Origin of the sequence: Streptomyces sp. NPDC048590 (assembly GCF_043199535.1) — a bacterium.
Taxonomy (GTDB): domain Bacteria; phylum Actinomycetota; class Actinomycetes; order Streptomycetales; family Streptomycetaceae; genus Streptomyces.
The window spans coordinates 626529-739344 of record NZ_JBICWC010000002.1 but is presented as its reverse complement, the minus strand read 5'-3'; the positions used below and the strand labels follow the sequence as shown (position 1 = coordinate 739344).

At 71.4% G+C, this 112816-nt stretch carries 100 protein-coding genes and 2 pseudogenes (2 of these 102 only partly in view); 46 read left to right on the top strand and 56 right to left on the bottom strand.

Translation table 11 applies throughout. From position 1 onward, the window contains the following. A protein-coding gene (locus ACGFNN_RS07580; protein ID WP_362674232.1) for a right-handed parallel beta-helix repeat-containing protein crosses the window boundary here: on the top strand, nucleotides 1-663 show its 3' portion. 483 nt of this gene lie to the left of the window's left edge; 663 of the gene's 1146 nt are visible here — the last part of the coding sequence; its start codon lies off the left edge, out of view; its stop codon occupies nucleotides 661-663. Nucleotides 664-697: 34 nt separating this feature from the next. Next, nucleotides 698-1783: a methyltransferase gene (locus tag ACGFNN_RS07575; protein WP_393553809.1), complete on the top strand. Its 1086-nt coding sequence runs from the start codon at nucleotides 698-700 to the stop codon at nucleotides 1781-1783. A 65-nt stretch (nucleotides 1784-1848) separates the two neighbouring features. Here the strand turns inward: ACGFNN_RS07575 and ACGFNN_RS07570 are convergent, their stop codons facing one another. The 7 genes from ACGFNN_RS07570 to ACGFNN_RS07540 form a co-directional block, all read right to left on the bottom strand. Continuing rightward, nucleotides 1849-2181 (bottom strand): TcmI family type II polyketide cyclase, encoded by a 333-nt coding sequence (locus ACGFNN_RS07570; protein ID WP_362548216.1) that lies wholly within the window; start codon nucleotides 2179-2181, stop codon nucleotides 1849-1851. Nucleotides 2182-2200: 19 nt separating this feature from the next. After that, on the bottom strand, nucleotides 2201-2680 hold the full coding sequence (locus ACGFNN_RS07565) for an SRPBCC family protein (protein ID WP_362548219.1): 480 nt from the start codon (nucleotides 2678-2680) through the stop codon (nucleotides 2201-2203). 1 nt (nucleotide 2681) lies between these two features. Then, nucleotides 2682-2939, bottom strand: coding sequence for an acyl carrier protein (locus ACGFNN_RS07560; protein WP_362548222.1), 258 nt, complete (start codon nucleotides 2937-2939; stop codon nucleotides 2682-2684). A gap of 16 nt (nucleotides 2940-2955) precedes the next feature. Beyond that, nucleotides 2956-4215 (bottom strand): beta-ketoacyl synthase N-terminal-like domain-containing protein, encoded by a 1260-nt coding sequence (locus ACGFNN_RS07555; protein ID WP_393553807.1) that lies wholly within the window; start codon nucleotides 4213-4215, stop codon nucleotides 2956-2958. Next, nucleotides 4212-5480: a beta-ketoacyl-[acyl-carrier-protein] synthase family protein gene (locus ACGFNN_RS07550; RefSeq protein ID WP_362673837.1), complete on the bottom strand. Its 1269-nt coding sequence runs from the start codon at nucleotides 5478-5480 to the stop codon at nucleotides 4212-4214. Before ACGFNN_RS07550 ends, ACGFNN_RS07555 begins: the two co-directional genes overlap by 4 nt. After that, nucleotides 5477-5920: a cupin domain-containing protein gene (locus ACGFNN_RS07545; RefSeq protein ID WP_362548231.1), complete on the bottom strand. Its 444-nt coding sequence runs from the start codon at nucleotides 5918-5920 to the stop codon at nucleotides 5477-5479. Before ACGFNN_RS07545 ends, ACGFNN_RS07550 begins: the two co-directional genes overlap by 4 nt. 69 nt (nucleotides 5921-5989) lie before the next feature. Continuing rightward, the gene (locus tag ACGFNN_RS07540) at nucleotides 5990-7108 is read right to left on the bottom strand and encodes a TcmI family type II polyketide cyclase (RefSeq protein WP_393553805.1); all 1119 of its coding nucleotides are present in this window, start codon (nucleotides 7106-7108) and stop codon (nucleotides 5990-5992) included. Between the two features lie 274 nt (nucleotides 7109-7382). Between ACGFNN_RS07540 and ACGFNN_RS07535 the strand changes: the two genes are divergently transcribed. Next, on the top strand, nucleotides 7383-9044 hold the full coding sequence (locus ACGFNN_RS07535; protein WP_393553803.1) for an FAD-dependent oxidoreductase: 1662 nt from the start codon (nucleotides 7383-7385) through the stop codon (nucleotides 9042-9044). A gap of 71 nt (nucleotides 9045-9115) precedes the next feature. Here ACGFNN_RS07535 and ACGFNN_RS07530 read toward each other — a convergent pair whose 3' ends face one another. Beyond that, nucleotides 9116-10636, bottom strand: a complete 1521-nt coding sequence (locus ACGFNN_RS07530) for an alpha/beta fold hydrolase (RefSeq protein WP_393553802.1) — start codon at nucleotides 10634-10636, stop codon at nucleotides 9116-9118. A 262-nt stretch (nucleotides 10637-10898) separates the two neighbouring features. On the opposite strand from ACGFNN_RS07530, the gene paaK reads away from it, so the two are divergent. Then, a complete protein-coding gene (gene paaK, locus ACGFNN_RS07525; RefSeq protein WP_393554035.1) occupies nucleotides 10899-12188 on the top strand; it encodes a phenylacetate--CoA ligase PaaK in 1290 nt (429 codons plus the stop codon). 24 nt (nucleotides 12189-12212) lie between these two features. On the opposite strand, the gene ACGFNN_RS07520 is transcribed toward paaK, so the two are convergent. From ACGFNN_RS07520 to ACGFNN_RS07510, 3 genes are all read right to left on the bottom strand, one after another. Next, a complete protein-coding gene (locus ACGFNN_RS07520; RefSeq protein ID WP_393553800.1) occupies nucleotides 12213-13121 on the bottom strand; it encodes a class F sortase in 909 nt (302 codons plus the stop codon). An 89-nt stretch (nucleotides 13122-13210) separates the two neighbouring features. Beyond that, on the bottom strand, nucleotides 13211-13711 hold the full coding sequence (locus tag ACGFNN_RS07515) for a sortase (protein ID WP_393553799.1): 501 nt from the start codon (nucleotides 13709-13711) through the stop codon (nucleotides 13211-13213). Between the two features lie 525 nt (nucleotides 13712-14236). Beyond that, nucleotides 14237-15760 carry an acyl-CoA synthetase gene (locus ACGFNN_RS07510; protein ID WP_393553798.1) on the bottom strand — a complete coding sequence of 508 codons (1524 nt, stop codon included), beginning with the start codon at nucleotides 15758-15760 and terminating at the stop codon, nucleotides 14237-14239. A 309-nt stretch (nucleotides 15761-16069) separates the two neighbouring features. Between ACGFNN_RS07510 and ACGFNN_RS07505 the strand changes: the two genes are divergently transcribed. Then, the gene (locus tag ACGFNN_RS07505; RefSeq protein WP_393553796.1) at nucleotides 16070-17929 is read left to right on the top strand and encodes a serine hydrolase; all 1860 of its coding nucleotides are present in this window, start codon (nucleotides 16070-16072) and stop codon (nucleotides 17927-17929) included. 670 nt (nucleotides 17930-18599) lie between these two features. After that, nucleotides 18600-19988, top strand: a complete 1389-nt coding sequence (locus ACGFNN_RS07500; protein WP_393553795.1) for an endo-1,4-beta-xylanase — start codon at nucleotides 18600-18602, stop codon at nucleotides 19986-19988. A gap of 289 nt (nucleotides 19989-20277) precedes the next feature. Here ACGFNN_RS07500 and ACGFNN_RS07495 read toward each other — a convergent pair whose 3' ends face one another. Next, on the bottom strand, nucleotides 20278-21852 hold the full coding sequence (locus ACGFNN_RS07495) for a phytoene desaturase family protein (protein WP_393553794.1): 1575 nt from the start codon (nucleotides 21850-21852) through the stop codon (nucleotides 20278-20280). Between the two features lie 151 nt (nucleotides 21853-22003). On the opposite strand from ACGFNN_RS07495, the gene ACGFNN_RS07490 reads away from it, so the two are divergent. Beyond that, entirely contained in the window at nucleotides 22004-22630 is a 627-nt protein-coding gene (locus tag ACGFNN_RS07490) for a DinB family protein (RefSeq protein ID WP_393553792.1), read from the top strand. A 29-nt stretch (nucleotides 22631-22659) separates the two neighbouring features. On the opposite strand, the gene ACGFNN_RS07485 is transcribed toward ACGFNN_RS07490, so the two are convergent. The 4 genes from ACGFNN_RS07485 to ACGFNN_RS07470 all read right to left on the bottom strand — a co-directional run bounded on the left by ACGFNN_RS07485 (nucleotide 22660) and on the right by ACGFNN_RS07470 (nucleotide 27286). Next, nucleotides 22660-24807 carry a tetratricopeptide repeat protein gene (locus ACGFNN_RS07485; protein ID WP_393553790.1) on the bottom strand — a complete coding sequence of 716 codons (2148 nt, stop codon included), beginning with the start codon at nucleotides 24805-24807 and terminating at the stop codon, nucleotides 22660-22662. A 34-nt stretch (nucleotides 24808-24841) separates the two neighbouring features. Then, nucleotides 24842-25732: an oxygenase MpaB family protein gene (locus tag ACGFNN_RS07480; RefSeq protein WP_393553788.1), complete on the bottom strand. Its 891-nt coding sequence runs from the start codon at nucleotides 25730-25732 to the stop codon at nucleotides 24842-24844. A gap of 113 nt (nucleotides 25733-25845) precedes the next feature. After that, nucleotides 25846-27003 (bottom strand): methyltransferase, encoded by a 1158-nt coding sequence (locus ACGFNN_RS07475; RefSeq protein WP_393553786.1) that lies wholly within the window; start codon nucleotides 27001-27003, stop codon nucleotides 25846-25848. A gap of 70 nt (nucleotides 27004-27073) precedes the next feature. Further along, the gene (locus ACGFNN_RS07470) at nucleotides 27074-27286 is read right to left on the bottom strand and encodes a hypothetical protein (RefSeq protein ID WP_362548276.1); all 213 of its coding nucleotides are present in this window, start codon (nucleotides 27284-27286) and stop codon (nucleotides 27074-27076) included. Between the two features lie 212 nt (nucleotides 27287-27498). Between ACGFNN_RS07470 and ACGFNN_RS07465 the strand changes: the two genes are divergently transcribed. Next, the gene (locus ACGFNN_RS07465; RefSeq protein ID WP_393553784.1) at nucleotides 27499-28308 is read left to right on the top strand and encodes an endonuclease I family protein; all 810 of its coding nucleotides are present in this window, start codon (nucleotides 27499-27501) and stop codon (nucleotides 28306-28308) included. Between the two features lie 189 nt (nucleotides 28309-28497). Here the strand turns inward: ACGFNN_RS07465 and ACGFNN_RS07460 are convergent, their stop codons facing one another. Next, on the bottom strand, nucleotides 28498-28992 hold the full coding sequence (locus tag ACGFNN_RS07460) for a DUF1269 domain-containing protein (RefSeq protein ID WP_362548282.1): 495 nt from the start codon (nucleotides 28990-28992) through the stop codon (nucleotides 28498-28500). 134 nt (nucleotides 28993-29126) lie between these two features. Here ACGFNN_RS07460 and ACGFNN_RS07455 point away from each other — a divergent pair, with 134 nt between their 5' ends. Both ACGFNN_RS07455 and ACGFNN_RS07450 read left to right on the top strand, forming a co-directional pair. Then, complete coding sequence (locus ACGFNN_RS07455; protein WP_393553782.1) at nucleotides 29127-30242, top strand: chemotaxis protein; 1116 nt, start codon at nucleotides 29127-29129, stop codon at nucleotides 30240-30242. Nucleotides 30243-30352: 110 nt separating this feature from the next. Continuing rightward, a complete protein-coding gene (locus ACGFNN_RS07450; RefSeq protein ID WP_393553780.1) occupies nucleotides 30353-30760 on the top strand; it encodes a hypothetical protein in 408 nt (135 codons plus the stop codon). Between the two features lie 98 nt (nucleotides 30761-30858). Here the strand turns inward: ACGFNN_RS07450 and ACGFNN_RS07445 are convergent, their stop codons facing one another. The 6 genes from ACGFNN_RS07445 to ACGFNN_RS07420 all read right to left on the bottom strand — a co-directional run bounded on the left by ACGFNN_RS07445 (nucleotide 30859) and on the right by ACGFNN_RS07420 (nucleotide 37236). Then, nucleotides 30859-32265, bottom strand: coding sequence for an NADP-dependent succinic semialdehyde dehydrogenase (locus ACGFNN_RS07445; protein WP_393553778.1), 1407 nt, complete (start codon nucleotides 32263-32265; stop codon nucleotides 30859-30861). Nucleotides 32266-32408: 143 nt separating this feature from the next. Then, a complete protein-coding gene (locus ACGFNN_RS07440) occupies nucleotides 32409-32942 on the bottom strand; it encodes an ATP-binding protein (protein WP_362675000.1) in 534 nt (177 codons plus the stop codon). Nucleotides 32943-33096: 154 nt separating this feature from the next. Beyond that, nucleotides 33097-35193, bottom strand: a complete 2097-nt coding sequence (locus tag ACGFNN_RS07435) for a xanthine dehydrogenase family protein molybdopterin-binding subunit (protein WP_393553776.1) — start codon at nucleotides 35191-35193, stop codon at nucleotides 33097-33099. A 45-nt stretch (nucleotides 35194-35238) separates the two neighbouring features. Further along, nucleotides 35239-36234 carry an FAD binding domain-containing protein gene (locus tag ACGFNN_RS07430; RefSeq protein WP_393553774.1) on the bottom strand — a complete coding sequence of 332 codons (996 nt, stop codon included), beginning with the start codon at nucleotides 36232-36234 and terminating at the stop codon, nucleotides 35239-35241. After that, entirely contained in the window at nucleotides 36231-36803 is a 573-nt protein-coding gene (locus ACGFNN_RS07425) for a 2Fe-2S iron-sulfur cluster-binding protein (RefSeq protein WP_393553772.1), read from the bottom strand. Before ACGFNN_RS07425 ends, ACGFNN_RS07430 begins: the two co-directional genes overlap by 4 nt. Nucleotides 36804-36840: 37 nt before the next feature. After that, nucleotides 36841-37236 (bottom strand): hypothetical protein, encoded by a 396-nt coding sequence (locus tag ACGFNN_RS07420; protein WP_362543766.1) that lies wholly within the window; start codon nucleotides 37234-37236, stop codon nucleotides 36841-36843. Nucleotides 37237-37717: 481 nt separating this feature from the next. Between ACGFNN_RS07420 and ACGFNN_RS07415 the strand changes: the two genes are divergently transcribed. The 3 genes from ACGFNN_RS07415 to ACGFNN_RS07405 all read left to right on the top strand — a co-directional run bounded on the left by ACGFNN_RS07415 (nucleotide 37718) and on the right by ACGFNN_RS07405 (nucleotide 40010). Beyond that, complete coding sequence (locus ACGFNN_RS07415) at nucleotides 37718-38056, top strand: DUF6479 family protein (protein ID WP_362675005.1); 339 nt, start codon at nucleotides 37718-37720, stop codon at nucleotides 38054-38056. Nucleotides 38057-38165: 109 nt separating this feature from the next. Then, nucleotides 38166-39080, top strand: a complete 915-nt coding sequence (locus tag ACGFNN_RS07410; protein ID WP_393553770.1) for a cation diffusion facilitator family transporter — start codon at nucleotides 38166-38168, stop codon at nucleotides 39078-39080. A gap of 102 nt (nucleotides 39081-39182) precedes the next feature. Next, nucleotides 39183-40010, top strand: a complete 828-nt coding sequence (locus ACGFNN_RS07405; RefSeq protein WP_362543757.1) for a VOC family protein — start codon at nucleotides 39183-39185, stop codon at nucleotides 40008-40010. A gap of 4 nt (nucleotides 40011-40014) precedes the next feature. On the opposite strand, the gene ACGFNN_RS07400 is transcribed toward ACGFNN_RS07405, so the two are convergent. Next, nucleotides 40015-40590: a DUF6328 family protein gene (locus tag ACGFNN_RS07400; protein WP_393553768.1), complete on the bottom strand. Its 576-nt coding sequence runs from the start codon at nucleotides 40588-40590 to the stop codon at nucleotides 40015-40017. Between the two features lie 244 nt (nucleotides 40591-40834). On the opposite strand from ACGFNN_RS07400, the gene ACGFNN_RS07395 reads away from it, so the two are divergent. Next, nucleotides 40835-41221: a VOC family protein gene (locus ACGFNN_RS07395; RefSeq protein WP_393553766.1), complete on the top strand. Its 387-nt coding sequence runs from the start codon at nucleotides 40835-40837 to the stop codon at nucleotides 41219-41221. A gap of 36 nt (nucleotides 41222-41257) precedes the next feature. Here the strand turns inward: ACGFNN_RS07395 and ACGFNN_RS07390 are convergent, their stop codons facing one another. Together ACGFNN_RS07390 and ACGFNN_RS07385 are read right to left on the bottom strand one after the other, a co-directional pair. After that, nucleotides 41258-41740, bottom strand: a complete 483-nt coding sequence (locus tag ACGFNN_RS07390) for a GNAT family N-acetyltransferase (protein ID WP_393553765.1) — start codon at nucleotides 41738-41740, stop codon at nucleotides 41258-41260. Between the two features lie 45 nt (nucleotides 41741-41785). Next, a complete protein-coding gene (locus ACGFNN_RS07385) occupies nucleotides 41786-42190 on the bottom strand; it encodes a DUF1992 domain-containing protein (protein WP_393553764.1) in 405 nt (134 codons plus the stop codon). 290 nt (nucleotides 42191-42480) lie between these two features. Here ACGFNN_RS07385 and ACGFNN_RS07380 point away from each other — a divergent pair, with 290 nt between their 5' ends. Further along, nucleotides 42481-43059 (top strand): hypothetical protein, encoded by a 579-nt coding sequence (locus tag ACGFNN_RS07380; protein ID WP_365519773.1) that lies wholly within the window; start codon nucleotides 42481-42483, stop codon nucleotides 43057-43059. Further along, nucleotides 43056-43688 carry a hypothetical protein gene (locus ACGFNN_RS07375; RefSeq protein ID WP_393553763.1) on the top strand — a complete coding sequence of 211 codons (633 nt, stop codon included), beginning with the start codon at nucleotides 43056-43058 and terminating at the stop codon, nucleotides 43686-43688. The genes ACGFNN_RS07380 and ACGFNN_RS07375 overlap by 4 nt, the downstream gene beginning before the upstream one ends. 91 nt (nucleotides 43689-43779) lie before the next feature. Here ACGFNN_RS07375 and ACGFNN_RS07370 read toward each other — a convergent pair whose 3' ends face one another. Further along, a complete protein-coding gene (locus tag ACGFNN_RS07370) occupies nucleotides 43780-44577 on the bottom strand; it encodes a tyrosine-protein phosphatase (RefSeq protein ID WP_393553762.1) in 798 nt (265 codons plus the stop codon). Between the two features lie 105 nt (nucleotides 44578-44682). Beyond that, the gene (locus tag ACGFNN_RS07365; protein WP_393553761.1) at nucleotides 44683-45177 is read right to left on the bottom strand and encodes a DUF6325 family protein; all 495 of its coding nucleotides are present in this window, start codon (nucleotides 45175-45177) and stop codon (nucleotides 44683-44685) included. A gap of 201 nt (nucleotides 45178-45378) precedes the next feature. On the opposite strand from ACGFNN_RS07365, the gene ACGFNN_RS07360 reads away from it, so the two are divergent. The 4 genes from ACGFNN_RS07360 (at nucleotide 45379) to meaB (ending at nucleotide 53022) form a co-directional block, all read left to right on the top strand. Next, nucleotides 45379-47766, top strand: coding sequence for an ATP-binding cassette domain-containing protein (locus ACGFNN_RS07360; protein WP_393553760.1), 2388 nt, complete (start codon nucleotides 45379-45381; stop codon nucleotides 47764-47766). Between the two features lie 165 nt (nucleotides 47767-47931). Beyond that, nucleotides 47932-49788, top strand: coding sequence for a methylmalonyl-CoA mutase family protein (locus tag ACGFNN_RS07355; protein ID WP_393553759.1), 1857 nt, complete (start codon nucleotides 47932-47934; stop codon nucleotides 49786-49788). Continuing rightward, the gene (scpA, locus tag ACGFNN_RS07350) at nucleotides 49788-52022 is read left to right on the top strand and encodes a methylmalonyl-CoA mutase (protein WP_393553758.1); all 2235 of its coding nucleotides are present in this window, start codon (nucleotides 49788-49790) and stop codon (nucleotides 52020-52022) included. Before ACGFNN_RS07355 ends, scpA begins: the two co-directional genes overlap by 1 nt. Before the next feature lie 10 nt (nucleotides 52023-52032). After that, complete coding sequence (gene meaB / locus ACGFNN_RS07345; protein ID WP_393553757.1) at nucleotides 52033-53022, top strand: methylmalonyl Co-A mutase-associated GTPase MeaB; 990 nt, start codon at nucleotides 52033-52035, stop codon at nucleotides 53020-53022. Between the two features lie 52 nt (nucleotides 53023-53074). Here meaB and pgm read toward each other — a convergent pair whose 3' ends face one another. Further along, nucleotides 53075-54721 (bottom strand): phosphoglucomutase (alpha-D-glucose-1,6-bisphosphate-dependent), encoded by a 1647-nt coding sequence (pgm, locus tag ACGFNN_RS07340; RefSeq protein WP_393553756.1) that lies wholly within the window; start codon nucleotides 54719-54721, stop codon nucleotides 53075-53077. 549 nt (nucleotides 54722-55270) lie between these two features. Between pgm and ACGFNN_RS07335 the strand changes: the two genes are divergently transcribed. The 9 genes from ACGFNN_RS07335 (at nucleotide 55271) to ACGFNN_RS07295 (ending at nucleotide 65033) form a co-directional block, all read left to right on the top strand. Further along, a complete protein-coding gene (locus ACGFNN_RS07335; protein ID WP_393553755.1) occupies nucleotides 55271-56443 on the top strand; it encodes a glycosyltransferase family 4 protein in 1173 nt (390 codons plus the stop codon). Beyond that, nucleotides 56440-57933 (top strand): sugar transferase, encoded by a 1494-nt coding sequence (locus ACGFNN_RS07330; RefSeq protein ID WP_393553754.1) that lies wholly within the window; start codon nucleotides 56440-56442, stop codon nucleotides 57931-57933. The genes ACGFNN_RS07335 and ACGFNN_RS07330 overlap by 4 nt, the downstream gene beginning before the upstream one ends. Before the next feature lie 3 nt (nucleotides 57934-57936). Continuing rightward, on the top strand, nucleotides 57937-59295 hold the full coding sequence (locus ACGFNN_RS07325) for an O-antigen ligase family protein (RefSeq protein ID WP_393553752.1): 1359 nt from the start codon (nucleotides 57937-57939) through the stop codon (nucleotides 59293-59295). Continuing rightward, nucleotides 59292-60908: a lipid II flippase MurJ gene (locus tag ACGFNN_RS07320; RefSeq protein ID WP_393553751.1), complete on the top strand. Its 1617-nt coding sequence runs from the start codon at nucleotides 59292-59294 to the stop codon at nucleotides 60906-60908. The genes ACGFNN_RS07325 and ACGFNN_RS07320 overlap by 4 nt, the downstream gene beginning before the upstream one ends. Further along, nucleotides 60898-61659, top strand: coding sequence for a polysaccharide deacetylase family protein (locus tag ACGFNN_RS07315; RefSeq protein WP_393553749.1), 762 nt, complete (start codon nucleotides 60898-60900; stop codon nucleotides 61657-61659). The genes ACGFNN_RS07320 and ACGFNN_RS07315 overlap by 11 nt, the downstream gene beginning before the upstream one ends. Next, entirely contained in the window at nucleotides 61656-62801 is a 1146-nt protein-coding gene (locus ACGFNN_RS07310) for a glycosyltransferase (protein ID WP_393553747.1), read from the top strand. The genes ACGFNN_RS07315 and ACGFNN_RS07310 overlap by 4 nt, the downstream gene beginning before the upstream one ends. Then, nucleotides 62798-63466 (top strand): YveK family protein, encoded by a 669-nt coding sequence (locus tag ACGFNN_RS07305; RefSeq protein ID WP_393553745.1) that lies wholly within the window; start codon nucleotides 62798-62800, stop codon nucleotides 63464-63466. The genes ACGFNN_RS07310 and ACGFNN_RS07305 overlap by 4 nt, the downstream gene beginning before the upstream one ends. Continuing rightward, a complete protein-coding gene (locus ACGFNN_RS07300) occupies nucleotides 63463-64629 on the top strand; it encodes a GNAT family N-acetyltransferase (RefSeq protein ID WP_393553743.1) in 1167 nt (388 codons plus the stop codon). The genes ACGFNN_RS07305 and ACGFNN_RS07300 overlap by 4 nt, the downstream gene beginning before the upstream one ends. Before the next feature lie 110 nt (nucleotides 64630-64739). Continuing rightward, nucleotides 64740-65033: a chaplin gene (locus ACGFNN_RS07295; RefSeq protein ID WP_362543694.1), complete on the top strand. Its 294-nt coding sequence runs from the start codon at nucleotides 64740-64742 to the stop codon at nucleotides 65031-65033. An 80-nt stretch (nucleotides 65034-65113) separates the two neighbouring features. On the opposite strand, the gene ACGFNN_RS07290 is transcribed toward ACGFNN_RS07295, so the two are convergent. Both ACGFNN_RS07290 and ACGFNN_RS07285 read right to left on the bottom strand, forming a co-directional pair. Further along, the gene (locus ACGFNN_RS07290) at nucleotides 65114-65974 is read right to left on the bottom strand and encodes a tyrosinase family protein (protein WP_362675449.1); all 861 of its coding nucleotides are present in this window, start codon (nucleotides 65972-65974) and stop codon (nucleotides 65114-65116) included. A 16-nt stretch (nucleotides 65975-65990) separates the two neighbouring features. Then, nucleotides 65991-66464 (bottom strand): tyrosinase family oxidase copper chaperone, encoded by a 474-nt coding sequence (locus ACGFNN_RS07285; protein ID WP_393553741.1) that lies wholly within the window; start codon nucleotides 66462-66464, stop codon nucleotides 65991-65993. Nucleotides 66465-66655: 191 nt separating this feature from the next. Between ACGFNN_RS07285 and ACGFNN_RS07280 the strand changes: the two genes are divergently transcribed. Both ACGFNN_RS07280 and ACGFNN_RS07275 read left to right on the top strand, forming a co-directional pair. Continuing rightward, nucleotides 66656-67948 carry a cytochrome P450 gene (locus tag ACGFNN_RS07280; protein WP_393553739.1) on the top strand — a complete coding sequence of 431 codons (1293 nt, stop codon included), beginning with the start codon at nucleotides 66656-66658 and terminating at the stop codon, nucleotides 67946-67948. 110 nt (nucleotides 67949-68058) lie between these two features. Beyond that, complete coding sequence (locus ACGFNN_RS07275; RefSeq protein ID WP_393553737.1) at nucleotides 68059-69246, top strand: glycoside hydrolase family 26 protein; 1188 nt, start codon at nucleotides 68059-68061, stop codon at nucleotides 69244-69246. Between the two features lie 60 nt (nucleotides 69247-69306). Here ACGFNN_RS07275 and ACGFNN_RS07270 read toward each other — a convergent pair whose 3' ends face one another. Further along, nucleotides 69307-70731 carry a hypothetical protein gene (locus ACGFNN_RS07270; protein ID WP_393553736.1) on the bottom strand — a complete coding sequence of 475 codons (1425 nt, stop codon included), beginning with the start codon at nucleotides 70729-70731 and terminating at the stop codon, nucleotides 69307-69309. Between the two features lie 174 nt (nucleotides 70732-70905). Between ACGFNN_RS07270 and ACGFNN_RS07265 the strand changes: the two genes are divergently transcribed. Further along, nucleotides 70906-72168 (top strand): molybdopterin-dependent oxidoreductase, encoded by a 1263-nt coding sequence (locus tag ACGFNN_RS07265; protein ID WP_393553734.1) that lies wholly within the window; start codon nucleotides 70906-70908, stop codon nucleotides 72166-72168. A 310-nt stretch (nucleotides 72169-72478) separates the two neighbouring features. Here ACGFNN_RS07265 and ACGFNN_RS07260 read toward each other — a convergent pair whose 3' ends face one another. The 3 genes from ACGFNN_RS07260 to ACGFNN_RS07250 are packed head-to-tail and all read right to left on the bottom strand — an operon-like array spanning nucleotide 72479 to nucleotide 74648. Continuing rightward, on the bottom strand, nucleotides 72479-73264 hold the full coding sequence (locus ACGFNN_RS07260; RefSeq protein ID WP_393553732.1) for a class I SAM-dependent methyltransferase: 786 nt from the start codon (nucleotides 73262-73264) through the stop codon (nucleotides 72479-72481). Further along, a complete protein-coding gene (locus ACGFNN_RS07255) occupies nucleotides 73261-73920 on the bottom strand; it encodes a DUF2064 domain-containing protein (RefSeq protein ID WP_362672076.1) in 660 nt (219 codons plus the stop codon). Before ACGFNN_RS07255 ends, ACGFNN_RS07260 begins: the two co-directional genes overlap by 4 nt. Beyond that, complete coding sequence (locus ACGFNN_RS07250; RefSeq protein ID WP_393553730.1) at nucleotides 73917-74648, bottom strand: glycosyltransferase family 2 protein; 732 nt, start codon at nucleotides 74646-74648, stop codon at nucleotides 73917-73919. Before ACGFNN_RS07250 ends, ACGFNN_RS07255 begins: the two co-directional genes overlap by 4 nt. Before the next feature lie 125 nt (nucleotides 74649-74773). Here ACGFNN_RS07250 and ACGFNN_RS07245 point away from each other — a divergent pair, with 125 nt between their 5' ends. Further along, on the top strand, nucleotides 74774-75541 hold the full coding sequence (locus ACGFNN_RS07245) for a response regulator transcription factor (protein WP_393553728.1): 768 nt from the start codon (nucleotides 74774-74776) through the stop codon (nucleotides 75539-75541). A gap of 4 nt (nucleotides 75542-75545) precedes the next feature. Then, nucleotides 75546-76658: a sensor histidine kinase gene (locus tag ACGFNN_RS07240; RefSeq protein ID WP_393553726.1), complete on the top strand. Its 1113-nt coding sequence runs from the start codon at nucleotides 75546-75548 to the stop codon at nucleotides 76656-76658. 18 nt (nucleotides 76659-76676) lie between these two features. On the opposite strand, the gene ACGFNN_RS07235 is transcribed toward ACGFNN_RS07240, so the two are convergent. Beyond that, nucleotides 76677-77756 carry an NAD-dependent epimerase/dehydratase family protein gene (locus ACGFNN_RS07235; protein ID WP_393553725.1) on the bottom strand — a complete coding sequence of 360 codons (1080 nt, stop codon included), beginning with the start codon at nucleotides 77754-77756 and terminating at the stop codon, nucleotides 76677-76679. A 213-nt stretch (nucleotides 77757-77969) separates the two neighbouring features. Here ACGFNN_RS07235 and dhaK point away from each other — a divergent pair, with 213 nt between their 5' ends. Genes dhaK through ACGFNN_RS07220 form a run of 3 tightly spaced genes read left to right on the top strand, consistent with a single transcriptional unit; the run spans nucleotide 77970 to nucleotide 80016 of the window. After that, on the top strand, nucleotides 77970-78962 hold the full coding sequence (gene dhaK, locus ACGFNN_RS07230) for a dihydroxyacetone kinase subunit DhaK (protein ID WP_393553723.1): 993 nt from the start codon (nucleotides 77970-77972) through the stop codon (nucleotides 78960-78962). Between the two features lie 35 nt (nucleotides 78963-78997). Then, complete coding sequence (gene dhaL / locus ACGFNN_RS07225; protein WP_393553721.1) at nucleotides 78998-79609, top strand: dihydroxyacetone kinase subunit DhaL; 612 nt, start codon at nucleotides 78998-79000, stop codon at nucleotides 79607-79609. Continuing rightward, nucleotides 79606-80016 carry a PTS-dependent dihydroxyacetone kinase phosphotransferase subunit DhaM gene (locus tag ACGFNN_RS07220; protein ID WP_393553719.1) on the top strand — a complete coding sequence of 137 codons (411 nt, stop codon included), beginning with the start codon at nucleotides 79606-79608 and terminating at the stop codon, nucleotides 80014-80016. Before dhaL ends, ACGFNN_RS07220 begins: the two co-directional genes overlap by 4 nt. Before the next feature lie 90 nt (nucleotides 80017-80106). On the opposite strand, the gene ACGFNN_RS07215 is transcribed toward ACGFNN_RS07220, so the two are convergent. Beyond that, nucleotides 80107-83556 carry a phosphodiester glycosidase family protein gene (locus ACGFNN_RS07215; RefSeq protein ID WP_393554034.1) on the bottom strand — a complete coding sequence of 1150 codons (3450 nt, stop codon included), beginning with the start codon at nucleotides 83554-83556 and terminating at the stop codon, nucleotides 80107-80109. Nucleotides 83557-83863: 307 nt separating this feature from the next. On the opposite strand from ACGFNN_RS07215, the gene ACGFNN_RS07210 reads away from it, so the two are divergent. Next, complete coding sequence (locus tag ACGFNN_RS07210) at nucleotides 83864-84370, top strand: NUDIX domain-containing protein (RefSeq protein ID WP_393553717.1); 507 nt, start codon at nucleotides 83864-83866, stop codon at nucleotides 84368-84370. A gap of 205 nt (nucleotides 84371-84575) precedes the next feature. Here the strand turns inward: ACGFNN_RS07210 and abc-f are convergent, their stop codons facing one another. The 3 genes from abc-f to ACGFNN_RS07195 form a co-directional block, all read right to left on the bottom strand. Then, nucleotides 84576-86213, bottom strand: a complete 1638-nt coding sequence (gene abc-f, locus ACGFNN_RS07205; protein WP_393553715.1) for a ribosomal protection-like ABC-F family protein — start codon at nucleotides 86211-86213, stop codon at nucleotides 84576-84578. Nucleotides 86214-86610: 397 nt separating this feature from the next. After that, complete coding sequence (locus ACGFNN_RS07200; RefSeq protein WP_393553713.1) at nucleotides 86611-87789, bottom strand: PP2C family protein-serine/threonine phosphatase; 1179 nt, start codon at nucleotides 87787-87789, stop codon at nucleotides 86611-86613. Between the two features lie 25 nt (nucleotides 87790-87814). Continuing rightward, nucleotides 87815-88636 carry a GNAT family N-acetyltransferase gene (locus ACGFNN_RS07195; RefSeq protein ID WP_393553711.1) on the bottom strand — a complete coding sequence of 274 codons (822 nt, stop codon included), beginning with the start codon at nucleotides 88634-88636 and terminating at the stop codon, nucleotides 87815-87817. 397 nt (nucleotides 88637-89033) lie between these two features. On the opposite strand from ACGFNN_RS07195, the gene ACGFNN_RS07190 reads away from it, so the two are divergent. Then, entirely contained in the window at nucleotides 89034-89906 is an 873-nt protein-coding gene (locus ACGFNN_RS07190; protein ID WP_393553710.1) for an RNA polymerase sigma factor SigF, read from the top strand. A gap of 237 nt (nucleotides 89907-90143) precedes the next feature. After that, complete coding sequence (locus tag ACGFNN_RS07185) at nucleotides 90144-91406, top strand: sulfite oxidase (RefSeq protein WP_393553708.1); 1263 nt, start codon at nucleotides 90144-90146, stop codon at nucleotides 91404-91406. A gap of 51 nt (nucleotides 91407-91457) precedes the next feature. Here ACGFNN_RS07185 and ACGFNN_RS07180 read toward each other — a convergent pair whose 3' ends face one another. Beyond that, nucleotides 91458-92354 carry an NAD(P)-dependent oxidoreductase gene (locus ACGFNN_RS07180; protein ID WP_393553706.1) on the bottom strand — a complete coding sequence of 299 codons (897 nt, stop codon included), beginning with the start codon at nucleotides 92352-92354 and terminating at the stop codon, nucleotides 91458-91460. Between the two features lie 44 nt (nucleotides 92355-92398). Further along, entirely contained in the window at nucleotides 92399-93121 is a 723-nt protein-coding gene (locus ACGFNN_RS07175) for an adenosylcobinamide amidohydrolase (protein ID WP_393553704.1), read from the bottom strand. A 242-nt stretch (nucleotides 93122-93363) separates the two neighbouring features. Between ACGFNN_RS07175 and ACGFNN_RS07170 the strand changes: the two genes are divergently transcribed. Continuing rightward, entirely contained in the window at nucleotides 93364-94374 is a 1011-nt protein-coding gene (locus tag ACGFNN_RS07170) for a PRC and DUF2382 domain-containing protein (protein WP_393553703.1), read from the top strand. 221 nt (nucleotides 94375-94595) lie between these two features. Here ACGFNN_RS07170 and ACGFNN_RS07165 read toward each other — a convergent pair whose 3' ends face one another. The 3 genes from ACGFNN_RS07165 to ACGFNN_RS07155 are packed head-to-tail and all read right to left on the bottom strand — an operon-like array spanning nucleotide 94596 to nucleotide 97685. After that, a complete protein-coding gene (locus ACGFNN_RS07165) occupies nucleotides 94596-94760 on the bottom strand; it encodes a hypothetical protein (protein WP_393553702.1) in 165 nt (54 codons plus the stop codon). Beyond that, on the bottom strand, nucleotides 94757-96691 hold the full coding sequence (locus ACGFNN_RS07160; protein WP_393553701.1) for an acyl-CoA dehydrogenase: 1935 nt from the start codon (nucleotides 96689-96691) through the stop codon (nucleotides 94757-94759). The genes ACGFNN_RS07165 and ACGFNN_RS07160 overlap by 4 nt, the downstream gene beginning before the upstream one ends. A 46-nt stretch (nucleotides 96692-96737) precedes the next feature. After that, complete coding sequence (locus tag ACGFNN_RS07155) at nucleotides 96738-97685, bottom strand: carbohydrate kinase (RefSeq protein WP_393553700.1); 948 nt, start codon at nucleotides 97683-97685, stop codon at nucleotides 96738-96740. 215 nt (nucleotides 97686-97900) lie between these two features. Here ACGFNN_RS07155 and ACGFNN_RS07150 point away from each other — a divergent pair, with 215 nt between their 5' ends. After that, nucleotides 97901-98470: a dihydrofolate reductase family protein gene (locus tag ACGFNN_RS07150; RefSeq protein WP_393553698.1), complete on the top strand. Its 570-nt coding sequence runs from the start codon at nucleotides 97901-97903 to the stop codon at nucleotides 98468-98470. Nucleotides 98471-98573: 103 nt separating this feature from the next. Here the strand turns inward: ACGFNN_RS07150 and ACGFNN_RS07145 are convergent. Beyond that, nucleotides 98574-98654, bottom strand: a pseudogene (locus ACGFNN_RS07145) (IS5/IS1182 family transposase); the annotation flags it as partial. 23 nt (nucleotides 98655-98677) lie between these two features. Here ACGFNN_RS07145 and ACGFNN_RS07140 point away from each other — a divergent pair. The 4 genes and pseudogenes from ACGFNN_RS07140 (at nucleotide 98678) to ACGFNN_RS07125 (ending at nucleotide 101225) form a co-directional block, all read left to right on the top strand. Further along, nucleotides 98678-99229, top strand: coding sequence for a hypothetical protein (locus ACGFNN_RS07140; RefSeq protein WP_393553697.1), 552 nt, complete (start codon nucleotides 98678-98680; stop codon nucleotides 99227-99229). 93 nt (nucleotides 99230-99322) lie between these two features. Continuing rightward, a pseudogene (locus ACGFNN_RS07135) lies at nucleotides 99323-99418 on the top strand (IS5/IS1182 family transposase); the annotation flags it as partial. A gap of 661 nt (nucleotides 99419-100079) precedes the next feature. Beyond that, nucleotides 100080-100481 (top strand): GNAT family N-acetyltransferase, encoded by a 402-nt coding sequence (locus ACGFNN_RS07130; RefSeq protein ID WP_393553696.1) that lies wholly within the window; start codon nucleotides 100080-100082, stop codon nucleotides 100479-100481. 348 nt (nucleotides 100482-100829) lie between these two features. Beyond that, nucleotides 100830-101225, top strand: coding sequence for a hypothetical protein (locus ACGFNN_RS07125; RefSeq protein ID WP_362666951.1), 396 nt, complete (start codon nucleotides 100830-100832; stop codon nucleotides 101223-101225). A gap of 165 nt (nucleotides 101226-101390) precedes the next feature. Here the strand turns inward: ACGFNN_RS07125 and ACGFNN_RS07120 are convergent, their stop codons facing one another. From ACGFNN_RS07120 to ACGFNN_RS07075, 10 genes are all read right to left on the bottom strand, one after another. Then, nucleotides 101391-101639 (bottom strand): type B 50S ribosomal protein L31, encoded by a 249-nt coding sequence (locus ACGFNN_RS07120; RefSeq protein ID WP_362543800.1) that lies wholly within the window; start codon nucleotides 101637-101639, stop codon nucleotides 101391-101393. 216 nt (nucleotides 101640-101855) lie between these two features. Beyond that, nucleotides 101856-102731 (bottom strand): ABC transporter substrate-binding protein, encoded by an 876-nt coding sequence (locus ACGFNN_RS07115; protein ID WP_393553695.1) that lies wholly within the window; start codon nucleotides 102729-102731, stop codon nucleotides 101856-101858. 5 nt (nucleotides 102732-102736) lie between these two features. Continuing rightward, the gene (locus ACGFNN_RS07110; RefSeq protein ID WP_393553694.1) at nucleotides 102737-103429 is read right to left on the bottom strand and encodes a GNAT family N-acetyltransferase; all 693 of its coding nucleotides are present in this window, start codon (nucleotides 103427-103429) and stop codon (nucleotides 102737-102739) included. A gap of 50 nt (nucleotides 103430-103479) precedes the next feature. After that, a complete protein-coding gene (locus tag ACGFNN_RS07105) occupies nucleotides 103480-104391 on the bottom strand; it encodes a YihY/virulence factor BrkB family protein (RefSeq protein ID WP_393553693.1) in 912 nt (303 codons plus the stop codon). A 127-nt stretch (nucleotides 104392-104518) separates the two neighbouring features. Continuing rightward, a complete protein-coding gene (locus ACGFNN_RS07100; RefSeq protein WP_362666964.1) occupies nucleotides 104519-104836 on the bottom strand; it encodes a cupin in 318 nt (105 codons plus the stop codon). A gap of 32 nt (nucleotides 104837-104868) precedes the next feature. Beyond that, nucleotides 104869-106503 carry a glycoside hydrolase family 13 protein gene (locus ACGFNN_RS07095; protein ID WP_393553692.1) on the bottom strand — a complete coding sequence of 545 codons (1635 nt, stop codon included), beginning with the start codon at nucleotides 106501-106503 and terminating at the stop codon, nucleotides 104869-104871. Between the two features lie 109 nt (nucleotides 106504-106612). Further along, nucleotides 106613-107560, bottom strand: coding sequence for a carbohydrate ABC transporter permease (locus ACGFNN_RS07090; protein ID WP_362666970.1), 948 nt, complete (start codon nucleotides 107558-107560; stop codon nucleotides 106613-106615). Between the two features lie 15 nt (nucleotides 107561-107575). Further along, on the bottom strand, nucleotides 107576-108538 hold the full coding sequence (locus tag ACGFNN_RS07085; protein WP_393553691.1) for a carbohydrate ABC transporter permease: 963 nt from the start codon (nucleotides 108536-108538) through the stop codon (nucleotides 107576-107578). Between the two features lie 88 nt (nucleotides 108539-108626). Next, nucleotides 108627-110042 carry an extracellular solute-binding protein gene (locus ACGFNN_RS07080; protein WP_393553690.1) on the bottom strand — a complete coding sequence of 472 codons (1416 nt, stop codon included), beginning with the start codon at nucleotides 110040-110042 and terminating at the stop codon, nucleotides 108627-108629. 433 nt (nucleotides 110043-110475) lie between these two features. Next, on the bottom strand, nucleotides 110476-112816 hold the 3' portion of the coding sequence (locus ACGFNN_RS07075) for a discoidin domain-containing protein (RefSeq protein WP_393553689.1). Its footprint extends 1943 nt past the window's final position; only the last 2341 of its 4284 coding nucleotides appear in the window; its start codon lies off the right edge, out of view — the gene reads right to left on this strand; it ends in the stop codon at nucleotides 110476-110478.

Below are 112816 nucleotides of genomic sequence, written 5' to 3'. Positions count from 1 at the left end.
CTCTCCGTCCGCGGGGTCACCGCCCGCAAGAACGGCACCTGGGGCATCGCGCAGGAGCGCTCCACCCGCGGTGACTTCCGCTTCAACAAGGCGACCGCGAACGGCGACGCCGGCATCTTCGTCGCCAACTCGGTCACCGAGGAAGGCGGCGCCACCGACACCGGCGGGACTCTGGTCGTGGACAACTCCGTGACCAAGAACCGCATCGGTGTCACCGCGCGCCGAGTGCGCAACATGGTGATCGACGGAAATCTGCTGACCGGCAACTGCAGCGGCGTCTTCGTCGTCGGTGACGAGTCGAAGCCCGCCGCCGGAAAGATGACGATCAGTGACAACCGGATCGTCAAGAACAACAAGTTCTGTCCGGCGACTCCGCGTCTGTCCGCCATCCAGGGTTCAGGCATCGTCCTGACCGGCAGCGAGGCCACCACGGTCCGCTCCAACGTCATCGAGGACAACATCGGCTCGACGCCGCTGTCCGGCGGGATCCTGCTCTTCAAGAGCTTCGTGGGCGCGCTGAACACCGACAACACCATCCGCGACAACCGCGTGCAGGGAAACAAGCCGGCCGACCTCGCCAACCGCGACACCTCGGGAACCGGCAACACCTTCACCAGCAACACGTGCGGGACGTCCGTCCCGGCCGGCCTGTGCGCCCGATGACGGCGCACCTCCGCACAAGGAGAAACGAGACGGTATGACCACCGTGAGTCCCACCCCCGAGACGACTCCCGTCACGGCCCCCCTCACAGCACCGCAGCAGACCGCGGGCCAGTCCCCTCCGCCGTCCATGCGTCTGCGGGAGCTCGCCTTCGGAGCGGCCTGCGCCGCCGCCGTACGCGCGGCCGCCCGGCTGGGCGTCGCCGACGCGCTGGGCGAGACACCGGCTTCGGCCGCGGAACTCGCCCTCTCCGTCGACGCCGAGCCCGCGCCCCTGCGACGCCTCATGCGGGCGCTGTGCTGCTACGGCATCTTCAGCGAGACACCCGACGGGAAGTTCACCCACTCGGAGATGTCCCGGCTGCTGCGGGAGGACGACCCCCACAGCCTGCGCTACATCGCCCTGTGGTGCACGGAGCCCTGGACCTGGGAGGTCTGGCCGCGGCTCGACGACGCGGTCCGCTCCGGCACGAGCGTCTTCCCCGAGACGTTCGGCAAGGGCTTCTTCGACTACCTCCACCAGGACGCGGGCGAGTCGGCCCAGATCTTCAACCGCGCCATGACCACCTCCAGCGTGCAGTCGGCGCAGGATGTGGCCGACCTCCTGGACCTCACCGGGGTGTCCTCGGTCGTCGACATCGGCGGCGGTCAGGGACACGTCCTCGCCAGCCTGCTCGAGAAGCACCCCTCGGTCCGGGGCACGCTCCTCGACCTACCGGGTGTCGTCGCGCGCGCCGACGCGCGGCTGCGCGACGGCGGGTCCCTCGCTGACCGGGTACGGATCGTGCCCGGCGACTGCCGTGAGGACATCCCGGTCGAGGCCGATCTGTACATCATCAAGAACATCCTCGAATGGGACGACGAGAGCACGCGCCGCACGCTGCGCAACGTCGTGTCCGCCGCGCGCTCCGGGGCCCGGGTGGTGATCATCGAGAACCTGGTCGACGACACCCCGTCGATGCGGTTCACCACCGCCATGGACCTGCTGCTCCTGCTGAACGTCGGAGGTGCGAAGCACACCAGGGAGAGCCTGGTGAGCCGGATGTCCGAGGCCGGCCTCCGGGTCGGCCAGATCCACCCGGTGAACGCGTACCTGCACGCCTTCGAGTGCCTCGTGCCGTAACGGCCCGAAAGGAGATCGCCCCGGGCCCGGCACTCAGGTGCCGGCCCCGGGGCGATCGTCCGTGTTCAGGCGGAGCCCTGACGCTCCCACCGGTAGAACTGCTGAGCCATCGCGTCCTTCGGCCCGCGCCACGTCTGCGGGTCGTACGGGCTGACGTAGGCGGTGAGCCGGTCGCTGACGGCCTTGAACTCGGGGTGCTCCGTCACCTTGGCGATCTCCGGGCCCGGGGGCCGGTCGGACTCGATCAGGTGCAGGTACACGTCGCCGAACTGGTACAGGGTGCGCCTGTTGACCCCCACGAGGTGGGGAAGCTCGGTGTTGTCCGACTCCGCGAAGAGCTTCGCGATGTCCGGCGCGGATCCGGGCGCCATCCGGGCGACGATCAGTGCGTGGTGCATCTGGCTGCCTTTCGGGGCATCAGTTGGCGGGGACGGAGGCGGAGCGGCGCTCCCGGTCGCGCTGCTCGATCTTGTCCCGGATGAGCTCCATCTGGACGCGGGAGTTGCGGTTGATGTTGTCGGTCATCCACGCGTCGTCGACCGGGGCGTCGGGACGCATCGCGAAGTCCTGGCGCCAGTGCATGCGCGTGCCGCCGGGGACCTCGGAGTACTCCCACCGGATGTCCATGTGCTGGAACGGGCCGGGCTCGACGCGGCGGGCCCGGACGGTGAGGCCCTGACGGTCCGTGGTGCGCTCGGAGACCCAGCTCCAGACCTTGCCGTTCTCGTCCGGGTGCATGGTGAGCCGGAAGGTCGTCTTCTGGCCCTCGCGCGCCATGACCTCGACGGCCGCGTACTCGCTGAACAGCTGCGGCCAGTTCTCCAGGTCGTTCGTCATGTCCCAGACGAGGTCCAGGGGGGCCGCGATGGTGATCTCGTTCTCGGTGTGTCCGGACACGTCAGACTCCTGTCACTGGGGTGTTGTTCACGAGGTCGAGGAACTCGCCGGGCGTCCTGCACCGGTCGGCGTCCGCGGGCAGCGGACGGCCGTAACGGTTCTCCAGCGCGGCGACGATCCCGAGCAGGCCGAGCGAGTCCAGGCCGTACTCGTCGAAGGCCGAACCGGGACGGCTCGCCATCTCCGACGGGTCGACGGTCAGGCCGGCGCCGTTCTTCATGAGCACGGCCAGCTCTTCGTACGTCAGTCGGTCGTTCATGGGTGACTCCTCCTTCTCACACGGTGGTTTCGGTGGGACGCCGCAGCACCAGGGCGGCGTTGGACCCCATGAGTCCTCGGCTCAGCACCAGCGCCGTCCGCATGTCGGCGGAGCGCGCACGACCGGTGACCAGGTCCAGGTCGTGGCACACCTCGAAGACGTTGGGCGTCGGGGGGACCAGCCCGTGCTCCATGGCGAGTACCGCGGCGGAGGTGTCGAGGACGGGTGCTCCGCAGTAGGCGCGGCCGGTCCCGGTCTTGGGCGCGGTGACGGGGACACGCCGTCCGTGGGCGCCCAGGGCGTCCGCGATGGCAAGCGCTTCGGCCCGGTCCGCGGCGGGCACTCCCATCGCGTCCGCGAAGACGACGTCGATCTCCTCGGGTGCGCAGCCGGCCTCGCGGAGCGCCCCTTCGATCGCCCGGGCCAGTCCGGCCCTGGACTCCTCCCACCGGGAGGCACCGGTGAAGGTCGCGCAGTGACCGGCCAGTTCGGCCCGGACCCGGGCACCACGTGCGCGGGCCGACGTCTCCTCCTCGACCACCAGCATGGCTCCGCCCTCGGCCGGCACGAATCCGCAGGCGTCCGCGGTGAACGGCCGGTAGGCGCGGGTGGGTTCCTCGCAGAGGCTGAGGTCGTCGTAGCCGAGCTGGCAGACGACCGAGTACGGCGCGAGCGGTGCCTCGGCGGCGCCCACGACGACGGCGTCGGTGCCCCGCCCGATGGACCTCGCGGCGTGCATGATCGCGTCCAGTCCGCCCGCCTCGTCGCTCGCGACCACGGCGCACGGGCCCTTGAAGCCGCCCCGGATGGAGATCTGGCCGGTGCTCGCCGCGTAGAACCAGGCGATGGACTGGTAGGGGCCGACGAATCGCGAGCCCTCCCCCCACAGCCGTTGCAGCTCACGCTGGCCGAACTCGCCGCCGCCCGAGCCCGCCGCGGTGACCACGCCGACCTTGAACGGTTCGCTCTCGTAGTCGGCGCGCCCCATGCGTGCGTCGTCGAGGGCGAGGTCGGCGGCGGCCATCGCGTAGTGGGTGAACCGGTCGGTCTGGACGAGGAACCGCTCCTCGATGAACGCGACCGGGTCGAAGTCACGCACCTCCCCCGCCACCTTCAGCGGGAGGTTCTCGCACCCTTCGCGGGACACCCGGTCGAGGACGCTGACGCCCTCCTGGGTCTGCTTCCAGAAGGCGCCGGCGCCGGTGCCGTTGGGTGCGACGACGCCGATCCCCGTGATGACGGAGTTGCGCCTCTCCGGACGTGCGGAGTGGTTCATGGGTTCCTCCCGCCTGATCGGGTCATGGCGACGGCGGACTGGAATCCGCCGAAGCCGCTGCCGACCGAGAGCACACTGCGCAGCTTGAGCGGCCGGGCGGTGCGGGGTACGTAGTCGAGGTCGCACTCGGGGTCAGGGACCTCGTAGTTGGCCGTCGGCGGTACCGTCTGGTTCTTGAGTGCCAGTACGCAGGCGGCGATCTCGATCGCCCCGATGGCTCCGAGCGAGTGGCCGACCATCGACTTGATCGAACTCATCGGCACCTTGTACGCGTGCGAGCCCAGAGCCCGCTTGACCGCCGCTGTCTCATGGCGGTCGTTCTGCTTGGTGCCCGAGCCGTGCGCGTTGACGTAGTCCACCTGCGAACCGTCGAGCCGGGCCTGGGCGAGGGCGCTGTTGATGGCCTCGGCCATCTCCAGCCCTTCGGTGGTGAGCCCGGTCATGTGGTAGGCGTTGCCGAAGGTGGCGTAGCCGGATATCTCGCAGTAGACGGTGGCGCCCCGGGCTCGGGCGTGCTCGAGCTCCTCGAGGATGAGGACCGCTCCGCCCTCCCCCATCACGAACCCGTCGCGGCGTGCGTCGAACGGCCGGGAGGCGTGCTCCGGGTCGTCGTTGTTCGCCGAGGTCGCCTTGATCGCGTCGAAGCAGGCGACGGTGATGGGAGTGATGGGCGTGTCGGACGCCCCGGCGACGCAGATGTCGGCCCTGCCGTCCTCGACGGCGTGGAAGGCGTAGCCGATCGCGTCGAGTCCGGAGGTGCAGCCCGTCGAGACGGTCTGCACCGGACCGTGGGCACCGACCTCCTCCGCGACCGCGGAGGCGAGGGTGCTGGGCGCGAAGGCCCGCTCCAGGTGGGCTCCGGCCGGCCGGTGGTCGACGTCCCAGCGCGAACCGCTGCCGCTGACGGCGACGTAGTCGTGCTCCAGCCGGGTGGTGCCGCCGACCGCGGTCCCGAGGGAGACCCCGATGCGCCAGGGGTCCTCCTTGCCGAGATCGAGGCCGGCGTCACCCAGTGCTTCCCGGGCCGCCACGAGTGCGAACTGGATGTAGCGGTCGGAACGGGCGATGAGATCCGCGTCCAGGCCGTGGGCGACGGGGTCGAAGTCGCACTCGGCGGCGATGCGCGAGCGGAACTCGGCCGGGTCGAACAGCGTGATGCCCCGGGTCGCGGTGCGACCGTTGGACAGCAGGTCCCAGAAAGCCGGGGCCCCGATGCCGCCGGGCGCGACCACGCCCACTCCGGTGACGGCGACGCGCCGGGTCATGAGGCCGCCCCCGTTCGTTCTGGCGGCGCGTAGCCGTCACGGGGGTCCGTGGACTCCGTGACCTCGGTGTCCACGTGTCCGAGCTCAGGGCGCGGGGCGAGCGGACCGAGGTGGAAGACCATGCGGGCCTCGACGTCACCCACGTTGCGGAAGCGGTGACGCACGTGGGGCGGGATGAGCAGGCCCTGGTCGGGCCGCATGGCGAACGTCTCGCCGTCCAGGTCCACCTCGAGGAGACCGTCCACGACGTACACGAATTCCTCCGAGTACGGGTGGTAGTGCTCGCCGATGCGGTCACCGGGTTCGACGAGGGCCAGCCCCATGAAGCCGCTGGTGGCTCCCACCGTCGTGGGTGTGAGCATGGCGCGCAGGTCTCCGCCGCGCCGGCGGTTGGGCTGAGTCTCGCTGAGGTCCACGATGCGAGGCCGGTGGGTGGTCATGGCTGGTCTCCTCCAGGCACTTGTGCGGTGTGACGGCAGGGCGGGGGTGTCCCCGCTGCCGCTGACACGTCAGGAATCGGTGGCCTGACGGTCGGTGATCAGGTCCATCTCCGCCTGCGCGAGGAAGCGCGCGGCCTCCTGGTCGGTGGTCGGCATGCCGTTCGCACCGCCGTCGAGCAGCCGGCCGAGCATGGCCGCCTTGCGGGGGCCACCGATGCCGAGCGCCTGCGTGGGCTGCGCGTCGAGCGGGCCGCTGACTTCGAGGAGCCGGACCACGATGTCGTCGCGCTGGAAGATGGTGCTGCTCTCGATCGGGCTCGCGATGTCGTCCGCGGCCTCCTCGTCCTGGCCGGCGAGCAGCTTGGCCAGAGCCATGCCGCAGCCCTCCTTCGCCTGGTAGAACAGCGCGTGCCGGTCGACGCCGGCGGCGTTGTGACGGCCTGCCTTGACGTGGTGGACCGTCGGGAGCGCCGCACGGGTGAAGAACATCCGAGCGGAGTCCGGGTCGCTCAGGTCCCGGTCCTGCTCCAGGTAGGGATTGATGGCCTCCTCGACTGCCCTGACCTCGGGCTGGCGGGAGACGTGGCGCAGAGCCGCCATCAGATCGCCCTCGACCTCGACCGCTCGTACGACGCGGTTGCCGTGCATGAAGAGCGACGTGCGGCGCAGCCGGGTGTTCTCGTCGACGCGCGCCTGCGGGGAGTCGTAGTCGGCGAGGATCTTCGCGACCATCTCCTCCGTGCCCGGCTTGACCGTGAAGGTGAGCGCGTGGCGCACGACGCCGTCTCCGAGCCGGGGCGTGGACTGGAGGTTGCCCTTGAGCGGCTCGGCGGTGTTCTCAAAGGCCGCGCCGGTCTCCCGCAGGACGCTGAAGCGGAGGGAGCGGGTGTCGCGCACGCAGCTGTGGAGCGGCTGAACCGTGGCGACGTGCTCCTCGCTGTTCACCCAGGCGAGGAACGGCGGGGCGCTCTCCCACTCGCTGGTGATGAGCCACTGCGAGGGGTTCTCGATGGACTGGCACAGCTGGTCGCTGATGTGCCCGGGGATCGAGGCCACCTGGTTGCGCATGTGCTCGTACGCCTCGAGGAACTGGTTCTGGGCGCCGTCGTGCAGGTCCAGCAGCAGTATGACCCGGAGCCTCGAACCGTCGAAGGCGGACTGAGATATACGTTCCGAGAGGGTTGTCATCTTTCGCTCTCCTTCGAGACGGTGCGGCGGCCACGTCCCGTGGCCCCTCGTCATCCGTCGGTATCGGTCGGAAGCGGGTCAGGTCCCTGCCTGCGGCACGTGACGTCCGCCCCCGTGCCGCGGAGCATCGCTCCCGCGACTGATCGTGGAACGCTGGTACGGGCGGCGCGATATTTGTGAACCGTTCAGGTGAGGCGGCGGCAGATGTCCGGCCCAAGACCCTCGTCGAGGGCATGGACACTGCATCCGTCATGCGTCCCAGCTGGAGCAACTGATGAACGAGAACGTCGACCTACGCGTACCGGTCCTCATCGTGGGCGGCTCCCTGGTGGGCCTGTCCACGTCCCTCTTCCTGAGCCGGCTCGGCGTCCGCCACCTGCTGGTGGAGAAGCACGCCGACACCTCGACCCACCCGCGGGGGCGTGGCAACAACGTCCGCACCATGGAGGTGTTCCGGGCGGCGGGTGCGGAGCAACTGATCCGGGACGCCGCGTCGGTGCTGGCGGACAACCACGGGATCCTCCAGGCCGGGTCGCTCACCGGCGACGACCAGGAGTGGCTGTTCAAGGAGATCGACCCGGGTGGCGGGCTCGCCCGGTTCAGCCCGAGCGGCTGGTGCCTGTGCAGCCAGAACGACCTGGAGCCCGTTCTGGTCACCCATGCCCGGGCACAGGGCAGTGAGCTGCGCTTCTCCACCGAGCTGCTCTCCTTCGAGCAGGATGCGGAGGGCGTGACCGCCGTCGTGAAGGACCGGGAGACCGGGAAGCACACCACGGTTCGGGCGGACTACCTCGTCGCGGCCGACGGGCCCCGCAGTCCGGTCCGGGAGCAGCTGGGCATCGGCCAGACAGGTCCCGGTGACCTCTTCCACAACGTGAGCATCACGTTCCGCTCACGGGGCCTCGCCTCGGTGGTGGGCGACAGGCGGTTCATCGTCTGCTACCTGACCGCCCCGGAGGCGGACGGCGCGCTGCTGCCCGTGGACAACGAGGAGCGCTGGGTCTTCCACGCGCCGTGGCAGCCCGACCGGGGCGAGACACTCGAGGACTTCACCGACGAGCGGTGCGCGGATCACATCCGCAGGGCGGTCGGGGCCCCGGACCTGGACGTCGAGATCACCGGCAAGGCTCCGTGGCACGCTGCCGAGAGGGTCGCCGAGCGGTACGGCGTCGGCCGCGTCTTCCTGGCCGGTGATTCGGCCCACGAGATGTCTCCCACGGGGGCGTTCGGTTCGAACACCGGTATCCAGGACGCTCACAACCTCGCCTGGAAGCTCGCCGCCGTCATCGACGAGGTCGCCGGCCCGGGGCTTCTCGGGACGTACGAGGCCGAGCGGCTTCCCGTGGCGCAGGCCACGAGCGCGCGTGCGTCCGCCCGTTCGAGCGAGCACAGTCACCCGGGGTACGCGCCCGCCGGCGGCCCTGGTGGCCCGGGCGGTCCCGGCGGTCCGGGTGGCGGTCGTCAGGGTGGCATGCTCACGGTCGCCCTCGGCTACCGCTACCTGCGTGGCGCCGTACTGGACGTGGACCCGGGCCTCCCCGTGGTCCCGGAGGGCATGGGACTCACGGGCGAGCCCGGCACCAGGGCGCCCCACATGTGGCTCGGCGGGGACGGCGGGCGCGTGTCGACCCTGGACCTGTACGAGAAGTCGTTCGTGCTGCTGACCGATGCCCGTCACCAGGAGTGGCGTTCGGCGGCGCAGCAGGTCGCGAAGCGCCTCGGCATTCCGCTCCAGGCCTTCGGGGTCGGGACGGGCGGCGACGCGGACCTCGTGCCCGAGAACGGGGCCGACTGGGCCGCCGCGCACGGCACGTCCCCGCAGGGCGCCGTGCTCGTACGCCCCGACGGATTCGTGGCGTGGCGTTCCGAGGGCGCGGCGGCCGACCACGAGGCGACGCTGTACGAGGTCATGCTGACGCTCCTGCACCGCGACTGACGGGCTACTGGTCCTGTCCGACGGGGATCCGCCGGACAGGGGATCGGCCGGCGGGCCCCGGACGGGGCCTGTCAGCCGATGCCGAACGACGCGAGGGCGTCGAGAAATGCCTGCGGGTTGTCGGAGTGCACGAGGTGCCCGGCGTCCACGCGGACGTAGCGCCCGCCAGGTATCCGTTCCGCCATCGAGGCGAGCTCTCGCTGGTCGACGTGGCTGCGGGATCCCCCGACGACGAGTGTCGGGGCGGTGATGTCGCCCAGGCATTCCTGGACGGCCGGGTCCGGGTCGTTCAGCTGTGCGTCGACGGACGGGACGACCGGCCAGTCGAAGCCGAGTTCGCCTTCCGGACGTTCGGCGTGGGGGCGTGGCGGGTCGAGCGGGACGAAGGTCGGGGAGTCCTCGATCACCAGGGCACCGATCAGCGCGGGCTGGAGCTCGGCGAGGAGCAGGGCGGCCGCCCCTCCCATGGAGTGTCCGATCACCGTGGCGCCGGCCAGGTTGCGGGCCTCCAGGAACGCGTGCAGGTCGTCGCGGAAGAATTCGAGGCTGTAGCGGCCGGGCCAGTCGCTGAGGCCGTGGCCCCGGAAGTCGAGCGCGTAGACCCGGTGGCGTTCGGCGAGACGTTCGGCGATGTCCGTCCAGTCCCGGCTGCTGCCGCAGCGGCCGTGGGCGAGAACGACGGGCGGCGCGGACGGATCGCCCCAGGTGCGGTGGGCGAGCCGGATCCCTCCCGCCTGCACACTGGTGACGTCCGGGTCGAGGAAGGCCGCGACCGTGCGGAAGAAGGCGCCCGGGTCGTCCATCCAGGGGAAGTGGGCGGCCCCGCGCTGGACGGCGAACTCGCCCCGGGGGAAGAGGGCTACCAGCTCGGCGGCCCGGTCGGGCGTGGGGCCGCCGTCGTACTCCCCCGCGAGGACGAGCACGGGGACGGGCAGTTCGCGCATCGCGGCGACCGTGGCCTCCGCGTCGAGGCCGTTCTCCGGGTAGTAGAACGACGCGGCCTCCGTGTTGCGCTGCGAGGGGGACTGCGCGGCGTGCTCCTGGGCCGCCGCGTCCCAACGGCCGTAGGTGAACGGCCGGATGCCTTCCCACACCTCGGGGGTGACCCGTCCGGCCTGGAGTTCGTCCAGCGCCGCCACCGCCTCGGGGTACCAGGGTTCATGGGCGCGTAGCGAGGCGGCCTCCCGGCGGTCCTGTGCGGTCGCGGGGAGACCCAGGGTGCCGGTGCCCGGCGTGACGAGGGTCAGGGTGCGCAGCCGCCGGGGGTGTGCCGCAGCGTAGAGTGCCGCCAGTTCGGCGGAGGCGGAGTGAGCCAGTACATCCGCCTGTTCGAGGCCGAGATGCGCACGGAGCGCCTCGACGTCGTCCACCTGCCGGTCGATGCGGTACGTGTCCGGATCCCGCGGAACCGCGGAGTCGCCGGTGCCCCGCAGGTCGAGCAGGACGAGTTGCCGCACGCGCGAGAGTCCGCCCAGGTCGCCGAAGTACCGGGAGGCCCGCATCGGCCCTCCGGGCAGGCAGATCAGTGGTTCCCCCTCGCCCACGAGGTGATAGGCGAGCTCGGTCCCGTCGTACGTACTGAAGATCGGCATGGTTGCCATCCAAGCAGGGCCGGGCATGCCCTGCGGACCCGTCCGCCCACAGCGAATCAGGGATCGGCCTCGTTCCGGGAGGCCCGGCACCGTGCGCGGCCCGCGGAGGAGCGGGCCCGGCCCCGCTCCGGATTCCCGGACGGCTCGGCCCGGGTTTTCCACAGCTCGTACCCGGCCCTTGCCAGAACCCCTGACCACCTGAATTACTGCACGCAGAGGACGACCGAATGGTCGGTCGACGGACGGCGAGGGGATGATCCGTATGAACGCGCTGCTGGACTCCGGGGAGCGACTCGACCGCGACGAGCTCGAGGCCCTTCAGCTGGAGCGCCTCAGGGGCACGCTCCGGCACGCCTACGAGAACGTCGGCTTCTACCACTCGGCCTTCGACAAGGCCGGCGTACATCCCGATGACTGCCGTGCACTCGCAGATCTCTCCCGCTTCCCGTTCACCGTCAAGGCCGACCTGCGGGACAACTACCCGTTCGGGATGTTCGCCGTGCCCGAGGACCGGGTGCGGCGCCTTCACGCGTCCAGCGGCACGACCGGCCGCCCCACCGTGGTCGGGTACACCGAGCGGGACCTGGACACTTGGGCCGACGTCGTCGCCCGTTCGATCAGGGCGGCGGGTGGGCGCCCGGGGCACAAGGTCCATGTCGCCTACGGATACGGGCTCTTCACCGGCGGTCTCGGCGCCCACTACGGGGCGGAGCGCCTCGGCTGTACGGTCGTCCCGGCGTCCGGAGGCATGACGGCGCGCCAGGTCCGGCTCATCCAGGACTTCCGGCCCGAAATCATCATGATCACCCCTTCCTACATGCTGACCCTGCTGGACGAGTTCGAACGCCAGGGGGTGGATCCCCGGTCGACATCGTTGAAGGTCGGGATCTTCGGGGCCGAGCCGTGGACCGAGCAGATGCGCCGCGAGATCGAGGAGCGGTTCGCCATCGACGCCGTCGACATCTACGGGCTGTCGGAGGTGATGGGGCCGGGGGTGGCTCAGGAGTGCGCCGAGACCAAGGACGGCCTGCACATCTGGGAGGACCACTTCTATCCCGAAGTCGTCGATCCGTTCACCGGTGAGGTGCTGCCCGAGGGGGAGCGGGGCGAGCTGGTCTTCACCTCACTCACCAAGGAGGCCATGCCGGTGATCCGGTACCGGACTCGTGATCTGACCCGTCTGCTGCCTGGCACCGCGCGCACGTTCAGGCGCATGGAGAAGGTGACGGGCAGGAGCGACGACATGGTCATCCTCCGGGGCGTCAACCTCTTCCCCACCCAGGTCGAGGAGATCGTGCTGCGGACCCCGGGAGTGGCCCCGCACTTCCAGCTGCTCCTGACGCGTCGTGGACGGCTGGACGCCCTGACCATACGGGCGGAGGCGCGGTCCGGCGCGACACCCGGTGAGCGGAAGGCGGCGGAACTGTCCATCGTCGCCGCCGTGAAGGACGGCGTGGGGGTGAGCGTCGAGGCGGAGATCGTGGATCCCGGGACTCTGGAGCGTTCGGTCGGCAAGATCAAGCGGATCGTCGACATGAGAGAGGCGCCCTGAGGCTCCGGCAGGGGGGTGCAGGCGTCAGCGCGTGGCGGTCAGCGCGGCGAAGACCACCACGTTGTCCTCGTAGCCGGCCTTCTTGGTGAAGGCACCACCGCAGGTGATCACGCGCAGCTCCGCCCGGTCCGAGCGGCCGTAGACCTTCTCGTCGGGGAAGTTCTTCTTGTCGTAGACCTCGACGGCGTAGACGGTGAACACCGCGGTTCGCTGATCCGCCCGGACGACCTCGATGGTGGCCCCCTTGCGCACCGCGTCCAACTGCCTGAAGACACCGGGTCCGAGACGGGTGTCGACGTGGCCTGCCACGACGGCGGTACCGGTGGCCCCAGGCACGGTTCCGCCCGCGTACCAGCCGGCGAGTACGGGGTTGTTGTCAGGCGGAGGCTCCAGGGCGCCGTCGGCATCCAGGTCGAGCTCCATCATCGGCGCGTCCACCTTCACCGCCGGGATCCGCAGCCTGAGCGGTGTCGACACGGGGAGCGGCCGCACGGCGGGCAGCGAGGGATGCGAGCTGCGGGCGGGGGCGGGTGCGGCGCCCTTGCCGGCGGGACTGCTGGACGACGGTCCGGTGCGCGGGGCGTGCGGCGGGAGCAGCGGCGCGGGACGGACGGGCGGGACCGGCTGGAGCACGGGCGGCGCGGTGGAGCGCCGTACCAGGGAGGGAGGTTTCGCGCGCCCGTGTGCCGGGGCGAAGTAGTCGACGGCCGGAAGGAGCGGTGCGGGAGCGGCGGGCCGGTCGACGGGGGACGTGGTCGCTTCCCGGGAAGTGGCCGGTGCGGCGGCCGCGCCGGCCACCGGTGGCCGCGGCGGGGTCTCCTCTCGCAGTCCTGCGGCTACCAACGCCGTCCCGGCCACCAGAGCCCAGACGAGGTGTTTCACCGCCGGGAACGACGAGGGCGACGTGGTGCTGGTACTGCGCCCGGTTTCCATCACTGGTACCTCTGCCTCGCATCGGATCGTGAGGTGCTCGCGGGGGCCGTCCGGTGCGGCGGCCGGCCCCCGCGGGTTCGGGACCGGGGTCAGGAACGCGCGGCAGCCGTACGCCGACGCAGCCTGACCACTCCCCCGGCCGCGGCCGCGGCGAGCAGCACGCTGCCGGCGGCGAGCTGGGTTCCCTGGTCGGTGGGGGCTCCGAACCCTGCGTCGACCCCGCCGGAGGGGGCGCGCTCCACGATCTCGTAGGTATCCGTCATCTTGATCCTCGGAGGGCACTTCACCGTCACCGTGTCGGTGCCCGGCTCCGCGCCACGAGGGATTTCGAACACGCCGACGAGCGTGCCCTTGCGCTCCCCTTCGAAGAGGTGGAAGGCCCCTCCCACCTCGGAGGTGCCCTTGCCGTAGGTCTCCTTGCCGCAGGCTCTGGTGCTGACGGTGACCTCCGAGCCAGGTGAGGTCCTGGAGGGACTGATGTGAATGGTCTGTTCACCCGAAGGCTCGGCCGCCGCTTCTGCGGCCGGCGCCGCGAAGGCGAGGCAGCCGACGGCCAGACAGACACCCGCGCCGATGCGTGTGTTGCGCATGTGGATCCTCCAACGGAAGCAGGGGCCGGCCGGTCTGCGCGGCGCCTCTGCTGTGCTCCCGAGAGAACCGACAGACCGTCACCCCCGCAACACGAGGACCTTGGGTCCTCGTCACCCGGGCAGTCGCGGGCCTCCGGCGCGGTCGCGTCGTTTGCGCAGGTCACTCGATGAGTGAGAAGAACTGAGGAACGCTCACACCGAGGGCGGCGAACGGGCTAACCCGCGTCCCGTGACGAGTTGGGCTCCGGACTTCGACGTGCCCCTGCCCCTCACCGGCCCGGATTGCGCCCGGCGACGCCGTCCGCCCCGGAGGCGCGGGGACGCCGCCGAATCATCTGACGCGGTGTCGTGCGCGGCTCCGGGCCCGGCAGAGCGCTTCTTCTCCGGCACCTACGCCTTCCCGAGCCTCCCGCGGCTCGGGGAGCGCGGCGGTCAGGGGTGCGGCGGCCTCCGCGGCCAGTAGTTCGGCCGTCCGGCCCGGACCGGTCCGGCGGCCGGCCCCTGATGCTCGCGGCTGACAGGACATCACAACTCGGTGGTGAACCGGTCCCGCAGGTCCCGCTTGAGGATCTTTCCGCTGGCATTGCGCGGCAGCTCGCCGACGAAGAAGACCCTCTTAGGAGCCTTGAAATGGGCGAGTCTCTCGCGGGCGTGATCGATCAGTTCGGCTTCCGAGAGCCCCGGGGCCTCCCCGTCACCTCGGAGCACGACGACCGCGGTGACGGCCTCGATCCAGCGGTCGTCCGGCAGGCCCACCACCGCCACCTCTGCCACCGCAGGGTGGGTGTAGAGCACATCCTCCACCTGCCGGGATGCGACGAGCACACCCCCCGAGTTGATGACGTCCTTCACCCGGTCGACGACGGTGAAATAGCCCTCGGAGTCCCGGACGGCCAGGTCGCCGGAGTGGAACCACCCGTCCCGGAAGGCCTCCGCTGTCTCCTCGGGCTTGTCCCAGTAGCCCTGGCACAGCTGAGGCGAGCGGTAGACCACTTCGCCCTGCGTTCCGTCCGGAACCTCCTTGCCCTGCTCGTCGACCACCTTCGCCTCGACGAAGAGGACGGGCCGTCCGCAGGAGTCCATGCGCCCGTCGTGCTCGTCGGGGCCGAGGACGGTGGCGAGGGGGCCGATCTCGCTCTGGCCGAAGCAGTTGTAGAACGCGAGATCGGGCAGCCGCTCGCGCAGCCGCTCCAGGACGGGCACCGGCATGATCGAAGCGCCGTAGAAGGCCTTGCGCAGACCACCGAGATCACGGGTGGCGAACTCCGGATGGTTGGCGAGCCCGATCCAGACGGTCGGCGGCGCGAAGAGGCTGTCGGCTCGGCCCGCTTCGACGAGGTCGAAGATCCGTCCGGCTTCGGGAGCGTCGAGGATGGTGTTCTCCGCGCCCACCGCGAGGTAGGGGAGCAGGAAAACGTGCATCTGCGCGGAATGGTAGAGCGGCAGCGAGTGCACCGGACGGTCGGTGGCGCGCAGGTCGAGTGCGGTGATGGCGCTGATGTACTCGTGGACCAGAGCCCCGTGCGTCATCATCGCGCCCTTGGGCTGGGCGGTGGTACCGGAGGTGTAGAGCAGCTGGACCAGGTCCTCCGCCCCCGGTTCGCGCGCGGCAACGAAGGGGCGTGGGCGCTCCAGTTCCGCGAGGAGGGACTCCGGCGTGTCGCGCAGCGCCCGTACGGCGCGCCCCTCCGCGACGCGCGAGGCCAGACCGGGATCGGCGAGCACCAGTGCGGCCCCGGACTGCTCGAGGATGTAATCCAGATCGCCCCCCGTGAGGTTCTGGTTGACCGGCACGTGGACCAGTCCGGCACGTGCGCATGCCAGGTAGGCGATGAGGTAGGCATCCGAGTTGTGGGCGTAGGAGGCCACACGGTCGCCGGGGCGCAGGCCGTGCGAGGTGGTCAGCACGGAGGACGCCGTGCTGACCGCTTCGTCCAGCTCCGCGTAGGTCCAGGACCGTTCGCCGTACCGCAGGGCGGTCCTCCCCGGGCCACGCCGTGCGCTGCGGCTCACGATGCCGTCGACTGTGCTGCTGCGTACGCCTGTCATGCCCGTGATCCTGTGGGGCTGATCGCCAGGGGTCAAGGGTCCGGGGGGCCGGCGTCGCGGACGGCACGCCACCGGCACCGCGGGCTCGGCCTTGGACGGACCCGGACCCGGCGGCGTGGCGACGGTCGCGAAGGCCGGCATGCCCGGTCCTCCGGCCGGTCCGGGGAGGACGGCGATGTAGCACGAGGGCCTCCCCCTGACGGCGACTGTGCCTGTAACCTCCGCTTCGGCAAGAAGTTTCACCGGCGAACGAGATTTCGAAAGTTACTTTCACGCGAGTGCTTTCGGCTTGAGGGGAAGGGGTTCCGGATGACCGGAGACGTGTCGGACCGGGGAGTGAGCCGCCGCAGGCTGGGCGGCGGGATACTGGCGCTGGGCGGAGCACTCGCACTGGCTCCGGTCCCGTTCGCAGGGGTGGCCGGTACGGCCGCGGGTGCCGAGCGGACCCGGCAGCTGCCGGGCACACCATCAGGAGCCGGGACGGGTATGACATCAGGACGGGGCGGTCCCACGCTTCGCCGCGGGTCGGCTGCACGCGCCGGGCTGCTGGAGGACCAGCTGGAGCAGCTGGTGACCGATGCCGAGGCGTATCTCGACGCCTCACCGGCCCACCCCTGGTACGCGGGCGCGGTACTGCTCGCCGGCCGCGGCGGCACCGTGGCGCTGCACCGGCCGATCGGCCGCGCGGTTCGCTACTCGGCGTACGACGAGAAGACCGACACCGGGGTGGAGTTCCCGCAGGACCAGCAGATCGCGATGGCCGAGGACACCGTCTTCGACCTGGCTTCGGTGTCCAAGCTGTTCACCTCGATCCTCGCCGTGCAGCAGATCGAGCGTGGCGCGCTGGAGCTGGAGGCGCGGGTCGCCTCCTACCTTCCCGAGTTCGCCGGCGGCGGCAAGCAGGACGTGACGGTACGACAACTCCTGACACACACCTCCGGCTTCCGGTCCTGGATCCCGCTCTACAGCGCACCTACCCGCGAAGGGAAGCTGCGTCTCATCTGGGACGAGGCCCTCGCCTCGCCTCCCGGAACGAAGTACCTGTACTCCGACCTCAATCTCATCTCACTGCAGCTGATCCTCGAGAAGATCACCGGTCGTAGCCAGGACGCACTGCTCCGGGAGGAGATCACCGCTCCCCTCGGGATGCACCGCACGCGGTACAACCCCCCGGCCTCCTGGAAGCCGAAGATCGCGGCCACGGAGGACGCGCGGCTGCCCTGGTCCGGACTCGAACGAGGCCTGGTCTGGGGCGAGGTGCACGACGAGAACGCATTCAGCCTGGGAGGCGTCGCCGGCCACGCAGGGGTCTTCTCCTGCGCCTGGGATCTGGCGGTACTGGCTCGCACCCTGCTCAACGGAGGTGTCTACGGGAGGGCCAGGATCCTGTCCGAGGAGTCCGTCGAGCTGCTGTTCACGGACTTCAACACCGCGTTCCCCGGGGACGAACACGGTCTGGGCTTCGAGCTCTACCAGCACTGGTACATGGGCGCGATGGCCACCCCGCGCACGGCAGGCCATACGGGTTTCACCGGCACAAGCCTCGTCCTCGATCCGACGACGGACTCCTTCCTGATCGTCCTGGGCAACTCCGTGCATCCGGTGCGTAGTTGGCGATCAGGCAGCGCGCCCCGGGTCGCGGCCGCCAACCGCATGGCACGCGCGGTCCCGGTCCGACCGGCCCAGGGCAGGACCGCGTGGTTCTCCGGCATGGCGAGTGCCGGATCGGCGACGCTCACCCTTCCGGCCCTGCACCCCCGATCCTCACGCGCGCTGCTGAGCTGCGACATCTGGTGGGACACGGAACCCGGGTCGGACACGCTCGTGCTGGAGTCGTCCTCCGACTCGGGGGCGACGTGGCAGTCCCTGCCGTTCACCACCACACCGGCGGAGGGGAAGCCGCCTCGGCAACCGAGCTCACATCCGGAGGGTTCGGTATCAGGCTGGTCCGGGCGTGTCTGGCACAGGCTGGAAGCGAGCCTGGGGGGCTTGAGCGGCAAGGACGTGAACCTGCGCTGGCGTTACACCACCGACCAGTTGTACGTGGGTCGGGGCGTTTACGTCGACGGCGTTCGGGTCGAGGACGGCGGACGCACGCTCTTCGACGAGCGAAGGGCCGCGGACGCTCGGGGCATCGAGGCCACGGGGTGGACCGCGTCCACGGACTGACGACCGGCCTCCCGGAGTCCCGGACATCCGAGGATCAACAACCAGATGCCGGCTGCCGGGGCGCTGAACCGCGCGACGACCGGGCGGCACCCCGGCGCGGCTGCCCCCAGCCCTCCGGACACCCGGCGGCGTGATCCCCAGCGGCGCGTCATCCGCACTCGGCGGATGGCGCGCCGCTTCGGCGTCCCGTACCGCCCCAAGGCCGAGGAAGCCGGGGCGCGCACATCGCCGGACGGCCCGCCGGTGAGCGGTGAGCCGGGGACGCCCCTGCGAGCTCGTTTCCGCCCCTTCCACAGCACCGAAAGTTTCGAATTATTTCCCTCACCATTTCGAGAAATCGATCGGGCATCCTCCAACCTCAGGCGACCAGATCACGCAACGCACCAGCCCAGCACACATCTACACAGGTAGAAGCCGCAACTCCACTCGGATGAGCGGTAGTTGGCTCGGAAATATTTCGGAAATCTGGCGTTGACGCCTCTTCTCGCTGCGCGCATACTCTCCCTCGCTCCCCTTGTTCCACAGCTCGCGCTTCCGTCCGCTGATTCACCCCAGGAATCTCCGCGACGGCGCCGCAGAGCACCCGCACAGCACCTCGAACGGTCCGAATCCCCCTGCCCGGGCATCGGTTCACCCTGCCCGGCACCGGAAGAAGAGGCTGGAAAACGTGATGGACCAGATTCCCCCACGCGGTGCCCCCGTCCGACCGCCCGTCCGCGCCCGACGGGCCCTGTCGCTCGTCACGGTGGGAGCCCTCGCCGTCGCAGGTGTCGTCGCGCTCGCCGGCAGCGCCCAGGCCACCGGCGCGCTGGGGGACGCCGCGGCCGCCAAGGGACGTTACTTCGGGACCGCGGTCGCGGCGAACCACCTCGGGGAGGCACCGTACGCGTCGACCCTGGACGCCCAGTTCGACTCGGTCACCCCAGAGAACGAGATGAAATGGGACGCGGTCGAAAGTTCGCGCAACTCCTTCAGCTTCTCCGCGGCCGACCAGATCGTCAGCCATGCACAGGGCAAGGGGATGAAGGTGAGGGGCCACACCCTCGTGTGGCACTCGCAGCTCCCCGGATGGGTCGGCGGTCTCGGCGCCACCGATCTGCGCTCGGCGATGAACAACCACATCACCCAGGTCATGACCCACTACAAGGGCAAGATCCACTCCTGGGACGTGGTGAACGAGGCGTTCCAGGACGGAGGCAGCGGTGCCCGGCGCAGTTCGCCCTTCCAGGACAAGCTCGGTGACGGCTTCATCGAGGAGGCGTTCCGGACCGCCCGTACCGTCGATGCCGACGCCAAACTCTGTTACAACGACTACAACACCGATGGCCAGAACGCCAAGAGCAACGCCGTCTACGCCATGGTGAAGGACTTCAAGGCACGCGGCGTCCCGATCGACTGCGTGGGGTTCCAGTCCCACTTCAACAGCAACTCACCGGTGCCGTCGGACTTCCAGGCCAACCTGCAGCGCTTCGCCGACCTCGGCGTCGACGTGCAGATAACCGAACTGGACATCGAGGGTTCCGGCTCGGCCCAGGCCACCAACTACACCAAGGTGGTCAATGCCTGTCTGGCCGTCACACAGTGCAAGGGCATCACCGTCTGGGGGGTCACCGACAAGTACTCGTGGCGCAGCAGTGGTACGCCGCTGCTCTTCGACGGCGACTACAACAAGAAGCCGGCCTACGACGCGGTGCTCGCGGCGCTCGGAGGTTCGACCGGAGGCGGCGACGACGGCGGTGAGGACGGCGGAGGGAACACCGGTGCCTGCACGGCCACATACACCCGGACGTCGGCCTGGAACGGGGGATACAACGGGCAGGTGACCGTCAAGGCGGGCACCTCGGGGATCACCACCTGGTCCGTCCCGGTGACCGTCCCGTCTCCTCAGAAGCTCTCCTCCCTCTGGAACGGAACGCCCACCACCTCGGGCAGCGTGGTGACCGTCAAGCCCGCCTGGAACGGGACGCTGGCGGCCGGCGCCTCGACGACCTTCGGGTTCACCGTCACGACGAACGGCAGTACGTCGACGCCCGTGGTGGGCGCCTGCACCGCCTCTTGACGGACCCGCGCCGTCGACGGACGACGCACATCGCTTCCTGAGCCTCTCCGCCAGGACTCCGCCGGAACGGGATGCCGGCGCACCCGCACCCCCCTCCGTCCCGTCCGGCGGTACGGGGTGGGGGCGACGAGCCCGCACTCGTCGCCCCCGCTCCCCTCACACGCTCCGCTCCGCCCCCGCCGTCGCCCGGCCGGGCGGGGCGGAGCTCCGTATGCCCGTCCTCGGTCCGAAGGACCGGTGCCCGACGCGGCGTTCCTCCACCGTGCGTTCCTCACCCGCGAGGCGGTCGTCACCGGCCGAGCGCGGCCATGGCCGCGTTGTGGCCAGGCACCCCGCTGACGCCGCCACCGCGAACTGCCCCCGCGCCGCACAGCAGAACATTGGCGTGGGTGGTCTCCACCCCCCATCGGCCTGTCTCCCCGGTCGCGTAGGGGAAGGCCAGGTCCCGATGGAAGATATGGCCTCCGGGAAGTCCGAGATCGCGCTCCAGGTCGAGTGGTGTCCGCGCCTCGATGCACGGCCTGCCGTCGGCGTCCAGGGCCAGGCAGTCGGTGACCGGCTCGTCCAGATGGGCGTCGAGCTCGGCCAGGGTGGCCCGCAGCAGAGTGTCGCGGGCGGCCTCGTTGTCCGCCGTGAAGAGCCTGGCGGGGGTGTGCAGGCCGAAGAGCGTGAGGGTCTGGTAGCCGCGGGCGGCCAGGCCGGGGCCGAGGATCGACGGGTCGGTGAGGGAATGGCAGTAGATCTCGGACGGCGGGGCGGTGGGCAGATTTCCGGCCGCCGCTTCCCGGTAGGCGCCGGCCAGTTGCTCGTACCCCTCGGCGATGTGGAAGGTGCCGGCGAAGGCCTGGCGCGGGTCGACCGAGCGGTCGCGCAGCTCGGGCAGCCGCGTGAGCAGCATGTTCACCTTCAGCTGTGCGCCTTCCGCCGGGGCGGGCGGTTGCTCGCCGAGGAGTGTGGCCAGCGCCTTCGGCGACGCGTTGACGAGGACCTTGCCCGCGCTGATGACGGACTCCGCCTCGGGCGAGTGGACGGTGACCTCGGCACGGCTGCCGTCGGTCGCGACGCGGGTGACCTCGTGCAGGGTCCGGATCTCCGCGCCTGCCTTTCGGGCCGCCGCCGCCAGGGCGTCGGTCAGCGCGCCCATGCCGCCGACGGGGACGTCCCAGTCACCCGTGGAGTTGCCGATCACGTGGTAGAGGAAACAGCGGTTCTGGACCAGGGACGGGTCGTGGGCATCGGCGAACGTGCCGATCAGGGCGTCGGTGAGCACGACACCGCGCACGAGGTCGTCTGTGAAGGCGTCTTCGACGGCGACGCCGATCGGCTCCTCGAACAGCATCCGCCAGGCGTTCTCGTCGTCCACGCGTGCCATGAGGGAGTCACGGTCCGGAAGTGGATCGGTGAGGGTCGGGAACACCCGGCCGGCGACCCGCCCCGTCATCCCGTAGAAGCGCCGCCAGGCCTCGTACTCCCGGTCGTCCCCGGTGATCGCGGCGAAGGACTCCCGGGTTCCGTCACCGCCCACGAGCAGCCCCGTGTGCCTGCCGCCCCGCACCACCGGCGTGTACGAGGAGATGGTGCGCCTGCGTACGGCGAAGTCGAGGCCGAGCTCGTGGACGATCTTCCGGGGAAGGAGCGAGACGAGATAGGAGTAGCGGGAGAGCCTGGCGTCCACCCCGTCGAAGGGCCGGCTCGACACGGCCGCTCCCCCGGTGGTGCCCAGGCGTTCCAGCACCAGGACGCTCCACCCGGCTCGGGCCAGGTAGGCGGCGGCGACAAGTCCGTTGTGTCCACCGCCCACGATCACCGCGTCGTAGTGGGTGTGCGTCGGCCTGCCGGGTGAGGGCGTCTCGTCTGCGGGCATGCCTCTTGGTAACACGTGGCGCCTGCCCCTGGACAGAGGAGTGGGACGGGGCCGGGGTGTGCTCGCGCTCCGGAAACCCCGGGCGCCGGGCCCGGCCCCTGTGCCAGAGTGCCGGTCGGTCCGCGCGTTCCCGTCCGTCGTAGGAGTCACTGTGAACCCACCCGCCCGCCTGATCCCGCTGCTGAAGCAGTTCGACTGGGCCTGCGAACGCCTGACGAGGAGGATGGCGGGCCCCTTCGTCGACAGCGGGAACGGCACCGACGTGGAGGCTCCCCCACTGACCGACCAGGAGTACCTGTGGGAGCCGGTGCCGGAGTGCTGGTCCGTACGGCCTCACGCTGCGGGGCCGGGCCCGGGCGCGGCGACACTGACGGGTGCCGGTGAATGGGGGCGCGACACCGCTCCCTTCCCGCACCCGTCCCCGCCGCCCTTCACCACCCTGGCGTGGCGTCTGAGTCATCTCAGCGAGCTGCTGGCCCTACGGGCGGACCACACGGCGGGGAGCCACAGCGCGACCAGGGCGGACTACCGCGTGGCAGGGACGGCGGCGGAGGCGCTCGCCGGTTTCGGCTCCGCGGCAGCCTCGTGGCGGGCGGCGCTGCTGAGCGCGGACGACGCGGCGCTGGACACGGTCGGGTACAGCACGTACCCGTACGGCAGTGACCCCGAGGACGCCTTCCTGGACGTCGTGTGGTGGGTCAACCAGGAACTCCTGCACCACGGCGCGGAGATCGCGCTGCTGCGGGATCTCTACCGGGTGCGCGCCGACCGGCGCTGAGGGCCGGCGTTCGGCGGGGGCGCCGTCCCTCAGGCGTGCCCCCGCCGATCGGCGACCTTGCGGTGGAGGTCGGCCGCTTCCGCTCCGCGGCCGAGCTGTTCGAGGCACTGGGCTTCGTCGTCGCGTCCGGCGAGAGTGTCGGGATGATCCGGTCCCAGGGTGCGTTCACGGATGTCGGCGACCTTGCGGTATCCGGTGAGGGCCTCGTCCCAGCGGCCGAGCCAGCCGAGTGCGACGGCAACCTCACGGTGGCTGACCAGAGTGTCCGGGTGTCCCGTTCCCAGGGTGCGTTCGCGGATCGCGCTGACCTCGCGTGCCTCGTGGAGGGCTTCCTCCCAGCGTGCGAGGCGGCCGAGGTTGACGCCGAGTCCGTGCCGGGCCCGCAGGGTCTCGGGGTCCGTGGGCCCGCCGATGCGGGTGCGGTCGTCGACCAGGGAGCGATAGAGGTCGAGGGCTTCCGCGCAGTGGCCGAGGCGCCCGAGACTGATGCCCGTCCCGTAACGCGCGGAGAGCGTGTCGGGGTGGTCGGACCCGAGCACACCGGCACGCGCGTGCGCCACTTCACGGTACGTCCGCAGGGCTTCGGCCCAGCGGTCCATGCGGCCGAGCGAGCAGGCCACTTCGTAGAGGGTGGCCAGGGTGTCCGGGTGTGTCGCGCCCAGCACCCGGCGGCGGGCGCCGGCGACTTCCAGGGCCGTGCGGTACGACTCCTCGACACGGCCCATCATGCCCAGGTTGAAGGCCAGGTTGTGGCGGCAGCGCAGGGTATCGGGGTGGTCGGGCCCCATCGAGCGCTCCCTCGACGCGAGCACCGCGGCGTAGAGCTGATGCGCCTCGAAGGGACGGCCGAGCCGGCCGAGTACGTACGCACTCTCCTGGCGGGCGGCGAGGGTGTCGGGGTGGTCGGGCCCCAGGGTGCGCTCGCGGCCCTCGGACACTCGGGTGAACTCGCGCAGCGCCGTCGCGGTGTGTCCGGTGCGGCTGAGTGTGAGGGCGGCCTCGTATCTGCCGGCGAGGGTGTCGGGATGATCGGGGCCGAGCGCGTACTCGCGTTCACCGGCGACGTCCCGGTGCGCGGTGGCAGGCGGAAGCGGTGGGGGCACGGGGCCGCTCGCACCGGCCGGAGGGACGGCGGAGGCGGTGGTCCACGCCCCGGTCAGCGCGGTCGCCCGGTCGAGGGCTTCCGGCGTCCGGGACACCTGCCCGCGCGGCTTGTGACCGGTGGTCATGTCGCGTGTCCAAGAAGGCAGTCGGGGCTCATCGGCGCCGGCGACGGGTTGCCGACCGGACAGTGAAGGACGTATCCGCCCGGGCACCGGCTGTTCTCCCGTACGCCCCAGTGCGATCCGCCGGCGCAGGTCACCCGCGTCGGCGGGCCGCTCCCCGGGGGTCTTGGCGAGCAGGTCCAGGACGACCTCGTCGAAGAAGCCGGGGAGTTCGGCACGGTGGGACCGGGGCGGTTCGGGGACGGTGTCCCGGTGGCCCACGAGCACGGACCAGGCGTCCTCCATGTCGAAGGGCGGCACACCGGTGGCGATCTCGTACAGCACGCAGCCGAGCGAGTAGAGGTCGCTGCGGTGGTCGACCTCTGCCCCGCTGATCTGCTCCGGCGACATGTAGTGCGGCGTTCCCATGGCTATGCCGGTGCCGGTCAGCCGTGAGGTGAAGCCGACGTCGCGGCCGAGCCTGGCGATGCCGAAGTCGCAGATCTTCACGGCCCCGTCGTGGAGCCGCACGATGTTGGCGGGCTTGAGGTCCCGGTGCACGATGCCCTGCTGATGCGTGTAGCCGAGAGCGTCGGCGACCTGCTCCGCGATGTCGACGACGTCGGCCACCGGCAACGGCGCCCGCGCGTTGTCCTCCAGCAGCTGGCTGAGATCGCGCCCCTCCAGGAGCTCCATGACGAGATAGAGGACTCCTTCGGACTCGCCGAAGTCGTGGACGACGGTCACACCCCGGTGCTGCAGTGCGGCGGCCACCCGCGCCTCCCGGCGGAAGCGCTCGCGCAGGACACGTGCGAAGTCCTGGTCGTGCTGCGGGCCCATGGGCTTCAGGCACTTGACGGCGACCTGCCGGCCCAACGCTTCGTCTCGCGCACGCCACACCTCTCCCATGCCGCCGCGCCCGATGACATCGAGCAGCTGGTAGCGGCCATGGATCAGCCTGGTCTCCCCCATCGCCCGCCTTCGCCCCCGTCCGCTCCACTGCCCGCTAACGCTGCTGCGCCCTCCCCGGCCCGTCCAGTATGGCTGCCAGTCTGCGGAGTTTGTACGGGGTGGGTCGGCTCCCCTTGCCGAGCCGTGCCATCGCCTTGTTGACGTGTCCGGGCGGCAGACGCCGGCGGAGCCGGGCGGGGACGGCGCGCAGAAGGCTCCCGGCCGTGCGCAGTCTGCGGTCCACCACCGCGGCGGGCGGCGCCGGTCTGCCGTACAACTCGTGGGCCCAGGGCGGAAGGGAGTCGTAGGCGAGTGCTGCCACCCGCCGCCAGAACAGCGCACGCGCCGGGGTCAGCGGAGCCGGCACCGGCGGATCACGCAGGAAGTCGTCGACGTCCAAGGCCTCCGGCCCGGCGGCGAGTTGGCCCCTGACACACGTGAAGTACGCGCCGAGAGCGGCGACGGTGGCCGGGATGTCTGCCGGGTCGAGGCCCACGAGGCGGGCCGACTCCCGTTGCTCGTCGACATAGCGGTCGGCCTGTGCGCCGGTGAGCGGGAGACCTGAGCGGAGCAGGACCCGCAGATAGGAGTCGATCTCCGCGCAGTGCACCCAGAGCAGCAGCTCCGGCTCGTCGATGCCGTAGATCTCACCGGTCCGCGGATCGGTGGCACGGAGCAGCCGGTGGATCCTGCGGACCTTCGCGCCCTTCGCCTCGGCGGCCTCGGTGGTGCCGTAGGTCAGGGTGCCGACGAAGTCGGCGGTGCGGATCAGGCGCCCCCAGGCGTCCTCCCTGAAGTCGGAGTTCTGCATGACACCGCGGACCGCTCGTGGGTGGAGGGCCTGGAGGTACAGGGCGCGGATCCCTCCCACCCACATCATGGGGTCCGCGTGCAACTGCCAGGTGACCGAGCCTGGACCGAACAACCCCTGGTCCGGAGCCTTCATCGCCTCGTGACCTTTCCTGTCGGCGGAGTACGGGCGTCGTCGCGGGCACCCGCGGTCCGCGTCCCGGGGACGTGACCCGTGACCGCGGGGTGCGCCACGCCGGCCCGCGCGGGTCAGCGCCTGACGGCCCGCAGGACGACGAACTTCGGATCGCCGGCGACGGTGACGCAGTTGCCGAAGATCCTGCGGAGCTGGGTGTGGTATCGGAGGTGCCGGTTGCCGACGACCCACAGTTCCCCGCCCTGGCGCAGCGCGGCCCGCGCACCGTGGAACATGTTCCTGGCGGTGGCATCTGTGACGGCCTGGTGCGAGTGGAAGGGCGGGTTGCTCAGTACCAGATCCACACCGCCCGGCGGCACGTCCGCCATCGCGTCGCCGACCAGGAATGCTGCCTGGACATCCGGCCCGGCGTTGTCCCGGAACGTCGCCTCGGCGGACGCGACGGCCTGGTAGGACTCGTCGACGAAGGTGACGGAGGACTCGGGGTTGGCGAGCGCGGCGGCCGTGCCGACGACTCCGTTCCCGCAGCCCAGGTCGACGACCCGGTCTGGGCCGGTCCGCACGGGCAGGTGCTTCAGGAAGAAACGGGTGCCGATGTCGAGGCGTTCGGCGCAGAAGATGCCCGCGTGGTTGGTGACGGTGCGTCCGGAAACCACGCCGACGTCGTCCGGCAGTCGGTAGCGGTACGGCCACGGGCTGGGCGTCCTGGGCAGGGCGGGGTCGGGGGTGCAGAAGATGAGCCGGGCCTTCTTCACCGCGAGGGAGGTGCGGGTGGGCCCGATGATCCGCTCGAACAGTTTGAGGGTGGAGGTGTGGATCTCCTTCACCATGCCGGTGCCGATGACGACGGTCCCGGCGTGGACCGCGGGGGCGAGCCGGTGCAGCTGGTCCTCGAGGAGCGCCAGACTCTTGGGCACCCGCACGAGAAGAAGGTCCACCCGCTCGGGCGGGGTGTCGCGCGCGGAGCGCGTGTCCACCGAGTCCGGGGCGGCGCCGTTGCGCGCCAGGTTGGCGAGCGTCGCCCGCCGGGCGAGGTAGGAGTCGGTGATCTGTACGGGGCGGTACGCGGACAGCGCGGTGGACAGAGCGCCCCAGCGGTCGCCGAGGACGACCACGGTGCCGGCCGGCCGGACAGGCTCACCCCCCTCGCCCCCCTCGAGGTGGCGCAGCAGGTACTCGTCGGCGGCGTCCCAGGCGCGGAAGGGGTCGCGCGGGTTCTCCGGAAAGCGGGCGAGGTCGAATTCGCCCTGTGACGTCGTCAAACGGTTCATATTGTGTTCAGGCTAGCCGAGCGGCGGGGCGCGTCTCGCACGCTCCCCGCCGCCCGCGGGCAATCCGTGTCTACGGGAGCCGCTTGTCGATGGCCGACCTGCCCTCCTCGGAGATCCTGCGCCGCGCCCACTCGAGGCTTTCCGGGGTCAGGTCCCGCCCGGAGGCGAGGACCAGGTCCTCCGCACTGGGCTGATCGCTGCCGCCGGAGTGCAGCAGCCGGTCGGGGGTGACCCCCCGCACGTCCCGCGCGGGTGCGGATACGGATTCGGGCTCTTCGCTCATACCGCCTCCTCGTCCTTGCGGCAATTCTCGCGCCGGGCGGGCGTCGGCGCATCCGATGCGGGCAGGGCGGAGCCCCTGATGGACACTTGACCTGCACATGATGAATACAGGCCGTTCACACCACCGGCACCGTGCGTGTGGAAGGCTCCCGGCCCAGAGGAAGAATCCGGACACCACGACAGCGCTCAGCCGCCCCGGAGAGGACACCCCACATGTCCGTTCGTCGCCGTATCTACGCGCGTCCACTACTCGCCACGGCCGCTTCGGTCGTGATTCTGACCGGCATCGCCGCAACCGCCCCCGCGGCCACCCCGACGGCGCCGACCGCCGCCACACTCGACGACACCTACTACCAGGACGCCCTGGGCAAGACCGGTGCCGCGCTCAAGAGCTCGCTCCACACGATCATCAGCGACCAGACCAAGCTCTCCTACAGCCAGGTGTGGGACGCCTTGAAAGCCACCGACGAGGACCCCGCCGACTCCTCCCACGTGATCCTCCTCTACACGGGACGTTCGCAGTCGAAGAACGACAACGGAGGCGCCGTCGGCGACTGGAACAGGGAGCACGTCTGGGCCAAGTCCCACGGAGACTTCGGCACCTCGACAGGCCCGGGGACCGACATCCACCACCTGCGCCCCACGGACGTCCAGGTCAACTCCATCAGGGGCAACAAGGACTTCGACAACGGCGGGAGCGCGGTGTCGGGCGCACCGGGCAACTACACCGACAGCGACTCCTTCGAGCCCCGCGACGCGGTGAAGGGGGACGTCGCCCGGATGATCCTCTACATGGCGGTGCGGTACGAGGGCGATGACTCCTTCGCCGATCTCGAGCCGAACGACAGCGTGGACAACGGCTCGGCCCCGAACATCGGCCGCCTGTCCGTGCTGAAGCAGTGGAGCCAGGAGGACCCGCCGGACAGCTTCGAGCAGAACCGCAACGAGGTCATATACGAGCAGTTCCAGCACAACCGGAACCCGTTCATCGATCACCCCGAGTGGGTCGAGGCCATCTGGTAGAGGCCGGTCCGGACCGGCCACGGCCTGCGCGCGGCACGGACCTGCCCCTCTCCGGAGCCGGAGCGAGGCAGGTCCGTGCCGGTCCGCTCCCCCACCGGGACCGGCCGGCTCCGGTCGGCCGCCGGGATCCACCACGGCGGCTCGCCGGCCCTCCCGCGGGCGAGCCGCGACAGCCCCGCCCCTTCCGCGTCACTCCCCCTCGTCGCCGAAGATGTCGCGGAGCTTCGCCTCCCGCTCGGCGTCGAGGTTGCTGTGGAGCAGCTCCGCCCCGCCACCCGGAAGTGACTCGCTGATGCGGCTGGGGACCTCGTCCATGGTGAGGAGGAAGAGGGCGGAGGTACCCGGGGTCACCTTCTCCTTGACCTCCGCGATGAACTCGTCGTCGATGCCGATGTCGGCGAGCCGCCCTCCGAGAGCCCCCGCCGCCGCGCCGATGGCCGCGCCCAGCAAGGGCATCAGGAAGATGAGCCCGAAGAGCATCCCCCAGAAGGTGCCGCTCAGGGCACCCGCGCCGACCAGGTTGATCAGCTGCTTCGTCTTCGGCTTCGAACGCTCGACGGGCCATGTGACGACGGCGGCGTCAAGGATCCTGACCAACCCTTCCTTCTGCAGTGACTTCAGGGCCGTCTCGACGTTCTCCGCACCCTCGGCCGACTGGAATTTCCACACGGTGAGCGTGGACATGGCACACCTCCGAAGCGGGTCGAATAATTCGCCCATATTAGGATCAAAAGGTATGAATTGACTCGTCGAACGACCCGCTCCCCACCCAGGGGCGACATCAGCAACGCCGACCCAGAGCCCTCCGGGAGGGAACGATGGACACGGACGCACTGACGCCCGGCCTTCTGCAGGAACTTCGCGCGACCAGGGACTATCCGGCGCTGTCCCTGACGATGCCGACCCACCGCCGGGCGCCCGACAACGCGCAGGACGCCGTACGCCTGAGGAATCTGGTGGCCGAGGCCGGCCGCCGCCTGGACGAGGACCCCCGGGTGAGCCCGGAGGCGGGCAGTGCGCTGAAGGCCCAGCTCGACCGGGCGGTCGCCGAGGTGGACCAGCGCCGAGCGCTGGAGTCACTCGTCATCCTCGCCGACGCCCGCGAGTACCAGATCTGGCAGTTGCCGCGCACCGCGCCCGAGCGGGTGGTCCTCAGCGACAGCTACCTCACCCGCAACCTGGTCGCGGCCAAGGCCGGCGCCCAGCTCTTCCGGGTCCTCACCCTCTCCGCGGAGCACGCGTGCCTCTTCTCCGGCACGAACGACGGGCTCACCCCCGAGCACCGGGGCGGATTCCCCCTCACCGCGCCGCACGAGGCCCCCAACCCCCAGCGCGAGGAGCGGATCGGGGACACCCCCAGCACGTACAGCAGCGAGGACGCACGCAACTTCCTGCGTACGGTCGACGAGAAGCTGCGCGCTGTCATGGCCGCGGATCCGCGCCCCCTCTTCCTGGTGGGCCTCGCCCCCGCCCTCTCCCTCCTCGACGAGGTCGGCGAGAGCGCGAAGCCGGCCATCGGCAGGGTCGCGAAGGGGACGACCGCGGGCACGAGCGCCCCCGAACTGGCCAAGGAACTGGCTCCCGCCCTGGGCGAGTGGCGGCGGAAGACCGCGGCAACGCTCCGGACCAGGCTCGACGGCGCCCAGAGCAGCCACTCCTTCGCCGGGGGACTCGACGAGGTCTGGCTGGCCGTCAAGGAGGGCCGCGCCGGGCTGGTCGCGGTCGAGGAGCACTTCGAGCGGACGGTCAGGGTGACCGACGGCCACCTGGAGCCCGTGGGGCCGGACGTCTCACCGTCCTCGGACGACCGGATCCGCGAGGACATCGTCGACGAGCTGATCGAGGCGGCACTGGACAAGGGGTGCGAGGTCGCTTTCGTCGCCGACGACTCCCTCGCGGACCACGGGCGGCTGGCGGCGGTCCTGCGGTTCTGACCGCGTGTCCCTACGTGAGGATTATGTGAATTTTGTCTAGGTTTGGCGCTCCGAAGTCGATCTCACCGCGTGGTCTCGCCGATCACGTCGGGCACGAAGGAGAGCCATCCATGGACCGATTCAGGCGCGCGTCGGCTGCTGCCCTGCTGACAGCGGCGGCACTGGCCGGCGCGGTGGGCGGGGCCGCGGCATCGTCCGGTGTCCCCGCGCCGCCGTCCGGGGAGCGCGCTCAGGACCTGGCCACGCGACCCGCGCTCTCCGCCTACGCCACCGCCCGGAACGTGGCGGCCTGGGAGGAGTTCCGCATCCACGGCTCCGCCCGCAACGTCGTCGCCGGCACGCCGGTCACGCTGCAGCAGAAGCAGGGCGGACGCTGGGTGTCGCTGCCGGCCACGATGAGCACCAGCCGCACCGGCGAGTACAGCCTCCGGGTCAAGCTGGGGATGAAGGGCGAGAACGCCCTGCGGATCGTCGGCGGCGGCGCAGTCTCACCGGTCGTGCGCACGATCGTCGGCTGAGCCCTCGGCACGCGTACGCCGGCCGGCCGGCCTGCGAGCGAGCAGGCCGGCCGACGTACGTCGCGTGGACCTCAGCCGACGTCCACGTCGCGTGGACGTCAGCCCGCGTCGGGAGCGGGGCCGTACCAGACGGTGGTGACATTGCAGAACTCCCGGATGCCGTGTCCCGCGAGCTCGCGGCCGTAGCCCGATCGCTTCACCCCGCCGAAGGGCAGCGCCGGGTGGGAGGCCGTCATGCCGTTGAAGAAGACTCCGCCCGCGTCGATGTCCCGCACGCAGCGTTCCATCTCCTGCTCGTCACGCGTCCAGACGTTGGAACTCAGGCCGAACGGCGTGTCGTCGGCGAGCTCCAGGGCCTCGTCCAGGTCGGCGACCCGGTAGAGCGTCGCGACCGGCCCGAACGTCTCCTCGCGGTGGATGCGCATCTCCGGGGTGATCCCGGTGAGCACGGTGGGCTCGTAGAACCATCCCCGTTCCCGGCCGTCGGGGCGCCTTGCTCCGCACAGTGCGGTGGCGCCCTTGCCGAGGGCGTCCGTGACGAGTTCCTCCAGGTCGGCACGGCCCTGTTCGCTGGAGAGGGGGCCGACGTCGGTGGTCTCCTCCTGCGGGTCGCCCACCGTCAGGGCCCGCATCCCGGCGGTGAACCGCTCGGCGAACTCGTCGTACACGTCCGTGTGGACGATGAAGCGCTTGGCCGCGATGCAGGACTGGCCGTTGTTCTGTACGCGGGCGGTCACCGCGGTCGCCGCGGCCTTCTCGACGTCGGCCGACGGCATGACGAGGTAAGGGTCGCTGCCGCCGAGCTCGAGCACCGTCTTCTTCACCTCGTCACCGGCGACCGAGGCCACCGCGCGGCCCGCGGGTTCGCTGCCCGTCAGTGTCGCCGCCGCGACGCGTGGGTCGCGCAGTACGGATTCGACGGCGCCCGAACCGATCAGGAGCGTCTGGAAGCACCCTTCGGGGAACCCCGCCCTGGTGAACAGGTCCTCGATGTACAAGGCGGTCTGCGGGACGTTGGAGGCGTGCTTGAGCAGACCGGTGTTACCCGCCATGAGGGCGGGCGCGGCGAAGCGCATCACCTGCCAGAGCGGGAAGTTCCACGGCATCACGGCGAGGACGACGCCGAGGGGCCGGTAGTGGACGCGGGCGCGTGAGGCGCCGGAGTCCTTGACGTCGGCGTCGGCGGGGTGCTCGTCGGCGAGCAGCCGCTCGGCGTTGTCCGCGTACCAGCGCATCGCCTTGGCGCACTTGGCGGCTTCAGCCCTGGCCGCCTTGACCGGCTTGCCCATCTCGGTGGTCATGGTGCGGGCGATGTCCTGCTGGTCCTCGTCGAGGAGGTCCGCGGCACTGTGCAACAGGGCTGCCCGCTCGGCGAATCCCGTGGTGCGGAAGCTTCGGAACGCCCGGTGCGCCGTGGCGATCCTTCGCTCGGTCTCCTGCTCGTCCAGCGCGTCGAACGTCCTGATCGTCTCGCCGTCGGCGGGATTGACCGTCGCGATGGGCATGCTCTCTCCTTGCGTCGCTCTTCGTCCGTCACACGTCGCGGGCGCGCGACGCGGCTCCCCCACGCACACGTACCCGGCCGGCGCGGATCATGCGTGCTCCGGGCACGCCGTCCGCGCCGGCCGGGCCGGTGCCGGGCCGTTCGTCACACGAGTTCGGCCACCTGGACCCCTTCGCCGGCCGGTACGGCCTCGGCGGCGGGGGTGACGTCGGCGACCGGTGTGCCCTCGCCCGCCGGGCCGCCGAGGAACGTGCGGCCGCCGGGCAGCGGGGTCCGCGGGAGCAGGCCGGTGGTGCACGGCGTCTCCGCGTACCGCGTGAACCACACGACCTTGCCGTCGGTGGTGCGGCAGGTGCCCCAGCTGTCGCTCAGGGCCATGACACGGCTGAGGCCGCCGCCTCCGCCGTCGAGCAGCCGGGGCATCCGCGGGTCGTTGTCGGCCACGGACACCGTCAGGTGCCGGCCCGTCCAGCGGAGTTCGACGACACACTCGTTGTCGTCACCGACGTGCCTCTGGACGTTCGTCAGGAGCTCCTCCGCGGCCCGGCACACGGGCCGGACGTGCAGATCGAGACTCCAGTGACGAAGGTGCGCGGCGACTATGCGCCGCAGCTGGGAAATGCGCTCTGCCGACACCTGCAGTTCGACCAGATAGTGCCGGTCGAGTGGAACGGTCATCGTCGAGGCTCCTCACCACGCGAGGCCCACGGCTTCAACCCGTCTGAACCAACGACCCCCGAACACGAAGCGTGAGCAGTAATCACTTCTGGGTCACTCATCAGGGTGACCCCGGGGGGCCGGTTGCGCAAACCGGGACGGCCGTCACGGGGTGTCACGGCAGGTAGGGCAGCACCTTGTCGGGAGTGAGCGGCAGTTCCCGCAGTCGCGCTCCGGTGGCGTGGCGCACCGCGTTGCCGATCGCCGCCGCCGTGCCGACGATGCCGATCTCGCCGATGCCCTTGCTTCCCATGGGGTTGAGGTGGGGGTCGTCCTCGTCGATCCAGTGCGCCTGAATGTCCGGGACGTCCGCGCAGGACGGCACGTGGTAGGAGGCCAGGTCGCTCTCGGTGAAGTCGCCGAAGACCGGGTCCATGTCACTGCCCTCGGTGAGCGCCATTCCGAGACCCATGACCATGCCGCCGATGAACTGGGAGCGCGCTGTACGGGAGTTGAGGATGCGTCCGGCCGCGTACACACCGAGCAGCCGACGTACCCGGATCTCTCCGGTGAGCGAGTCGACCGCGACCTCGGCGAAGTGCGCACCGAAGGCGTGCCGGGCGTACGGCGACTCCTGCGCCGTCTCCTCCCGTGTGTCGGCGGTGACCGTGACGCCCTCGGGGGGCAGCGGCCCGGTGTGTGTGGTCAGCCTGTCCCGCAGCTCCGTCGCCGCCTTGTGCACGGCCGAGCCCCAGGAGGCCGTGCCCGAGGAGCCGCCCGCGACGGAGCCGGCGGGCAGGTCGCTCCTGCCGATGTCGGTCGTCACGCTCTCCACGGGAGTCCCCAGGGCCGAGGCGGCGATCTGAGCCAGCACGGTGCGGGCTCCCGTGCCGATGTCCGTGGCGTTGACGCCGATGCGGTAGGAGCCGTCGGGCGCGGCGTGCGCGGAGGCCGCAGACGGCGCGACGAGGACCGGGTACGTCGCCGACGCGACTCCGGTGCCGAGGAGCCAGGCCCCGTCCTCTCGGACGGCGGGCTCCGGGTCACGGCTGCTCCAGCCGAAGCGCTGTGCGCCCTCGCGCAGGCAGGCGGCGAGGTTGCGGCTGCTGAACCGCCGTCCGCTGTCGGGCTCGGTCCGCGGCTCGTTGCGCAGGCGCAGCTCGACGGGGTCGATCCCGAGGGCACAGGCCAGTTCGTCCATGGCCGACTCCAGGGCGTACATGCCCGAGGCCTCCCCCGGCGCGCGCATCCAGGACGGGCTGGGCACGTCGAGGGCCACGACCTGGTGTTCCGTACGGCTGTGAGGCGAGGCGTACATGACGCGCGCGGGGACCGCCGCCTGCTCCACGAACTCCTTGATCCGGGAGGTGTGGGTGACGATCTCATGGGTGACGCTGGACAGGGCGCCGTCGCGGTCCGCGCCCAGCCGCACGCGCTGCAAGGTGGGCGCGCGGTGGCCGACGATCGCGGCCATGTGGCGTCGGGGCAAGGCCAGTTGGACCGGGAGCCCGGTGTGCAGGGAGGCCATCACGGCGAGCACGACCTGAGGGCGGGGGGTCCCTTTCGAGCCGAAGCCTCCGCCGACGTGCTCGGAGACGACGGTGATCTCGCCGCTGTCGAGCCCGAACGCCTTCGAGAGGCTGTCGCGTACCGCCGTCGAGCCCTGGCTGGAGTCGTGGACGGTCAGGTGGCCGTCGTCCCAGGACGCCGTGGAGGCGTGCGGTTCCATGGGGTGGTTGTGCAGTCCGTGCAGTCTGTACACGGAGTCGATCCGGACCGGTGCGGCCTCGAACGCCCGCATGGCGTCGCCTCGTTCCCGCAGGCCGGGGTGGCCTCCGTTGGCCTCGTCCGGGGTGTAGAGCCCGGGGTGGTCGCCGGTGAGGACGACGTCGTGCCCATGGGTGTCGTACTCGACCTGCACGGCCGCGGCCCCGGCCCGCGCGGATTCGATGCTCTCGGCCACGACGAGTGCGACGGGCCAGCCCCGGTGGGGCACCCGGTCGTCCTGGAGCACGCGGAGGATGGGATCGTCGGGATCGGCCAACCGCGGGGCGTTCTCGTGGGTCAGGACGGTACGCACGCCCGGGTCGGCCAGGGCGTCCGCGGTACGGACAGCGGTGACCCGGCCGCTCGCGACGGTCGCGGGGACGATCCAGCCGTAGAGGCGGCCGGGCCCGGTGCGTTCGGCGGCGTAACGGGCGGCGCCGGTGACCTTGTCGCGGCCCTCGCGGCGTACGACGGGCGCGCCCAGCGCCCGGGGGGTGTCGCTCATGTCGGAAAGCCTCGGTTCCTCGGAGTGTGGCGAACGGCTCGCGGATCAGGCGCCTGCTGTCCGGGCGTCGAGTTCGGTCAGGGCGGCGACGGCCAGCCTCCGGGCCAGGACCACCTTGAAGCCGTTGTCGCGCAGAGGTGCGGCGGAGGCCAGTTCGGCGTCCACCGCGCGGGTGAGGACGTCCTCGGTCGCCCGGGCTCCGCGGATCATGTCCTCGGCGACGCGCGCTCGCCACGGCCGGTGGGCGAGCCCACCGAACGCGAGCGCCACGCGGTCCACCCGGCCGTCGCGGACACACAGCACCGCCGCGACGGAGACCAGGGCGAAGGCGTACGAGGCGCGGTCCCGTGCCTTGCGGTAGAGCGACACGGCACCGTCCGGCGCGGGAGGCAGCACCACTTCGGTGAGCAGCTCCCCGGGGCGGATCACCGTGTCCTGGTCGGGGTTGTCGCCCGGCAGCCGGTGGAAGTCGGTCAGCGGGACGGTCCGCTCGCCCTCCGGCCCGTGCAACTGGACCGTGGCGTCGAGGGCCGCGAGGGCGACCGCCATGTCGGAGGGGTGGGTGGCCACGCAGTGCTGCGAGTGGCCCAGCACCGCGAGATCGCGGTGCGCGCCCTCGCGTGCGGGACAGCCGGACCCCGGAAGCCGCTTGTTGCAGGGTTTGGAGACGTCCTGGAAGTAGGGGCAACGGGTGCGCTGAAGCAGGTTCCCACCGGTGGTGGCGGTGTTGCGCAACTGCCCCGACGCGCCGGCCAGCAGGGCCTGGGACAGGGCGGGGTAGTGGCGCCGTACGTCGGGATGGGCGGCGAGGTCGCTGTTGCGTACGGTCGCGCCGATCCGGAGCCCCCCGTCGCCTGTGGGGGTCACCCGGTCGAGCGGCAGCCGCGTGACGTCGATGAGCAGCTGGGGCGACTCCACCCCGAGCTTCATCAGATCGACCAGGTTGGTTCCGCCGCCGAGGAAGCGTGAACCAGGGTGTCCGGCGCCGGCACGGACGGCCTCGGCCACCGATCCGGGGCGCAGATAGGCGAAGGGCTTCACGGGGCCACGTCCTCGATCGCTTCGACGATATGGGGGTAGGCGCCGCACCGGCAGAGGTTGCCGCTCATGCGTTCGCGGATCTCGCCGGCGTCCAGTGGCATCGGACCTTCCGAGGCGAGCGCCGTCCACGGGGTCACGTGGGAGGGGAAGCCGTCCTCGGCCTCGCCGAGCATGCCCGCGGCGGAACAGATCTGCCCCGGGGTGCAGTATCCGCACTGGAGCGCGTCCCTGTCCACGAAGGCGCTCTGCAGCGGATGCGGCTCGTCGCCGGTGGCCAGTCCTTCGACGGTGGTGATGTGCGCGTCCTGCTGGGCGACGGCCAGGAGGAGGCAGCTGTTGGCGCGCCGCCCGTCGACGAGGACGGTGCAGGCCCCGCACTGCCCGTGGTCGCAGCCCTTCTTGGCGCCGGTGAGTCCGAGGTGCTCCCGCAGCACGTCCAGCAGTGTGGTGCGGTGATCGAGCGTCAGGGTCCGTTCCTCACCGTTGACGTGGAGGGTGAAGGTGGAACGGTCGCCGGCGGTGGGGGCCCGTGCCTCGTCCGTGCCGAGAGCCCCCAAGGTGTCGTCCATCTACGCGTGCCTTCCTGGTCGGGTGCGGTCGCCGTGGTCACACAGGGCGGTGGCTCTCCAGCCGCAGACGGATCTCCTGTTCCTGGTCCCCCGCCGCCGTCCCGACGAGCCGGACGGAGAAGGCTTCCGCCAGGAGGATTCGGAGCCGGTCGACAGCCCAGTAACCGCCCTGCGCCTCGACCATCACCGGCACGGAGAGCTGCTCGGGCCCCTGCCCGGACCTCGTCTCGGAGACGTCGACGGTCGCCGTCCACACGGTGGGGCGGGTGTCGGACGCCTCCTGCGGTGTATCGCTCTCGGGACGGTCCGACACGAAGGCGCGGCGCAGCACGTCGAAGACCGTGCGCGCGTCCTCCTTCGGGCAGCCGGTCACGGCGACCACGACATCGCCGCTCTCATGGTGTGCCTGTGTCTGTTCCTTCGTGCTGTTCACCCTGGTTCCTTTCGGTGGGGGCGTCCGAACGCCGCTCGCGGGACTTCCGCCGTACCGGCACCGAGCGGTCGTCGGCCGCGGCCCGTGACGCCACGGTCGCGCACTCCTCGTGCGTCCTGGGCCCTACTCCAGGCTCACCCCACGGCTCGGTGTCGGCGACACGAGCGGCGCCCGCGCCGGGACGGAGGGCGGGCGTCGGACGGCTCCGGTCCCCCGTCGCGGGCGTCCGCGGCCGGGACGAGGAGCGGGGCCCGCATGTCCGGCGTGTCCCCGGGCACTCGACGGAAGACGCGCGGACGGGTGAGTCCTGGGCCGGTTCCCTGGCTTCGGTGACGCACTCGACCGGGTCGCGGAAGCCTGCCCTGTGATCATCGTGTAGCCGATTCGAACCATATGAAACACATTTACCTTGACATCGCCATAAAACATGAATTCATGTCAATGGCTGTCTGTGATCGACTCCCTGGGGTATGCGCCATGCATGGACGTAACGAACGGAGCAAGGGACACGCTCGCCGCCACCCTCGCCGACGACGGACCGGGCGCGGTGGGTGTGATCGTGGGTGTGGTCGGACTCGCCGTGGTGGTTCTGCTGGTCGGCGCCTTCTGGTTCGGCATGCGGCGCCGTGACAAGGAGTCGCCGCCCCCGCGCCCCGAGGAACAGCCGCCCCGTCCGGACCACCGGACCGAGATCCAGGAGAGCGGCCGGCACCATGCGGACGACTTCCCGGAGGACGGCAGGGCGATGACCCCGTACGAACTCAGCGATCACGGCAGCGAGCCGGCCCGGCCGCCGGAGGACGACGAACGACGTGACTGAGTCAGGTTCCGCACGGCTGTCCGGGCCCGCACAGGAGCGTGTACGGACAGCCGTCCCCGGATCCGCGACCCCAGGCCTTCGATCGGAGGAACATGAAGACGGGGGGCATATGAACCAGCCCGAGTCGGACCGCAGGACCCGCGTCACCGTCCTCGTCGCGCTCGCCGCCAATCTCGTCATCGCGGCGGCGAAGACCGTCGGGGGACTCCTCTCGGGGTCCCCCGCTCTCCTGTCCGAGGCCGCGCACTCCGTGGCGGACAGTGTCAACGAGGTGTTCCTGCTGGCGGCACTGCGGCGAAGTCACCGTCCGCCCGATGCCCGTCACCCCTTCGGGTACGGCAAGGAGCGGTACTTCTGGTCGCTGCTCGCCGCCGTCGGCATCTTCGTCGTGGGGGGCTGCTTCTCGTTCTACCAGGGCTTCGAGGCACTGGGCCGGAACGATCAGGAGTCGTCGGGCGGGTACACGGTCGGCCTGATCGTCCTCGCGGTCGCGCTGCTCGCCGAGGGCGGCTCCCTGGTGCGGGCTCTGCTGCAGCTGCGCCGGGAGAAGGACGCCGGCCGCGACCCGGCCCTGCGCACGGTCATCGCCGAGGACAGCACGGCCGTGCTGGGCGTCCTGCTGGCCATGGCGGGAATGGTGCTCCACCTGGTCACGGGCAGTGTCGTCTGGGAGGCGTCGGCCTCCCTGGGGATCGGGCTGCTGCTGGTCTACGTCGCCTTCCGGCTCGGCAGGGACGCCCGCGACCGGCTGATCGGGGAGTCCGCCGACCCGGAACTGCGGCGCGGCGTGGAGGAGCTGCTCACCTCGCAGGCGGAGATCGACAACGTGGCGGCACTGTTCACCATGGGTCTGGGACTCGACTCCGTGCTGGTGGCGGCCAGGGTCGATCTGGCACCCGGCATCGACAGCGAGGAGGTGGAGCGGGTCTCCGTCCGGATCAAGCGGTCGATAGGCGGCAACTGGCCGGAGGCGGAGCACGTCTTCCTCGACATCACGAACGCTCCCCCTCGGGGCGGGGTCTGATCACCTTCCCCGCGTGTTGCGGGAGTCGCCCGGGCACATGAGGCTGGTCCTGGCCGCGCGGCACCGAAGAGGGCATGCCGCAGAACGATAGGGCAGTGGACCATGACCTCCAGCGATCCGCGGACCGCGCCGGAACCGGCGGTCCTGAGCGGTGCGAGCGCTCCGTGCTGGGTCCATCTGGTGACCCGCGACCTCGAGGACGCACAGCGCTTCTACAGCGCCGTCCTCGGCTGGACCTTCCGCCCCGGACCTCTGGGCAGGGAGTTCGTGATGGCGCGCTCCCAGGGGGTGCCGGTGGCCGGGATCGGCGCCGTCGCGTCCGCCTACCAGGTGGCCGTCGCCTGGATGCCGTACTTCTCGGTCCGCGACGCGGACGTCGTGACCGACCGGATCCGCGAGCGCAGCGGGACCGTCGGCGTGGGACCGCTGACCGTCGGACAGGGACGAGCCGTGCTGGCGGCCGACCGCGACGGCGCCTCCTTCGGCGTCTGGGAATGGACGGGCCGGGCCGCCACCCTCGCACCGTCCGGCAACCGGGCCCACGCCTGGCTCCGGCTGCGCACACGGGACGCGTTCGACGCCGCGATCTTCTACGGCGAGGTACTCGGATGGGAGAGCGGGGAGCCGGGAGGCTGTGAGGTGGCGTATGTCAAGGAGGAGGTCCTCGTACGCTGCAACGGCCGTCCCCTGGCCCGGATCAGCTCCGGTGCGGTGGAAGCCGCCCCCGATCCGCAGGTGCGGCCGCACTGGCAGGTGCAGTTCCCGGTCGCGGACGTGAACTCGACCGTCGAGGCGGCGCGGGGGAACGGGGGGACGCTCATGGAGCTGCGGGACGTGCAGCACGGCAGTGAGGCGACCCTGCGGGATCCGGACGGCGGGCTCTTCACCGTGACGGACGTACGAGGCCCCGCCGACCCGGACGACGGCTGAGGACTCAGGGCTCCCGGTCCCCGGCGTCCTCGGCCCCGTCCGTGTCATCTGCCGCCCCGTTCCCGCTCCGGGCGATCGCCCGGAGCGGGAACACGAACCAGCACAGCGCGAACCACAGAGCCATCCCGCCCACCAGCCACAGCGCCACCACGTTGTGCAGCGCCACGCGCATGATCAGCAACAGGGTGCAGCACATGGTGCAGAAGAGGAGGGCCAGCCCCAGCTTGGTGAGGCGGGATGCCCAGGTCACCGTCTGCTGCTTCATCCGGCGCCCGGTGAGCAGCCGGTGGTACGACACGGGTCCGATGAGCGCGGCGGCGGTCGCCGATCCGAGCATGACGGTCACCACGTAGATGTTCCGGTCGGTCGTGGAGAGATCGGCGAAGCGGGGCTGGAAGACCACGGCGAGCAGGAATCCGAAGAGGATCTGGACGCCGGTCTGCGCGACCCGGAGTTCCTGCAGGATCTCTCCCCACTGCCGGTCGGCCCGCTCCTCCTCGGTCTCCCTCCGCCCGCTGCGCGGGTTGACCGTGTTCTCGCCTCTGCCGCTTCCGTCACGGCCCGTGGTTATCTGTCCCATGGCATGCCTCCGCCACCTCGTAGAGGTGTACTGGTGCCCCGCGGATCCCCGGTGAATCGCGGTGCCGCCGGGCCGTGGCCGCTGGACGGCGTACCCCGCCGGTTCCAGCCGATCACGGCCGCCGGGTGAGACCTCGACTCCTTGTGACGACACGCCTAGGATCGGGGTACGGCATCGCGCGTCGGTCACCGTCCGGGTGAGGCGTGGAGGTAGCCCGTGAGATGCCTTCTGGAGGCATTCCACCGTGTCCGTCGAGTTGAATCACACCATCGTCCACTGCCGGGACAACCGCGAGTCCGCGAGATTCCTGGCGCACATCCTGGGACTGACCCCCGGGGCGGAGTGGGGCCCGTTCATCCCGCTCGTCCTCTCCAACGGCGTCACCCTGGACTTCGCCACCGTTCCCGCCGAGTCGATCACGGTGCAGCACTACGCCTTCCTCGTATCGGAGGCCGAGTTCGACACCTCGTTCGAGCGCATCCGGACCGAGGGGATCACCTACTGGGCCGATCCCCACCGGAAGCACCCCGGGGAGATCAATCACAACGACGGCGGGCGCGGGGTCTACTTCCCCGATCCCAGCGGTCACGGGATGGAACTGATCACCCGGCCTTACGGCGGCTGGTCGTAGCACTCCCCCGTCCGCCGGCGGGATCCGCTCCGGGTGCTACGGGCGTTCCGTGGGCAGGACCAGCTCCGGCCGGTCCCACATCACCGCCGGCGGACGGGCTTCGACGGTTCCTGTGCGTTCGGCGCCCATGCTGCGGTAGAAGCCCTCGGCGGGCGGGTGCGCGACCACGCGTACGAAGGCCAGGCCCGCCCCGCGCGCCTCCTCCCGGAGATGGGACACGAGGAGCCTGCCGATGCCCCTCCCCTGCACGTCGTCCGCGACGAACATCAGATCGAGCTCGGGAGGGGACAGGATCAGGGAGTAGAAGCCGAGCACACGGCCGTCCCCGTCCACCGCGACATGCACCTCGTGGGCCTCGATGTAGTCCGGGCCGACCTTGTACCCGGCGACCATCGGCGCGTAGGGCCCCTCGTAGGCGCGTGAGGAGGTGACCAGGCGGGTGAGCCGTCTGGCGTCCCGCGCGACAGCCCGCCGCACGCCGACTTCGCCGCCCCGCCCGACGGTAATGCTCGATCTCATACCGCGAGTATTACGCACGCGCGGCACGGGGGATGCGCCCGCCCCTCAGCGGTCGCCCCTCGCGGCCTGCCACCGCGCGACGGCGGTGTCGATGTCCAACGGCTTGAGGTTCAGCGGCGGCCCTTCCGGCGGCCTGGCGAGCGCCGCACGGATCGCGTCGTTCGCGCCCTGCAGAATGCGCCGGACCTCGGCCTCCGACCTCGCTCCGGCCGCCTCCTCCTGGGCGTCCTCCACCGCCTTCCGCAGCGCCAGCGACGGCGGGAGGGCGGACAGCCCCTCGCGCTCCATCTTCGCCTTGATCCACCACATGGGGTCGTACGGCTTGTCGAGGCCCGGCAGCGGCTTGCCCGCACCCGGCAGGTCGGCGAAGGCGCCGCGCTGTTCCGCCTCACGGATCTGCCGGTCCACCCAGGTCTCGAAGCCGACGCCGGCGGGCTTGCGTTCGGTCACTCCGCGCCCCTCTCGCAACTCGTTCCGGACGAAGCCGTGTTCGGCCTGCCCCGCCCCGGCCGTGCGGCACGTTCCAGGATACCGGCGGCCCCGGCCGCTCCTCGGGATCGGAGGCCACGAGCACGGCTCGATCCGGAAGAAACGGCCTCGGCGGCATGAACCCGGCTCAGGGGGTAACACGGCTGGTGCACAGAGCCCGGGCCGAGCGCGGAACCGGGCCCGGACCGGAAGGGGTTGACGAGAGTGGAACAGCACGACGCACCGAACGCCGGCCGACGGGAGCGTCGGCCATGACCACTGTGCTGATCGTTGTCGCCGTACTCCTGGTAGCGGCGCTCGCCTTCTTCCTCGTCCGCGGACGAGGAACCGGCGGACACGGGCTGCGGCGACGCTTCGGACCCGAGTACGACCGGACCGTCGCCCGCCATGACGGCGACACGAAGGCGGCCGAGCACGAACTGGCCGAGCGCGTGAAGCAGCACGGCTCGCTGTCCGAGCAGCCCCTGTCGGCGGAGGCGCGCGAGGAGTACGCCCGCCGGTGGACCGAGGTGCAGGAGCAGTTCATCGACTCCCCCAAGGACGCCGTCGTCGCGGCGGACGCCCTGCTGGCCCGGCTGGCCCGGGACCGGGGCTTCCCGGACGGCGCCGGCTTCGAGGAGCAGACGGCCGCGCTCTCCGTCCACCACGCCCATGAGGTCGACGGCTACCGCAGGGTGCACACGGCGGTTCGAGGCCAGGGTGACACCGAGGAGATGCGGAAGGCCCTGATCGAGTCCCGGGCACTGTTCGACGTGCTCCTCGCGGACGCACCGGACACCCGCACCGGGACGGACCGACACGAAGCGAAGAAAGGCAGTGCGACAGCATGACAGACCGCATCGAACGCACCGACGAAACCGTTCCGGCCGCTGAGCACCCCCGCGGCGACGCCGCCGCGAACGGCGCCAAGCACGAGACCGCGCCCGCCGCGGAGCCGGGCAGAAGGCCGGGCAGGACGCCGGACTCCGACCTCTCGGCGGCTCCGGAGCACACACCCGCAGCGAGGCCCGGCAAGGCGCACGGCGAGAAGCCCGGCGCGACCGCCGGACTCACCGCCGGCGAGGACAAGGGCCCGAACCCCAAGCGCACGGGAAGCGGCGAACCTGCCGTGCCTCCCGCCCCGCGCACCGCACCCGCGATTCCGCCGACGGCCGGGCGGACCGGCCGTGACGTGACCGCCGGCACGGCTGGGCCCCTGGTGCCGCGTGACGACCAGGACAAGCTGGCGCAGCGGATGCAGCACGCCGTCACCGACTTCGTCGAGAGCCCGCGCCGGGCCGTCGAGGAGGCGGAGAGCACGTTCGACCAGATCGTCTCGGGCCTGACCGAGGCGCTCACCGAACGCAAGCGTGTGCTGCGTGCGAGCTGGCAGGAGCAGGACACCGAGGCGCAGACCGAGGAGCTGCGGATCGCGCTCCAGCGCTACCGCGACCTCAGCGAACAGCTGCTGAAGATCTGAGCGGCTCACCACCGGCGACGGGCCCGGTGCCGCGTCCTTTGACGCGGCACCGGGCCCGTCCGTGTCCCGCGCGCCCCGGAAGGGCGAACCGTCAGACGGGTACGGCCAGGTCGGCTCGGAGCCGCTCGGCCACGGCGGGGGGAAGGCGCAACGCCTTGACGAGGTATCCGTCGAGTCCGCCCCAGCGCTCGTTCATCGCGTCCAGGGCGGCATCGAGGTAACGGGGGCGGGCCTCGATGACCGCCGAGGCGATGTCCGGGTCCCCGCCCTCGTCGAGGAAGCGCCGGACTGCCGGTCCGTAGGCCGCCCGCACCGCCCGGTTGACCGCGAGGAACTCGGCCCGCACCACCTCGCGTGAGGCACCGGCCAGCATGAGCAGCAGCGCGGTGGCCCAGCCGGTCCGGTCCTTGCCCGTCGCGCAGTGGAAGAGCAGGGGACGTGACCGGGGGTCGGCGACTGTGTCGAGGAAGGCCCGGTAGGCGGCGGCGGCGCCCGGGGAGAGCACCATCTTGCGGTAGGTCTGAGCGAAGAGCTCCTCCGCCTTCCCCCCACCGAGCAGGGCGTTCGCCCCCTCGGGGTCCCCGAGGAGGGCCCTCAGCCTCGCCGGGGACACCCCCGGATTGTCGCCCAGGACGTCCGCCACGAAGAGCCTTGCGCCGGCCGGCAGCCGGTCAGGGGCCCATCGGCGCTCCTCGGCGGTACGCAGGTCGACGACGGTACGGATACCGAGGGCGGCGACCGCCATGTCGTGTTCGGCGTCGAAGTCGCTCAGCTGACCCGAGCGCAGGAGTATTCCCTGTCTCAGGCGGCGGGTGCGCCCCAGGGCGATACCGCCCAGGTCGCGAAGGTTGACAACGGTGGAGGCGGGGACGGCCCGGGCGGTCTGCACGATGAATGCCTCTTTCCCGACAGACAGCAGGTCGGAATCAACGTCGCACGGCGTGCGAGTGGCGACAAAAGGACGATGAGGTGCCGAAGTTCCTTCCGGCGGCGGTCAGTCGGCGAGAATCCTCGTCTTCTGCTCCGCGAACTCCGCATCGGTGAGAACGCCCCGCTGCCTCAGGTCCGCGAGCCTCTCCAGGAGGGTGATCACGTCGTCCCCGCCGTCGGCCGGCACCCGCTCGTGCGCCAGGAGCCGCCCTCCCGCCTCCTGGACCACACGGGTGAGTGGAACCGACCAGAGGTCCTCCCACGCGATCAGCGCGGCGGAGCTCTCGGCGGGCAGGCGTTCGAGGACCTCGAGGTCGGTGATCCGCGGCAGACCGGCGGGCGGGGCGTCAGGGCGCTCGAACGACACCAGACCCGCCGGGTCCATCTCCCGCAGCTCCACCGGCCGGGGAGCGCCTTCGCCCGCTCTGCGGGCGAAGGCGAGATCGAGGATGCGCACCGCTTCGGACGCGACCGCGTCGGACAGCACGGGCGCGATCACGTCGGCGAAGCTTCCGCCGGGAAAGGTGACGACGAGGTACTCCACGGGTCCCACGGCCACGGTGCGTCCTTCCCCTGCGGTTCTGGGTCGACAGCAGCATAACTTCGGACAATCAGTGACGCACTGTGAAATATCGATCCACTGTGCGACCGCAACCTCCCGAGCGTGGTCAGGAATCGAGAAGCAGAGGCTGCGCACCCCCCGTAGCGTGAGGCGCAGGGCCGCGCGGGCGGCCCGCGAGCAGATGGAGAGACGACGAGCATGGCCACGAGGAAGAGCACGGGGCCGTCCGGGCCGCAGGACTCCGACAACCACGACCGCATCCGTGTGCACGGCGCCCGAGTGAACAACCTGAAGGACGTCAGCGTCGAGATCCCCAAGCGGCGGCTGACGGTGTTCACCGGCGTGTCCGGCTCGGGCAAGAGCTCCCTGGTGTTCGGCACGATCGCCGCCGAGTCGCAGCGGCTGATCAACGAGACCTACAGCGCCTTCGTGCAGGGTTTCATGCCCACGCTCGCGCGGCCGGAGGTCGACGTACTCGAAGGGCTGACCACCGCGATCAGCGTCGACCAGCAGCGGATGGGCGCCGACCCACGGTCCACGGTGGGAACGGCGACGGATGCCAACGCCATGCTGAGGATCCTGTTCAGCAGGCTCGCCACGCCTCACATCGGCCCGCCCAGCGCGTACTCCTTCAACACGGCCTCGGTCCGGGCGAGCGGCGCGATCACGGTCGAGCGCGGCAACAGGACGAAGGCCCAGAAGGCGACCTTCCAGCGCACCGGCGGAATGTGCACGCGCTGCGAGGGCCGGGGCTCGGTCTCCGACATCGACCTCACCCAGCTCTACGACGACTCCAAGTCTCTCGCGGAGGGGGCCTTCACCATCCCCGGCTGGAAGTCGGACAGCCAGTGGACCGTGCAGGTCTACGCCCAGTCCGGCTTCGTCGACCCCGACAAGCCGATCCGCAAGTACACCAAGAAGGAGTTGCGGGACTTTCTGTACGGGGAACCGGTCAAGGTCAAGGTGAACGGCGTCAACCTCACCTACGAGGGGCTCATCCCCAAGATCCAGAAGTCGTTCCTGTCCAAGGACAAGGAAGCGATGCAGCCGCACATCCGCGCCTTCGTGGAACGGGCGGTCACCTTCACGACCTGCCCCGAGTGCGACGGCACCCGGCTCAGCGAGGGCGCCCGGTCGTCCAGGATCGAGCGCGTCAGCATCGCCGACGCGTGCGCGATGGAGATCCGTGACCTCGCCACGTGGGTCTCCGCCCTGGACGAGCCGTCCGTCGCCCCCCTCCTCGACTCCCTGCGCCACACGCTCGACTCGTTCGTGGAGATCGGTCTCGGATACCTCTCGCTGGACCGACCGGCGGGCACGCTCTCCGGCGGCGAGGCGCAGCGGGTCAAGATGGTTCGCCACCTGGGCTCCTCACTCACCGATGTCACCTATGTCTTCGACGAGCCCACCATCGGGCTGCACCCGCACGACATCGAGCGGATGAACAACCTGCTGCTCAGGCTGCGCGACAAGGGCAACACCGTTCTCGTCGTCGAGCACAAACCGGAGACGATCGCGATCGCCGACCACGTGGTCGACCTCGGGCCCGGCGCCGGTTCCGGTGGAGGCACCGTCTGCTTCCAGGGCACCGTCGCGGGGCTGCGGGCCGGTGACACCATCACCGGGCGCCATTTCGACGACCGTGCGACGGTCAAGGAGACCGTGCGCGAGGCCACCGGCGCCCTCGAGATCCGCGGCGCGACGGCGAACAACCTGCGCAAGGTGGACGTCGACATCCCCCTCGGGGTGCTCGTCGCGGTCACCGGGGTCGCCGGTTCCGGCAAGAGCTCCCTGGTCCACCGGTCGATCCCGGCGGGCGAGGGCGTGGTGACGGTCGACCAGAGTCCGATCCGTGGTTCGCGGCGCAGCAATCCGGCGACGTACACCGGGCTGCTCGACCCGATCCGCAAGGCGTTCGCCAAGGAGAACGGTGTCAAGCCGGCGCTCTTCAGCGCCAACTCCGAGGGCGCGTGCCCCACCTGCAACGGCGCGGGCGTCATCTACATGGACCTGGCCATGATGGCGGGCGTCGCCACCCCGTGCGAGGACTGCGAGGGCAAGCGGTTCCAGGCCGCGGTGCTGGAGTACCGGCTCGGCGGCCGTGACATCAGCGAGGTGCTGGCGATGTCGGTGGCCGAGGCCGAGGAGTTCTTCGGCACGGGCGAGGCCCACCTTCCGGCCGCGCATCGCGTCCTGGCCCGTCTCTCGGATGTCGGCCTCGGCTACCTCAGCCTCGGGCAGCCGCTCACCACGCTCTCCGGGGGAGAGCGGCAACGCCTCAAGCTGGCCACCCACATGGGCGACAAGGGCGGCGTGTACGTTCTCGACGAGCCGACCACCGGTCTTCATCTCGCCGACGTCGAGCAGCTGCTCGGCCTGCTCGACCGGCTCGTGGATTCCGGGAAGTCGGTGATCGTGGTCGAGCACCACCAAGCCGTGATGGCGCACGCCGACTGGATCATCGACCTCGGCCCGGGCGCCGGCCACGACGGAGGCAAGGTGGTCTTCGAGGGCACCCCGGCCGACCTCGTCAAGGCCCGGTCCACTCTCACGGGGGACCATCTCGCCGCGTACGTCGGCGGCTGACCGGGGCGGCTCCATCGCGGCCGTGGGCGGGCGGAGGACGTCCGGCGTCTGATGCCCGCTCACGGACAAGGCCGCGCCACCTGGGAAAATCGCCGCATTCCGACGAGGGCAAGGTCACAGCTGATGCCCCTGCTGCTCCTCGGAGCGCTGACCTAGCATCTGAGCATGACGGTCCTGCCTGCTGACGGGCTTTCTCCGACCGCCGATCTCCCCACCCCTTCCCATGACCGGTGGCAGAGCCTTGTAGAGGGTGTACTGCGCAGGTCGGGCAAGGAGGCCACGGGAACGGCCGCCGAGGAGGCGCTGTCCACCGCGCTCGGGGACGGGCTCACCGCCCGTCCCCTGTACACCTCCGCCGACTCCGCTCCTGACTCCGGTCTGCCGGGCTTCGCGCCATTCACCCGGGGAAGCCGGGCCGTGGGCAACGCCCCTGACGGCTGGGACGTGCGACAGCGTCACGCCCTGGCCGATCCCGCGCTGCTGAACGAGGCACTCCTCGGCGATCTGGAGAACGGCGTCACCTCGCTCTGGCTGGCCGTGGGCCGCCCCGGCGGTGTCCCGGTCTCCGGGCTCGCCAGAGCTCTGGAGGGTGTGCTTCTCGACCTGGCGCCCCTGGTCCTGGACACGGGCGCCGATCCCGGGGCCGCGGCACGGGAGTTGCTGCGCCTCTGCGAGGCCCGCGGCATGGCGAAGGAGTCCGTGCGCGGCGGTCTCGGAATCGACCCCCTCGGCGAGGCGGCCCGGGCGGGGACATCACCCGAGCTGGACGAAGCCGTCCACTGGGCGCGGCTGTGCTCGGACGCGTACCCGGGGCTGCGCGCCCTGACGGTGGACGCGCTCCCCTACCACGAGGCGGGCGGCTCGGCGGCGGAGGAACTGGGGCTTTCGCTGGCCACCGGTGTGGCGTACCTCCGGGCTCTCACCGGGGCCGGACTCTCCGTCGAGGAGGCATGCGAGCAGCTGGAGTTCAGGTACGCGGCCACGGCGGACCAGTTCCTGACGATCGCGAAGCTGCGCGCGGCCCGGCGGCTGTGGTCCCGGGTCGCCGACGTCTGCGGCGCTCCGGAAGCAGGGGCGCAGCGCCAGCACGCCGTCACCTCGTCGGTGATGATGACGCGCCGTGATCCGTGGGTGAACATGCTGCGGACCACACTGGCCTGTCTGGGCGCCGGCGTCGGCGGTGCGGAGTCCGTCACCGTGCTGCCGTTCGATCACGCGCTGGGGCTGCCGGACGCGTTCGCCCGGCGGATCGCGCGGAACACCTCGACGATCCTGATCGAGGAGTCGCATCTGGGACGGGTGACGGACCCTGCGGGCGGATCCTGGTACGTCGAGCGGTTGACCGACGAACTCGCGGCTGCCGCCTGGTCGTTCTTCCAGGAGATCGAACGGGAGGGAGGCCAGGCCGAGGCCCTGCGCTCCGGCATGGTCCGGGAACGGCTCGCCGCCACCTGGGCGGTGCGGAGCGAAGCTCTGGCGCGTCGGAAGGAGCCGGTGACAGGGGTCAGCGAGTTCCCCCACCTGGCCGAGCGGTCCCTGGAACGCACCCCCGCCGTGGAGGCCGCGGCGGGCGCCGGGCTGCCCCGCGTCCGGCGTGACGAGGCATTCGAGGCGCTGCGGGTCAGGTCGGACGCCCACCTGGCGTCCACAGGAAGCCGTCCCAAGGTCTTCATCGCCGCGCTGGGCCCGGCAGCGGCTCACACGGCGCGAGCCGCCTTCGCGACGAACCTGTTCCTCTCCGGCGGTGTCGAGCCGGTCCACGAACCGGTCTCCGTCGACGCGTCGACCGTGGGAGCCGCGTTCTCGGCGAGCGGGGCGTCGAGTGCCTGCCTGTGCTCGACGGACGCGCTCTACACGGAACAGGCCGAAGCCGTCGTGGCGGCTCTGCGGGCGGCGGGCGCGGAACGGATCTTCCTCGCCGGAAAGCCGGAGGAAGTCTCCGGGGCCGACGCCCATGTGTTCGCCGGCTGCGACGTCGTCGCCGTCCTCTCCTCCGAACTCGACCGCATGGGAGTGGCGTGATGCAGCCCCACGAGAACACCGGCTCCGCACGGGGCCCGGTACCGGACTTCTCCGGCATCGCCCTGACCGGGGACGCTCCTGCCCCCGTCCCCGAGGAGCGGTGGCGCGCCGCGGTCAAGGAGACGGCCGGACGGTCCGAGGAGGAACTCCTCTGGGAGACCCCGGAAGGAATCACGGTCAAGCCGCTGTACACCGGGCGCGACCTGGAAGGGCTGGACTTCATCGGCGGCTATCCGGGGATCGCGCCGTACGTACGCGGCCCGTACCCGACGATGTACGTCAACCAGCCGTGGACCATCCGCCAGTACGCCGGGTTCTCCACGGCCGAGGAGTCCAACGCCTTCTACCGGCGCAATCTCGCGGCCGGGCAGAAGGGCCTCTCCATCGCCTTCGACCTGCCCACCCACCGCGGCTACGACAGCGACCATCCCCGGGTGACGGGCGACGTCGGCATGGCGGGGGTGGCGATCGACTCGATCTACGACATGCGCCAGCTGTTCGACGGCATCCCGCTGGACCGGATGTCGGTGTCGATGACGATGAACGGCGCGGTGCTGCCGGTACTGGCCCTGTACATCGTGGCGGCGGAGGAACAGGGGGTTCCTCCGGAGAAGCTGGCCGGGACCATCCAGAACGACATCCTCAAGGAGTTCATGGTCCGCAACACCTACATCTACCCGCCCGGCCCCTCCATGCGGATCATCTCCGACATCTTCGCCTTCACCTCGCGGAAGATGCCCCGCTACAACTCCATCTCGATCTCCGGCTACCACATCCAGGAAGCCGGTGCGACGGCCGACCTGGAGCTGGCGTACACCCTGGCCGACGGGGTGGAGTACCTGCGGGCGGGGCAGGCGGCGGGCCTGGACGTCGACGCGTTCGCGCCACGCCTGTCCTTCTTCTGGGCGATCGGCATGAACTTCTTCATGGAGATCGCGAAGCTGCGGGCGGCCCGCCTGCTGTGGGCCAGGCTGGTCGGCAGGTTCGGTCCGGAGAACCCCAAGTCCCTTTCTCTGCGTACCCATTCGCAGACGTCGGGCTGGTCGCTGACCGCTCAGGACGTGTTCAACAACGTGACGCGCACCTGTGTGGAGGCGATGGCCGCCACTCAAGGGCACACCCAGTCGCTCCACACCAACGCGCTCGACGAGGCGCTCGCGCTCCCCACGGACTTCTCGGCACGGATCGCCCGCAACACGCAGCTGCTGCTCCAGCAGGAGTCCGGTACCTGCCGGGTGATCGACCCGTGGGGCGGCAGCGCGTACGTCGAGCGGCTCACGCACGACCTGGCGGAGCGGGCCTGGCAGCACATCGAGGAGGTCGAGGCGGCCGGCGGCATGGCCAAGGCCATCGACGCGGGCATCCCGAAGCTCCGGATCGAGGAGGCGGCGGCCCGTACGCAGGCACGCATCGACGCCGGGCGCCAGCCCGTGATCGGTGTGAACAAGTACCGGGTCGAGAGCGACGAGGCCATCGACGTCCTCAAGGTCGACAACTCCTCGGTCCGCGCCCAGCAGGTCGAGAAGCTGCGACGGCTGCGCGAGGAACGGGACGAGGCCGCCTGCCAGGACGCGCTGCGGGCGCTGACCGCGGCGGCCGGCCGGGACCCGGGCCCGGAGCTCGAGGGCAACCTCCTCGCCCTGGCCGTCGACGCGGCCCGGGCGATGGCGACGGTCGGTGAGATCTCGGACGCCCTGGAGAAGGTCTACGGGAGGCACTCGGGCCAGATCCGTACGATCTCCGGTGTGTACCGCCAAGAGGCAGGGGAGTCACCGTCCGTGGAGCGCACCCGTACGTCGGTCGACGCGTTCGAGCAGGCGGAAGGCAGGCGTCCGCGGATCCTCGTGGCGAAGATGGGGCAGGACGGCCACGACCGCGGCCAGAAGGTGATCGCGACGGCCTTCGCGGACCTGGGCTTCGACGTCGACGTCGGCCCGCTGTTCCAGACCCCGCGTGAGGTGGCCCGGCAGGCGGTCGAGGCGGACGTCCACATCGTGGGTGTGTCCTCGCTCGCCGCCGGCCATCTCACCCTCGTCCCCGCCCTGCGCGAGGAACTGGCCGCCGAGGGCCGGGAGGACATCATGATCGTGGTGGGCGGGGTGATCCCGCCGCAGGACGTGGAGGCCCTGCACGAGGCGGGCGCCGCGGCGGTCTTCCCGCCGGGCACGGTGATCCCGGACGCCGCCCACGGCCTGGTCGCGCGGCTTGCCGCTTCGCTCGGTCACGAGCAGTGAGCCGCCGGCGGTGGCGGTGAAAATCGATCTCGACGCCTACGTCAAGGGTGTGCTCGACGGCCGGCGGTCGTTCGTGGCCCGGGCCGTCACTCTCGTGGAGTCGGTGCGGCCCGATCACCGGGTGCTGGCGCAGCGGCTGCTGGGCGAACTGCTGCCGCACGCGGGGCGGTCCAGGCGGATCGGGGTCAGCGGGGTGCCGGGCGTGGGCAAGTCCACGTTCATCGACGCGCTCGGCACCCTGCTGACGGGCCTCGGTCACCGGGTCGCGGTTCTGGCCGTGGACCCGTCGTCGAGCCGTACGGGCGGTTCCATCCTGGGTGACAAGACCCGGATGGAGCGGCTCGCGGTGGACGAGCGGGCTTTTGTGCGCCCCTCCCCCACCTCGGGGACGCTCGGCGGGGTGGCGAGGGCGACCCGGGAGTCCGTCGTGGTGATGGAGGCCGCCGGATACGACGTGGTGCTGGTGGAGACGGTGGGGGTCGGCCAGTCGGAGACCGCGGTCGCCGGGATGGTCGACACCTTCCTCCTGCTGACCCTGGCCCGCACCGGTGACCAGCTCCAGGGCATCAAGAAGGGGGTCCTGGAGCTGGCCGACGCCATCGCGGTCAACAAGGCCGACGGTCCGCACGAACGCGACGCCCGCTCCGCGGCGCGTGAACTGGCGGGAGCACTGCGTCTGATGCACCCGGTCGACGCGGCCTGGACACCTCCGGTGATGACCTGCAGCGCCCGGGAGGCGACCGGGCTGGACACGTTGTGGGAGCGGCTGGAGCAGCACCGCACGCTCCTGGAGTCCACGGGCCGGCTGGCCGAGAAGCGCCGTGAACAGCAGGTGGCCTGGACCTGGGCGATGGTCCGTGACGAACTGCTGGACGGTCTGCGCAGTCACCCTGGCGTACGCGACCTCACCCCGGTCGTCGAACAGCGTGTCAGGGAAGGAGAGTTGACCGCGACGCTCGCCGCCGAGCAGATCCTGCGGGCCTTTCGCGGGGAGAGCTGAGGGTCCATGCCCTCGCTCTCCCCGCGCGGGGCCCGCGGGCCCTCGGTACGGCTCAGCCCGCGGAGCCCAGTGCCTCGGAGACCAGGGTCCTGGCCTCGTCCTGGACCCTGGTGAGGTGCTCGGGTCCCTGGAAGCTCTCGGCGTACACCTTGTAGACGTCCTCCGTGCCCGAGGGCCGGGCTGCGAACCAGGCGTTCTCCGTGCAGACCTTGAGCCCGCCGATGGCGGCGCCATTGCCCGGCGCCTCGGTGAGCACGGCGGTGATCGGCTCCCCGGCGAGCGTTCCGGCGGTGACCTGCTCGGGGGAGAGCCTGGCCAGGACCGCCTTCTGCTCCCGGGTCGCCGGGGCGTCGATCCTGGCGTAGGCAGGATCGCCGAAGCGGCCCGCGAGTTCGCCGTAGTGCTGGGAGGGCGTCGAGCCCGTGACGGCGGTGATCTCCGAGGCCAGCAGGGCGAGCAGGATGCCGTCCTTGTCGGTGGTCCACACCCTGCCGTCACGGCGCAGGAACGACGCTCCGGCCGACTCCTCGCCGCCGAAGCCGAGGGTGCCCCCGAAGAGGCCGTCGACGAACCACTTGAATCCGACGGGGACCTCCACCAGTGGGCGCCCGAGGTCGGCGGCGACCCGGTCGATCATGGATGAGGAGACCAGGGTCTTGCCGATGCCCGTGCCGGCCGGCCAGTCCCGCCGGTGCGTGTAGAGGTATCGGATCGCCACGGCCAGGTAGTGGTTCGGGTTCATCAGGCCGCCGTCGGGGGTGACGATGCCGTGCCGGTCGGCGTCGGCGTCGTTCCCGGTGGCGATGGCGTACTCGTCACGGCGCTCGATCAGGGAGGCCATGGCGTGCGGGGAGGAGCAGTCCATCCGGATCTTGCCGTCCCAGTCCAGCGTCATGAAGCGCCAGGTCGGGTCGGCGAGCGGATTGACCACCGTCAGGTCCAGGCGGTGCCGCTCCGCGATACGGCCCCAGTAGGCGACCGAGGCCCCGCCGAGCGGGTCCGCGCCGATCCGGATTCCGGCGTCGCGTACCGCGTCCAGGTCGAGGACGGCCGGGAGGTCGTCGACGTACGCGGTGAGGAAGTCGTACCGGCCGGTGGTGGCGGCGGCCAGGGCACGGGCGTAGGTGATCCTGCGGACCTCCTTGAGCCCGCCCTCGATCAGGGCGTTGGCACGGTCCTGGATCCAGGAGGTGGCCTCCGATCCGGCCGGCCCGCCGTGCGGCGGGTTGTACTTGAAGCCACCGTCGGCGGGCGGGTTGTGCGACGGGGTGACGACGATGCCGTCGGCGAGGCCCGACGCGCGGTCCCTGTTGTAGGCCAGGATCGCGTGCGAGACGGCGGGGGTGGGTGTGTAGCCGTCGTCGGAGTCGATCAGGACACCGGCACCGTTGGCCGCCAGGACCTCCAGGGCCGTGATCCGGGCGGGTTCGGACAGCGCGTGGGTGTCGGCACCGAGGAACAGGGGCCCGTCTGTGCCCTGACCGGCGCGGTAGTCGCAGATGGCCTGGGTGGTGGCCGCGATGTGGTCGTCGTTGAACGCCGCCGCGAGCGCGGATCCGCGGTGCCCCGAGGTGCCGAACGCCACCCGCTGGCCGGGTTCCGCCGGGTCGGGCCGTAGCGTGTAGTAGGCGGTCACCAGGCGTGCCACGTCGACCAGGTCTCCGGGCTGCGCCGGCTGACCGGCCCGTTCGTGAACCATCGATTCTCCTCTAGTGCTCGTCGGCCGTTCGCTGACCGTGACCGGGGCGATCGTCACGCGTCGCACCCGATACTGCCCCGTCCGCGGTGCTCACCGGTACACGGCACCTGGGGGCTGTCCCGTCGAGCCCCGCCGTCTCACACGTCACGCCGGCTCGCCCGGCAGGCCGCGAAATGCCACGCCCGAATGGCGGACAGCGCGGCGCGAGAAATTGCGAGCCACAACTCCGCCGCTATTTCGGCGCATTACCGCACGGGGCGTCCGGGGCCCGGAGGTGTGGCCGGAGGTCTTCGGCCGGACCATCATGCGCCCGCGTTCAGGGCGGGTCCGGCCAGGGGCATCTGACACGCCGTCGCATTCGGCAAGCGGGCGGCAGGAGTCCTGGCCAGCGGTAATCGGAGAGACACGAAGGCGAGTCCTGCGTGTTTTCCCAGGCACCTTCTGCCACAGTGCATTTCGGTTTTACCTACTTGATCCCCGCCAGCAATTTCCTACCGCCGGTGCTTTTCCGAAACCGGCTCCACGGGGTCCTGTGAAAGAGAGCCGTGCGTGCTGCAGAAGAGTTGCACCGATGAGAACCGACTGACGGTCCTTCACCTCGTCCAGCCGGTCGAAGGGGGTGTCGCGCGAGTGGTGACCGACCTCGTGGCGGCACAGGTCCGGGCAGGACTGCGGCCCGTCGTGGCCTGCCCACCGGACGGGCCGCTGGCGGCCGGTGCGGCCACCGCGGGCGCCCGGGTGTACCCGTGGCCGGCCGAGCGCTCCCCCGGGCCACGCCTCGCCCGGGAGGTCCTGACGGCCCGCCGTCTGGTGCGCGCGTGCGCTCCGGACGTGGTCCATGCGCACAGCGCGAAGGCCGGACTCGCCGGACGGCTCGCCGTGCGGGGCAGGGTTCCCACGGTGTTCCAGCCTCATGCCTGGTCGTTCGAGGCGCTGGAGGGCAGGGCCGCCGAACTCGCCACCGCCTGGGAGCGCTACGGGGCGAGATGGAGCGACCGCATCCTCTGCGTCAGCGAGTCCGAGCGCCGAAGGGGTCAGCACGCCGGTATCAGGGCGCCCTGGTCGGTGATCCGCAACGGCATCGACCTCGCGCGCTTCCGGCCCGCCCACGATGACGTCGCGGCGGCCCGGGCCGCCCTCCCACCGAGGGCCGGGATCCCGGCCGACGCACCGCTTGTGGTGTGTGTGGGACGCCTGAGCCGGCAGAAGGGCCAGGACGTACTGCTACGTGCCTGGCGCACCGCGGCGGTGGGCGACGCCCGGCTGGTCCTGGTCGGGGACGGCCCGTGCGCGCAGGAACTGCGCCGCGCCGCGCCACCGGGCGTGGTCTTCGCGGGGTCCTGCGCCGATGTAAGGCCCTGGGTCCGCGCGGCGGACCTCCTGGTCCTCCCTTCGCGATGGGAGGGCATGGCGCTCGCCCCGCTCGAGGCCATGGCCTGCGGCACACCGGTCCTGCTCACCGACGTCGACGGGGCGAGGGAGAGCCTCCCCCCGGAGCACCTGCCCCACTGCCTCGTACCGCCCGAGGATCCGGCCGCCCTCGCGGCGGCGCTGACGGCGCTGCTCGGCGACGCGGCGCTGCGGGCGGAACTCGGCCGCACCGCCCAGGCACGTACCCGGTCGGTCTTCGACGTGGTCAGGACCGCCGGCGCGGTCCTGACCATCTATCAGGAACTTGTCGGCATGTCCCGCCCCACGACGAGGAAGCGCACCGAGCGATGACGACGGAGAGTGCCCCTGTCCCCCGAGCCACCCAGGCGACCGCCGTGCGGCGTGCCGCCTCCGCGATCCGCCCGCCGCGCAGCGGCGATGACGGCACCCCGGTCCCACGGGATGCCGGCGAGGCGTCGCGCCGCCTGGCCCCCGCGGCTCTCCTCGCGTCCGACGTGCTGGCCCTGGGCCTGGCCGCGGCGCTCGCCGCCCCCGGCGGCTGGCCGGCGGCCGTCCTCCTCGCACAGGCCGCCGCCCAGGTGCTCCTGCACGCGCACCGGGGTCTCTACCGGACGGGGCTGTCCCCCTCCGTCCTGGCGGAACTGCCCGCGCTGGCCGGACTGGCCGTGGCCCAGTGGTACATCGTCGCGGAGGTGGTGTCGGCCTGCACCCCGCACCACTCCGCGGGCTGGGCAGCGCTCGCGTGCGCGGCAGGGATCCAGATCGCGGTGAGCTGCGGGGCGCGGGCAGCCGTCCACCGCAGCGTGCTGTGGTCGGCGGCGCGTCATCCGCGCTCCACCCTGGTGATCGGCGACGGCCCTCTCGCCGACGCCGTCACCGCGGTGCTCCAGGAGCACGGACGGTACGGCATGCGGCCCGTCGGCAGGGTCGCCGGTACCGGCAAGGACACCGAGGCGACGGCCGGCGCGGGTTCGGGCGAGGCTCCGCCGCTGCCGGTCCTCGCCTCGGTCCAGGACGCCGGCCGGGCGGTGGTGCAGAACTCCGTACGGCACGCCGTCTTCACCGTGCCTCCCGAGTCCGCTCCGGACGGGGAGGAGCTGTTCGCCCTCTTCACCCGCCACGGGTGCGAGGTCTGGCTGATCAGCGACCACGGGTCGGTGGTCCGCTCCCGGACCACCCCGCGCCCTGACCACATCTGGGGGTTCGCGGTCCACTCCCTCCATTCGGGACGGGCCGGGAGGCCGGCTCGCCTGGTGAAGCGGGCGATGGACGCCGTCCTGGCCTCGGCCGCGCTGCTGACGGCGCTTCCGGTGATGGCGGCTTGCGCGCTCGCCGTACGTGTGTGCGACGGCCCCGGCGTCATCTTCCGCCAGGAACGGATCGGGGAGTCCGGACGGCCCTTCGTCCTGCTGAAGTTCCGCACGCTGCGCCCGGCCGACGAGAACGAGTCCGCCACCCGGTGGAACGTGTCGTCGGACGGACGTATGAGCCGGGCGGGCAGGCTGTTGCGCAGGACGTCGCTGGACGAGCTGCCGCAGTTGTGGAACGTCGTGCGCGGCGACATGAGCCTGGTCGGCCCCCGCCCCGAACGCCCCTACTTCGTTCAGCAGTTCAGCCGGAAGCACCCCGGCTACCGGGCGCGGCACCGGATGCCCGTCGGCATCACGGGCCTGGCGCAGGTCAACGGGCTGCGGGGGGACACGTCCATCGAGGACCGGGCCCGCTTCGACAACCGGTACATCGAGACGTGGTCGCTGTGGCAGGACATGTGCGTGCTGGCGCGCACGGCCGGCTCGGTGTTCCGGCTCGGAGGCAGCTGACCCGTGGCCCTCACCGCAACCGTGTTCCACGCTCCGCCGTCCGCCCGGGAGACGACGCCTCCTCGCGACCGCGGGCACCGGTGGACCCTGGTGCCTCTGATCGCGGCCGTCCTTCTGGTGGCGCTCCCGCCCGACGTCCTCGGGGGAGGTCCTGCCGGGGTGCCGGTGGCCGATCTCCTCTCGGGTGCGGCCGTGCTCGTCTGCGCCGGCCGGATGCTGTTCCTCGGGCGGCGTCCGCTCTCCCCCGCCGCCGCGGCCGTGCTGGGGCTGCCCGTCGTGGGCCTGGCGGTGGCCACGGTCACCGCGGCGGACCCCGTGACGGCGCTCCCGGGATTCGTCCGGTACCTGCAGGTCTTCGTCCTCGTGCCCGCCGCGGTGGTCCTCCTGGTCAGGGACGCCAGGGACTTCCGCACGATCGCGGGCGCGGTCGTCGTGCTGGCGGTGATCGAGGGCGCGATCGGAGTGCACCAGTACATGACGGGCTCGGGCGCCTCCTACATGGGTGAGGAGATCCGGGCCGTCGGCACATTCGGGCCCGGGGACGTCATGGGGATGGCCACGGTCGTCGGCTACGGCCTGGTGGCGGTCACCGCGTTCGCGCTGCGCGGTTCCCGGGGAGCGGGCGGCCGGGCAAGGCTGTGGGCCGGTCTCACGGCGGCGCTGCTCGCCGTTCCGCTCACGCTGTCCTTCAGCCGCGGGGCGTGGATCGCTACAGCGGCGGGCGTCTTCGGGGTGATCGCGCTGACCGGCCTGCGGCAGGCCGTCCGCGCTCTGGCGGTGCTGGGCGCCGCCGCTGTCGTGCTGGTCGGCGGTTTCGGCGTCGGTTCCGACATGATCGGCCAGCGCCTCACCAGCATCACGGAGGTGACCAGCGCGCCCGACAGGTCCGTCAACGACCGCTACACCATGTGGGCAGCCGCCGCCGGAATGTGGCGTGAGCGGCCGGCGACCGGAGTCGGGCTCAAGGGCTTCCCGGCACACCGGGACGGCCATGCCTCGATCGGGCTCTCCTCCGGCAGCGACACGGAAGGGGCCGGTCAGGAGTTCCGTAAGCAGCCTCTGCTCTCCCCTCACAACATGTATCTGCTGGTGCTCAGCGAGCAGGGGCTCGTCGGCTGCGTCCTGCTGGCCGGATCGTGGCTCGCTCTCCTGGTGGGCGGCGTCCGAAGGCTGGCGAAGGCACGGGCCAGGGGCTCCGCGGCGCTCGACTGCGGCCTCGCCGCGGTCGGCCTGATGACATGGCAGACCGTCGACTTCCTCTACGCCGACATCGGCGGCCCTTCCACCCTCCTGACCGGGGTCGTGCTCGGTCTCGCCGCGTGGTGGGCGCTGGCCGGACGCGAGGAGGCGACCGCCGGGTGAGCGGGACGACGACGGGACCGGCCGCGGAGCAGGCGGCCCCCGATGCGCCGGTGTCCGGGGTATCGGCCCGATCCGGCGGGTTCCTGGTCCGGGCGGCGGGCGGAGCCGCGGGGCTCACCGTGGTCGCCGCCCTGCTGGGGCTCGTACGCGACCAGGCCGTCGCGCGGCTCTTCGGCGCCAGTCACGCGAGCGACGCCTTCCTGATCGCGTGGACCGTGCCGGAGATGGCGGCCACCCTGCTGATCGAGGACGGCATGGCGCTGTTGCTGGTGCCCGCGTTCAGCCTGGCGCTCACCCGGCGCGCCGCAGGCGGCCACACCCCGGACCCTGTGCGGGCGCTGGTGGCCGACACCCTCCCCAGGCTGTTCGCCACGCTGGCCTGCGCGGGCGGTCTGCTGGTGTGGGGCGCCCCCTGGGTCGTCGGACTCCTGGCGCCGGGGCTGGACGATCCCCGGCTCGCCGTGGACTGCACCCGTCTGACGGCCGTCACGGTTCTCACCTTCGGTGTCACGGGGTACTTCAGTGCCGCGCTGAGGGCGCACGGCCGTTTCCTCGCGCCGGCCGGTGTCTACATCGCGTACAACATCGGCATCATCGCCACCACCCTGGCCCTGCACTCCCTCTGGGGGGTGCGTGCCGCGGCCGCGGGCGTGGCTCTCGGCAGTCTCCTGATGATCCTGACCCTGCTGCCGACGTTCCTTCGGCTGATGCCCCCCAAGGGCGCCGGACGCACCGTGAAGGACCGTGGTCCGGCACTCCTCGGCGCCACGGTCCTGGCTCCTGTCGTGCTGTTCGTCGTGAGCCGCCAGGCGCAGGTGCTCGTCGAACGGATCCTGGCCTCCTCGCTGCCGGACGGGGCCATCTCGCACCTCAACTACGCGCAGAAGGTGGCCCAGCTGCCGATGGTGCTGTCGATGATGATCTGCACGGTGACCTTCCCGGTCGTCGCCCGGGCCATGGCCTCCGGTGACGCGGAGGGGGCGCGCCGCCGGGTGGAGCGCGACCTGGCGCTCGCCGGGACGGTGGTGCTGCTCGGCACCGCCGCGGTCCTCGGATGCGCCGAGCAGATCGTCGAAGTCCTCTTCCAGCGCGGCGCGTTCGATGCCGCCGACACCGCGGCGACCGCGGCGGTCATGCGGGTCTACGCGCTCGGGCTGCTCGGTCACACCCTCGTCGGCGCCCTGTGCAGGCCGTACTTCTCGGCCGGACGGCCCACCTGGTACCCGCTCTGCTCGATGGCGGCAGGGCTCCTCGTCACCGCCCTGGCCGGCCTCTTCCTGGCGGGCCCGTTCGGCGTCGAGGGCATCGCCGCTGCCAACGCACTCGGAATCTCGGCCGCCGCGCTGCTGATGCTGCTGGGCCTGGGCGCCCGGGTGGTGGCCGTGCGGGCGGGGGCCGTCGCCCTCTCGCTGGCCCGTCCGGCGGCAGCGGCCGCGGTCGCCGCCACCGCCGGACGGCTGGCGGCGGACCTGGCGCCCGGTCCGGTGACAGGTCTGGCGGCGGGCTGCGCCCTCGTCCCCGCGGCGTTCCTGCTCACCGCTCTCGCGCTCAGGGCACCCGAAGCCCTTCATCTGATGGCACTCATCCGACAGAGGTTCCCCCATGGCCGCTGACACTTCCGCGCTCCCCGCCCCCGCGCCGCCCCGCCGGCGTCCGCCGTGGATCCTGACCTACCACTCGGTCGGCGATCCCACCGACGATCCGTACGGCATCACCGTCTCCGCCGACCGCCTCGACGAGCAACTGACCCGGCTGCGGCGGCGCGGACTCACCGGCGTGGGCGTCTCGGAACTGCTGCGCGCCCGGGCCGCGGGACGTCGCGGCCTGGTCGGGCTGACCTTCGACGACGGATACGCCGACTTCCTCGACGAGGCGCTGCCCGTACTGCTGTCGCACGGCTGTACGGCGACGGTCTTCGTGCTTCCCGGCCGGCCCGGCGGCTCCAACGAGTGGGACCCGCTCGGCCCGCGCAAGCCGCTCCTCACCGAGGAGGGCGTGCTCACCCTGGCCGCGTCGGGGATCGAGATCGGCTCGCACGGCATGGTCCACCGGGATCTGACGGCGCTGTCCGACGACGATCTGCGCCGGGAGACGCACGGCAGCCGGGAAGCCCTGGGAAGGCTGCTCGGGGAGCCCCCGGCCGGGTTCTGCTACCCGTACGGGACGGTGGACCGCCGCGTGGTCGAGTCGGTCCGGGAGGCCGGGTACGCCTACGGCTGCGCACTCGTCCCCGGCCCCCTGTCGGGTCCGTTCGCCCTTCCGCGTACGCACATCAGCCACGCCGACCGGGGAGCGCGCCTGCGCGCCAAGGAGGTGCGGCACCGGCTGCGGCACCGGTCCGGCGGGCCGGGTGACGCCGGATGAGGGCACTGCACGTCATCACGGGCCTCGGCATCGGCGGCGCCGAGCAGCAGCTGCGTCTGCTGCTGCGTCATCTGCCGGTGCGGTGCGACGTCGTGACGCTGACCAATCCGGGTCCGGTGGCACAGGGGCTCCGGGAGGACGGTGTGGGCGTCCGCGACCTCGGGATGCGGAGCAACCGGGATCTGGGCGCGGTCCCGAGGCTCGCCCGGATCATCCGCCGCGGCGGTTACGACCTCGTGCACACCCACCTCTACCGCGCCTGCGTCTACGGCCGGATCGCGGCGCGTCTGGCCGGGACCACCGTGGTGTCGACGGAGCACTCCCTGGGACACGCGGAGATCGAGGGGCGGCCCCTCACCCGTGGCACCCGGGAGCTGTACCTGCGCACCGAGCGGCTGGGCGCGGCGACGGTCGCCGTGTCCGACACCGTGGCCGGCCGGCTGCGCGCCTGGGGTGTGCCGGCGGCCCGGATCCACACGGTTCCCAACGGCATCGACGTGGCGGCCTTCAGCTTCGACCGCGCGCGAAGGCGCTCCACCCGCGCCCTGCTGGGCCTGCCCGAGGCGGCCTTCGTGGTGGGAGGCGTCGGCAGACTGGTGCCGGGCAAACGCTTCGACCTCCTGATCCGCGCGGTCACCGCTCTCCCGGGCGCCTGGCTCGTGCTGGCCGGAGCCGGACCTGAGGAGGCGTCACTGCGCGCCCTCGCGGCGCGCCTCGGTGCGGCCGGCCGGGTGAGGTTCCTCGGCGAATGCGGAGCCGCGGACGCGGCCTTCGGGATCCCCGAGGTGCTGAGCGCCGTCGACGTGTTCGTGTCGGCGTCCCGCGAGGAGTCCTTCGGACTCGCCTGTGTCGAGGCGCTGGCCGCCGGGCTGCCCGTGGTGTACGCCGCCTGCCCGGCCGTCGAGGACCTCCCGGGCGGCCGGGTGCCGGGCACCACACGGATCGGCGCCGGGCCCGGGGATCCGACGGACGAGCTCTCCGCCGCGCTGCGACACCACATGGAGAGCCGCGCCCCCAGGCTGCCGCCCCCCGTGGCCGTCGACCACTACGACATCAGGCTCAGCAGCCGGCGCCTCATGAGCGTCTACGCACAGGCCACCGAGCACGCCCCCCTTCCCCCGACCGAGAGAGCGAACCCATGACCGAGTCGCCCGAGCAGCAGCCGGCCGTCCCCGGACGGCCGCGCAGGCTGCGCCCCGCTTTCGTACCGCCCCGCTGGTGGCCCCTGCCCGCCTGTGCCCTGCTCGGGGCCGCCTGCGGGTTCTCGTACGGGATGCTCGCCACGCCCCAGTACGCCTCGACCGGCTACGTCATGGTGACGGCCGGCAAGGACACCGATCCCGCCGCGACTCTGGGGTACGCCCAGTCGTACGGCCGTCTGGCCACCAGCGACACCACCCTCGCGTACGCCAAGGGAGCCGCCGGGGAACCGGTACGCGAACTGCGCACCCACGTGCGGTCCGAGACCTCACCCGACTCCCCCATGATCGCGGTCACGGGTACCTCCGCGGACCGGGACCGCGCCTCGGACATCGCCAACGCGGTGACCGAGGCCCTGGTCGTGGCCGGTGGGCACGTCTCCAAGGACACCGGGGTGAAGCTCATCAAGTTCTCGCACGCGGTCCCCCCGACCGATCCCGCCTCTCCCTCCACACCGCTCGGCACGGCCGTGGGAGCGAGCGCCGGCGGGCTGGCCGGCGCCCTCGTCCTGCTCGTACGTCCGCGCCCCGCCCGCCGGGATGTCACCGCCCAGGTACCCGGTCCGTCACACGGCGGCTCGGCCGACGAACGGGAGCTCGTGCGATGAACACCGACCGACGCGGACGGATCACCGTCACCCTCTGCCGGGACCTGCCGGACTTCGCCGATCTCGCCGTCGAGTGGGACGCGCTGCACCGGCGCTGCCGAACCGCGACACCGTTCCAGAGTCATGCCTGGCTCCACTCGTGGTGGCTCTCCTACGGAACCCCGGGCCGGCTCCGGGTCGTCCTGGCACGCCGGGACGGACGCCTCGTCGGGGCGGCCGCCCTGATGCTGGTGCACCGTCCGATGCCTCTGCTGGTGCCGATGGGCGGCCCGATCTCCGACTTCTTCGACATCCTGGTCGACGACGAGGACGCCCCGGCGGCGATCACCGCGCTGGAGCGGGGCCTGCACCGGGCTGCCGCCCACACGGTCGTGGACCTGCGTGAGGTCCGTCCGGACGCCTCGGCGAACCTCCTCTTCCAGGAGTGGTCCGGTGCCAGGAGCAGCCTGACGGACTCGACGTGCATGGAGCTGCCCGGCGAGCCCATCGACGCGCTGATCGGCCGGATGAGCGGTTCCCGGGCCCAGCGGGCCAGGGCGAAACTGCGCAGGATCGACACGCTGGGGATCGAGTGCCGCCCGGCGTCCGTCCACCGCGTGTCGGGGGCGATCGGCAACCTGCTGAGGCTGCACGAACTCCAGTGGCTCGGCCGTGGCGTGAACCCGGAGCACCTGCGGTCCCGGTTCTGCGCCCATCTGGTGCGTTCCACCCGCCGGATGGTGCGTGACGACGAGGCCACGGTCAGGGAGTTCGTGCTCGACGGGGAGGTGGTGGCCGCCGATCTGTCGTACCGGTCGGCGCGGCTCACCGGCTGCTACCTCTACGGCGCCGACCCCCGGCTGAGGGAGCGGAAGGTGGACGTCTCCTCGATGCTGCTCCGTGAGATCGCCAAGGAAGCGGGAGAACTGGACCTCGGTGTACTCAGCCTGCTGCGCGGTTCGGAGCAGTACAAGACGAACTGGGGGCCCGTGCCGGTCGTCAACCGGCGTCTGCTGCTGGCCCGCTCCTCGCTCGAGCCGCTGCTGCGGCTTCGCGAGAGCCAGGTGAACGTGCGGGACATGGCGGCCCGGACGGTGAAGTCCCGTTTCCCCGCCGCACGGGACTGGCGTGGCCGGCTGAACGAGCTTCCGTCCGCCGGACTCGCGTTCATCGGCCGCAGTTGATCCGAGATGATGACTTTTGCGGTGATCCGTTACCGTCTGTCGATTTTCGCGTTGGAAGGGCATACCGGTCGCCGCTCGGCAGCCGGTCCCGATCGTTACTAGGAGAACTGATGTCGCGTATCTCGAAGGTGGCCGCCGTCATGGCAGGTACCGGTGCCCTGATCGCCGGCGGCGCCGGCATGGCTGCCGCCGACGCCGGAGCGGACGCCGTCGCGGCCCACTCCCCCGGTGTCCTTTCGGGCAACGCCGTCCAGGTGCCGGTCCACGTCCCGGTCAACGTCTGCGGCAACACGGTCAACGTGATCGCCCTGCTGAACCCGTCGTTCGGCAACACCTGCGCCAACGTGTCCGACAGCCACGAGGACAAGCACGAGGACAAGGGCGAGTACGGCTACGGCCACTGACCCGTCCCGTCGTCACCGGGCCTCCCCGTTCCGCCTGTGTGCGGAGCGGGGAGGCCCGGCCCCGTTCGGGGCCGGTTGTCTCAGACGTACCGGTAGAAGCGGGTGTGGTCCATCAGCCGGGAGGGGGGCACGTCCCAGGGCGGCATCGGCCGGTCGAGCGGGAAGATCCGCTCGGCCTGCGGGTCACTCGCCGGGAGCGCGCGGGCCGGCAGGTACCGGGAGCGCGGATGGGCCTTCTGCCAGCGTGCCCAGAGCAGGTCGATGAATGCGTGGTGCAGCCAGAAGACGGGATCGTCGGGCGACGCGGCGCCCGCCATCGACCCGCCGATCCAGCGGTGCACCCGGTTGTGGTTCGCCACGCCGCGGCCCCCGCGGATGCCCCAGCCCTCGATCCTGTTGCGGAAACCGGTGGTGCTGACGCTGTTCCAGGGCGAGGCGTCGTAGACGGGGTCCTTCAGGGCACGCTCCACCTCACCCGCGCCGGGAAGGGTGACGGGCGAGGAGGGCCGGCCGAAGTTGCGCCGCAGGAAGGGGTCGTCGGTGACCCCGGCGCGGATGGGCCAGTCCCCCCGCCGGTAGGCGAACGGCCCGGTCATCACCTGCCGGTCACCGGGGCGCCCGTTGCCGCCCAGGAAGTCGTCCGCCCAGAGTGAGGCGCCCGCCGTGTTGTCCCGCGTCCAGTCCCAGTAAGGGACGGACACCCGGGGGTCCACGGACCGCAGGGCCTTCTCGAATTCGATCAGGTACTGGCGGTGCCAGGGGAAGAAGGACGGCGTCATGTGCGCGGGCCGCGGGCCGCTCTCGCTGTCCGTGACGTAGTACTGCCGGTGCAGGGCGACGAATTCGTCGTAGCGGCCGGAGCGTTTGAGTTCGAGGATCGCGTCGACGAGTCGTTTCTTCTCCGTGCGCGTGAGGTCGCGCTGATTCTTTCGGCTGTACACGTGACCGTCCTCGGGCTCAGATGGTGTGCGGGGAGGCGGCGGACAGCTGGGCCCCGCCGAGTTCGTCGACTGCCGCGCGGGCCGTCTCGAGAAGGGTCGGGAACGACTCGTAGTGGTTGACGGCGCTGAGGTAGCTGCCGTCCGCCCTCCGCATCACGTGCAGTGGCATCCCGTCGACCCGGACGTCGATGCCGGGCACCGCGGCCACCGTCCCGGCCGCGCCCGGTCCGTGCTGCGCCCCGGCGGGCACCACGACCGTGGCCGTGCCCTGGATCTCCCTGCCCCTGTAGACCTCGGAGAACCGTTCGGGTCCGACGGCGTCGCGCCCGGGGACGGGGCCGGCCGGCTCCGCGCCGTGGAGGACGACGGGGGCGAGCGCGGCGCCCGTGCCGGCGATCACCGCCGCGGTGAAGGCGGTGCGCAGCACGGCCCGGCGGCCCGGCCCCGGGGCGCCGGACGGCTCCTGCTTCGTTCCGTTGCTCGGCTTCATGGTGGGTGTACCTCCCTCTCGTCCGCTCCTGCGAGATGTCTCGCTCGAGTGGGCAACGAGGCACGGCACGTTCGGTTCTGATCACTGGGCCATCGGGCGACCGTGGGAATTCTCCGACCGCTCCGGCCGTGTCGGGCGCCGCGCGCCGCGCACCGGGACAGCATGGCGGTCCGAGCACCCGGAGGTCGTACATGAACGCGCTGACGCACCAGACGCCCACGGACCTCGCGGGAGGGGACGTCTCCACCGACCTGGCCGACCCCGCGTTCTGGCGGCTGCCGCGGGATCGGCGGCTGGCCGCGTTCGCCCTGCTGAGGGAGGCCGGCGGGCCGGTCCGGTTCGCCCCCAGGACCGGTTCACGCACGCCTTTCCACGCGCTGGTGACACACGCCGACGTGAAGGCCGCCAGCCGGCAGCCGCAGCTCTTCGCCAGCGCGCCCGGGGTGACCATGCCGGAACCGGCGCCCTGGGCGAAGGCGGTGTTCGGCAACTCCATGGTCAACATGGACGGCGCGGAGCACGCCGGGCTGCGCAGGACCATCTCCCGCGCGTTCACCCCCCGGCTGCTGGCCGCCGCCGAGGAGAACATCGACTCGGTCGCCCGCCGCCTGGTGGACGAGATGGCCGTGGACGGCCCCGGGGACTTCATGCGTTCGGCGGGCGCCCGTATGCCGTTCGAGGTGATCTGCGACCTGATGGGTGTCCCGGAGCGCCACCGGGCGGACATCTCCGCGCGCGTCGACGGCGCCTCGGAGTACGTCGGTGTGCAGCGGCGCGGCCGGGCCCGGCTGCGGATCCCCGGTCGGGGTCTGCGCTCGCTCGCCCGTATGCAGCTGGACATGGCGGGCATCGCCCGGGAGCGGCGCCGCGCCCCCGCGGACGACGTGATCTCGGCGCTCGTCCGCGCGGACGTGGGCGGGCGTTCCCTGTCCTCGCGTGAACTCGGCGCGTTCTTCTCACTGCTGCTCGTGGCGGGCGTGGAGACCACTCGGAACGCGATCGCCCACGGGATGGTCCTGCTGAGCACTCACCCCGGTCAGCGGGCCCTGCTGGAGTCCGACTTCGACCGCTACGCCGACGGGGCGGTGGAGGAGATCGTGCGCCATTCGACCCCCATCATCCAGTTCCGCCGGACCGTGGCCGCGGAGTGCGAGCTCGGCGGCCACTCCTTCCTGCCCGGGGAGAAGGTCGTGCTCCTCTACGCGTCGGCGAACCGTGACGCCGCCGTGTTCGAGGATCCCGACGCGTTCGACATCACACGGTCGCCCAATCCGCACCTCGGATACGGAGGAGGAGGACCTCATCACTGCCTGGGCGCGCACCTGGCCAAACTGGAGATGAAAGCCCTCTTCCGTGAAATGCTCACCCGGCTGGACGGAATCCGGGCGACAGCCGCGCCCGGCCTCGTGGATTCAAATTTCGACAACCGCGTGCGCTCGCTTCCCTTCACCTTCGAGCGCTGTCACCCGAACAGTTCCGTCTGAATCTCCGCGTGTCGCGAATGGACTATCGCCGACGACCCCACCGCCCATTGTTGAATGTTTCTCCTTAAGGTCGAGAACGTCGGAGACCGGCCGCAACCCAAGGAGGAGCAGTGCCCGTGAACCGCCGTCTCATCAATTTCGGTGTCGGCGCGACCGCCTTCTGCCTCCTCGTCGGCGGCGCGGTGCTGGCCGATCCCGGCAGCAAAGACACACAGGCGGGAAAGAGCCCCGCCCAGGGTCCACCGGACGCGGGCGGCACGACTGCCCTCGGCGCATATCTGGACTACGGCCCGAAGGGCGTGCAGCGGATGGCGGAGCTTTCCCGCTGGCTCGGTGGCACTGAGCTCAGGGCCGGGCACAGCTACCTGCCGGGCGACCTGTGGGAGAACATCGAGGGCCGTCCCGGCTTCCTCGCCTCGTGGGCGGCATGGCGGAAGGCCGACCCGGACCGGATGTTCGTGCTCAACACGCCGATGCTGGAGCGGAACGAGGAACGCGTACCCGACGGCCAGGTGCGCGCGCTGCTGCGGCGGGGCGCGGCGGGCGACTTCGACCAGCACTTCGAGAAGCTCGCCGAACGACTGGTCCTGCTGGGCGTGCCGGACACCGTGATCGTTCTGGGCTGGGAGATGAACGGGACCACGTACACCCACCGGTGCGGCCCGGATCCCGTGGCGTGGAAGGCGTACTGGAAACGCATCGTGACCGCGATGCGCTCGGTGCCGGGACAGGATTTCCGCTTCGACTTCGCGCCGTCCAGGGGGCGGGACGCCGTGCCGTGGACGGAGTGCTACCCGGGCGACGACGTCGTGGACATCATCGGGATGGACTCCTACGACCAGCCCCCGGCCAGGACCTTCGAGGAGCAGGTGAGCGAGCCCTACGGGCTGCAGAAGCACGTGGACTTCGCAGCCGAGCACGGCAAGCCGATCTCGTACCCCGAATGGGGTCTGTTCCGCAACGGTGACAACCCCGCGTACATGCGGGGGATGCTGGAGTGGATGGAGCGCCACAAGCCGCTCTACCAGACCGTCACGGACTACTGCCCGCACGGTGTGTGGCAGTGCTCCGAGAACCCCGAATCCTCCCGGTTGTTCCGTGAGGCGCTGAGCGGACTTCCGGACGCCCCCGGGACGTCGCCCGACCCGAGCGGGACGCCGACGGCTCCCGAGCCGGAGATTCCCGAGCCGACACATCCCGCACCGGGCACCAACGATCCCGGGTGGTGCATCACCGTGCCGTTGAGCGAGTGGTTCGGACAGTGGATGGACGACCGCGAGTTCTGCGTGCGGGACTGACCTGACCTCACGGGGTGGTGATACCGGTGCCCGGCGCGAGAGCGCCGGGCACCGGCGCGTTCACCATCCGGTCCAGAGCAGGTGGTTGACGAGCAGGGCGACCGCCGCCTGCGCCGCCAGCCAGCCGCGGCGGCCGGGGTCCGGGAGCAGTGCCGCGGCAGGCATCAGCCAGACGACGAAGGGCTGCCAGATGCGTTCGGTCTCCGCCTTGCTCATCCCGGACAGGTCGGCCACCAGGAGCGCGAGCACCGCGGCGAGAGTGAGCAGCGCCAGCCTCTGGACGGCGGTGGTGGCGCCGGAGGGCAACGCTCGCACGGCACCTGGCGCGGCCGCCGCCGCGCGGCGAAGGCCGGCGACCGTGGCGAGGCCGGCGGCCAGTGTGGTGCAGGCGAAATTGGCCCAGACCCAGTACGAGTAGGGGCGGACGCCTCCGGCCCCCTGGTAGTAGCGCTCCACCAGTTGGTGATACGCCTCCCACCAGTTGAATCCGGCGAGTGTGAAGGCGACGGGAGCGATCAGGGCGCCGAGGACGAAGGGGACGGCCGGACGCAGCGTCCGGGCGAGCACCAGGACCACGGCCGGCAGGACCACGAAGAGCGTCAGACCGTAGCTCAGGTAGCAGGTGAACCCGAACAGGGCCCCGGCGCCCAGGGCGGCTGCTGCGGGGAACCGGACGGTGCGTGTGGCGGCGAGTGCCGTCAGAGCGACGCACCAGGCGGCGACGGCGGCGAAGTAGCCGTCCGCGGATGTGCCGGTCCAGACCGCGAAAGGGGCGAGCACGAGGAACGGGGCCGCGCGCCGGGCCAGGTGCTCGCCCGTCAGCGCGCGCAACGCGACCATGACCGCCGCCGCGGCGGATCCGCCCACCACGATGCACCAGAGCCCTGCCCAGGCACCGCCGCCGAGTCCGACCCTGTCCAGGCCCACGAAGGTGAGGGTGGCCCCCGGCGGGTGTCCGGCGACGTGCGCGGGCCAGTTGCCGGGCGGGCCGATCACGATGTGGTCGGTGAATCCGCGCAGGGCGGCCCCGACGTCGTCGAAGCGGTCGATCACCCGGAGGTATTCGTGCTTGGTGGTCAGCCTGCGGGCGACGCCCCGGTACCAGCCCTCGATCAGGGCGAGCGAGAGGATCCAGGCCACGGAGGACACCCAGCAGCCGAGGAGCAGGCGCCGCCAGGGGAGCCGGCCGGCGACCCGGGGGCCGTAGGCGATGACCGCCACCGCCACGGCGATCGCCGCGGGGGTACCCGGACCGAGATGTGGGTCCCAGGAGGCCAGGAGAGGCGGCCAGTGGACCTGCAGACTGCCGTCGCCCTCCTGGATGACCCAGCCGACGCCCGCCGCGGTGGCCACGAGCACCGCCCCGGCGGCCGCGGCCAGCAGATCCCGGCGCCGGCCGGTCCGGGCCGCGGGCTCCTCGTCCGCGCCGCGCTCCCGCGCGGGGTCGAACGGTTCGATGTGGTCGCTGCGCTGGTGGGTCGTCACGCAGGCACGTTACGCATCCGAAGGGCGCACCCGGCGCTGCGACGCCGCCGCGTCACACAACCGTCAGATCCGGCCCGGACGGCGGCGGGGGTGCCGGGGCCCGCGGAAGGGCGTCAGACTTTCGTCAGGAGTCACGGGCCCCTGCGGACCGGTCACCGGGCATAGCGTCCCCGTATGGGCGACACACATCTCGACGACCCGGCAGGACTCCGTTCACTGACGCTGCCCACCCGGCCCGTCTTCTGGCGCAGCCCGGTGCGCGGCGTGAGGTTCACGGCCGTGCTCGGCGTGGTGCTGCTCGCCGGTCTCACCCTGCTGTTCGTGACGGGGCTGCTGTCGTACGCGGCGTACAACCCCGGTCTGGCGGCGGTGAACGACAAGACACCGGACAAGGGGTGGCTGGGCTTCTACCTCTTCGACTGGCCGACGGGACCACACTGGCTGTACCGCCTGAACCAAGGGGTCCACGTGACCCTCGGGATCGTGCTCGTTCCCGTGCTGCTGGCGAAGCTCTGGTCGGTCATCCCCCGGCTCTTCACGCTGCCGCCCGCACGGTCGATCGGACACGCTCTGGAGCGGGTCTCGTTGCTGCTGCTGGTGGGCGGGGCCCTGTTCGAGTTCCTCACCGGGCTGCTCAACATCCAGCTGGAGTACGTCTTCCCTGGCTCGTTCTATCCGCTGCACTTCTACGGGGCGTGGGTCTTCTTCGCCGCGTTCACCGCCCACACCGTTCTGAAGCTCCCCCGCGCGCTGCGCGTGCTGCGTCACGGGATTCCCTCCGGTGACACGGACGAACTGGCCTCGCCCGACCCCGCCGAGCCGACCGTCTCCCGGCGCGGCGCTCTGGCCGTGGTGGGCGCGGGGTCGCTGCTCCTCCTCCTGACCTCGGCCGGACGGAGCTTCGATCCGCTGCGCCGCACCGCGCTGCTGGCGCCGCACGGCGGCGCGGAACCGGGGACCGGGCCGAACGGCTTCCAGATCAACAAGACCGCCGCGAAGGCGGGCATCGTCCCGGCCGAGACCGGGGAACACTGGCGGCTGATCCTCACGGGCCCGGCCGGGGAGCTCCGGCTGTCCCGGAGGGAACTCGCTGCGATGCGGCAGCACGGGGCGGCGCTGCCCATCGCGTGCGTGGAGGGCTGGTCGACGTCCGACCAGTGGTGGAGCGGGATCCGCCTGCGCGATCTCGCGGTGCTCGCGGGATGCTCCGGCTACGCGCCCGGCGTGCTGGTGGAGTCCCTCCAGCGCGGCGGTTCGTTCCGGATGGTCGCACTCCGCGAGAACCAGGTGCGCGACGGCCGCTCGCTGCTGGCGCTGGGGGTCAACGGTGCGGAGCTGTCACCGGACCACGGCTACCCGGCACGCGTGATCGTGCCCGCCGCGCCCGGCGTGATGAACACCAAATGGGTGAGCCGTCTGACCTTCGGGGAGCTGTGATGAGGCGTGTACGCCGCTGGTACGGGGAAGGCCCGCTGCATCTGGTGCTGATGGTCTCGTCCTTCGCCCTGGCCGGCTGGGCGGGGATGCGACTGCTGGAAGGCGAGACCTTCCGGATCCTCGTGTGGTTCGCCGGCGCCGCGCTGGTGCACGATCTGGTGCTGCTGCCGCTGTACTCGGCGGCGGACCGGGCGCTGCGGATGCCCCGCGCGCGACGGTCCGTCCGGCTCAACCACATCCGTGTGCCGCTCCTCCTGTCGGGCCTTCTCCTGCTCCTGTGGTTCCCCCTGATTCTGGGTCCCGCCGAGCGCTACGAGCCGGCGAGCGGGATGTCGCCCGACAGGTTCCTGGGGAACTGGCTGCTGATCACGGCAGCGCTGTTCGCGCTGTCGGCGTTCTGGCTCGTCCTGCGGACCGTGCGCGAGCACCGGAGGGCCAGGAAGGGACGTCCGTCTGCCTCCCACTGGTCGACCGGCCTCCAGCCTTCGGACCGGGCGTAGCCGAGGAGGGCGGACGCACCGACACGGGCCCAGGGGAAGTGCGGGGCGGCGGGCCCGCCGCCTCCCCTCCCGTCGTCGAGCCGTACCTCCACCCGCTCGTCGACGTCGTGCGGAGCCGCCTCGGTGATGAGCAGCCCTCCTGGGGCCAGCAGGGCCTCGACCCGGCGGAGGAGGGCACAGGGGTCGCCTCCGATACCGATGTTGCCGTCGATGAGCAGGGCGGTGTCCCAGCGGCCTTCACCCGGCAGGGGCTCGAAGACACTGCGCCGCAGTGCCGAACCGCCGAGCGCCTGCGTGTGCCCGATGGCGGCTTCGCTCACGTCGATGCCCAGGGCCCGGTGGCCGCGCGATGCCAGCGCGGCGACGAGCCGTCCCGGACCACAGCCGATGTCGATGACGGTGCCCTCGCTGCGGCGCAGCGCGGACTGGTCCGCGGCGTCGGCGTCCGCGCACCAGCGCTCGACATCGAGGGGCAGCAGCCAGCCGTCCGCGCGCCGCAGGAAGAGCGGCCCGCGGCCCCTGCTCAGTGCGCGGGCGTACGGGTCGGTCGCCCAGGCGGCGTGGCCCGCGCCGGCGGCGGGCGTCACCGTACTCATCGGACCACCGGCCGTCCGAGCCGGGAGAGGGCGGCGGCGAACAGTCCGTCGGGCGCTTCGGCGGCGACCCGCGCGGCGTCCTCGGCGGTGTCCACGTCGCGGAGTTCGGCGAGGTCGCGGACGGTGAGGCCCGCGTCCGCCAGCCGGGCCCGCTGGAGGCCTCCCGTGTACGGGAGGGACATCGGCACCCCGCGTACGAGTCCGGGGTCGGGCCTCGCAAGGCCGAGAGCCCAGAATCCGCCGTCCTCCGCCGGTCCGAACCAGGCGTCGCAGTCGTCCCATCCGTCCGGGGCGAAGGGCGGTGCCAGGTGGGCGGCGGTGATCTGCGGGGTGTCCATGCCGATGAGGAGGGCCGGTCCCGCGCACGCGCCGAAGGCCGCCGCGATGCGCTCGTCGAGTGTGCCCGTGCTCTGCGGCATGACCTCGAACCCCTGGGGCAGCCAGGGGCCGGGACTGCCCTCCAGCACCAGGACGTGTCGCAGAGCGGGCAGGGCAAGAGCGGCGCGCAGGGTGTCCTCCAGTGAGGCGGCGGCGAGTTCCGCCGCCTCCTGCGCGCTGAAGGGCGGTGTGAGCCGGGTCTTGACCCGGCCCGGTACCGGTTCCTTGGCGATGACCAGCAGTGTGGTGGGTCCGGTGGCGGGCGTGATCGCGTTCATCGGCCGGCCTCCGCCCTGACGGCCCGGGGGGCGGGCCGCGCGGGTTCCCGCAGCACCGCGCGCATGTCCCGTACGGCGTTCCAGGTCCCACGCCAGGTACCGGTCACCTTGGACCTGCCGGTCCTGGGCAGGTAGGGCACATCGGTCTCGGTGACCCTGAGTCCGGCGTCCGAGGCGCGCACCACCATCTGGAGCGGGTAGCCGCTGCGACGGTCCGTCAGGTCCAGCCCCAGCAGCGCCTCCCGGCGTACGGCCCGCATGGGCCCGAGGTCGTGGAGCCGCAGGCCGGTGCGGCCGCGGAGCATCCGGGACAGGGCGATGTTGCCGGCGCGCGCGTGGAGCGGCCAGGCGCCGCGGCCCGTGGGGCGTCGTCTGCCCAGGATCAGGTCGCTCTCCCCCGCGGCGATCCGGCGGACGAAGCCGGGGAGCAGGGCCGGGTCGAGCGAGCCGTCGCAGTCGCAGAAGCAGACGTACTCCGCCTCGGCGGCGAGCAGGCCCGCGTGGCAGGCGGCGCCGAAGCCGCGGCGCGGTTCGTGCACGACGGTCGCGCCGAGGGAGCGGGCGATGTCCGCGGAACCGTCGGTGGAGCCGTTGTCCACGACGACGGCCCGCCAGCCCGCCGGGACCCGGGCCAGCACCTGGGGCAGCGCGGCGGCCTCGTCGAGGCAGGGCAGGACGATGTCGGCCCGGACGGAGTGGGTGGGGTCAGCCGGAGAAGTGTCGGTCACGTTGATCACCCTACGGAGCGGAAAGCGACATTTCGGTCTTCGGGTTCTTACGAAACGTGGACGTCGACCGTGTGGCGGCCGGGTGCCCGTCCGCCCGGCCCGACCGCAGTGCCACAGTAGGCGGCATGCAGAACATCTCCTCCGTCCCGGACCCTCGTGTCGCGACTCCTCCCGGGCCCGGGAGCGCCGCGCCGCGCGGCCGCGTGCTCGTGGTGGACGACGATCCGACCGTCGCCGAGGTCGCGACCGGCTACCTGGAGCGGGCCGGCTACGACGTCGAGCACGCGGGCGACGGCCTCGCGGCGCTGGCCCGGTTCGCGGAACGGCGGCCGGATCTGGTGGTGCTCGATCTGATGCTTCCCGGCATGGACGGGTTCGAGGTGTGCCGCCGGATGCGGGCGCACGGTCCGGTGCCCGTCATCATGCTCACGGCGCGGGGGGACGAGGACGACCGGATCCTCGGCCTGGAGACGGGCGCGGACGACTACGTGACCAAGCCCTTCAGTCCCCGTGAACTCGTGCTGCGGGTCGACTCCGTCCTGCGTCGCGCCCGTCGGACCGAGGAGCACCCCTCCGCCGTGCTCGGCGGAGCGGGACTCGTACTGGAGCCCGCGGCACGCCGCGCGTCCCGCGACGGCACGGATCTGGCGCTCACCCTGCGCGAGTTCGACCTGCTGGCCTTCTTCCTCGGCAACCCCGGCCGGGCGTTCACGCGGGAGGAGCTGATGAAGGAGGTCTGGGGCTGGGACTTCGGCGATCTCTCGACGGTGACGGTGCACGTGCGCCGGCTGCGCGGCAAGGTCGAGGCGGACCCGGCCAGCCCCGGTCTGATCCGGACGGTGTGGGGCGTGGGTTACCGCCTGGACCTGCCTGCGGACGGGACGGGGAGCTGAGCCCGTGACCGACATGCTGCTGATCGCGCTCTTCGCCTTCCTCGGGGCGGCCGCCGCCGGGCTGCTGGGCGCCCTGGTCCTGTGGATGCTGCGCCACCGCTCCCTCGCCGTCTCGCTCACCGTCGTCGCGGCGGTGGCGGTCACCGCGATGCTCGCCGGCACCCTGACCGTGGCCTGGGCGATGTTCCTGTCCGCCCACGACCTGTCGGTGGTGACGACCGTGGTCGCCATGGCCGCGGTGGTGTCCCTGGCGACGGCGATGCTGCTCGGCCGCTGGGTCGCCGCGAGGAGCCGGGACCTGACACTCGCCGCCCGCTCCTTCGGTGACGGCGGCACGTTCGACGCGCCCGCCGAGCAGGCCAACGCGGAGCTCGCCACGCTCACCCGTGAACTGGCCGCAACCAGCGCGAAGCTCGAGAACTCCCGCGAGCGCGAGAGGGCGCTGGAGCGGTCGCGCCGCGAACTGGTCGCCTGGATCTCGCACGACCTCAGGACCCCGCTGACCGGTCTGCGGGCCATGTCGGAGGCGCTGGAGGACGGCATGGCCGCGGACTCGGGCCGCTATCTGCGCCAGATGCGCAAGGAGGTGGAGCGTATGAACGACATGGTCGGCGACCTGTTCGAACTCTCCCGGATCCACGCGGGCTCGCTCACCCTCACGCCTACCCGGGTCTCCGCTCACGACCTGGTCGGCGACGCGCTCGCCGGAGCGCATCCGCTGGCGCGGGAACACGGCGTACGCCTCGTCGGCGACCTGGTCGAGGAGGTTCCCGTGGAGGTCGACAGCAAGGAGATGAGCCGTGTGATGGGCAATCTCCTGATCAACGCCATCCGGCGCACCCCCGCCGACGGAACGGTCGCGGTGGCCGCACGGCGCTCGCCGGACGGAGTCGTACTCTCGGTGACCGACGGATGCGGCGGCATCCCCGACGAGGACCTCGACCGCGTGTTCGACACGGGCTGGAGGGGCAACCACGCCCGCACCCCTCCCGGGGGTGCGGGCCTCGGGCTCGCCATCGTCCGCGGCATCGTGGAGGCGCACGCGGGCCGGGCGGGCGTGTACAACGTGTCCGGCGGTTGCTGCTTCGAGGTCACACTGCCGGCCGTCGCAGGCTGATCACCGCGCCGTCAGGAACTACACGACGCCACCGCGCTGGGGCGCGGCGGCGAACTCCCGCATCCCCGCGGCGAAGTCGGTCTCCGGCTTCCAGCCGAGCTCCTCGCGGAGCCTGCGCGAGTCCGCGGTGACGTGCCGGACGTCGCCCAGCCGGTACTCGCCCGTGACCACCGGGTCCGGTCCCCCGTACGCCGAGGCCAGGGCCCAGGCCATCTCACCGATCGTGTGGGGGGTGCCGCTGCCCGTGTTGTACGCGTCGAAGCCGCCCGGCCGCCGGTCCCCGAGCGCCGAGAGCGCCACCGCGTTCGCCGCGGCCACATCGCGCACATGGACGAAGTCACGCCGCTGGCCGCCGTCCTCGAACACCCGGGGCGCCTCCCCCCGCGCCAGGGCCGAGCGGAAGAACGAGGCGACGCCGGCGTAGGGGGTGTCGCGCGGCATCCCCGGGCCGTACACGTTGTGGTAGCGCAGCGCGACGGCACGCCCGCCGGTGGCGCGTGCCCAGGCGGCGGCAAGGTGCTCCTGGGCCAGCTTGGTGGCGGCGTACACGTTGCGCGGGTCTCCGGGCGCGTCCTCCGTGACGAGGCCGGGCACCAGCTCGGCGCCGCAGGAGGGGCACAGCGGCTCGAACCGGCCGGCGTCCAGATCCGCGACGGCGCGCGGCCCCGGGCTCACTCGACCGTGGCGGGGGCAGTCGTAGCGCCCTTCGCCGTAGACCACCATCGACCCGGCCAGCACGAGGTCCCGGACGCCCGCCGCCGCCATTTCCGCGAGGAGGACGGCGGTGCCGAGGTCGTTGCATCCGACGTACTCGGGGGCGTCGGCGAAGTCCTTGCCGAGACCGACCATCGCCGCCTGGTGGCACACGGCGTCGATGCCCGTCAGCGCCCGGGCCACCGCATCCCGGTCCCGCACGTCGGCGACCGTCGTCGTGACACCGGGCGGCAGGTCTCCGGCCGTGCCCGCTGCCGCTCCCGCCGCGCCGTGCGCCGAGGGCAGCAGGGCGTCGAGAACCACCGGTTCGTGCCCGCCGGAGGCGAGAGCCCGGACGATGTAAGACCCGATGAAGCCGGCTCCGCCGGTGACCAGTACACGCATGACTGCCACGCTAGGCCGCCCGGGGCCGGGGAGCGCCGTACGGCACGCCCACGTCACCGGACCGTAAGGACGGTCCGAGGCCCCCTGTCCGCCCGCTGCGACGCGTCGCTTCCCGATCACCGGGGTCTCTTCGATACTGGGAGGCGTACGCGTCTTCACTCCGACGGCCGGTCGGCAGGACCGTCCGGCCGGCGCCGCTCTCAGGAGGAACCGTTGCGCATGCTCATCAACGTGCCGGAGACCGTGGTCGCGGACGGCCTGCGCGGAATGGCCGCGGCCCACCCGGAACTCGTCGTGGACGTGGAGAACCGTCTCGTCGTCCGGCGCGACGCCCCCGTCGCCGGGCAGGTGGGGCTCGTCTCCGGCGGCGGGTCCGGGCACGAGCCGCTGCACGCGGGGTTCGTCGGGCCCGGGATGCTGTCCGCCGCCTGCCCCGGCGAGGTGTTCACCTCGCCGGTTCCGGACCAGATGGTGCGGGCGGCCGCGGCGGTGGACAGCGGGGCGGGGGTCCTTTTCGTGGTCAAGAACTACACCGGGGACGTGCTCAACTTCGACATGGCCGCCGAGCTCGCCGAGGACGAGGGCGTACAGGTCGCGCGTGTCCTGGTCGACGACGACGTGGCGGTGGCCGACAGCACCTTCACCGCGGGCCGCCGCGGTACCGGGGCGACGCTGTTCGTCGAGAAGATCGCCGGTGCGCTCGCCGACGAGGGTGCGCCGCTGGAACGGGTGGAGTCCATGGCCCGGCGCGTGAACGAGGCCTGTCGCAGCTTCGGGGTGGCGCTCAGCTCCGTGACCACCCCCGCCAAGGGGACGCCCACGTTCGACCTGCCCCCGGGCGAGCTCGAGCTGGGCATCGGGATCCACGGGGAACCGGGCCGTGAGCGACGCCCGATGATGACGTCCGGGGAGATCGCCGACTTCGCGGTCCACGCGGTCCTGGAGGACCTGGTCCCGAGCGGCCCCGTGCTGGTGCTGGTCAACGGCATGGGTGCGACGCCGCTGCTCGAGCTGTACGGCTTCAACGCCGAGGTGCAGCGGGTGCTGTCGGAGCGGCGGGTGACGGTGGCTCGTACGCTCGTCGGCAACTACGTGACCTCGCTCGACATGGCAGGCTGTTCGGTGACGGTCTGCCAGGTGGACGAGGAGATGGTGCGGCTCTGGGACGCACCGGTGCAGACGCCCGCCCTTCGCTGGGGCCGTTGATCGGACAGTCCGCCGTGTGAGGAAAAGGAGATCTTGTGCTCGACACCGAGTTCTTCCGTCACTGGATGACCGCCACCGCGGCTGCCGTGGACCGGGAGGCCGACCGTCTGACGGAACTCGACGCCGCCATCGGGGACGCCGACCACGGGAACAACATGAGGCGCGGCTTCGCGGCGGTGGACGCTGTGCTCGAGAAGGAGACCCCGGAGACACCGGGCGCGGTGCTGACACTGACCGGCCGTTGTCTGATCTCGACCGTCGGCGGGGCCTCCGGGCCGCTGTACGGGACCCTGCTGAGGCGTACCGGGAAAGCCCTCGGTGAGGCACGGGAGGTGACTCGGGAGCAGCTGGCCGAGGCACTCGGCGCGGGCGTGGCCGCGGTGGCACAGCTCGGTGGCGCGAAGGCGGGTGACAAGACGATGCTCGACGCGCTGCTGCCGGCCGTCGACGGACTGAGTGCCTCGTTCGGCCGGGCCCGGGAAGCGGCCCGGGAAGGTGCTCTGGCCACCGTTCCGCTGCGCGCGCACAAGGGCCGGGCGAGCTATCTGGGCGAACGCAGTATCGGGCACCAGGACCCCGGGGCCGCCTCGGCCGCACTCCTTGTCGAGGCCCTCGCGGAGGCGGCGGGCACGGGTGACGGCTCGTGAGCGAGGGCGGTCAGGTAGGCATCGTGCTGGTCTCGCACAGCGGGCCGTTGGCACAGGCCGTCGCGGAGCTGGCCGTCGGGCTTGCCGCGGGTGGTGCCACAGCCCCGGTGGCGGCGGCGGGCGGGACCTCCGCGGGTGGTCTGGGGACCAGTACGGAGTTGATCGCCGACGCCGCCAGATCGGTCGACCGGGGCGCGGGGGTCGCGTTGCTGGTCGACCTGGGCAGCGCGGTACTCACGGTGAAGTCCATGCTCGCGGACGGCGACGAACTGCCCCAGGGTGCCCGGCTGTTGGACGCCCCCTTCGTGGAGGGGGCGGTGGCCGCACTGGTGACCGCCTCGGCGGGGGGCGATCTTTCGGCGGTCGAAGCCGCGGCGGCGGACGCCTACGGCTACCGGAAGGTGTGAGCCGCTCCCCCGTCCCCGCACGCCGGGGCGCCCGCACGGCTCCCCGGCGTCAGGGGGAGCGGTGCGGGCGCCCGGCCTGCTGTCGGTATGTCAGGCGGCCGGCGCCACCGCCCCGGCCGCGATGCGCACCGTCACCTGGCGGGTGACACCGTTGACGGTGACCGCGAGGGTGACAGTTCCCGTCCGCAGCGCGCTGAGTGTGCCGGTGGCCGGGTCGAACGACGCGACGTGCCGCCCCCGGGCATCGCCGTGCTCCCCGATGCGGAGGTTCGGGGAGCCCGTCCAGTCCACGCTGACCGGGGAGCGTGCCGGCACGGACCGTGCGCCCTGGGTGACCCGGGCGGTCACGGTCGCCCGCTCACCCGCGACCAGGTTGGCGGGGGCGTCGAGGGACAGTTCATCGACGTGCGCACGGGTCTGTACGGAGACCCAGTCGGGTCCGCCCTTCCACGGTTGCAGGCGCGCGGCTGTCTGCGCGCCGCCGGAGACATGGTCCGCCCCGATCAGGGACCAGCCCGTGAACCCTCCCTCGTCGGCGGGTCCGGACGGCGCCTTGCCCGAATTGCCGTTGACGAGGTACGGGACGCCGTTGACGTGCGACGCGTGGAAGACACCGACGTGGCTGCCGATCATCGCCGCGCCCTTGCCCGTCGTCCGGCGGAAGCCCGCGAGCCACTGTTCGACGAGGGCTGCTTCCTTGCGGTCGCTCAGCCGGCTCCCCTGCTGCACGGTGGGGTCGCGAGGGGGTACGTGCTCGATGAGCATCACGGAGCCCACCGACCGGTCCTTCGCGGCCGCGTCGAGCTGGGCGCGCAACTCCTTGATCTGCTCGAATCCGCCGCCCCGGATGCTGAGGGCGGAGGTGTCCAGGGTGATGAACCGGGTGCCCTCATGGTCGAACGTCCGCCGGGCCGGGCCGAATTCGGCGATGAAGTTGTCGATCTTCCCGCCCATCACCTCGTGGTTGCCCGGGACGTAGTACCAGGGCAGGGAGTCACCCAGCTCCTCCTGGAGCACCTGCCGGGCGAAGGCCAGGTCGGCCGGGGATCCCTCGTCGACGAGGTCCCCGTTGACCACGAGGAAGTCGGGCCGCGCGGCCTTGATCTCGCGCAGGGTGCGACGTGCCTGCCGGACGATGGCGCTGTCCGGCTCGCGCGCGACGAACTGCGCGTCGGACATCACCGCGAACTGCCAGTCCCTGCGCTCGGTGACCGCCGCCGGGTCGATCAGCGGGTCGGCGGGTTCGGCCTGTTCGGGCAGCTCGACGGTGGGGGGAACCTGGGCGGTGAGGTCGTCGATGACGATCTCACCGGTGTACTGCGCGGCCGCCGCCGTCTCGGCGAGGTAGAAGCGGTACACCGACAGCGGCATCGCGGCGCCCGCGGGAACGGCGAAGGTGACCTCCCGCCAGCCGGTCCAGGTGACGTAGGGGCCGCGCAGCAACTGGTCGGAGCCCGCGGCGTCCTTGAGGTGCAGGGTCGGCCACGCTCCGTTGCCGTCCCCCTTGATCCAGAGGGTGTACGCCTGCGGCTGGCCCTCGACGGCGACGGGCTGCGGGGGCGCGGCGTAGGCGGCGCGCGTCGCGGTCGAGCGTGTGAAGTCGTAGGAGAGCCGCAGTCCCGTCCCGGTGTGGCCCTCGGGCGTGGCGGCGAGCGAGCCGTCCGCGCGGGCCTGGCTGAACTTCCAGGAATCCGCGTCGTCGAAGTCCGAGACCGCCTGCCGGGTGAGACCCACGCTCACGGCGAGGGTGGTGCTGACGCCGCCGACGGTGGCCGTGACCCGGCCTGATCCGGAGCCGGTACGGGAGCGGACGGTGAAGGACCCCTCGCCGTCGTCGGCGATGTCGAAGAGGGTGCGGTCGAAGTCCAGGGCGATGTCGTCCGGCTCGATCGGCGCGCCCGCGCCGTGGGCGTCGAGGCCGACGATCCCGAAGGTTCCGGTGGCATCCGCGTCCGCGAGGCCCACGCGCGTGGTGGTGGCGCGGACACGGTCCAGCCGGTCGAGGACGGTGATCCGTGTACCGCCTCCGGCGCCGGCCCGCTCCGCGCGGACGTCGGTGGTGCCGCCGCGGCGCGCGGTGAAGGTGCCCCGGCCGTCGACCGAGCCGATCGCGGGGCTGACGGTACGCCAGTGCGGGGTGCCTTCGGCGGGCCCGTACGTCTCGTCGTACCCGGCGGCGGTGAGACGCCGTGTCAGGCCGGGGAAGACGCGCTCGGGGTGCCCGCCGGCGACCGGGTCGTCGCCCGGAGCCGTGGCGGGCGGGGTCCGGGTCTCGACCCAGAACCCCTCGAGCCGTCCGCTGCCGTCCGGGGCCGTGAGGGCGAGGCCGTTGGGCACGGTGCGCTCACTGCCGTCGGACGGGCTGTTCTCCACCTGGAGGGTGTCGCTCCCCGGCTCGCGGGCCACCAGCGTCGAGGAACCGCCGCCGTCCAGGTTCAGGGCGCTGTACGAGCCGGCCCGGCGCATCATCTCGCCCAGCTCGGTGAGGGTGACGCCGCCGCTGTCGGTCTGCCTGCCGTCGACGGTGACCACCTGCATCGTGCGGCCGTCCCGGGAGAAGCCGACGGCGGTGCGGGGCGCCGCCGTGTTGTTGCCCTCGCCGTCGTGGTTCTGTGCCACCCCGTCGACGACGAGGAGTTCCCGTCCGCCCACGGCCGTGCGCGGCACCGATCCGCCGTCGGTCCGCGCCCGGTAGGTGATGCCGACCGGGTCACCGGGCCGGAGTCCGGCGAGCAGCTCGGCCCCCGCCTCACGGCCGACGAGCACCACGGTGTCCTCCGGGACGGGCCCGGTCCCGGGCGCGTCCGACACCGAGGCGACCTTGCCGTCGCGCACGGCCACTTCGGCGACGGGCCGCGCGTCGTCGACGGTGAGCGCGCGGTCGGCGCCGCCCCAGGCGGAGGTGTAGGCGCCCACCCCCTGGGCCGGGACGTTCGCCGCGTTGTACGCGGCGAGCGGGTGGGTTCCTGAGGGGAGCGTCAGGGTGCCCTCGAAGTAGAGCTGGAGGACGCGGCCCGCGTTCTCGGGCCCGATGCCCACGGCCCGGTTGACTCCGGGAGCGGGCGAGTGGACGGTCTCGCCGTCCTGGATGCCCGGGCCCTGGGGCGCGCCCGTCTCGTTGATGTCGAAGAAGTCCGCGTTGATCGCGGCGACGGTGCGGCGCCCACGGCCGGCGTCGTGGGCCGCGGCGAGTTCGGAGACCGGGCGGCGGTCCGACACCTTGCCCGAGGAAAGGTAGTCGGCTCGCACTCCTGTGCCGTCGAGATCGACGGAGAGGCTGTCGACGCGCAGCCACTTGTCGGATTCCAGGCGGTCGTAGGAACTGAGGCTGACGCCGGGGGCGAGCGGCCTGGTCGCGCGCGCGGTCTCGATGCCGTCGCCGTCCACGACGGACCTCGCACCGCCGGGAGCGGAGCTCGCGGCGGGCGGGGCGACGGGTCTGAGGATCTCGGCGGCGGTGTGCGGGTGGGGGTCCGGAGCCGAGTCGGCGACCGCGGGGGCGACGGCCCCTGCCACCGTCGCCGACACGGTCGCCAGCAGCACGAGTGGCCGCAAAGCATGCCGGAGGGTGCCTGAGCCCACAAATCCTCCTGGTGCGGAGTCGGTTGCGCGTGGAAAGCGCTGTCGGCGGACAGCATGACGGCGGTCGCCGGGACGCACCAGAGGACAACAGGTACATCAGGGGGAACAGCACGCGGCGGCCGGGTGACCCCGTACGTCGCGGGAGCGTGCCCGCCGCTCACCGGACCGCGGCGAGTGGCGGGCACGGCGTGCCGGACCTGCCCCGGCCATCAGTGGGTCCGGCGTCCGGTGGCCTTCCGCCCGGCCGGGACGCATACTTGACGACATGTCGACAGTGCGGCGCAGTGCCGGGATCCTGGTGTTCCGGGTCGTCCGAGGAGAGGACGGCCTGCCGGATGCCGAGGTGCTGATCGGCCACATGGGCGGACCTTTCTGGGCCCGGCGGCAGGAGGCGGCCTGGTCGGTCCCCAAGGGCGAGGTGGAACCCGGCGAGGATGCGGAGGCGACCGCCCGCCGGGAATTCACCGAGGAGCTCGGCCTGCCGCTCCCGGAAGGCGACTGGGTGCCGCTGGGTGAGGTACGCCAGTCCGGCGGCAAGACCGTGACCGTCTGGGCCGTGGAGGGGGAACTCGATCCGTCCACCGTGGTGCCGGGCACCTTCACCATGGAGTGGCCGAAGGGTTCCGGTGTGGTGCGCGCCTTCCCGGAGATGGACAGGTTCGCCTGGTGCACGCCGGAGGAGGCGCGGCTCAGGCTGGTGACCGGGCAGCGGGTGTTCGTGGAGCGGTTGAGGAATCACCTCAGGGAGGGCCACGCTCCCACCGGCCGGTAGCACCGCGGCACCGAGGGCTGTCCGGCACGGCCCGGTGGGCCGGCGTGCGGCGCCGGACCCGGCGCTTCGGAGGCCGCAGGGCGCCCGCGCACCGGCCGTGTGCGGGCGCCCTTCGACGCGGCGAGGACGAGGGTCGGCCGCGTCCGCACGAGCGCGGCCGAGCGCTCGGGGACGTATCCTGCCACCGGTCTTCGAAGGTCAGCCGTCAGGGACCGGCGCTCACTTCGGGGCGTCCCTCGCGCAGCGCCAGGCGGTCGCCGGTGAAGCGCCGGCGGAAACTCCGGTCGTGGGAGACCACTACGACGGCTCCGGCGTACCGTGCGAGCGCCGCCTCGACCTCCTCCACCAGGCCGAGTGCGATGTGGTTCGTAGGCTCGTCCAGGATCAGCAGATCGGCCGGACGGCTCACCAGTCGTGCCAGGGCGAGCCTGCGCTGCTGTCCGACGGAGAGCGCGGCCACGGGCATGACCAGGTCCTCCTGGCGGAACAGACCGAGGGCGAGCAACTCGTCCGCGTACTCGTCGGGAAGCCCGGGCCGGCCCGCCGCGAAGGTGGCGAGCAGGGAGCGCCGGGTGATCCTGGCGGGGAGTTCCTGCGGGAGGTAGCCGGTCCTCCCCCGGCGCCGCACCCTGCCGGAGTCCGGGGCGAGGTCACCGGCCAGGACGCGCAGGAGCGTGGTCTTGCCCGCTCCGTTGGGGCCTGTGACCAGAAGCCGTCCGCCCGGCTCGACGCGGAGGGCGGGCAGCGTGAGCCGGCCGCTCACGACGACGGAGTCCAGCTCGGCCAGCGGGCCGGTCTCGCCCGAGGCCAGGGCCAGTTCGGCCGTGAATCCCAGGGGCCGTGGCGGCGCCGGTACGGGCGAACGCCGTAGTGCCTCCAGCCGGGTCCTGGCTGCGGCGACCCGCCCCGAGAGTTTGGCCTCGTGCGACCGGCGATGCTTGCCGAAGCCCTGCCCGGGGTCCTTTCCCGTGGCGGCGAGCCGCCGGCCCGCGGCGTTCACCAGCTCATCCGTCCGTTCGAGTTCGTCCAGCCATTCCCGGTGCTCCTGTTCCCTCCGGCGGCGCTCGGCCGCCCGGGCCGCGCGGTAGCCCTCCCAGCCGTCTCCGTAGCGGGTGACATTCCGCAGGTCGCGGTCGACCTCGAGGATCACGGAGGTGATCCGCTCCAGGAACGCCCGGTCGTGGGTCACCACGAGCACGGTGCCCGGGTGGGCGCGCAGATGGTCCTCCAGCCAGCGGACGGCGTCGGCGTCGAGGTGGTTGGTGGGCTCGTCGAGGAGCAGGAGTTCCGGTGCGGCGGCCAGTACGCAGGCCAGCGCCAGGCGCGACCGCTCGCCGCCGGAGAGGGTGCCGGTCCGGCGATCCCGTGGCAGTGCGCCGAGCCCGAGGCCGTGCAGTGCCGCGCCGGTCCTGGCGTCCGCCTCGTATCCGCCGCGTGCCTCGTAGGCGGAGAGCAGATCTCCGTAGGAGTCGAGCTGCTCGGCAGTGGGATCGGCGAGGGACAGGGCCTCCTCCGCGGCCCGGATCCGCTGTTCGAGGGAGCGGAGTCCGGCGAAGGCGGCGTCGATCGCGTCCTGGACGGTGGCCCCCGGGTGGGTCTCCGGTGTCTGGGCGAGGTAACCGGTCCCGCCCGGGAAGCGGACGGTGATCCGGCCGCTGTCCGGGGGCTCCGCACCGGCCAGCAGCCTGAGCAGGGTCGATTTCCCTGATCCGTTCTCGCCGATGATCGCGGCCTTCTCACCGGGGCGGACGGTGAGCGAGACCTGGTCGAGTACGGAACGTTCGCCGTAGGCCTTGGAGACGGCCTGTACGGCCAGTTGGGCGCGCGCGTGCTGTGGAGACATGGGTGTTCTTCCCTGAGGTGACGTGCGCTCGCGGCGCGCCTCGACATGCTGGACGCGGGCGCGGCGCGGAGCCGGGTACCGGACGGCGGGAGAGGACGCGGCTCACGGCGTGATGACACGCGGCGACGCCCGGCGTCGCGCGGCGGCGTCCTGGCCGTGCGTCAGAGAAAGAAGTAGTACGAACCCATCATGCGGTTCATTGTAACGACGGGGAGGACGCCGGCTACGGACTTTTCGGCACCGGCGCCGCGGGGCCGTGGCGAAGAGATCACCCCGGGTGCACGAGCGGTGCCCCGCATCGGTGCGCGATGCAGGATTCCGTCCGCGCGACGGGAGCCGGGGGCGACCGGGCGCGGCGCGGGGAACCGCGCGAAGAGCGCGGGCAGCGGTGCCGCTGTCACTTCAGGGTGCTGCCCGTGATGCTGCCGCGGGCCGGCGCCGGCCTGCTCAGGACCAGAACGGCGATGTCGTCCCGGCGGACTCCACCGGAGAACTGCTGCAGGTCGGCCTGGAGCGCGCGCAGCACCTCCCCCGGCTCGTCGGCCGCCCACTCCTGCAGCCGTTCGTCGAGGGGGTAGAAGGCACCTGCGGCGTCCCGGGCCTCGGTCACCCCGTCCGTGTAGACCATCAGGGCGCCGCCCGGTGGGAGGCCGAGCCATTCGGCGGTGCGCGGTTCGTCGCTGAGGTCCGCCATCCCCAGGGGTACGGATGTCCGGTGCAGCGTGACCGTGGAAGCGGTGCCGTCGTGCAGCAGCAGGGGAGGGAGGTGGCCGCAGTTGACGCACCTCACCCTGTCGCCGTCGTCGAAACCGAGCAGCAGTGCGGTGACGAAACGGTCCGCCTCGCCGGTCTCGGCGGAGAAGGCGTTGTGCCGGACGACCGCGTCCTCGACGGCGCCGGCCACGGCGGTGAGGTCGGTCTCCCTCACCGCCGCCTCCCTGAACGCCCCGAGCGCGGCGAAGCCGACACCGATCGCGGGGAGCCCTTTGCCCTGTACATCGCCGATGATCACCCGGGTTCCGTGCGGTGACTGCACGACCTCGTAGATGTCGCCTCCGACGAAGCGGTCCTCCTCGATCGGCTCGTACAGGCCGTACGCGCTGACCTGGCGTGTGAGGACGGGGAGCGGGCGCAGGATCTGGCGCTGCAGGGCCACGGCAGCGGAGCGCAGCCTCGCCACCTCCGTGGCGTGCCGGATGCGCGCCGCACACGCGGCCACGCCCAGGCCGCAGGCGAGTGCCGTGAACCCGAGGAGGAGGAACACGTCCCAGAAGGCCCCGGTCGAGGCCAGTTGGGACCCCACGACGACCAGGGTGACCCAGACGGCCACTCCGGTCGTCTGACGGACCGTGCAGAAGACGGACGCAAGGGCCGGGAGGACGATCATGAGCGGGATGAGCGGGAGCCCGTCGCCGGTGAAGGCGTCGAGCAGCACCACCCCTGCCGTCAGGACGAGGAGCGACAGAGCCAGCTGCAGGGTCCCGATACGGGCCTCACCCGCCGCGGTCTCGCTCGGATCCGCTCCGGGAAGTGGTGCGCCGCGCGACGCCGACGGACGCCGGAGCCCCATGACCACAGCGCGCCTCCAGCTCGTCCGTTCCCTAATGCCCCACTTGTTCCAAACTACCCGCCCCCAGGCCCGCGGGCCTGGCATCGGCGGCCTCGGGGACCACGGCCGAGAGGAACGCGGTCCTGCGGCGCAGGGTGAAACCGAGGGACTCGTACAGCCGGACCGCCGAGGTGTTCGACGCGGCGGCATGCAGGAACGGTGTCTCGCCCCGCTCCCTGATCACGTGGGCCACGGCTCTGACGAGCCGCGACGCGAGCCCCTGGCCCTGTACGGACGCGTCGGTGCACACACCGCTGATCTCGGTCCAGCCAGGCGGGTGCAGCCGCTCACCGGCCATCGCGACCAGCACCCCGGAGCGGCGGATGCCGAGGTAGGTGCCCATCTCGACCGTGCCCGGGAGGAAAGGGCCCGGCCGGGTGCGTTCGACCAGGTCGAGCATGTCCGGCACGTCCTGCGGTCCGAGGAGCAGCGCTTCCGGGTCCGGTGCCGCGTCCACCGCCTGATCCACCATCTGGACCCCCTCCGCGTGGAAGACGATCTCCCAGTCGGGCGGCGGTGGCTCCTCGAAGGCGGTGACGGTGACCGTCCCGCCCGGGCCGGCGAGCGCGGCGGCCTCCGCCCAGTCCCGGGCGTCCTGCTCGTCGGGGAGCGCGAGCCAGGGGGTGACGTCCGGCCGGTAGCGCAGGACACGTCCGTGCCGTTCGGCGAATCGGGCGTGCGGGCCGGTGAGCGAGGAGCGGACGGGGTTGTCCAGCGGGTGGGACCCGTCGACACCCTCGGTGGGGCCGGACGCCCGCGACGGTTCCGAAGCTCGCCGAGGCGGGTCCGCGGGCAGGGGGGTGGCCTCGGGCATGGGCCTTCTCACTCCGTTCGGTCGGCGGGCGGCGTCACGGAGAACGGTGTGCGGCGCCCGGACTATTCCCGCGGCTCCTGCGCCCCGGCCGCCGAGGCGGGTGCGCCCGGCTCCGGGATCCCTGGCACGACTCGGCACGATAGGCCCCCAACGGACCTCCGGCTGTGGCACCCTGAAGATGGCCGCCCCACCGGGCTCCCCCGTACTGGTGGGGCGGTTCTGCGCTCCGGGCACACGGCGCGCCTCCCCGTCCGTGGACACCCGAACCGGGCGGTAACAGCACTTCCCGGCCATTGCCTCCCGCCTTGTGGCCCAAATCTGCTTTTTCGCACATGAGTTGAGTGCCATCGGGCAGGCGAACACACCTCGAGGCATGCAACCTGAGGAGCGTGACGGGATGACCGCGCACCCTGCACAGACCGCCGGCGAGGTACGAGCGGACGCCCTGGACGCTCTCCCCTGGATCGAGGACGCAGGGCAGATCGCACCGAGGGACGCCCGGCGGATGTCGAAGCTCTTCTTCGACCGTCTCCAGGTCCTGGAGGAGGGAACCCCCGAGCACCAGTACGCCCGGAACACCCTGATCGAGATGAACCTGTCGCTGGTGCGCTTCGCGGCCGGACGGTTCCGTAACCGGGGCAGCGGCGACATGGAGGACATCGTCCAGGTCGGCACCATCGGCCTGATCAAGGCGATCGACCGTTTCGACCTCTCCCGCGAGGTCGAGTTCACCTCCTTCGCCGTGCCGTACATCGTCGGGGAGATCAAGCGTTTCTTCCGGGACACCACCTGGTCCGTGCATGTGCCGCGCAGGCTGCAGGAACTGCGGGTGGACCTCGCGAAGGCCAAGGAGAAGCTGGCGGCCGAGCTCGACCGGGACCCCACGGTGTGCGAGCTGGCCCAGGAGCTCGGGGTGGACGAGGCGGAGATCGCCGAGGGCATCGTGGCGGCCAACGGATACACGGCCGGCTCGCTCGACCTGCCTGCCGACGGGTCGGAACCCGCGAGCCGGGCGGCGGGCACGCGCACGTACGCGGACGTGATGGGTGAGCGCGACCCCGGGATGGAGGCGGTGGAGAACCTCACCACGCTGGCACCGCTCCTCGGCGAGCTCGACGCCCGGGAGCGCCGGATCATCGACATGCGATTCGGCCAGGAGATGACACAGGCTCAGATCGGTGAGGAACTCGGCATCTCCCAGATGCACGTCTCCCGGCTGCTCAGCCGCATCCTCCGCAAGCTGCGCAGCGGGATGCTCACCCAGGACTGAGCCGCGGCAGGCGCGTACCAGCCTCGATGGCCGTCCCGTGGTGCCCGACGGGACGGCCCTGGGCCGGCTGGGGCCCGCCGTACCTCTGTTGCGGCGGCGTTGCAGGTTCATGGCGAGGTGGGCCGGATCCTTCCTCCCTGCGCGGGCCGCCTCTACGGTCCGGTGCGGAAAGCCAACCGCAAGGCCCCTCAGCCGTCTCCGGCCCCGCCGTGCCGCCAGATCCCACGGAGCACTCACATGACGTCCGCACCCCGGTCGGAAGCCGCGTACGACCGTCTCCGGTTGCGCCAATGGACCAGGGGCGACGCCGCCTCGGCGGGGATCGACCGCCGTGATCTGCTGAAGCTGGTCGCCGCGGCCTCGGTCGCCGCCCCCTTGGTTCCGGCGGCCGCCTCCCCCGCCTCGGCGTCGCAGCCGGGCCTGCCCGGAGTGGTGAAGCCTCTGCCGCCGGAGCTCTTCACCCTGCGTGGGACCAACGCGGAGACCAACTTCGCGGCGCTGCGCGACACCGGGCTGCTCACCCCGGCCGACCGGTTCTTCGTGCGCAACCACACGACGACCCCCTCGGTGGACCCGGCGCGGTGGACGCTGACGGTGTGGGGCAGCGGGCTGCACGGCGGTCCGGTGGACTTCTCCTACGACGCGCTGCGTGCGCTGCCGTCGGTCACCCGGACCGCGTTCATCGAGTGCGCGGGCAACGGCCGGAGCTACTTCACCTCGCAGCAGGACCAGCAGGTCAGCGGCACCGCCTGGACCCTGGGCGCCATAGGGACGGCCCGCTGGCGCGGCGTGCGCCTCGCCGAGGTGCTGCGGCGGGCCGGGATCGACCGGCACGCGGTCGACGTACTCCCCCGCGGCCTGGACGCGGAGGTCGTCAGCGACGGGACGAACCTGGGCCGGGTGCGCAGGCCGCTGCCGGTGTCGAAGGCGATGGACGACGTGCTCCTCGCCTACGAGATGAACGGTGAGCCGCTTCCGCCCGACCACGGCGCGCCGGTGCGGCTGATCGTGCCGTCCTGGGTGGGCATCGCGAACATCAAGTGGGTGGGGGACATCGAGGTGAGCGCGCAGCCGCTGCTGAGCCCCTGGAACACGAGCCTGTACCGGCTGTTCGGTCCCGGGTACCCGGCCGAGGGCAGCGCACCGCTGACCGGGCAGACGCTCAAGAGCGCGTTCGAGCTCGCGCCGGGCGCCTCCTTCGCCGCCGGCCGACGGCACCTGATCACCGGCCGGTCGTGGTCGGGCGGGGCGCCGGTGCGATCGGTCGACGTCAGCACGGACGGCGGGGTGCGGTGGCGCCCCGCGCGGCTGCGCGACGAGCCACGGACGGGGAGCTGGGTCCGGTGGACCGCCGACTGGTCTCCACGGCGGACGGGCCCCGGTGTGCTGCTCGCCAGGGCGACGGACCGGTCGGGCCGTGTCCAGCCGGCCGTCACCGCCCACAACACGCAGGGCTATCTCTTCGACGCCGTGGTGCGACACGCCGTGAACGTGGTGTGACCGCTCACGCGCGGCGGCCCTTCAACGGGAGCCGCCGCGCACGGCGTGGGGTCACGGACGCCGGCCGGCGTAGTACGTGGCGATCATGTCCTCGTCACCGTGGCCGGCCGCCTGTGCCCGGGTGAACCGCTCGGCGGAGGCTTCGACCAGGTCGAGCGTCAGCCCGGCGGCCTCGGCGGCCTCGAGGATCAGCCGGGTGTCCTTGAGCGCGGTGGAGAGCGCGAAGCTGGGGCTGAGGTCGCCGGAGAGGACCGCGGCGGACTTGCCCTGGAGGTACGGCGTGTCCAGTGGTCCGCCCTTCATCGCGTCGAGGAAGAGCCTAGGGTCGAGATCCAGCCCCTCGGCGAGGTTGAGGCACTCCGCGACCGCGTTGACCATGTTGATCACCCAGGTGTTGGCCACGAGCTTGAGCCTGGTGGCCGCTCCGGGTTCCTCACCGACCCAGAGGGTCCGCTGCCCGATGGCCTCCAGGACCGGGAGCACGGTGGCACGGGCGCTGGAGGGACCGGAGACGAAGACGGTGAGGGAGCCCTGCTCGGCCGGCTGCCTGGTGCCGGAGACGGGTGCGTCGAGGTAGACGAGTCCCAGTCCTGCGGCCCGGTGGGCGAGGTCCGTCGTGGCGTCGGTTCCGACGGTAGAACTCTGCAGCCAGACCTGCCCGGGCCGCAGCCCGGGAGTGGCGTCACGGAACGTATCGGCGACCGCCGGGCCGTCGTTCAGCGCTGTGAGGACGACATCGGCCCCGCGCACCGCCTCCTCGGCCGTGTCCGTCACGAGGGCGCCGTGGGCGGACAGGGGCTCGGCGCGGGAACGCGTTCGGTTCCAGACCCGGACGGGGAGTCCGGCCCTCAGCAGGCTGCGGGCCATGCCCGATCCCATGATCCCGGTGCCGAGGACGGCGACGACCGGTGTCCCCGGCGGGGTGTCGGCGGGCGATGCGGTGGTCATGAGGTTCCCTTCGTCGCTGGGTACGGCTTCGGACCGGCCGGGCCTCAAGAGTGCCGCAGCGCACTCTCCAGGACGGCGCTGTGCACGGCCCTGGCGAGTCTCGCGCCCCAGCGGGAGCGCGGTCCTGCGAACGATTCACCGGGCAGCCCGGCGGGGTCGGGGGCCGCCACGCAGACCGCGTCGGTCGGCGTACCGGAGCAGTCCATCCCGGCTTCCAGCAGGGCCTGGACCTTGGCCTCCGTGGCGGTGGCCACTGCGTTGACGAGAGCGGCGTCGGAGAGCGGCTCGGGCAGGACGACGACGATGTTGACAGTGCCCGGGGGCAGTGCGGCATCGCTGCCCTCGGCCGGGGCGGCGGCCCATCCGCGCACACCGAGGCCGCTGGTGACCGTGGCCGTCGCGCCGCCGTCCTCCGCGACGGTGCGGTCGGTGACGTCCGCCGCGGTCATCAGCCCGGCTCCCGGGCCGTCGAGCGACTCGGCCGCCGCGATCTCCGCGAGGTGCCGGTCGGGATCGAGCCGTGGGTACCCGCCAGGGACCTGGGCGTTCAGGATCCAGCCGCGCGTTCCGATCCCGCCGCCGAGCACCGCGCTGCTGCACACCCGCCAGCCGGGCCCGAGACGCCAGACCAGATGGTGCAGCGAAGAGCCGTGCTCCTCGCGGGAGTGCAGTTCTCCTCGCTGCCGGGGCAGCGAGATACCTGAGGATCCGATGGCACACCCCCCCCGTGACGGGCCTGCCGACCCCTTCGGCAGAGCGTTGATCATACGGGCCGGTCAGCTCGCGGAATCCGGCGCCCACCTCCGGGCCATCACCCGAATGGCCTAATGCAGCGGGCGGGCGGATAACGGCGTGGAGCGGGGCCACCGCCCCTCCCAGGTGTCCGGGGCCGCTCACCGCGAGGACCGGGAAGTTGCACCGTCCATGCGGGTGAGGCGCGATGGAATCCGGACGCGCCTCCCCTGCTGGACCCACCCACAGGACGCGCCCGGGCGAGGAGGAATCGGCCATGGGAGCCGCTGACGGTTTCACGGATTCCGGAGAACTCGACGGTCTGACCGTCTACGACAGCGACGGTGAAAAGGTCGGAGCGGTAGGACGGGTGTACGTCGACGACGACACCGGCAAGCCCGACTGGATCACGGTCAAGACCGGCATGTTCGGCATGAAGGAGAGCTTCGTACCGCTTGCCGGGGCTCGCCGTGTGGGCTCCGACCTGCACGTCTCGCATCCGAAGGACAGCGTCAAGGACGCGCCTCGGGTGGACGCGGACGCGCACCTCTCCGTATCGGAGGAGGAGGAGCTCTACCGGCACTACGGCATGACCAGGAAGGGAGCCGGTGCGGGCGGCGACGCACGCACGACCTCCGGGACCGGAACGGCCGCCATGGGCGCCGCGGGTGCGGCCGGAGCCGCCGGGGCCGCAGGCACGGCCCGTAACACCGGCCAGCCCAAGCCCACCGGAACCAAGGCGGGCATGGGCGCCGCGGGCACCACTGCCGGTGCGGGCGCCGGAACCGGTCGGCACCGCGACATGGACGCCTCGTCCACCTCGCGTCCGCTCGCGGGTGCCGGCGCGGAGCGGTCCGCCGCAGGCGCAGGTGGCCGCGAGGAGATGATCCGGTCCGAGGAGCAGCTCCAGGTCGGGACGGAGGAGTACGAGAGCGGCACGGCGCGCCTGCACAAGTACGTCGTGACGGAGAACGTCACGCGCACGGTGCCGGTGTCCCACGAGGAGGTGCGCGTGGTGCGTGAGCCTCTGCAGCCGGGCGAGAAGGGAGCGGCCACCAAGGGCCAGCTCGGTGAGCAGGACGTCGAAGTCACCCTGCACGCCGAACGAGCCACCGTCCGCAAGGAGGCCGTCCCGGTGGAACGGGTCCGTCTCGAAACCAGCAAGGTCACCGAGCAGAAGGAAGTCTCCGCCGAACTCCGCAAGGAGAAGATCGACTACGCGGACGGCAAGGAGATGGGCAGCGACAAGGACACGGGCGGCGAGTTCGGCCAGGGACGTCGTCGCTGACCCCCTCGGAAAGCGGCGAAAGGCCGCGTGACAGAAGCGAGGGGCGGACCCGGTGGTTCACGGGCCCGCCCCCTCGTCCGCCCGGGCGCGGCCGGGAGGGTGCCGGAGTCGGCCCCGGCGGGAACCGTACCGACGGCCGGCGCTCCGGACTCTCCGGCGTCACCGCGCGCACCCGGTACACGGGAGGCGGTCACGAGGTCCGGCTGCCGGCCGCCACCCGGTCAGCGCGGGAGGCGAACCGATTCGCCGCTGCCGGTGCGCGGCCTCCCGGCGCGGTGGGCCAGCACGGACAGCGTTCCCCAGTAGCCCAGGAGGACGACCCGTAGCCCCAGGAGCTCCAGCCGCTGCCCCAGACGCGCCGCCAGGCGGGCGCGCCCACCGCTCATCGGGCGTCCTCGCGCGGGTCGTTCCAGGCTGCCGTCGGGTCGTCGTAGGCGTCCGCGTAACCGGGCCCGGCGATCGGCCAGTCGGCGAGCAGCTCCTCGGGGAGGGCGAAGGCGTCGGCCAGTTCAGGGGCATGGGCGGCGACGGCCGAGATCAGTTCCTCGGCGGCGCCGGGGAGCGCGTCGACCTGCTCGGCTGTCAGGAGGCCGGATGCCAGGAGGTCACCGCCGTTCCGTGCCACCCACTCGACCGCGAACAGCCGTTGCAACTCGCCGAGCCGGTCCCCCGCGGCCCCTTCGGGCAACGTGGCGCGGGCCTCCGTGAATGCCTGGAACGCCTGGTGGTAGGCGTAGGCCTCCACACCGCGCAGGCCCGCGCCCGAGGCGGCGTTCCACTGCCCCATGGTGTCGGCGGGGGACGCCCGCAGCGCGCGTTCGCCGGCGCGTGCGAACCAGATGTCCTGGACCGCGGCGAGCAGTTCGCCGAGGACGGCCGGATCGGCGAGGTCGCCCGGCCGGGACCCCGGCTCAGGCCGGCAGTGACGGCCGGGCTCGGGGGCGAGGAGCATGTCGGCGGCGGCCTTCGCGTAGAGGGCGATGTTGTCGCCCTCCGCGGTGATGGCTCCCTCCACCCCCGTGACGAGTTCGGTCATGCCGTTGTTCTCCAGCAGGGCCTGCGCACCGCAGCGTTCACGGCTCTCGACGATGACCTCACGGGCCCGCCAGGTGATCCACGCCTTGGCCACGTCGACCAGGCGTTCCGCCTCCGTCCGGCCGGCCTCGTCCGTACAGGCGTCCCAGCGCTCCTGCACCCTGCGGGAGAGCAGCGTCATGGCGAAGACCGTTGCCATGGCCGAGGCGAGGGGACCGTGGTGGGTCCGGTAGGCGTTCACCGCGACCGGAGGCATGCCCCGGCTGCCCGAGATCATCCGATGGCCGCCGTAGCGCACGGCGACGGCCAGGGCCGCGCGGGCCGAGCCGGCGGCGCAGGCGCTCATGGCGATCCGCCCCGGGGTGACCCGGCCGATCGAGGTGAGGAAGCGCCGCCTCCTGTCGCCGGGCCCGGTACGGAACTCGCCGGGCCCGGTGGGGGACTTTCCCGGCCCGGTGGGGGACTTCCCCGGCCCGGTGGGGGACTTCCCCGGCCCAGCAGAGGGCTTCCCCTGTCCGCCTGTTTCGTCGCCCGACTCGAGGAGGGCGTCCCTCGGGACGAACAGCCGGTCGAACGACGTCAGGCAGTGGTCCACGGGGCTGCCCATCCGGGCCGGCAGCCGCCGCACCCGGACCCCGGCGAGCGCGCGTACCTCGTCGGTGAGCGGCACCAGGAAGAGGCGTACCCCGTGGTCGGCTCCGTCGGCGACCAGACGTGCGGCGACCAGTCCGGTTTTGGCGCCGCCCGCCGGGCTGGTGTTGGGCATGAACTTCTGCGCACCCGCGTTCGGGGTGTGCAGGACGAACCCGTCCCGCTCGCGGTCGTACGTCGCCGTCGTCTCCATCGCGGCGGCGTTGTTGCCGTGCGCCACCTCCGTGCAGAGGAAGGTCCCGATACGACGCATCGACAGGTAGTCCGAGAGATCGCGAAGGCCCGCGCGGTCGTGGTCGAGAAGACTGCCGAGGAAGAGGTTGTAGTGGATTCCCGCCACGGTGGTCAGCGCGGGATCGACCGGACCGAGCCAGGCATGGAGGGCGGCGAGCGCTCGGGGGTCGGAGGCGAGCCGCGCCCCGCTGTCCAGGGAGCGGTTGAGGATCCGCAGGCGCTCGTAGGCGAGTTCCAGCCGCTCCTCGGGGGTTCCACCGGAGGGCCGACGGAACGGTTCTGTGCTGATCAGCCGTCGCCAGAAGCCGTGTTCGCGGCGGAGATCCGGACCGAGGAGGACGCCGGTGAGCTGTTCGGTGGTGGAGTCGGGGGCGGTGTCGGTGAGGGTCGCGGTCATGTCGGATCAACGACCGCGGCAGGGGCGAGGACACCCCCTTCCCCCGCTACCCCTCGGGAACCGGTGCGCTGATCAGGGCGGCGGCCAGTTCGTTCGCGTCCGGGGGAAGCGCGCCCGCCCGCGCCACGGTCACGGCGGCCGAGGCGACCGCGTGGCGCAGCACCTCGCCCAGCACCTCGGGGTCCAGCGTGCGGAGCCGGTCACGGCCGGGCGCCCCGAGGAGTCCTCGCCCGGCCAGGGCGTGCAGAGTGCCCGACATGAATGCGTCGCCCGCTCCCACGGTGTCGGCGACGGGGACGCTCTGCGCGCCGATCCCCACGGACGCCCCGGGCAGGAGGGCGAAGGCGCCTCCCTCGCCCTTGGTGACCAGGACGACGGCGGGTCCGGTACCCAGCCATCGCGCCGCCACCGTCTCGGGGGCTTCGTCCGGGTACAGCCACCGCAAGTCCTCGTCGCTGGCCTTGACGATGTCGCTGAGCGCGACGAGGCTTTCCGCCCGGTCGACGGCGCGCGCCCGGTCCCCCATCAGCGCCGGCCGCACGTTGGGGTCGTAGCTGACCGTCGCGTGCGTCCGGAGCGGGCGGATCAGGTCCAGTACGGTGTCGGCCCCCGGTTCCACGGCGGCGGCGAGGGAACCGGTGTGCACGTGGTCGGCCGGTGTCCCGGGCTCCACCGGCCCCAGGGTCCAGCCGATGTCGAAGGTGTAGGTGGCCCGGCCGGCGGCGTCGAGTTCGACGGTGGCGGAGGGGGTGGGCCCGCCGCGGCCGTCGGTGAGCACCCGGACCCCGGCCGAGGAGAGGTGCTCCTCGATGAGCCGCCCGTCCGGGTCCTGCCCCAACTGGGTGACCAGGGTCGTGTCGCGCCCCAGCCTCGCCAGGCCGTACGCGACGTTGGCGGGACTGCCCCCGGGGTGGGTCCGGTCCGGCTCGCCCGGCAGCCGGACGACGTCGGCCACGCATTCGCCGATGACCAGCAGGGCGGGGCTGTCGGACATGAGAGCGGTCTCCTGGAGAGCGGGCGGAGTGCCGGGGCACGGCGGTCACGGAAGCGCTGCGCCCGATTCTCCCCCGGGCGCCGCCGGGTGTGGCACCCGGGCCTGGTGCAGCGGTCTGCGGCGTTGCCGACGCCTCGGACCGGCGCGCCCGGTGCCGCGCGGAGTCCGTGTACGGTCCGGTGGACGCGGGGCGTACATCAAGGGAGAGCGACAGGATGAGACCGCTTCGATACTCGATCAACGTGACGCTCGACGGCTGCTGCCATCACGAGGCGGGGCTCCCCCCGGACGAGGAGTCCATGCGCTACTGGACCGCTGAGATGGAGCGAGCCGATGCGCTGCTGCTCGGCCGGGTGACCTACGAGATGATGGAGTCGGCGTGGCGGAAGCCGGCCACGGGCGTGTGGCCCGAGTGGATGGATGAGTGGGAGATCCCCTTCGCCGAAGCCATCGACCGGGCGAAGAAGTACGTCGTGTCGGGCACGCTGAGCGGGGTCGACTGGAATGCCGAGCTGGTGCGAGGTGACCTCGGGCAAGCGGTTCGGCGGCTCAAGCAGGAGTCGGGCGGCGGCCTGTGGGTGGGCGGCGTGACTCTTCCCCTGGCATTGGCAGACCTCGGACTGATCGACGAGTACGAGTTCCTCGTACAGCCGGTCCTGGCCGGACACGGGCCGACGTTGCTCGCCGGTCTGGGCGAGCGCGTCCAGCTCGAGCTCGTGGACCGCCAGGAGTTCCGGTCGGGGGCGGTGGCCCAGCGATACCGGCCCACGCGGCCTACCGCATGATGTGATGGTTTCCGGCACGTCCGTCGTTCCGTCGCGACGGAACGACGGCCCGGGGTCACGCTGCCCCGCGCCGGCCGTACCCCGAACGGCGGACAGACCGACGGGCACATCGCCGTCGAGGTGACCGCTCCGCGACAGTGTGGTCGCGGGTAGGGACCGGAGCGCCGTCCACGATGAGCACGGTAGTGAGAAAGACCGGGGGAAGCCGTGAACCGACCGCTGCTGTTCCTCGACGTGGACGGGCCGCTCAACCCTTACGCGGCCAAGCCGGAGAGGCGACCCGACGGCTACACCACAATCCGAGTCCCCCGCAACGACGCCCATGAGGTCGACAAGGGCCTTTCGTTTCGACGACGCCCCCTACGTGTCTGGCTCAACCCAGAGCACGGACGACTCCTGCTCCAGCTCGGCTTCGAGCTGTGCTGGGCTACCACATGGATGGACGATGCCAACCGGTGGATCGCGCCAGTCCTCGGTCTGCCGGCACTTCCCTTCGTCGACTTCGGCGACGTCCTGCTCCAGGAACGCCCCGATGGAGTCCACTGGAAGACCGGGCCGCTGGTGAACTACGCAGGCGGCCGTCCCTTCGCCTGGGTGGATGACGAGCAGAGCGAGCTGGATCAGACCTACGTGACCGCCCATCACCAAGGGCCAGGGCTCCTCCACCACGTCAACCCGCGGATCGGCCTTCGAGAAACCGACTTCCACGCACTCGCCGACTTCACCCGGTCCCTGGACACCTCACGAACCGCCGGCTGAGCACCTCACCAGCTCTTCAGGCTGCTCGGAATCTGCCTCCTGAGTACCGTCCGTCCGCGGCAGCCGGTCCAGGACTCTTTCGACGGTGGCAGCGCGCCCCGGCAGGACCCGCCGGACGAGCTCGGCTCGTTCCAGACCGCCCACAAACGACTGATCAGGTGGGTCGTGGATGGCACTTGGGAACGATTGCCTACCGGGCCGCACTCCACCTCGCGGCGATCCTCATCTGGGCCCACAGATGACCCACGGAAAAGCTCTAGGACTGGTCGCCGATGTCGAGTGCGCGAACGGCTCGCCGAAATTGTCGAACGGCACGGGCCGCGGGTCTTCACCGCGGTCGCCCGCCACCCCAGCTGTCCCTCCGCCCTGCTGCAATGGATGGCGGAGCACCCAGCCGGCACCAGGCGCGCGCTGCAAGAGATCGCCCGTCACCCGGCGGCACTGTCCGAGACACTGCTGCTCTGCCTGGCATCCGAGGATCTTGACACTCGGCGTCGCGTTGCCGCCCACCCCGCTCTGGCCCTCCCCGTCCTGGAAAGCCTCATCGACGCCCCCGACGGATCCCTCGCCCCGGACGCCGCGGCAAACCCGGCACTGCCCGAGCGAGTGATGGAACGGCTCATCACCACGAGCTCTGCGCGAGTAACGACCCGGAGTCGGTCCAATTCTGCCCCCGGGGCCTGTGCGGAGTCGTGATCAGGGCAGGGTGGCAAGTTCCGATGCGGCGGCGGTTATGGTCGGGTCATGTCAGCTGCCCCTGAATCTGCCCGCACGGCCGCTCTCACGCTGCGCCCTGCGGCACGCGCCGACCTGCCCGCGGTGCTCGCTCTGCTCGCTGACGAGGAGAGTGGTGGACCCGGCGACGCTCGTCATTGCCGAGGCGTACGAGCAGGCCTTCGCGGCGATCGACGCGGACCCGCGTAACGAAGTTCTGGTCCTGGTCGAGGGCGTCGACGACCGTGGTGACGGAGGCAGGGTGGTCGGCTGTCTGCAGGTGACGTACATCCCGGGGCTGGGCAAGGGCGGAGCTGAGCGGACCCTGATCGAGGCGGTGCGGGTCCGCGCGGACCGTCGAGGCAGCGGGCTCGGACGGATCTTGATGGGGCGCACGATCGGGAGGGCCCGCACGCGTGGCTGCGCGCTTGTCCAGCTGACGAGCAACAAGCGGCGCGAGGACGCGCACCGCTTCTATGACGGGCCGGGCTTCGCTCGCAGTCACGATGGGTTCAAGCTCGCTCTTCAGCCTCCATGAAGGCCTGGACCACCTCGGTGTCACGCCACCGGCGGGACCGGTCGTCGACCGTTGACGACCCCGAGCTCCGCCTGCATCTCACACCGCTGACTCCCGGTACGGAACCGCCGGATCGCGCCCTCGAACTGGTCCCGCAGCCGGTGCGGATACGGCCCGCACTCGCCTATCGGCAGCAACGGCTCCTCCAACACCCAATCGTCATCACCGAGTTCGCGTCTCGCCACGCGAACGTCCTACCGGGAAGCCGATCACGACTCCGCGCAGGGCGGTACAACCAGGGCCTGTCCGATGGGCCGTCCGAGCTGACGAGGGACGTGACCTACTGTTCGCTGAACGGAAGGGGTGCGCATGGCTCTCGAGACAGCCGAGGCAGAGGCGGGGATGAAGGGGATCACGTTTCCTGCCTGGCACGGAGAGCACTACGTGACCCTGGCCGAGCTACTGGTTCGCCTCGGCAGCTTCGGCCTGGACCTGACGTGGCGTGTCGAGTTCGACGAGATCGTCGATCCTCGCTGTGTCGAAATGGCGAGCAGGTCCGCCGACGCAGGGATGGACACGTTGACGCTGTTGTCGTTGACGACCCCCTCGCTGCAGTTGATCGACGCCGAAGCTCGCGGGTTCGCCGAGGACGAGCTGATGCTCGTCCTGACCGAATTCGACAGCTCGTCGTGGGATGTCCGGGCTGTCGACGAGCGCGTACTCAGGGAACTTCGCCGGCACTACCCAGGTGCCGAGGACCTCTGAATCATGCGCTTCACTGCACCGTGACGAATGGGCCTTGTCTCCGCCGACATGGTCGGGCCGGGTACGCGGCCGTCCACCAGCCTGTCGGGGCCGATCCGGCCCTCCACATCGGCGTCGGTCCGGACGGCCCGGAGATTTCGCTCCCACGTCCCGTCCGCCGACCACCTACGCCCCGTCGCCGTAGCGCCGCTCGAACTTGGCGACCTGCCCCTCCGCGTCCACCACGCGCGCCTTGCCGGTGAAGAAGGGATGGCTCTCGGCGGAGATCTCGACGTCGACGACCGGGTAGCTGTTTCCGTCGTCCCACTCGATGCTCTGCTCGCTCGACGCGGTGGACCGGGTCAGGAACGCGTAACCGGCGGACCGGTCCCGGAAGACCACGGGACGGTACGAGGGGTGCTTGGCCTGCTGCACGGCTGCTCCAGGGCTCACGGATCTCTGCGGACCCGGTCAGCCTCCCCGACGGGCGTGGGCCGCGCGATCCGCGTCGTCCGTACGGAGCACGGAGCCGTCCGCTCACCCGGTGACGGTGGCGCCGGTACCGGATGCGGAAGGCCTGGCCGGTTCGCCCGAAGGACCGCGCGCGGAGCACCTGCGCCCGCCCCCGGGTGCTCCGATCGGCTCAGCGGTTCAGTCGTCCCGCGATGCCTCCAGCGCCTGCGCCACCTGCCCGAGGAACCGCGCGTGCGCCTGCGGACTGCACAACGGCTCCGGATTCCACGGCACCCTGCGCAGAGCTCCCCCGGTCCGCGTCCAGACGGGATCGGTGACGGCGTCGAGCGGGAACGCGTTGGACCGGATGTCCGTCAGGACCAGACCAGGTTCGAGGGCGGACGCGTCCGCCCAGTCGACGGTGGCCCAGTTGACACCGGCACCATCGGGAGGGGACACCAATTCGACCCCGAGTTCCGCCAGTACGCGCAGCTCGGGCCACATCTGCGGGCGGGCGATGTACGCCTGGTCCGGGCTCGCGGGCGAGAGCGCCACCACCCTCGTGCCCGCTCCCGCGGCGGCCGCGCGCAGGCGCTCGCGAGCACCGTTCGACTCCCCCGCGGCCTCGGCCGCCGGAGCTCCGCCGAGCGAACGGGCGAGCTCGGCGAACCGCTCGGTGACGCGGTCCAGTGTGCGGGCCTGGCCGACGTCGATCACGACGACCGGTACGCGTTCCTCCAGGTGCTTGGCGGTGTCAGGGTCCAGTCCGTAGAGCTGGCCGTGTCCGTAACTGACCGCGACGACCAGGTCCGGGCCGCCGCGTAACAGCGTGTCCACGTCCAGACTGTCACCCGCGCCGCGGTAGTCCACCCGCTCCAGCGGAAGTCTGCCGGTCTTCGCCCGGTCCGGCTCCGCTCCGTCGTGCCCCGAGCCGAAGATCCCTTCCGGAAGGATCCCGTGGTCCCAGAGCGTCGCACCCGCCTGGACGTACGCGAGGATCCGGGACGGCGGGCGGTCCGCCACCGCCAGCTGCCCACGGTCGTCCGCGAAGCTCCAGGCGTTCTCGTCGGTCATGCCACTCACCCCTCCATGCCGGCGGTCCGGGCCCTCTCCCGGGCTCGCCACCCACTACCTGCCCACCCCGTCGGCTCCACACCCGTTGTCGGGCGTCCGAGATAGGTGAGCGGTCCCGGATCGGGTACGTCGATCACCTCGAATCCGAGCCGGTCGTAGAAGGCCCTGGCCGGTGAGTTGGAGGTGACCATCGAGAGATGGACGGCCTGGACGCCCTTCCCGTGAAGGGCGTCCAGGAAGGCGCCCATGAGTTCCCGGCCGAATCCCCGGCGCTGCCACGGCGGCAACAGGTCGATGTGCAGGTGGGCGGGATGGCCGTCCAGCTCGGGAAGAATCATGCGTTCGGGGCGGTACAGAAGGGCCGTCATCGCCTCGGTGAGGGTGCCGGGTTCACCGTCGGACTCGGGGAAGCGCTCCGTCACCCGGGGGATCCAGACGGTCCGGAACCGCTCGACGAACCGCCGCGTGTCCGCCGTTCCCAGGACATAGCCCACCGCGCGCCCCGAACCGTCGTCGAGGACGAAGGCCAGGTCCGGTTCGAGGTGGGCGTAGGGCTCGGCGAACAGAGCGGGCATGAGGCCGGGGTCCGGGTACAGATGGGTGCTGTCACCTCCGCCGTCCGCCGTGCGGATACAGATGTCCGCGAGAGCCTCGCGGTCGGCCGGGCGGTAGGGACGCACGTACGGGGTGCTCGTCATCGCCCCATCCTTCCCTCTTTGGGAGCGCTCCCACAAGGCCCCGGAGGGCCTCAGGAGGGTTCGCTCCCCTCCCCCGCACCGGTCCGTGCCAGCTCGACGTTGAACTGGGCACCCGCCAGGAGCGCCAGGTTGGTGAACCAGATCCAGATCAGGAAGACCACCAGCCCGGCCAGCGAGCCGTACAGCCTGCTGTAGCTGCCGATGTGCGTGGCGTAGAGCGCGAAGCCCGCGGACGCGATGAGCCAGAGCGTCGCGGCGAGGACGCCCCCGGGCAGGCCGGGCCGCACACCGCGCGCGGAGCGTGGGCCGGTGTTGAAGAGCACGACGATGAGGCAGGCGACCAGGCAGAGCAGCACCGGCCATTTGAGGCCCGCCCAGAGGGCCTCGCCGGCCTGTTCCAGGCCGAGCCGCCCGCCGAGCCAGCGTGCCAGGGGTCCGGTGAGGACGAGGGCGAAGGCGCTGGCCATCAGCAGGACGAGAAGACCCACGGCCGAGGCGACGATGATCGGCGCCTGGCGCAGCGGCGGCCTGGTGTCCTTGACGTCGTGCATGGCGTGCAGCGCGCGCCTGAAGACCGCCAGATAGCTGGAGGCGGACCAGACGGCGCTCACGCTCCCCGTGGCCACGAGGAGCCAGACCGCGGTGCGCTCGTGGGTCGCGGCTTCCAGGGGGCGGCGCAGAGCCGCCCCCGACTCGGCAGGGGCGAAGGCGGTGATGTCGGCGATCAGCGCGTTCGTCGCGCCGGGGTTCGCGAGGCCGATCACGGAGACGGTGACCAGGAGGGCCGGGAGGAGCGCGAGGATCGCGTAGTAGGTGAGGGCCGCCGCCCAGTCGGAGAGGTCGTCGTTCCACAGCGAGACGGGGGTGCGGCGCAGAGCGGTGCGCCACCGCCTCGCCGTGGTGGTGTTCCCGCCCGAGCGCGGTGGGTGGTCCGCGAGGGGGGTGGGGGTCCTGCTGGGCACGCGGGTACTCCGGGGACGTAGGAGGGCGGGGAGATGCGGACGGGCCGGGCGTCACAGCTGCTGCTCCGACGCCTCGGCCGCCCCCTTTCTCTCATGCCTCGATCCCTCGGGTGTACTCCAGGTCCGCTCAGTCGTTGACCGCCGTGAGCAGCACCACCGCGTCCTCCAGGGCCAGCAGCCCGTGCCGCTCCTGGGGGATGGGGTGCAGGCCGCCCGCCGCCAGCTCCACGTCGCCGGAACCGGCGGTGATACGGACCGCGCCCCGCAGCACCTGCAGCGATGCGGCGGGCGGCGCGTTGTGCTCGTCGAGCGCGGAGCCCGCGGTGAGCGCGATCACCGTCTGCCGCAGTGGCTCCTGGCGCAGCAGCAGGTGCGCGCTGCGCCCGTGCGCGTGGGCACGGGCCGCGGCCAGGTGCTCGTCGGCGAGAGCGTTGAGATCGTCCATGGAACCACCATGCAACAGCCCCCGCCGCCCCGCTATCCCTCCCCTCGCAGCCAGGCGGCGGCGTCGGCGGGAAGTCTGCCCGAGCCGTCGAGCGGGGCGCTGGTCAGCAGGACCGTGTCGTGGGCGGGCAGCTCCACGGGGTCCGACGAGAGGTTGACGACGCAGATCAGTCCGTGGGTGCGTGCGAACGCCAGGACGTCCGGTCCGGACGGCAGCCAGTCCAGCCGGCCGGACGCCGTCTCGCCGGGGGCCGCGGCGAAACCCGGTTCGGTGCGCCGCAGCGCCAGCGCCTCGCGGTAGAGGCTGAGCATGGACGCGGGGTCCGTCGCCTGCCGGTCGGCGGCGTAGGAGGCCCAGTCCCGCGGCTGCGGCAGCCAGGGCTCGGCGGTGGACCCGAATCCCGCGTGGGGCGCTTCGGCCGACCACGGCAGGGGCACGCGGCAGCCGTCGCGTCCGGGGTCGATGCCGCCCGAGCGCAGGTGCATGGGGTCCTGGATGCGATCGCGCGGGATGTCCGCCTCGGGCAGGCCGAGCTCCTCGCCCTGGTAGAGGTAGACCGCTCCAGGAAGCGCCAGCGAGAGGAGGGCCGCGGCGCGTGCCCGGCGGGTGCCGAGCTCCAGGTCGGTGGGGGTGCCGAAGACCTTCGCGGCGAAGTCGAAGCCGGTCTCCTCCCGCCCGTAGCGGGTGACGGTGCGCGTCACGTCGTGGTTGCAGAGCACCCACGTGGCGGGGGCGCCGACCGGGGCGTGCTCGGCGAGCGTGTCGTCGATGGAGGAGCGCAGGAGCGCGGGGTCCCAGGGGCAGGCGAGGAAGGTGAAGTTGAACGCGGTGTGCAGCTCGTCGGGGCGCAGGTAGCGGGCGAATCGCTCGGAGTCCGGCAGCCAGACCTCACCGACGAAGATGCCGTCGTACTGGTCGGCGATGGCGCGCCAGGAGCGGTAGATGCCGTGGAGTTCGTCGCGGTCGACGTAGGGGTGCGGGTCGACGCCCTCGGTGAAGTCGGGCAGCGCGGGGTCCTTGGCGAGCAGCGCGGCGGAGTCGATCCGTACGCCGGCCACCCCCCTCTCGAACCAGAAGCGCAGGACCTCCTCGTGCTCCTCGCGGACGGCGGGGTGCGCCCAGTTCAGGTCGGGCTGGCCGGGGGCGAAGAGGTGGAGGTACCACTGCCCGTCGTCGAGTCTGGTCCAGGGGGTGCCGCCGAATTCGGAGACCCAGTCGTTGGGCGGGATCTCGCCGTGTTCGCCGCGCCCCTCCCGGAAGTGGAAGAGCTCGCGCTCGGGGCTGCCGGGTTCGGCGGCGAGGGCCGCGCGGAACCAGCTGTGCCGGTCGGAGACATGGTTGGGAACGATGTCGATGATGGTGCGGATGCCCAGGTCACGAGCCTCCGCGATGAGCTTCTCCGCCTCGGCGAGGTTGCCGAACGCCGGGTCGATGGCCCGGTAGTCGGCCACGTCGTAGCCGCCGTCGGCCAGCGGGGAGAGGTACCAGGGCGTGAACCACAGGGCGTCCACGCCGAGTTCCACGAGGTACGGCAGTTTCGCTCGGACTCCCGCGAGGTCGCCGGTGCCGTCTCCGTCGCCGTCGGCGAAGCTGCGTACGTAGACCTGGTAGATGGCGGCGTCGCGCCACCACGGTGCGGTGGCCTCGGTCGGACGGATGGCTGCCACGTGACGTTCCTTTCGGGCAGGAGGTACTCCGCCCCCGGCCCGGACACGGGGCGTCGGGTGGTGGGCCGGAGGCGGAGTGCTGGTGGAGAGACGGTGGTTCGGCGGGGCGTCAGCCCTTGAGGCCGCCCGCGGTGAGACCGCTCATGATGTTGCGCTGGAAGAGCAGGAAGATGAGCAGTGTCGGCAGCGACGCGATGGTGAGCGCGGCGATGAGGACGTTCAGGGGGACCCCGTTGGAGAGTGAGTAGATGCCCACGTTGAGGGTCTGCTTGGCCGGGTCGGGCAGGGTGAGCATCGGCCAGAGGAAGTCCTTCCAGACCCCGACCACCGCGAAGATGGAGACGACACCCAGGATGGGCCGCGAGATCGGCAGCACGATGCTGCGCAGGGTGCGCATCGGTGAGGCGCCGTCGATGGCAGCGGCGTCGAGGAGTTCGCCGGGGATGGAGTCGAAGAACCGCTTCAGCAGGAAGATGTTGAAGGCGTTGGTGACCGAGGGGAGCCAGATCGCCCAGGGCGAGTTGAGCAGGTTCCGCTCGAAGATCGGCACGTCGAGGACCGTGAGGTACTGCGGGACGACGAGCACGGTCGCCGGGATCATCAGGGTGGCGAGCATCATGCCGAGGATGACCTTGCCGAAGACCGGCCGGAGCTTGGACAGCGAGTAGGCGGCCGCCACGTCGAGGACCAGCTGGAAGGCCAGCGCCCCGAAGGCGTAGTAGAGGGTGTTGAAGAGCAGCTTGGACAGGTCCATCACCGTCCACGCCTGGGTGTAGTTCTCGGTGTGGACGGACGACGGGACGAAGGTCGGCGGGCTCTGCACGACCTCCTGGGTGGCTTTGAGGCCTCCGGTGACCATCCAGTAGAGGGGGCCGAGGAACACCAGGGTGAAGGCCGCGACGACCAGGGCGAAGACGATCCAGTAGAGCGCCCTTCCCCGTGGGCGGCCGAGCTGGGCCGGTGAGATCAGGGTTCGCTGCCGGCCCCGGTCCATGTCCCGGCGCCGGCCTGCCCTGCCGCCGGCGCCGCGCCGGGAGACAAGCGTGTTGGATGCCATCGTCGTGCTCCCGTCCTAGTCTTCGCTGCTGCGGCTGAGGCGTACGTACACCGCGGAGAAGCCCGCGAGCACCACCAGCAGGACGAGCCCGAGGGCCGCGGCGCCGCCGTAGTTGTTGAAGTTGAAGGCGTACTGGTAGATGAGGTAGACGACGGTCGTGGTGGAGCCCTCGGGGCCGGCGCCGTTGGTGAGCAGGAACGGCTCGGTGAAGACCTGCATCGTCGCGATGATCTGCATGAGCAGCAGCAGCGACAGGATGAGCCTGGTCTGCGGGATGGTGACGTGCCAGATCTTGCGGAGCAGTCCGGCGCCGTCGAGTTCGGCCGCCTCGTAGAGCTCGCCGGGTATCCCCTGGAGGGCGGCGAGGTAGATCAGTGTGGCTCCGCCCATGTTCATCCACGTCGAGGCGATGACGACGGAGAGCATGGAGGTGCTGGGGTCCTGGAGCCACTGCTGGGCGGGCAGATGGAGGAATTCCAGGATGCGGTTGAAGAGCCCGTAGCCGGGGTCGTAGAAGTACTTGAAGAGCAGGACCGAGGCGACCGGCGGCAGCATGACGGGCAGGTAGACCAGCAGACGCAGATATCCCTGTGCGTGCCGGAACTCGTTGAGTACGACGGCGACGACGAACGGGACGGCGAATCCCAGGAGGAGCGCCAGGACCGTGAAGAGCAGGGTGTTGCGCCAGGCCTGCCAGAACGCCGGGTCGTTGAAGACGTAACTCAGGTTGGACCAGCCGGCCCAGGTCGTCTCGCCGTTCTCCGTCTTCTGGAAGGCCAGGACGAACTCCCGGACCATCGGGTACCAGGAGAAGAAGGAGAAGCAGAGCACCGCTCCGATCAGGAAGCCGTGCGCGGAGATGTTGCGGCGCAGGGCGCGCACGAACTCCTCGCGGCCGGAGTGCGGCCCGGAGGGGCGCTGGTCGTACCCGGGGGGCGGTGCGCTCGCCTTCCCGGTGGACAGGGTGGGGGCCGACATGGTGTCTCCTCGGTGCGGGTGCGGTCGCTCGCGGGCGACCGGTCCGGATGCGGGGCCGGGCCCGCCCGGCCCGGCCTCCGCACGTCCGTTACTGGTTCGCCAGGACCTGGTTGACCTGCTGCTCCGCGGTGTCGAGCAGCTTGTCGATGTCGGCGTTCTTGTTGGTCAGGACCGCCGACATCGCGTTGTCGAGGATCTTGTAGATCTCCTGGGCCTTCGGCGGCTCGGCCTTGCCGGCGACGGGGTTGTCCATGAATGCCTTGAAGTTCTCGACGGGCATCGTGGCGTTGGCGGCGCGGTCCGCGTCGTCCTTCGTCTTGCTCTCGCCGGTGAAGAAGTTCGGCTGCGGCAGACCGACGGGAAGCTTGTCCGCCTTGGTGCGGGCCCATTCGAACTGACCGGCACCCGGGGTCAGGTTCTTGAAGTTCAGCCACGCGACGGCTGCCTTGATTTTGTCGGGCGAACTGCCCTTCTTGATCATGTAGTTGTTGCCGCCGAACAGCGTGCCCTGGGCGCCGGGGATGGGGCCGAGACCGAAGTTCTCGTACTTCGCGCCGAGTTGCTGCACCATGTAGGCGATGTCGTCGGGTGCGGCCAGGAACATTCCGAGCTTGTCCGTGGCGATCTGCTTCTGCAGGTCGCCCCACTTGAGCAGCTGGGTCTGGCCCATGCTGTCGTCCTTCCAGCGCATGTCGTGCAGCTGCTGGAGTACCTGCTTGCCCTTGTCGTCGTTGAACGCCGCCTTCTTCCCGCTCGCGTCCACGACCTCACCACCGAGGCCGTACTGCGTGGCGGTGAAGTGCCAGCCGCCGTTGTTGCCGGCGCTGTACTCGCCGAAGCCGGCGATGCCCTTGCCGAGGGCGGCGATCTTCTTGCTCGCGGCGCGGACCTCGTCCCAGCTCGCCGGCGGGGTGTCGGGGTCCAGGCCGGCCTGCGTGAACAACTTCCGGTTGATCATGAGGCCCATGGTGTAGTTGCTGGTCGGCAGCGCGTAGAGCTTGCCGTCCTTGCGGGCGACGTCGAGCACCTGGGGCTGGATGTCCTTCAGGGCGGGGACGGACTTGTCGTTGACGTAGGCGGAGATGTCTTCGGCACCGTCGTTGTCCAGCACCTGCTGGAGGTCGGTGAAGTAGGCGTAGAAGACGTCCGGCTGCGACTTGCCCTTGAGCATCGCGGTGAAGCGCGGCGGCTCGAGGCACTGCCCAGGCGTCGACTTCCCGTCGATCTTGACGTTCGGGTACTTCTTGTTGAACGTCTTGACGTCTTCGTTCCACTCGCGCAGCTCCGCGGCCTTCGCCGTCGGCGGCATGCAGTCGATCGTCAGCGTCACCTTGGTCTTCGGGTCGAGCGGCGCGGACGGGTCGGACGAGCCGCTGCCTGAGTTGTCGTTCTCGTCGCCACTGCTGCTGCTCGTGCCGCAGGAGGCGAGGGCGGTCAGGGCGAGCGCGGTGACGACGGCGGCCGCGGAGGCACGGCGGGTACGGCGGAAGCCAGCACTTCTCATCGGTGGTCCCCTTCGGGCAAGAGCACGGAGGCCTCGGCCGACTCTCTGCCGGGGCGCGGCATACTCAACCACCGGCTTCAACCAAGCGCAATATCTCGCGCAGATTTCGTAAATGTTTGACAGCGCTCCGCATGTGACGGATGGACGACGTCAAGTCGACCCGGACCACCCGGAGACACGTCTGCCCGGCTCACACGAGGCGAGCCGGGCAGACACACACGGTCACACTCCACCTCCACGACAGAGGTGACCGAGAGACTCTCCTCGTCGCCCAGGAAGCCCGGACCGCAAGAGACGGACTTCTGGACGCAAAGAGATTACGTAGGGCCGTGGGCCCCCGCGGGGCCCGTCCGGACCCTCCCTGCGGGCCCGGACGGGCGTAGCCCCGGAGAGGGGCCCACAGGGTGCGCGGGCGCGCCCTGTGGCGCGTCCGCTACGGGTTGATGTTGATCTTGAAGGTGGAGGTCGTGTTCTTCACGTCCTGGGCGTTGCCGCTCAGCTTCAGCCCGTTGAAGGTGACTTCACCGACAGCGGGCCCCTGCCCCGCCTCCGGCATCTCGTTGGCCCACAGGCCGAAGCCGGACTTCGCGTCGAACGCGTCACCGCTCTTGCGTGCCCCGCTGATCGAGATGTCGGTGAGCACGGTGTCCTTGATCGGGAACTGCGGCTGACCGCCGACGTAGTTGGTCTGGAACATGATCCCGCTGTAGGTCGGGTCCACTATGTCCACATCCGAGATCCGGATGCCCTGGAAGACCTTGGAGGCCGAGAACAGCCAGATTCCGGGGAAGGTCTGCGCCCCCCAGAAGTGGCCTCCGGCTCGCACGACGGAGACGTTGTCGATCGCCGTGGGTCCGGTGCCGAAGCCGTTCATCGGGTAGCCGAAGTCGAGCGAGCTGACCGTGATCCCGGAGTAGACCAGGGTGTCGGCGATGTGGATGTTGCGGAAGGTGTTGTCGTAGCCGCCGTACACGGCGAGTCCCGCGGCCCGCCAGGTGAGGATGGACGTCAGGTTCTCGTAGACGTTGTTCTTCATGTCCGAGCCGCCGGCGTCGATCGCGGAGAAGAGGGCGAAGCTGTCGTCGCCCGTCGCCCGCGCCTCGTTGTTGACCACGTGGTTGTCGGTGGACCCGTTGGTCATGTTGATGCCGTCGGCGAACATGTTGCGGATACGGGAGTTCTTGATCGTGATGCTGTCGGTGTTCGCGCCCCAGTAGAGGCACACCATGTGCTCGTTCCAGATGTTGTCGATCACGATGTCCGAGACGTTGGAGAAGTCGAACACCTTGCCCGGCCCGTCGATCCGCGACGTGTAGTTGCCGAAGTACGCGAAGTTCGAGAAGGAGGAGCCCTTCGCGCTCGCCTCGGCCCGGAACCCGATGTCGGTGTTGTCCTGGGTGGACGGCGCCCGGAACCGGGTGAACCAGGGGCCGGCGCCGACGACCTTCACCGCCTTGCCGTAGACCTGGAACTTGCTGGAGGTGGCGTAGTCACCGGCGGGCAGGTAGACGCCCACCAGCTTGCCCGTGGTGTCCATCCTGACCTTGTCCAGGGCGTTCTGCACGTCCTGGTGGGTGAAACCGGCCGGCACCGTGTAGGTGGCCGGGTCCGGGTTCGCCACCTGGGTGACCTGCTCCAGGCTGACGAAGTCGATCGCGTACGTGCTGGTGTTGGCCGAGTCCTTCTGCAGCCGGATCTTGCTGCCCGCCGGAACGGTCTTGCCCAGCATGACGTTGGCCTCGTCGTAGATGTGCCGGGGCGCACCCGAGCCAGGGTCGTTGCCCGGACCGGTCTCGTTCCCGTACAGCCACGCGTACTTGGACGTGAGGTCGATGGCCTTCAGGAACGTACCGTCCACGTAGACGTTCAGCTTCGACTCGATGCCGCCGCCGCCCGCGGAGTCCGGGATGGAGAACCGGGTGACCAGGGTGTTCGTGGAGGCCCGTGTCGTGAACTCGACGTAGTTTCCCGTGCTGTCGAGGGTGACGGCCTTGCGGCCCGACGCCTCGCCCGCCACGTCGCCGACGGTTCTGTTGGGTCCGACGACCTTGGCGCCGCCGCCCGCGACCCCGTCCTCGGCCTCGTACATGTCGTACGGCATGTTGGCGCCGCGGCCGATGAACAGCGACTCGGTGCGGGTGTTGTTGGTGCGCTTCACCGGGAGTTCGTTCGCGTCGTCGGCGATCACCACCTTCGCCGTGTACGAGCCGTTGGCGGCCGTCCAGGTGCCGAGCGACACCGGCGCGGTCGTCGCACCGGCGGCGATGGCGCCGCTGTGCGAGCCGGTCAGGGTCTTCACGGTGGCACCCTTGGAGTCGGTCAGGGTGAGCGTGACGCCGTGACTGCCGCTCGCCGAGGCGATCGACCCCTGGTTCTTGAGGGCGACGGAGAAGGTGACCGTGTCACCGTCCGACGGGGAGGACGGCGAGGTCCTGACCACGTCGGCGACCAGGTCGGAGCTGGAGACCGGCTTGACGACCAGTGGCGCGGCCGCGGTGAAGCGGTTGTCGGACTCGTTCTGCTCGATGATCTCGCCGGCCGGGTCGACGGTCGCCCCCAGCGTGTAGCTGCCCGCGTCACGCGCCCCGATGCCTGCGGTGACCTGCGTGGACGCGCCGGCGGCGAGTGCTCCGACATTGGCTGTCGCGACCTTGGAGCCGCCGAGCTCGAAGTCGAGCTTGCCGGCCGGGGAGGCGACCGCGCCGGAGTTGCGGACGGTGGCCGTCAGCGTGATGGCGTCGGACTCGACGGGGGCGGCGGGCGAGGAGCCGACC

Coding starts and splice junctions, on each gene's coding strand:
- ACGFNN_RS07080 (WP_393553690.1), bottom strand. CDS start 110,042: ATGAGAAGTGCTGGCTTCCGCCGTACCCGCCGTGCCTCCGCGGCCGCC.
- ACGFNN_RS07400 (WP_393553768.1), bottom strand. CDS start 40,590: ATGGGACAGATAACCACGGGCCGTGACGGAAGCGGCAGAGGCGAGAAC.
- ACGFNN_RS07410 (WP_393553770.1), top strand. CDS start 38,166: ATGAACCAGCCCGAGTCGGACCGCAGGACCCGCGTCACCGTCCTCGTC.
- ACGFNN_RS07540 (WP_393553805.1), bottom strand. CDS start 7,108: ATGACAACCCTCTCGGAACGTATATCTCAGTCCGCCTTCGACGGTTCG.
- ACGFNN_RS07550 (WP_362673837.1), bottom strand. CDS start 5,480: ATGACCCGGCGCGTCGCCGTCACCGGAGTGGGCGTGGTCGCGCCCGGC.
- ACGFNN_RS07495 (WP_393553794.1), bottom strand. CDS start 21,852: ATGCCCGCAGACGAGACGCCCTCACCCGGCAGGCCGACGCACACCCAC.
- ACGFNN_RS07390 (WP_393553765.1), bottom strand. CDS start 41,740: ATGAGATCGAGCATTACCGTCGGGCGGGGCGGCGAAGTCGGCGTGCGG.
- ACGFNN_RS07195 (WP_393553711.1), bottom strand. CDS start 88,636: ATGCCCGAGGCCACCCCCCTGCCCGCGGACCCGCCTCGGCGAGCTTCG.
- ACGFNN_RS07440 (WP_362675000.1), bottom strand. CDS start 32,942: ATGACCGTTCCACTCGACCGGCACTATCTGGTCGAACTGCAGGTGTCG.
- ACGFNN_RS07520 (WP_393553800.1), bottom strand. CDS start 13,121: ATGGAAACCGGGCGCAGTACCAGCACCACGTCGCCCTCGTCGTTCCCG.
- ACGFNN_RS07355 (WP_393553759.1), top strand. CDS start 47,932: ATGACGGTCCTGCCTGCTGACGGGCTTTCTCCGACCGCCGATCTCCCC.
- ACGFNN_RS07150 (WP_393553698.1), top strand. CDS start 97,901: ATGAGACCGCTTCGATACTCGATCAACGTGACGCTCGACGGCTGCTGC.
- ACGFNN_RS07300 (WP_393553743.1), top strand. CDS start 63,463: ATGAACACCGACCGACGCGGACGGATCACCGTCACCCTCTGCCGGGAC.
- ACGFNN_RS07260 (WP_393553732.1), bottom strand. CDS start 73,264: ATGAGTACGGTGACGCCCGCCGCCGGCGCGGGCCACGCCGCCTGGGCG.
- ACGFNN_RS07560 (WP_362548222.1), bottom strand. CDS start 2,939: ATGAACGACCGACTGACGTACGAAGAGCTGGCCGTGCTCATGAAGAAC.
- ACGFNN_RS07330 (WP_393553754.1), top strand. CDS start 56,440: ATGACGACGGAGAGTGCCCCTGTCCCCCGAGCCACCCAGGCGACCGCC.
- ACGFNN_RS07100 (WP_362666964.1), bottom strand. CDS start 104,836: ATGGACGATCTCAACGCTCTCGCCGACGAGCACCTGGCCGCGGCCCGT.
- ACGFNN_RS07170 (WP_393553703.1), top strand. CDS start 93,364: ATGGGAGCCGCTGACGGTTTCACGGATTCCGGAGAACTCGACGGTCTG.
- paaK (WP_393554035.1), top strand. CDS start 10,899: ATGAACGCGCTGCTGGACTCCGGGGAGCGACTCGACCGCGACGAGCTC.
- ACGFNN_RS07455 (WP_393553782.1), top strand. CDS start 29,127: ATGGACACGGACGCACTGACGCCCGGCCTTCTGCAGGAACTTCGCGCG.
- ACGFNN_RS07545 (WP_362548231.1), bottom strand. CDS start 5,920: ATGACCACCCACCGGCCTCGCATCGTGGACCTCAGCGAGACTCAGCCC.
- ACGFNN_RS07185 (WP_393553708.1), top strand. CDS start 90,144: ATGACGTCCGCACCCCGGTCGGAAGCCGCGTACGACCGTCTCCGGTTG.
- ACGFNN_RS07480 (WP_393553788.1), bottom strand. CDS start 25,732: ATGAAGGCTCCGGACCAGGGGTTGTTCGGTCCAGGCTCGGTCACCTGG.
- ACGFNN_RS07515 (WP_393553799.1), bottom strand. CDS start 13,711: ATGCGCAACACACGCATCGGCGCGGGTGTCTGTCTGGCCGTCGGCTGC.
- ACGFNN_RS07110 (WP_393553694.1), bottom strand. CDS start 103,429: ATGACGAGCACCCCGTACGTGCGTCCCTACCGCCCGGCCGACCGCGAG.
- ACGFNN_RS07255 (WP_362672076.1), bottom strand. CDS start 73,920: ATGAACGCGATCACGCCCGCCACCGGACCCACCACACTGCTGGTCATC.
- ACGFNN_RS07465 (WP_393553784.1), top strand. CDS start 27,499: ATGTCCGTTCGTCGCCGTATCTACGCGCGTCCACTACTCGCCACGGCC.
- ACGFNN_RS07235 (WP_393553725.1), bottom strand. CDS start 77,756: ATGCGTGTACTGGTCACCGGCGGAGCCGGCTTCATCGGGTCTTACATC.
- ACGFNN_RS07475 (WP_393553786.1), bottom strand. CDS start 27,003: ATGAACCGTTTGACGACGTCACAGGGCGAATTCGACCTCGCCCGCTTT.
- ACGFNN_RS07155 (WP_393553700.1), bottom strand. CDS start 97,685: ATGTCCGACAGCCCCGCCCTGCTGGTCATCGGCGAATGCGTGGCCGAC.
- ACGFNN_RS07265 (WP_393553734.1), top strand. CDS start 70,906: ATGGGCGACACACATCTCGACGACCCGGCAGGACTCCGTTCACTGACG.
- ACGFNN_RS07570 (WP_362548216.1), bottom strand. CDS start 2,181: ATGCACCACGCACTGATCGTCGCCCGGATGGCGCCCGGATCCGCGCCG.
- abc-f (WP_393553715.1), bottom strand. CDS start 86,213: ATGTCTCCACAGCACGCGCGCGCCCAACTGGCCGTACAGGCCGTCTCC.
- ACGFNN_RS07500 (WP_393553795.1), top strand. CDS start 18,600: ATGGACCAGATTCCCCCACGCGGTGCCCCCGTCCGACCGCCCGTCCGC.
- ACGFNN_RS07160 (WP_393553701.1), bottom strand. CDS start 96,691: ATGACCGCGACCCTCACCGACACCGCCCCCGACTCCACCACCGAACAG.
- ACGFNN_RS07535 (WP_393553803.1), top strand. CDS start 7,383: ATGAACGAGAACGTCGACCTACGCGTACCGGTCCTCATCGTGGGCGGC.
- ACGFNN_RS07505 (WP_393553796.1), top strand. CDS start 16,070: ATGACCGGAGACGTGTCGGACCGGGGAGTGAGCCGCCGCAGGCTGGGC.
- ACGFNN_RS07280 (WP_393553739.1), top strand. CDS start 66,656: ATGAACGCGCTGACGCACCAGACGCCCACGGACCTCGCGGGAGGGGAC.
- ACGFNN_RS07115 (WP_393553695.1), bottom strand. CDS start 102,731: ATGACCGACGAGAACGCCTGGAGCTTCGCGGACGACCGTGGGCAGCTG.
- ACGFNN_RS07295 (WP_362543694.1), top strand. CDS start 64,740: ATGTCGCGTATCTCGAAGGTGGCCGCCGTCATGGCAGGTACCGGTGCC.
- ACGFNN_RS07180 (WP_393553706.1), bottom strand. CDS start 92,354: ATGACCACCGCATCGCCCGCCGACACCCCGCCGGGGACACCGGTCGTC.
- ACGFNN_RS07360 (WP_393553760.1), top strand. CDS start 45,379: ATGGCCACGAGGAAGAGCACGGGGCCGTCCGGGCCGCAGGACTCCGAC.
- ACGFNN_RS07245 (WP_393553728.1), top strand. CDS start 74,774: ATGCAGAACATCTCCTCCGTCCCGGACCCTCGTGTCGCGACTCCTCCC.
- ACGFNN_RS07125 (WP_362666951.1), top strand. CDS start 100,830: ATGGCTCTCGAGACAGCCGAGGCAGAGGCGGGGATGAAGGGGATCACG.
- ACGFNN_RS07405 (WP_362543757.1), top strand. CDS start 39,183: ATGACCTCCAGCGATCCGCGGACCGCGCCGGAACCGGCGGTCCTGAGC.
- ACGFNN_RS07470 (WP_362548276.1), bottom strand. CDS start 27,286: ATGAGCGAAGAGCCCGAATCCGTATCCGCACCCGCGCGGGACGTGCGG.
- ACGFNN_RS07285 (WP_393553741.1), bottom strand. CDS start 66,464: ATGAAGCCGAGCAACGGAACGAAGCAGGAGCCGTCCGGCGCCCCGGGG.
- ACGFNN_RS07085 (WP_393553691.1), bottom strand. CDS start 108,538: ATGTCGGCCCCCACCCTGTCCACCGGGAAGGCGAGCGCACCGCCCCCC.
- ACGFNN_RS07510 (WP_393553798.1), bottom strand. CDS start 15,760: ATGACAGGCGTACGCAGCAGCACAGTCGACGGCATCGTGAGCCGCAGC.
- ACGFNN_RS07530 (WP_393553802.1), bottom strand. CDS start 10,636: ATGCCGATCTTCAGTACGTACGACGGGACCGAGCTCGCCTATCACCTC.
- ACGFNN_RS07375 (WP_393553763.1), top strand. CDS start 43,056: ATGACAGACCGCATCGAACGCACCGACGAAACCGTTCCGGCCGCTGAG.
- ACGFNN_RS07485 (WP_393553790.1), bottom strand. CDS start 24,807: ATGGGGGAGACCAGGCTGATCCATGGCCGCTACCAGCTGCTCGATGTC.
- ACGFNN_RS07435 (WP_393553776.1), bottom strand. CDS start 35,193: ATGAGCGACACCCCCCGGGCGCTGGGCGCGCCCGTCGTACGCCGCGAG.
- ACGFNN_RS07310 (WP_393553747.1), top strand. CDS start 61,656: ATGAGGGCACTGCACGTCATCACGGGCCTCGGCATCGGCGGCGCCGAG.
- pgm (WP_393553756.1), bottom strand. CDS start 54,721: ATGGTTCACGAACGGGCCGGTCAGCCGGCGCAGCCCGGAGACCTGGTC.
- ACGFNN_RS07445 (WP_393553778.1), bottom strand. CDS start 32,265: ATGCCCATCGCGACGGTCAATCCCGCCGACGGCGAGACGATCAGGACG.
- ACGFNN_RS07190 (WP_393553710.1), top strand. CDS start 89,034: ATGACCGCGCACCCTGCACAGACCGCCGGCGAGGTACGAGCGGACGCC.
- ACGFNN_RS07165 (WP_393553702.1), bottom strand. CDS start 94,760: ATGAGCGGTGGGCGCGCCCGCCTGGCGGCGCGTCTGGGGCAGCGGCTG.
- ACGFNN_RS07315 (WP_393553749.1), top strand. CDS start 60,898: ATGGCCGCTGACACTTCCGCGCTCCCCGCCCCCGCGCCGCCCCGCCGG.
- ACGFNN_RS07090 (WP_362666970.1), bottom strand. CDS start 107,560: ATGGCATCCAACACGCTTGTCTCCCGGCGCGGCGCCGGCGGCAGGGCA.
- ACGFNN_RS07425 (WP_393553772.1), bottom strand. CDS start 36,803: ATGGACGACACCTTGGGGGCTCTCGGCACGGACGAGGCACGGGCCCCC.
- ACGFNN_RS07460 (WP_362548282.1), bottom strand. CDS start 28,992: ATGTCCACGCTCACCGTGTGGAAATTCCAGTCGGCCGAGGGTGCGGAG.
- ACGFNN_RS07415 (WP_362675005.1), top strand. CDS start 37,718: ATGGACGTAACGAACGGAGCAAGGGACACGCTCGCCGCCACCCTCGCC.
- ACGFNN_RS07575 (WP_393553809.1), top strand. CDS start 698: ATGACCACCGTGAGTCCCACCCCCGAGACGACTCCCGTCACGGCCCCC.
- ACGFNN_RS07555 (WP_393553807.1), bottom strand. CDS start 4,215: ATGAACCACTCCGCACGTCCGGAGAGGCGCAACTCCGTCATCACGGGG.
- ACGFNN_RS07175 (WP_393553704.1), bottom strand. CDS start 93,121: ATGATCAACGCTCTGCCGAAGGGGTCGGCAGGCCCGTCACGGGGGGGG.
- scpA (WP_393553758.1), top strand. CDS start 49,788: ATGCAGCCCCACGAGAACACCGGCTCCGCACGGGGCCCGGTACCGGAC.
- ACGFNN_RS07380 (WP_365519773.1), top strand. CDS start 42,481: ATGACCACTGTGCTGATCGTTGTCGCCGTACTCCTGGTAGCGGCGCTC.
- ACGFNN_RS07450 (WP_393553780.1), top strand. CDS start 30,353: ATGGACCGATTCAGGCGCGCGTCGGCTGCTGCCCTGCTGACAGCGGCG.
- ACGFNN_RS07210 (WP_393553717.1), top strand. CDS start 83,864: ATGTCGACAGTGCGGCGCAGTGCCGGGATCCTGGTGTTCCGGGTCGTC.
- ACGFNN_RS07305 (WP_393553745.1), top strand. CDS start 62,798: ATGACCGAGTCGCCCGAGCAGCAGCCGGCCGTCCCCGGACGGCCGCGC.